The organism is Comamonas sp. HJ-2 (assembly GCF_053615495.1).
The window spans coordinates 112,569-220,974 of record NZ_JBSIFD010000010.1 but is presented as its reverse complement, the minus strand read 5'-3'; the positions used below and the strand labels follow the sequence as shown (position 1 = coordinate 220,974).

Here is a 108,406-nt window from a genome sequence, read left to right as displayed (position 1 = left end):
TTCATGCTCATCTTGACGTTGGCGATGTCCACACCCGTGCCGTCCGACTTCACGCGGACCTTGACGTTGTAGTCCACCACGCGCTTGACAGGGACCAATACCTTCATTGCTGCGGCTCCTTAATGATTACTGCATTGACGTTTACGTAAACTGGATTCATTTTATGCGGCACCGCAACACTCTCTGCACAATTTTCCGGACAATCTGCCCGGAGATCTGTGCAGCAGCCTTCGCAGGTGGAATGGCATAAAAAAGAACGACCGTTCAATTTTATGCACAAGCCTTGCGAAATCATGGGTCTCAGATGGGTCAAATCAGGGTAAAACCTAGGAATTGAGTCCATCAGTGCCATGCCTGCATCCAGATAGGCCTCACGGTAACACTGCCGAAAAGCGGCCTCGTCGTTCAAATGGACGGGCCGAAAACACAAGACTCCGCGCTGCGAACGACGCCATCCACGCAGCTCTGCCTGCCCAACAACGAAGGCCGGGGAGCGCAAATCCAGGGTTTAGCGCCAGCGAGGCCTGCGCTTTTGCGCAAAAGCCTGAGCGCCTTCCTGCGCGTCGGCATCCAGCATATTGGTAGCCATGGTCTGACCCGCCAGCTGATAAGCCGACTCCAGGCCCATTTCACGCTGGCGATAGACCAGCTCCTTGCCCATTCTGATGGCCACCCGGGGCTTGCTCACGATGGCAGACACCAGCTCTTCCACGGCAGCATCGAGTCGCTCCGGCTCGACCACGCGATTGAGCAGACCGTAGTGCAGAGCCGTCTGCGCATCGATGAACTCCCCCGTCAGCAGCATTTCCATGGACTGTTTGATCGGCATGTTGCGCACCAGGGGCACGCTGGGCGTGGAGCAGAACAAGCCGTATTGAATGCCGCTGGTGGCAAAGCGAGCCTCGCTGCTGGCCACGGCCAGATCACACTGCGCCACCAACTGGCAACCTGCCGCTGTTGCGATGCCCTGTACTCTTGCAATGACGGGAACGGGCAGCTTCTGAATCGAGAGCATCATGCGGCTGCACTGGGCAAACAGCTGCTGGTAGTAAGCCAGCTCCGTATGGGCCGCCATGTCCTTGAGGTTATGCCCGGCGCAAAAGGCCTTGCCTTGGGCGGCCAGCACCACTACCCGCGCCTGTTCGTTCTCGGCCACGGCATCCAGCGCCGACTGCAGGGCCATGAGCATTTCACTGCTCAAGGCGTTGAAACGCTGCGCGTCGCTCAACGTGATGCGTGCCACGCCGCGCTCGTCCTGACTCAGTTGCACCAAGGAATCGCTCATTGCTGTCACCCTGCTTTCGGACTAGATATCGGCCAATACGCGCAGATGTGCTTCCACGCTGCGCGCCAGCGGATCCATTACGTAACCGCCTTCGAGACAGGAAACAATGCGGCTCTTGGAAAAACGCCGTGCGATGTCCTTGATGCGAGTGGTGATCCAGGCAAAGTCGTTTTCAGTCATGCCGAGCTGGCCCATATCGTCTTCGCGATGCGCATCAAAGCCGGCGCTGATGAAGATCATCTCGGGCTTGAATGCTTCGAGGCGCGGAATCCACATCATCTCGATGATCTCTCGAATGTCCATGCCTTTTGTGTAAGCAGCCACGGGCACGTTGAGCATATTGGAGGCCGGGTCCTTGTCGCCGCTGAACGGGTAGAAGGGATGCTGAAAGATGCCGCACATCAGCACGCGCGGATCACCGGCCAGGATGTCTTCCGTGCCGTTGCCGTGATGTACATCAAAGTCGATCACGGCCACGCGCTTGAGATGGTGGCGCTCCAGCGCATACTTGACGCCCACGGCCACATTGTTGAAAAAGCAAAAACCCATGGCCTGGTTGCGCGTGGCATGGTGACCAGGCGGGCGCACGCTGCAAAAGGCATTTTCCAGTTCTCCGGCCAGCACGGCATCGGTAGCAGCCAGTGTGGCCCCTGCAGCACGCAGTGCGGCCTTGAAGGTGTGACGGTTGATGGAGGTATCGGTGTCGAGCTGCTTGTACTCGGGCCCGCCAGCTGCCAGCTCCTGCTCCAGCCGGTCGGTCAGGCCCTGCAGGGCGGCAATATGCATGGGGTCATGCGCCAGCTCAATCTCGGCCAACGATGCCAGCGGCACATTGCAGCGCTCCAGCGCATCGCCCACGCCGCTGACCAGCAGCCTGTCTTCTATCGCGTCCAGCCGCGCCGGGCATTCAGGGTGGCCCGGGCCCATCTCGTGCAACCAGCAATCCCGGTGGGTGAAATAACCTGTCTTGCCCACAGTCATGTCTCCGCTATCGCTTATTTAGGATATGTTTCTGCCATGCATGCACAGAACACAATTAATGCGCTTTTGAGTCAGCTTAACACGGTGATGGAGGGCAAGCCGGATCAGGTCAGAGACGGTGTCGCCTGTTTGCTGGCAGGCGGTCACTTGCTGATCGAAGACGTTCCCGGTGTAGGCAAGACCACCCTGGCCCATGCGTTGGCACGCAGTTTCGGCCTGCAGTTCTCACGTGTGCAGTTCACCGCCGATCTCATGCCCAGCGACCTCACGGGGGTCTCCATCTACGATCGCGGCCAAGAGGCTTTTGTGTTCCACCCCGGGCCGGTGTTTGCCCAGGTATTACTGGCCGACGAAATCAACCGTGCCAGCCCCAAGACCCAGAGTGCGCTGCTCGAAGCCATGGAGGAGCGCCAGGTCACGACCGAAGGCAAGACCCACAGCCTGCCCGCCCCCTTCTTTGTGATTGCCACCCAGAACCCTCTGGAGCAGTTGGGCACCTTCCCGTTGCCCGAAAGCCAGCTGGACCGATTTCTCATGCGCATCAGCCTGGGCTATCCCTCGCGCGATGCCGAGCGCAAGCTGCTCGCGGGCAACGGCCGCCGCGCCGCTGCCGATGCGCTGCTGCCCGTCATCTCCCAGCAGCAGCTGCAGCAACTGCAGGCTGCTGCTCTGGCCGTGCATGCCAGCGACGCCCTGCTCGACTATGTGCAGGACCTGATTGCCGCCACACGCAACGGCCAGTGGTTTGCCCAGGGCCTGTCACCACGCGCAGGCATCGCGCTGCTGCGTGCGGCCAAGACCATCGCACTGATGGAAGGCCGCGACTATGTGGCGCCCGACGATGTGCAAGCCATACTTCCTCAGGTGATTGCCCACCGTCTGGTTCCCGTGGGCCATGCAGGCCGTGGTGCCGTGGAGCAGGTGCGCGCCATGATGCAAGCCGTACCGCTATCTTGATGCTGCCGATGTATTTCGTCATGAATTTCATAGCATGAAGCGCTCGGCATCAAAGGGCGAGCAGCCAGAGACTTCCAATATCTTCCAGCGGCTCTCGCCCCGCGCCAGGGTGCGCGAGTGGATGTTTGCACGTCTGCCGCGCAGCGACCAGCTCACGCTGACCCAGGGCAATGTCTACATCCTGCCCTCGCGCGCGGGCTGGGCCATGCTGGCCACGCTGATCGTGCTGTTGATTGCTGCCATCAACTACCAACTCAACCTGGGCTACCTGCTCACGTTCCTGCTGGCAGGCAGCGCGGCCGCCAGCATGGTTGTGGGCCATGGCAATCTGCGCGGTCTGCAGTTGAGCCTCAGCGGCGCAGGTACTCAAGGCAACGCGTCGGGCGGCTGCTTTGCCCATGCGCCCTGCCCCATGCATATCAGCCTGCACAATGCCCGCCGCTCGCGTCGCTGGGGCATAGGCCTCGCATTGCACAAGACCCGGCACAACACCGATCACTCTGATGCCTGGACCTGGGTCGATATCCCCGAGCAGGGCAGCACCTCCGTGCAGCTGAGCTTCATGCCCACGCGCCGCGGCCGGCAGGAGCTGCCCGCCATCTCCATACTCACGCGCTACCCGCTGGGCGCATTTCGCGTCTGGGCTCTGTGGCGGCCCCAAACCCTGGTCTGGGTCTATCCCGCACCTGAAACCCATGCCCCGCCGCTGCCAGCCGCCAGCCCCGAAGCCGGTGGCCGCAGCAGCGCCCAGGTTCGCAACGGTGAAGAATTCGATGGCGTGCGCAGCTATCAGACTGGCGACCCGCTCAAGCTGGTGGTGTGGAAGAAAGCGGCTCAGTCCTTTGCCGCAGGCAGCCACCAACTGGTCAGCCGCGACCGGCCCGTGGCCCACCATCACCGTCTCTGGCTCGATGCGCGCCATACCGGCCTGGCCGAGCATGAGGCGCGGTTGTCGCGCCTTGCCGCCTGGGTGCTGATGGCTCAGCAGCAAGGCCGCACCTGGGGCCTGCGCCTGCCCGGAGGCCAGGAAATCGCACCGGCCAGCGGTGTACAGCACACCACGCGCTGCCTCGAAGCATTGGCCGCCTGTCCATGAAAGCAACCGCCTCTTCCCCCGGCGGCAACTGGCTGCAGCGCCTGACTGCCCTGCCGCGCGATGCACGGGACACGCTGTTTCTGCTCGCCGTCATCGCCTGGATCATGCTGCCTCAGGTTCAGCACACACCTTGGTGGACCAGCGCCTTTGCCGCAGCCCTGTTGCTGTGGCGCGCACGCCTGGCACTGACCGGCGCCCCCCTGCCCGGCCGCTGGGTGCTGGCTGGCGTACTGGCCATCGCCATTGGAGCAACCTGGGCCACGCACAAAACGATTGTGGGCCGCGATGCCGGCGTGACCCTGGTCGTCATGCTTCTGGCGCTCAAGACACTGGAGCTGCGCGCGCGGCGCGATGCCATGGTGGTGTTCTTTCTGGGTTTTTTTGTACTGCTCAGCAACTTTTTCTATTCGCAGTCCCTGCCCACAGCCATGGCCATGGTGCTCGGGCTGACGGGCCTGCTCACCGCCCTGGTCAACGCCCATATGACGGCCGGAAAGCCTCCATTGACACAGGCTCTGCGCACTGCGGGCTGGCTCGCGCTGTGGGGCGCGCCCGTGATGGTGTCGCTGTTTCTGTTCTTTCCGCGCATGGCACCGCTGTGGGGCATGCCCGCCGACGATATGGCCGGCCGCTCGGGCCTGTCCGAGAACATGCGCGTGGGCGAAGTCGCCGCACTGGCACTCGACGATAGCGTGGCCCTGCGGATCCGCTTCGATACTCCCGGGGGCCAGGAGCCGCCCGCCAACACCCTGTACTTTCGCGGCCCCGTGCTCAGCCAGTTCGATGGCCGCAACTGGCAAGCCGACCCTGTGCTTGACGCTATGGCCGTGCCTCAGCTGCGCGTGAGCGGTGAACCCATTCGCTACCAGATGCTGATCGAACCCAGCAAGCGCCGCTGGCTGACCCTGCTGGATGCCGCCAGGACCGAACCGCAGATTCCGCCGGGCGCCTCGGTAGGCAGGCTGCGCATGAGCTCCAGCCTCCAGTGGCTGAGCTGGCGCCCGATTACCGATGTGCTGCGTGTCGATGCCCAAAGCCATCTCGACTTCAGTCATGGACCGCTGCAGCTCACTCCAGAGCTCAAGCGCTATCTGCAGCTGCCGGCCGGCAGCAACCCGCGCACACGGGCTTTGGGCGAACATTTGCAGGCCGAATTGCGCGCCCAGCCGGGCGCCGGCGCGGATACGGACAGGCTGATCGCCTCCGCCCTGCAGCACCTGAAAGCCGGCGGCTACACCTACACACTGGAGCCCGGCGTGGTCGACAGCGACCATACCGCCGATGACTTCTGGTTTGACAGCAAGCAAGGCTTTTGCGAGCACATCGCCTCCGCCTTTGCCGTGCTCATGCGCAGCATGGGAGTGCCCGCGCGCATCGTGACCGGCTACCAGGGCGGCGACCGCAACAGCGTGGACAATTACTGGACCGTGCGCAACAGCGATGCTCATGCCTGGACCGAGGTCTGGATTGCCGGCCGGGGCTGGGTTCGTGTGGACCCCACGGGCGCTGTCGCACCCAGCCGGGTCGGCCAGTTCCAGCGCCTGAGTGCTCCCCCCGGTGCCTTTGCCAGCGCCGTTGGCAACTTCGTCGATACCGGCACTCTGGAGAAGCTGCGTGCTGTCTGGGAGGCCGTCAACAACCGCTGGAACCAGTGGGTGATCAACTACACGCAAAGCCGTCAGCTCAATCTGCTACAGAGCCTGGGCTTCGAATCGCCAGGCTGGACGGGTCTGCTGCGCCTGCTGGCGGGCAGCTTGAGCGCTCTGGCGCTGCTGTGGCTGATCTGGGCCCGCGCCACACGTCCGCAGCGCGACGACTGGAGCCAGCTCATGCACGCTGCCAGGCTGCGGCTGCAGCGCGCAGGCGTGGCGAGCGGTGCCAGCGACTCCACGCGCAGCCTGTCGCGCCGCGTGCAGGAGAGCTGGGCCAAGGAATCTGCATCCGCGCCCCTGGCTGCGGCCATATCCGACTGGCTGCTGGACATGGAAAGGCTACGCTATGCGCCATCCTCCAATACCGAAGCCACCGAATTGAAGTCCTTGCGCCGACGCTGGCTGTCCATCCGGAAGCAACGCTGGCCCTATCCCTCAAGAAATAAAACATGATCATCACCCTCAATAACAGCAAGCACCTCAAAGCTAAAACACTGAGTACTCTGGCCCTGTGCCTGCTGACTGCGAGCGTCATCGCCGCACCAGCCAAAAAAGCCGTCCGCAAGGCAGCACCGGCTGCCGTAGCCACGGCTGCAGCCGCCACGGCCGTGGCCTATGCCGGTCGGGGCGACGCCATGCAACTGGCCGAAGAAATCGCAGTCCGCCGCGACCTGCCTGTCGACTGGGTGCGTGCGCAGTTGAGCGAAGCGCGCAACCTGCCCGTGGTCACACGCCTGATGACGCCGGCCGGCAAGACCTTTGTGAAGAACTGGACGGTATACCGCAGCCGCTTTATCGACCCCGTGCGCATACGCGCCGGCGTGAAGTTCTGGCAGGCCAACCACCAGGCGCTCGCGCGTGCCGAGCAGCAGTTCGGCGTGCCCGCAGAGATCATCGTCGGCATCATCGGCGTGGAAACCATTTACGGCCGCAACATGGGCAACTTTCGCGTGATGGATGCTCTGGCCACCCTGGCACTGGACTTTCCGCAATCCCACCCCCGCGCCCAGGCCCGCACCGACTACTTCCGTGGCGAGCTCGAGCAGGTGCTGGTCACGGCCAGCCGCACGGGCAGCGACCCGTTTGCGCTACGCGGCAGCTATGCCGGCGCCATGGGCCTGGGTCAGTTCATGCCCACCAGCTGGGGCAAGTACGCTGTCGACTTTGACGATGACGGTCGCATAGACCTGTTCAACAGCGCTACCGACGCCATCGGCTCGGTCGCCAACTACTTCGTCGGCCATGGCTGGAAGCCGGGCCTGCCCACGGCCTTTGCCGTGGACATGCGCGCCCAGGGTGAGAATCTGGCAACCCTGCTCGCACCCGATATCAACCCCACATTCACTGCCGCGCAGATGGCAGAACGTGAAGTGCGGGTGCTGGGCGCCGACAACTATGAGCGTCCGCTGGCACTGATCGAGCTGAAAAACGGCAGCTCCGGCCCCACGGAGTACATCGCGGGTACCGAGAACTTCTACGCCATCACGCGCTACAACTGGTCGGCGTTCTATGCGCTGTCGGTGATCGAGCTGGGGCGCGAGGTGCATGAAGCCTACCTGGCCAGCCAGACCGTCTCTGCCACACGCAACTAGATTCATTCGAGCTGCAGCGCTTTTTCCAACAAGCGCTGGCAGCTATTGATTCGATAGTTCTCCAGCCACTCAAAAGCGCTTCATCTGGCACTGACCAGGCATCTCTGCCCTGGCCGCAGCAATCTCGCGCACTACCTTGAAGCCGTAGCCCGAGCCTTCCACATCGAAGTCCACGCCTGCGCTGCCTCTTTTTTCCATCATGCCGACCACCAGCGATTGCTGAAACTGGTGGTCTGCCGCCCGCATGCTGCCCGAGCGGCCCGCCATCTGGACCCTGGCATGCTCCATGGCGTGGGCCACGGCGACGGTGTCCGTGCTGCCGGCTTTTTCGAGGCTCTGCGCGAGAGCCTCGATCATGAGCTGCATGCGCATATGCACATAGTCGTCCTGCGGCCTGGGAAAGCGCTGACGGAAGGACTGGTAGAAGGCGCGGCTCTCGGCCGTGGGCACATTGGGCAGCCAGTCGGCCACTGCCAGCACCTTGCCCATGCCTGCATCGCCCAAGGCCGCCGGGGCGCCCAGTGCATTGCCGTAGAAGGTGTAGAAACGCCCTTCATAGCCTGCCTCGCGCGCAGCCTTGACGAGCAGCATCAGATCATTGCCCCAGTTGCCGGTGATCACGGCCTGGGCACCGCTTTGCTTGATCTTGACCGCATAGGGCGCAAAGTCCTTGACGCGGCCCACGGGGTGCAACTCGTCGCCCACGATGCGCACATCGGGCCGTTGCACGCCAAGCTGGCGCCTTGCTTCGCGCAGCACGGCCTGGCCAAAGCTGTAGTCCTGCCCGATCAGATAAGCGCTATGCACAGCCCGGTCGTCCTTGATGACCTCCATCAGCGCAGCCATGCGCATATCGGCATGGGCATCGAAGCGGAAATGCCAGAAGCTGCAGCGCTCGTTGGTCAGCGCCGGGTCCACGGCCGAATAGTTCAGATACAGCACACGGCGCGAAGGGTCCCGGCTGTTGTGCTTGTCGATGGCGTCGAGAAGCGCCGCCGCTGTGGCCGACGAGTTGCCCTGCATGATGATGCGCGCACCGCTGTCTATGGCCTCGCGCAGCGCCGACAGCGCCTCTTCGTTCTGCCCCTTGCTGTCATAGCGCTCTATCACCAGTTCATGCGGACCGTCGGCCAGGCACACGCCGCCGCGCGCGTTCACCCGCTCGGTCGCCCACAGCAGATTGCGGAACACGGCCTCGCCCGTGTTTGCAAACGGGCCCGAAAGACTCTCCACCAGTGCCAGCTTGATGGGTTGCGCAAGCTTGGCCTTGGCTGCAGCCACAGCAGCGCCAGCAATGCCGAACGGCGCACATAGTAGTGGCAACTGCAGGTATTTCAAGACATCGCGGCGCAATTTATTCATCAAAAAAACCTCTTGAAATGCGCTTGCCACCACCTACCTATGAATCAAGCGGCAACAACGCAAGCCGCGCAGTTTAAAGGAGTTAAACACCATGTTCTTCGCCCCTGTGATGAGCCGTAATACCTTTGTATCCCCTCGCGCCGCCGACCTGGCCCTGCAACGCTTTCTGCAGGAAACCCTGGGCGCTGCAAGCCCCGTACAACGCCAGGTTCAAGTCAGCCGCGACGACCAATTCACGACCCTGACCCTGGATGTGCCAGGCTTGGCACGCGAGCAGCTCAAACTCTCGCTGGAAGGCTCTGTCGCCAAGCTCGAAAGCGTGGAAGGCGCAGCCCGCCAAGTCAGATACACCTGGGATCTCGGCCATGAAATCGATGCTGCCAACAGCAAGGCCAAACTCGAGCATGGCGTGCTGACGCTGACCCTGGCCAAGCTCGAGCCCCAGAGCAAAGCCGTGACGCTGAGCATCGAATAAGCGCTGTTTACGCCGACCGGCCAGCCTCATCCTTTCTTCCATCTCCTCTTAGCAAGAGGTCGGCCGGAAAGCACAAAGCCCGCAATGCCTATGCACTGCGGGCTTTCTTATTGAGGCAATCTCAACGCCTATCTATAGGCCAGTGGCTCGCTTATGAAGCGCCTGGGATAGCCATCGGCTCCCGCAGTAAGAAGTTCGCCTATAAACAACTGGTTGTTGGCAATGCCCAGAATTGTTTTGCCGTTATCTTCATATTCATCCGTCGCTTCGGCCTCATCCACCGCAATATTGCCCGTCGCTTTCGAGCCGCTGTAAGTCAGCTCGGCACGCACGGCCAACTTCCAGCCATCCACCGTCACCGCCGCCCAGCTGATCTTCCCAGTCAGCGTCACCGAGCCCTCCAGCTGCTTGCACTGCAAATCGGAGTAGATATTGTGCGTGTATGACATGGTGGACTCCGTGAACTCGAAGCTCACAGGCATCACACCTTTCTGATCTTTCTGATAGCGCCCCGATGCAGGAACCACTCCCCAGTCAGCGGTGCAATAGTTGTCCGGATAGCTCTTCCAGACACCGAGAAACGGACTGACAACACCAGGAGCTGCGACCTCGGGGACGGGATTCGGCGCCTGAGGCTGGCCGTCATTGCTGCTCCCCCCTTCGGTACCTTCATCGCTGCCCCCACCGCCACAACCAGCCAATGCAGCGGCCAACAGGCCCGCAACCATCCACCCAGTTCTTGGGTACTTCATATCTCACTCCCTCCTCTAACTAGTCAACTCCATCCTGGACTGTAGGCCTGACTTCCGTACTTAGACCAGCAGCAATGACTCAGATCGCAGCAGTGTCGGCTTTCGCAAACAATGAAAGCGATTTTTAAGTCGGCATGTTTCCTTACCCAAGAGCAATCCAGGAATAGTTTTACAGCTCCTTAAAACGTAGCAGAACTCCCTCAATCATCAGCACTGTTGACGAAAGGCTCTTGTTTGATGCACCGTTTTGGTGCATTCAGATCTACGGGTTTGATTGGCTTGCTGACCTACAACCATGCGCTCCAAACTTGTGGGCGCAGACGCTGTGCTCTGCCCAACAATGCTCCGCATGCCGCTAGACGGCATTCCTCCCTGGTTCCATTTTTCAAGGCTGCTCAAAATGGCAAAAGTTCTGGTTCTCTACTACTCCATGTACGGTCATATCGAAACCATGGCGCAGGCCGTGGCCGAAGGCGCCCGCAGCGTCAGCGGTGCCGAGGTCACCGTCAAGCGCGTGCCCGAAACCATGCCCGAGGATGTCTTCAAGAACGCAGGCGGCAAGGCCAATCAGAGCGCAGAGGTCGCCAGCCCAGCCGAACTGGCCGGCTACGATGCCATCCTGTTTGGCGTGCCCACGCGCTTTGGCAATATGCCGGGCCAGATGCGCAGCTTTCTCGACCAGACCGGCGGTCTCTGGGTCAAAGGGGCCTTGATCAACAAGATCGGCAGTGTCTTCACCTCGACCGGCACTGGCGGCGGCCAGGAAATGACGGCCACTACCACCTGGGCGACGCTGGCCCATCACGGCATGATCATCGTGCCGCTGGGCTATCCGTTGCCCGAACAGACCAATCTGAGCGCGGTCAAGGGCGGCAATTCGCCCTATGGGGCCTCGACGATTGCGGGCGCCGACGGTTCGCGCCAGCCTAATCCCGACGAGCTGAGCATTGCCCGCTACCAGGGCCAGAACGTAGCGAAACTGGCCGTAAAGCTTGCCGGATAAGCGCAGGCAGCCATGAAAAAAGCAGCCACCTGGGCTGCTTTTTTGCTGCACAAACTCACCTGAGCGAATCCAGCGGCCAGCGCGGCTTCACATCGAACGCGTATTCATGCAGGGCCTGCTCGCGTCCCGCCTGTATCCGCATGGCGGCAGCCATGGCAATCATGGCGCCGTTGTCGGTGCACAGATGCAGCTCGGGGTAATGCACGCGAATCTTGTGCTTGGCGCAGGCTTCATTGAGCTGCTCGCGCAGCTGCTTGTTGGCCCCCACACCTCCCGCCACCACCACGCGCTTCATGCCGGTCTGCTTGAGTGCGGCCATGGTTTTCTTGACCAGCACGTCCACAATCGCGGCCTGGGTGCTGGCGGCCAGATCGGCCTTGCGCGCTTCCAGCTCTTCACCCAGCTTCTTGGCCTGGGTCAGCACAGCCGTCTTGAGGCCGGCAAACGAAAAGTCCAGGTCACCAGAATGCAGCAAGGGGCGAGGCAGCTTGAAGGCCTGAGGATCGCCACCCTCCGCCAGCCTCGAGAGCACGGGGCCGCCCGGATAGGGCAAGCCCATTAGCTTGGCCGATTTGTCGAAAGCCTCGCCCGCCGCGTCGTCGATGGTTTCACCGAGGATTTCGTATTCGCCCACGCCGTCCACACGCATGAGCTGGGTATGCCCCCCCGAGACCAGCAGGGCCACAAACGGGAACTCCGGCGGGTCGGCACTCAGGAAAGGCGAGAGCAGATGGCCTTCGAGGTGGTGCACGCCCAGCACAGGCTTGTCCAGCGCGGCTGCCATGGCGCAGGCTGCACCGGAGCCGACCAGCAAAGCCCCGGCAAGACCGGGTCCGCGCGTAAAGGCAATCACATCGACGTTTTCGAGCTGCTCCCCGGATTCGGCCAACACCTTCTCGGTCAGCGGCAGCACACGGCGAATATGGTCACGGCTGGCAAGCTCGGGCACCACGCCGCCATAGGCGCGGTGCATTTCAATCTGGCTGTGCAGCGCATGACTCAGCAAGGTGGGCACACCTTGGCCGTCCGGCGTGCGCACCAAGGCCACACCGGTTTCATCACAAGAGGATTCGATTCCCAGGATCAGCAAACTCATGGCCGCAAGTGTAGGACTTGCGCCTTCCAGATGCAGAAAAGGCGGACATTAGCCCTGCCCGCCTTTGCTATTCAATTCATAGCATCCTACGGTTGATTCACATTGGGGGTCCCGGAAATATAGTGTTCCAGCTGATGAATCGTGAACTGCTGGGCCGAGATGATTTCCTTGACGATGTCGCCAATCGAAATCAGCCCCTGCAGCTCGCGGGTCTCGTTGATCACGGGCAGATGGCGCATGCGATTGCTGGTCATCAGCGACATGCACTCCTCGCTGGTCTGGCGCGGCAGCACGCAATGCACCTTGCGCGTCATGACCTCGTCCACGCGCGTGCTGGCCGAGCTTCGCCCTTGCAAAGCGATCTTGCGCGCGTAGTCGCGCTCGGTCACGATGCCCGCGATATCGCCACCTTCGAGCACCAGCAGTGCGCCAATGCTTTTTTCCGCCATGAGCTGCAGTGCAGCCAGCATGGTGTCGGAGGGAGAAACGCTGTAGATAGTGCTGTTGCCCTTGGCGCGCAGAATTTCGGCGACGGTCGTCATCTGGTTCTCCTTTCTGGATCGGCCTGTCATGCAAAACGCATGACGACATGACCAGTGTGAGAATCCTGCTGCATTGCGGCAATCAGGCTATGCCCGTATACAAAAACAAAAAAGGCAGCCAAAGCTGCCTTGATACTGTCACTCAATCCGGGCTCAGCGCCGACCGCCCAGCAGTCCCGCGCCCAGCTTGAACAGATCTCCGGCATCAAGCTTGCCGTCGCCATTCTGATCGAGCAGGCTGCCGAGGATGCCTCCTGCCGCACCGCCTTGCGACTGAATCTGGCCGCGCTCCTGATCCAGGGCATTGCCCAGGTCGCCGGCCCCCATGCCCTGCGACTGGACTCGGTTGGCCAGGAAGGACATCACCAGCGGAGCCAGCAGGGCCAGCAACTGACCTGCATTGCCACCCAGGCCCGTGGCCTGACCCAGCCGGGACTCGGCCTGCTGCTGCTGACCGCCAAAGATATTTCCCAGGATGGCACCTGCATCCAGCTGCGAGTTTCCGGCACCGGAGCCGCCTCCCAGCACCGAGCCCAGAATGCTGCCCAGCCCACCCAGGCCGCCAGCCGCACCGGCGCCACCGCCCGCTGCGCCCAGCAGGCCGCCGAGCCCGCCCAGCAGACCGCCCATATCCACCGCGCCATTGGCACTGCTGTGATCGCGCTGCAGCGCACCGAACAGATCGGCAGCTCCCTGAGGCTGGGCCGTGTTCTGGCCCAGCGCACCAAACAGCATGGGCAGCGCCACACCCACGGCCTGCTCGGCCTGCACGGAGTCGATGCCCAGCTGCTGGGCCAGGCCCTGCATGGGAGCGCCCTGCAGCTGGCCCATGAGTTCGTCGGTCAAAGATGCATTCGCGGTCATTTCAACACTCCTCAAAAACAGCGCACATGTTACGCGCGCCCTGTGTCCCGAAATGTGATCAATGTTCATTCACTACGCAAGCCCCTCCCGGGCTATAGACCATTGAGGCGGCCTGCGCCCTGGACAGGGCTTCCTGCAGGCCGCAGCGTCCTGTGACGGCTTGACTCAGAAGGAGTGCGAGATACCGACCAGCAGCGAGCGCGGCTTGCTGCCCTTGGGAACCGAAGGCCCGGCATTGCTGGCGCTGTTGATGGTGAATGCAGCGTCGGCCTCGTTGCGGATTGCGGAGACACCCGCATACAGCTTGGTGCGCTTGGACAGCGCATGGTCGTAGCGCACGCTCAGGGCACGGGCATCGCTGTTCGCACGCGCACGCCCCTGGAACTGTCCATAGGACAGCAGCACCTGCCCCGCAGTGCTGACCGGTATGGTCATGCTGGCTTCAAAGAAGCGTCCGCGCTTGCTGGCTGCATCCGGCAGATCATCCTCCCGGGTGGACAGCAGCAAGGCCGCCCGGGCCACCTTGAAGTCATAGGAGCCGCCCAGCAAGCGATAGCGGTCGGTGTTCTGGGCCGTGGTGCGACGCTCCCACAGCGAAGCACCCAGGCTCCAGGGGCCGCGCGTGTAGTCCAGCGAGCCGCCGAACTGGCGCCCCACATTGGTGCCGGCGTTCTCCCCGAACGAGTACATGCCCCGCATCACCAGTCCCGCCATGGAAGCCGACTGAAAGCGCAGCGAGTTGTCAGCGCGCAGCACTGTGCCGTCACGGAAATAGTTGGCGGCATTGCCCCAGATCAGGCCCGTCAGGGCATAGGAAGCCAGCGAGGTATGAAACGTGGTGTAGTGGCGGCCCACCGTCAGCTGACCCCAATCGCCGCCCATGCCGACAAAGATCTGTCGACCAAAGGCGAGCCCGCCCTGACCGCGCTCGCCAGTATCGGCATTCAGTCCGGCCTCCATCACGTACAGCGCACGCAGGCCGCCGCCCAGATCCTCGGTCCCGCGCACGCCCCAGCGCGAGCCCGCCAGGACACCGCTCTCCGCACGCAGGGTGCGGCCCGCGCCGGTGGACACCGACTCGGCGCCCATGTCCACCACGCCGTACAGCGTGACCTGGGATGTGGCGGGCGCAGCGGTCTGAGCCTGGGCCAGCGAGCAGGTGGAGATGAAGGCGGCGGCCACGGCCAAGCCTCCTGATTGCAAGGATGTCATGAAGTCTCTCTTTTTAATAATGGATGGGGCTCGCGGCAGAGTCCTGCCGCTGTCGAGCCGCTGACAGCGGCATCCGCCGCAGTTGCGGGGATGCCGTGTAGAAGTCCGGCGCCTCAGATGGCGCCGGCCGCGCTCATTCGAGGCGGATGTTCTTTTGCGTGATCAGGCTGCCGTAGATGCGTGCATCGTTTTCGATGCGCCTGGCCAACGAGGCGGCGCTGGTGTCGTCGATGCGCCAGCCCTGGGCCAGCAGCTTGCTGCGGATATCGGGAGCATGAAGAATCTTTTCCAGGGCCGCAGCCAGCTTGGCGCGATGCTCGGCGGGCATGGAGGCCGGTGCCATGACCGCATTCCAGACTTCAATGTCCACATTGCCGGCACCGATCTCGGGCATGGCCGGGACGCCGGGCGCCAGCGGGCTGCGCTTGCTGGAACTCACGGCCAGGGCGGCCAGCTTGCCGGACTGGACCAGAGGCATGACGGTGGAGGCCGGCAGCAAGGCCATCTGCACCTGATCGCCCATCAAGGCGTTGACCACAGCCGGGCCGCCGTTATAGGGCACATGCTGCAGATTCAGGCCCATGGCTTCCTTGATCAGCTCCACGCCCAGATGGCCGCCGGACCCCGTGCCCACCGAGCCGTAGTTGCCCTGGGTCCCGGTCTTGAGCGCCTTGAAATAGGCGCCCGCATTCGCGGCCATGGACTTGGGAGCCACCAGCACCAGAGGGGCCGAGCCGATCATGGCCAGCGGTGCGAGATCCTTGATCGGATCGTAGGGCAGCTTGCTGTAGAGAAACTTGGAGCTGGTCAGCGGGCCGTTGCCGATCACGCCTATGGTGTGGCCGTCGCCGGCCTTGGCCACGGCGTCGGCGCCGATATTGCCGCTGGCCCCACCCTTGTTCTCAACCACCACAGGCTGCCCCAGGGCCTTGGTCAGGGGCTCGGCCAGCAGGCGGGCCTGCACATCGGGCGAAGAGCCGCTGGCATAGCCGACGATCAGACGTATGGGGCGGGTGGGCCAGTCAGCCTTGCCCTGGGCCTGAGCCACCAAAGGCAGGCAGGCAGCGGCGCACAGCAGCAGGGCAGCCCGGCGCACGGGCATCGATTTTCTTGTCATCTTTATGTCTCCAGAATCTCGGTCTCAGTCTCGGATCAACAATCGGCGTATCCAGCCATCAGTTCCATCATCGGTGGCAGGCGTCCGCTGGTGGGCAGGGCCAGCTGCGAACGGTACACCCGGGTTTGCAGGCCAAAAGCCTGCTGTGCAGGCGTTTCGAGGTGATGTGCCTGCATTCGGTCGGCCCACCATTGGGCACCTTGGGTGCATGACGGTCCGTCGAGATGCTCGGCCAGCATGACCACCGTGACTTCCCCCTGGGCCTGCTCGACAATGCGCTCGCCGCCAACGGGGTAGTGCAAGGAACGCTCCACAGGCACCACACCCGCCATGACCCGCAGCAGACGCCCTTGCTGCACCGCCTGCTCCGCCCAGCGGGCTGCGTGCGCGGCCCAGGTATGTACATCGGTGGTGACGGCCTTGAGCGTCGTCAACGCCGCACCGCTGGATGCTCCAGCCTGGACTTGCAATAGGCAGGGCCTGCGCATGAAAGCACTCAGACGCGGCCTCATGCGTGCCGACCAGGGCGTGGGGTTAGCGATCACATCCGCATACTCGGCCGAGTCCAGGGCCGCCAGAGACTCCAGACCGTAGAGCGTGAAGTATCCGCAGGCGCCAACATAGCGATGGCCATAGACAAAGCCTGGCAAACCCACGCGCTCGGGAACATGCTCGAGGGCATGCCAAGCCTCGTATTCTGCGCGAGCCTCGGGCCGGTCGATGTCGTTCCACAAGGCCAGGAAGGCGCTGCTCATGATGCACAACCCGCGCCGGGCTGAATCAGCACCTTGCTCGCCAGCCGCGCGCGCGCCAGCTCAAAACCCTGCCCGGCCTGCGCAAGCGGCACGCGATGGGTGATCATGAGGCGCAGCTGATCCTGATGGGTCTGCATGAATTCGACGACTTCCAGCCAGCAGCGCTCGGGCGCCCGATAGGAGCCGCGCAGCTGCTGGTGACGTCGCACCAAGGCCGTCAGATCCAGCGGCACGGGAGCGGAATGAATGCCGGCAATCACCAGCACGCCATGGGTCTTGAGCGCACGCAGGGCCGGCGCCAGCACGGCAGCTGCCCCGGTGGCTTCGATCACCACATCAAAGTGAGCTTGCTGCGTATACACGGCAAGGGCTTCGTCGATGTCCTGCCCCTCGAAGTCCAGCAAATCCTCAAACCCCATGGAGCGTAGGACCTCCAGCCGCGCGGCATCGCCATGGCCGGCCACCACCACCTGGGCCGCCCCCGCGGCACGCGCAAACAGCGCAATGCCCTGGCCGATATTGCCGGGCCCCAGGATCAGCACGCGATCGCCGGGCTGGACATTGCCCGTGCGCACGGCTTCGAAGCTCACCGACAGCGGCTCGGCCAATGCGGCAACCTCGGGGTCCACGCCGTGTGGAATCGGCACGCAATTGCGCAGGGGCACGGCCACATACTCGGCAAAGCCGCCATGGCGCATGACACCGATGCCGCGACGCGTGGTGCAGGCATCGAAGTCGCCGGCACTGCAACTGGGGCATCTGCCGCAGGTGACCGAAGGCCGCACGGCCACCAACTGGCCCAGGGGCAGATGCTCGGCCCCCTCGCCTCTGGCCACGATCTCGCCGCTGAACTCGTGACCCACGGTCACCGGCAGCGCGGCCTGCAAAAAGTGGTAGCTCGCCGTCCAGGCATCGATATGCAGATCCGTGCCACAGACACCGGTGGAATGAACCCGCAGCAGCACTTCACCTGCGGCAGGCGACGGCATGTCGACCTCGTTGAGCTTCAGTCCCTTGGCGGACTCGGTTTTTTGCAAGGCTTGCATGAGACAGGCAATGCATGCGTGGACATGCATCTCAGAACGAACAGGATCGGCAGTGTTGCCGCCCTTCATTCATATGTCCAACACTGATTTAATATAAAAACCATACTTTTGAAATATGGATTCATTCAGGCATGGAACTGAGACATCTGCGCTACTTCGTGGCGGTTGCCGAGCAGGGCAACGTCAGCAGGGCGGCCCGCAAGCTATTCATCGCCCAGCCGCCGCTGTCACAGCAGCTCAAGCAACTCGAGGATGAGGTCGGCACGCAGCTCTTCACCCGCCTGCCGCGCGGCATGCAGCTCACCGCTGCAGGCGAGTCGCTGCTGGAAGATGCGCGCGTCATATTGGCGCGTGCCGAGCAAGCCCCCTTGCGAGCGCGCGAACGAGAGCGCAGCAGCCAGACCGTGCTGCGCCTGGGGCTGGTTCCCTCGGCCATGCAGTCACTGCTGCCCGGCTTGCTGCGAGCTGTGGCAAAGGCCAGCTGTGAGGTGCAGATCGAAGCCCGCGAAATGATCTCCTCTCAGCAACAGCGGGCCTTGCGCCAGGGCGAGCTGGAACTCGGCTTTGCCCGCCCCGGGCACAGGGAGGCCGACGAGCTTGAGCTGGCCAGCATTGACGACCCCTATTGCCTGGCTGTTCCGTCCTCCCACCCTCTGGCCGGAGGCAGTGGAATGCTGGATCTTCAAGCAGCCGTGCATCAGCCCTTTGTGGGCTTCACCCGCTATCAGGACACCGACTACTTCGACCGCACGGTCGCGCTGTGCGCCGAGGCCGGCTTCACTCCGCTGATACGCCACGAAGCCGGTCAGCTGGTGAATGTGCTGGCGCTCGTGGCCTGCGGTCTGGGCGTGGCCATCGTGCCGGCATCCTTCGCCATGTTCCACCGCGAGCAGATCGTGTTCAGGCCGCTTCGGGCTTCGCGCCAGGTCAGCCGGCTCGCCGTCCTGGCGTCTGCCGATGCGCTCAAGAGCAACCCCATGCTGGACCTTGTCGCCCAGCTCGCGCAATCGCAGCTGCAGGCCCTGGCTGCACAGCTGGCGCAACAGGGAGCGACGGAGTCTCGAGCACAGCCGGTTTGATTTATATAACCAAATCGTCTGACAACTCATGGTTTTTATAGCGACAATTACGTTAATCATGAGCATCAGCCACTACATCAAGGAAATCGGTCGCGGCACCAAGGGCGCGCGCTCTCTTTCGCGGGTCCAAGCCTGCGATCTGATGGGGCAGGTGCTGGACGGCAAGGTCAGCGATCTGGAGCTCGGCGGCTTTTGCATTGCCATGCGCTTCAAGGGCGAAAGCGCCGAAGAGCTGGCAGGCTTTCTCGACGCGACCCAGCAACGTCTGCCCGTGTGGCCGCAGGCCCATAAGGCCCAGCCCGTGGTAGTCATCCCCAGCTACAACGGCTCGCGCAAGCTGGCCAACCTCACACCGCTGCTGGCGGGTCTGCTGGCGCAGAAAGGACTGCCGGTGCTGGTACACGGCAGCCATACCGAGGACAAGCGCCTGGGCACGGCCGAGGTATGGCGGCAACTGGGCTGGACGGCCATCGAGCGTCCCATCGCTCTGGAGCCTGGCGACAAGGTCTGGATGCAGACCCGTCACCTGCTGGCGCCGCTGGATCGGCTGCTGCAGATTCGCCGCCAGATGGGCCTGCGCAACCCCTCGCACAGCATCGTCAAACTGCTGGACCCTATCCATGGCAGCAGCACCGCGCAGTCCGGGCTGGTGCTGGCCAGCTATACCCACCCGGCCTATGCCCAGCCCATGCTCCAGACCCTGGCCCTGCGTGCGACCAGTGCGTTGCTGGTGCGCGGCACGGAAGGCGAGGCCGTGGCCGCCCCTCACCGCGAACCCGTGAGCACGGGTGTGATTGCCGGAGAAATCTGCTTTGAGCGCTCTTCCCTGCACAGCAGCCAGCTCGCATCCGGCACCGAGAGCAGTGCCCCGGAACAAGATCTGAATGCCGAGCAGACAGCCCGGCTGACGCTGGACATTCTGAACGGCCAGTTGCCTGTGCCGGCGCCGATCGCGCAACAATTGGAACAAATACAAGCCCTGCACCAGGCCATGCAGGTCACCGATGCCGACGCTGCCGCCAGCCGCGCCGCACTGCAAGCCTATAACCGCAGCCCCGACTGAGACCCCACAATGACTGCCATCTCCCACAACCCCGATCAGCGCGGCTCGTGCACCCTGGTGGGTGCCGGCCCCGGCGACCCCGAGCTGCTGACCATCAAGGCCGCCAAGGCCATTGCCGCAGCCAGCGTGCTGTTTGTCGACGATCTGGTCAGCGATGGTGTGATGAGCCACGCCTCGCCCTCGGCCCGCGTGGTCTATGTGGGCAAACGCGGCGGCTGCAAGAGCACCCCCCAGGCCTTTATCGAAAAGCTCATGATTGCGGCCGTGCAGGACGGCGAACGCGTGGTGCGCCTCAAGGGCGGCGACCCCTTCATCTTTGGCCGTGGCGGCGAAGAGGTCGAACATCTGCGTCAGGCCGGTATCGAGGTGGATGTCATCAACGGCATCACCTCCGGTCTCGCGGGCCTGACCAACCTGGGCGCCCCGCTGACCCACCGCGACCGCGCGCACGGCGTGCTTTTCATGACCGGCCATGCCAAGCCCGGCGACAGCGGCCCCGACTGGCGCCAGATCGCCGCCACGGCCCATGCGGCCAAGCTGACGCTGGTGATCTATATGGGAGTGAGCAGCGTCGAGCGCATCAGCAACGAGCTGCTCAGCGGCCTGCCCGGCAGCACGCCAGTGGCCGTGATCCAGCATGCCAGCCTGCCGCAGCAGCGCCATGCGCTGACCTTTCTGAAGGATTTGCCGCAAAGCATTGCCGACCACCAGCTGGGCAGCCCCAGCATCATCGTCGTCGGCGATGTGGTCCAGGGCATTGCCGCCTGGCAGAACCAGCCCCAGGCCTTGCCGCAATCAGCGGCAGCCTGATCCAGGGCCGTCCCCGGGCTGTCCTGCAAGCCGGGCGAACGGCAAGCGCCGCCTCGCTGCGAGACTACGTTCACGCAGAAGCGGCGATGCGACTCAGGGAGTACGAGTCTCGGCAAAGCGCTCGGCGAGCTCCTTGCGCAGTTCCTTGCGGATGATGGCGGCGTCCCAGCGGCGCTTTTCCTCGTCGGTTTCGAGCTGCAGCGGGGGCACGGGGGCAGGCTTTTTGTCATCGTCCACGGCCACCATGGTGAAGAAGCAGCTGTTCACGTGGCGCACCACCTGGCTGCGAATCTCCTCGGCAATCACCTTGATGCCGATTTCCATGGAGGACTTGCCGGTGTGGTTCACGCTGGCCAGAAAAGTCACCAGCTCACCTACGTGGATAGGCTGCAGAAACATCACCTGATCCACGCTCAGCGTAACGACATAGCGGCCCGCATAGCGGCTGGCGCAGGCATAGGCAACCTGGTCCAGCAATTTCAAGATGGCGCCCCCGTGCACATTGCCGGAGAAGTTAGCCATGTCAGGCGACATGAGCACGGTCATGCTCAGCTGGTGGGATGGTGTATTCATGGGGCGCGATTCTAGAAGTGATCCGGGACGCACGCTGAACCCTTGCGCATACCCCAATGGGACAATGGGCTGCAGATATAAACAAGTACCGACTTACACCGTGCTGTAAGTCTCAGGAGTGCGTCTTGCAAGTTCTGTTTCCCAACCCCTTCGGCCAGCCTGCCGCCAGCGCACAGGAAGTTGCAGCGCTGCAGGCGCACATTGGCTTCTCAGATGCTTATGCGCAGTTTCTGATCACACAGAACGGCTTTTCCATGTATGCGCTGGAACAGGCCTCAGACCACGCCAGCTATCTTCATGACAGCACCGAGATTGCCAGCGAAAGCCACGCCAACTTTGCCGACCTCTTCAGCTTTGGCGCGCAACTGCATCAGGAAGACCTGAAAACCGTGCAGTCCGAATTTCTGCTGGCCCGCTGGTTCGTAGCCATTGGCCACGACCAGGGCGGCAACCCATTTGTGGAAGTTCTGCACGGTCGGCACAAAGGAAAGATCGGCAGTCTGGACCACGACCTTTTTCTGGGCGCCAGCGATCTGCAGGAATTCTTCGGCGATATGGAGCTGGAGCATATTGCGGCACTCAGCCTCGCCGATCAGGCCGATGCACTGTGCGACTCCAAGCTGGGCCTAATCTGGTTTCACGCCAGTGACCTGAATCACTTTACGACCTGCTGCATTCACTGCGACGACGGTTTCTGGGGCTTTGTAGTGGACGAGCCCAAAATCTGAGGCATCTGGGACAATCGCGGCCTTGTTCTTGCTCCATCGCCCTGCCCGCCGTGTCCTCCTCTTCACAGGTCCCCTTCCAGATTTTTGACGCCATCATCATCGGCGCCGGTGCCGCCGGCCTGTTCTGCGCGGCCCAGGCCGGCCAGCAGGGCCTGAAGGTACTGCTGATCGATCATGCGCCCAAGGTGGCCGAGAAGATCCGCATCTCGGGCGGCGGGCGCTGCAACTTCACCAACCGAGATCTGGACGTGCGTGCGCCGCACAAGCATTTTGTGGGGCAGAACCCTCAGTTCTGCCGCTCGGCCCTCTCGCGCTTCACGCCCGCCGACTTCATCACGCTGATGGACAGACACGGCATTGCCCACCACGAAAAGCACAAGGGCCAGTTGTTTGCCGACCATTCGGCCGAGGACATCATCGCGATGCTGCTGGCCGAGTGCAGCGCGGGCGGCGTGCAGCGCTGGCAGCCTTGCCAGGTCAAGAAAGTAGTGCTTTCGCCGTCAAACCAAGACACAGAAAGCGATTTCAGCTATCAGATTGAAACCGATCGTGGCCTGGCACAGGCCGCCAACCTGGTCATTGCCACCGGCGGCCTGAGCATTCCCAAGATAGGCGCCACCGACTTCGGCTACCGTCTGGCCCAGCAGTTCGATCTGCCGCTGATCGAGCGCACGCCCGGCCTGGTGCCCATGACCTTCGACGGCGAAGGCTGGCAACCCTACGCGGGCCTGGCCGGTCTGGCCCTGCCCGTGGAAATCAGCACCGGCAGCAAAAAGGAGCGCATGAGCTTCCACGAGGATTTGCTGTTCACCCACCGCGGCCTCTCGGGTCCCGCCGTGTTGCAGATCTCCAGCTACTGGAAGCCCGGCACCCCGCTGCAGATCAATCTGCTGCCTGGTGTGAATCTGGCCGAGGTGCTGGCCCAGGCCAAGCTCCACTCGCGCAAGCTGGTGGCCAACGAGCTGGCCGCCCACCTGCCCGCGCGCCTGGCCGATGCCTGGGTCGGCCGCATGCCCGAGCTGCAGCGCCCCATCAACGAGGCCGGCGACAAAGCCCTGACCAGACTGGCCGAACAGCTGTCGCGCTGGGAGATCACCCCCACGGGCACCGAGGGCTATAAAAAAGCCGAGGTCACGCTGGGCGGCGTGGACACCAGGGTGCTGTCCCAGCAAACCATGGAATGCAAGACCCGGCCGGGCCTGTACTTTATCGGCGAGGTGGTGGACATCACCGGCTGGCTGGGCGGCTACAACTTCCAGTGGGCCTGGGCCAGTGCCGCCGCCTGCGCCCAGGCCATGGCGGAAAAGCAGTCAGTCATGGCTTGAGCGACTGGAACCGAAGCGCCTGCCGCCATGAAAAAAGGATGGTTGAGCCATCCTTTTTTGCTGCCTGCGCCTCCGGCGCACCATCCGATCAGGCAGAAAACTCCTTGCCTTCATAGTGTTCGGGAACCTTGAGCTGCCCCGAGGCGATGGCAGCCGACGCCCTGGCCACGCGCTCGCGCACAGCGGCGGCCACGCTCTGGCCCATGGTCAGGCGTACGGCGGCCGGGTCGCTCAAACCGATCTTGCGAATGCCCGGGCCGGGCGCACCGCGCTCCTGCATATCCTTGACGGCCAAAAACGCGCCAATGCCCACATCGGCCCAGGCGGAAGCGACAAACACCTGCGGGTCCACCCTGGTCCAGTCGATCACATTGCCGATCTGGCGCGTGCCCGCCTCACGGCAGGCCTGGGTCACGCCATCGCGGCCGGAGTTGAGCATGGTGAAGATCACATCGGCACCGGCAGCCATCTGGGCCCTGGCAATGCGGTGCGACAAAGCGTTGTCGTCCTGATCGCCAGAGAAGTTCGTCAGCAGCTTGACCCTGGGGTCGGTATCGCGCACGCCGGCCGCATAGGCAGCACGCCCCTTGAGTCCCGGGGGCACGCGAATGCCCGACATATGGCCGACCACCCCGGTTTTGGTGGTCAGCGCCGCCAGCACGCCGGCCAGATAGGCCGACTCCTCCTGCAGCACGTCATAGCTGCAGAGATTGCTTCCCTGTACCGCGCCCTGGGTCACGACGAACTGGGTCCTGGGAAAGCGCGCCGCAACTTCGGCTGCGGCCTGATTGTTCTGCCCGCCATGGGCAATCACCAGTTGCGCCCCCTGCTCCGCGAGCTGTGCAAGAGCCGGCACCAGCAACTCCTTCCTAGGCGCCATGCCGTCGAGAAAGCGGGTCTGCACGCCCAGCTCCTGGCGTGCTTTTTCCAGGCCGCGCCAGCCGGCCTCCATAAAGCCCTTGTCGCTGCGCGAGCCCGCAAACAGACCACCCACCACCAGGGAACCGCCGGATGCGGCAGGCCCGGCAACTCCGGCCCTGCCGGCACAGGCCGTCAATGCCAGCAAGCCCGGCACGGCTACGGCCGAAGCCATCCATTGGCGACGCGAAATAAATGAGGAATGAGAAGCGCTGGACAAGATGGAAGCTCCTTGAACACAGAAAAACAGCGACGCGCACAGGCACGAAACCCACCTATTCCTTGACCTTGGTCACGAAATAAAGCCTCTAAACCGTATGCAATTTCCGTGCACACGATACTCCCAAGAAACCCCAGCGCCGGGCTCGGCTGTCCTGGCGCCTGGGCAGCACCGTGCTCTTGCATTGCGCATCCGGCTTCGCTCCGCAATACACGCGACTTGAACGCGCCGATAGTCCAAAAGGCACAATGGCGGTGCCTGAATCTGGTCTGCGACAACGCCCTGCCTGCCGCCGCAAAACCATGCGCGCGCGACCGACGCCGGATTGCTTCACGCCCCATTGAAGACGCAGCCCAAGTCTTGGTCTATAATGCTCGACTTTGCTGGCATTACCCCGTCGGCCATACTAGTTAAAAAGTGGCGGGGAAACCGCTGTTCACGGCTCTCAGGCCCGATCTTCCCGAGAACCCTCTGTCAGCACAGATATATCTGGAAATTAAATGACTACCATCCGCGTCAAAGAAAACGAGCCCTATGAAGTTGCCCTGCGCCGCTTCAAGCGCACCATCGAAAAGCTGGGTCTGCTGACCGATCTGCGTGCTCGCGAGTTCTACGAAAAGCCCACAGCCGAGCGCAAGCGCAAGAAGGCTGCTGCCGTGAAGCGTCACTACAAGCGCGTTCGCAGCATGCAACTGCCTAAGAAGCTGTACTAATCGTTGATTAGGACCAGTCGGCCTTAAAACAGCCGCAAACCCGCGCTCGGGACGCCAGGCGCGGGTTTTTTGTTTTCTGGCCACTGCCAAGCCTGCCCGGCTGCGCAGTGACCTCCCAGCGCATGGACAGTCAGCGTCCGTTCGCCCACCCCAAGGAGAAAGCCATGAGCCTGAAAGCCCAGATTACCGAAGACATGAAGACCGCCATGCGTGCCAAGGACAGCGCGCGCCTGGGCACCATCCGCCTGCTGCAGGCCGCGATGAAGCAAAAGGAAGTGGACGAGCGCATCGAGCTCGACGACGCCGCCGTCATCGCCATCGTCGACAAGCTGATCAAGCAGCGCAAGGACTCCATCGCCGCCTTCGAAGCCGCCAACCGCGCCGATCTGGCCGATGTGGAAAAGGCCGAAATGGAAGTGCTCAAGGTCTATCTGCCCGAACGCATGGGAGAAGCCGAGATCACCGCAGCCGTGCAGGCCATCGTGGCCGAACTGGGTGCCTCCGGCCCTGGCGACATGGGCAAGGTGATGGGCGCCGTCAAGGCCCAGCTGGCCGGCAAGGCCGATATGGGCCTGGTGTCCGCTGCCGTGAAGGCCGCACTGACCCGATAATTGGCAAATAGCCTGGGCCGCCACGCGGCATCAGGCTCAAAAACAGAAGCTGCTTGCGCTGGTTGTGTATGACTTTCAGTCTAAAAAGACTTTAAAAGACATGCATATTAGGCGCCAGCAGCTTCTTTTTTCATAGCATTCTTGAATCCTGCGGGCGCCTCGCGGCTGAAGAACTCCTGCAGGAACTCGACGCAGACCCGCACCTTGGCCGAGCGCTCCAGCCGCGTCGGATAGACGGCCCAGATATTCGCCTGCTGCTGCCACTCGGGCAGCAGCTGCAGCAATCGTCCGGCCTGCAGATCGGCCGCCACATCCCAGAGCGAGCGCAGCACGATGCCATGACCGTCGCGCGCCCATTGCACGGCCATCTCGCCATGATTGGTGGACAGCGGCCCGGTCACTTTCACACTGCGCTCCTGACTGCCCGAGCGCAGTTTCCAGACACCGAAGGGATGATCGCGCTCCTTGATGACCAGACAGTCATGTGCTGCCAGTTCATCAAGCGTGCGCGGGCTGCCACGCCGCTGCACATAGGCCGGGGCCGCGCACAGCACGCGGTGGTTGTCGGCCAGGTGCCGGGCAATCAGGTGCGGCGCGATCTCGTCGCCCACGCGTACGTCTAGATCGAAGCCCTCGGCCGCGACATCGACGATGCGGTCAAACACTTCCAGGCGCAGCTGCAGCGCCGGATATTGCGCAATCAGCTGCGACAGCGCGGGCGCCACCACATTGCGGCCAAAGCCGAAGCTGGTGGACACCCGCAGCAGGCCGCGCGGCTGGCGCCGCGTCACGTCCACCTCCTGCAGCAGATGCTCGACCTCGTCCAGAATGCGCTGCGCCCAGTGGTAGACGCGCTCGCCCTGCTCCGTGACAGCGACCCGCCGTGTGGTTCGATGCAGCAGCTTCACGCCCAACTCCTGCTCCAGCAGGCGGATGCGCTTGCTGACAAAGGCCGGCGAAGCATTGTGCGCGGTCGCAGCCTCGGCAAAGCTGGCTTTGCGCACCACAGTGGTGAAGACGCGCAGGTCTTCGGGCGAGGGCATTTTCTGCACGATCTGTAAACAATCAGGCCACGATCAGTCAATTGTATTCAGTTATGCAAGGTGCAAAAATACCGCCAGGCACAGGCTGAGCCGCTGCCTCGCCACCCAACACATTCACGAGAGAGCACCATGTCCACTCCCAAAAAGATTGCAGTCATCGCCGGCGACGGCATCGGCAAGGAAGTCATGCCCGAAGGCCTGCGCGCGCTGGAAGCCGCAGCCAGGCGCTTCGACCTGCCGCTGGAGTTCCACCATTTCGACTGGGCCCACTGCGACTACTACGCCGAACACGGCCAGATGATGCCCGACGACTGGAAGGCCCAGCTCTCGGACATGGATGCCATCTTCTTCGGCGCCGTGGGCTGGCCCGCCACCGTGCCCGACCATGTCTCGCTGTGGGGCTCGCTGCTCAAGTTCCGCCGCGAATTCGACCAGTACATCAACCTGCGCCCGGTGCGCCTGTTCGAAGGCGTGCCCTGCCCCCTGGCCGGCCGCAAGCCCGGCGACATCGACTACTACGTGGTGCGCGAGAACACCGAAGGCGAATACACCTCGCTGGGCGGCGTGATGTTCGAAGGCACGGACCGCGAGATCGTGATCCAGGAATCGGTCTACTCGCGCAAGGGCGCCGATCGCCTGCTCAAGTACGCCTTCGATCTGGCCCAGAGCCGCGCCAAGAAGCACGTGACCCTGGCCACCAAGAGCAACGGCATCGCCATCAGCATGCCCTGGTGGGACAAGCGCGCCGACGATGTGGCCAAGGACTACCCCGAAGTCACGCTGGACAAACAGCACATCGACATCCTGACCGCCCGCTTCGTGCTTCAGCCCGGCCGCTTCGACGTGGTGGCCGCCACCAATCTGTTTGGCGACATCCTGTCCGACCTGGGCCCTGCCACCACGGGCACCATCGGCCTGGCACCATCGGCCAACCTCAACCCCGACCGCAACTTCCCCTCGCTGTTCGAGCCCGTGCACGGCTCGGCACCCGACATCTACGGCAAGAACATCGCCAACCCCATTGCCATGGTCTGGTCGGGCGCGCTGATGCTGGACTTCCTGGGCCGCAGCGAAGGTGCCTGGCGCCAGGCCCACGACACCATCGTGGCCGCCATAGAGCACACGATCAAGGCCGGTCCGCTGACGCCAGATCTAGGCGGCAAGGCCAACACCACCGAGGTGGGTGAAGCCATCGCCGCGGCCATCGCCAAGGCCTGATGACTCCGGGCTGGCCCCAGCCGGCCCGATTCAAGGCGCACCCCGCACAGACTGAACCTGCACCGGGTGCTTTTGCACGCCTGAACGCCCAGGGCCACCGGCTGCGGCGACCTAGGCTTCAGACCGCGATTTGGCTTTGGCTTGCGAAGCCGGTTTTCTGGCCGACCGTGCCTGGGCATTGCGCTGCGCAGCGGCCTGCACCAGTGCCTGGAACGCTGCGGCGTCAAGCGCATCGCCCAAATGCAGGTCTATGGCCCGGCGCGTGGCGCCTTCAAGACTGGCATTGAACAGGCCGGCCGGATCGGCCAGGGCCGCGCCATGCGCGAAGGTCAGCTTGACCACGGCCTTGTAGGTCTCGCCCGTGCACAGGATGCCGTCCTGCGACCATACGGGCGTTCCGCGCCATTTGAGCTCTTCCACCACGGCGGGCAAAGCCTCGTGGATCAGCGCGCGCACGCGAGCCAGCATGGCGCCGCGCCAGTCGTCCAGGCCGGCAATCCTGGCATCGATCAGAGCCGAGGCCTCGGGGCCGCTGACAGGCTCGGCCGGAGGTGCGGGCATGGGTGGCAAGGCGGTCATAGATGGGTCTCCATGGTTGGACCAGGAATCATGCCCGGCACAAGGCTCAAGACATGGGACAAGGATTCGACCACGGTAGCACGCCGGAGCAGAGTGACCCCAGAGTGCCAGCCCGCCCTATATCAGGCTCATTCCAGGCTCAGCCCAGCTCGCCCGCGACCTCGCGCAGGCATTCGACCAGCAAGCCCGTGGTCGGCGTCAGCGGCTGGCCGCGCAAGGTGATCAGGCCGACGGGCGGCAGATCGATGGGCACGCCCAGATCCAGCATGGCCAGCGTACCCAGGGCGGCATGGCAGCGGGCCACGCCACGCGCCATGAAGGCCACGGCGCCGCGCTGGTGCACAAAGGTCAGCTGCGAGAGAAAAGACGCGGTCTCCACGATGTCGGCTGGCGGGTGCAGGCCGTGGGCATAGAACTGCTGCTCCAGCTTCACGCGCAGCGAGGCCCAGGGCGGCGGCAGCACGCAGGGCTGGCCCGCCAGGGCCTGCCAGCTGGCCGCACCCGGCGCCAGCAGCGCATGACCGGGCCGCACCACGGCCACCATGGGATCGTCGTACAGCGCCTCGGTCTCCAGGTCGGGCGCGGCATAGCCGGGCTCCAACCGCCCCACGAACAGATCCAGCTCCCCCAGGCGCAGCTTGGGCAGCAAGCGCGTCAGGTCCCCCTCCTCCACCATCACCGTGGTCTGGTCCGAACGCGCCTTGAGCCGCTCCACGGCGCGCGCCAGCAGCACCGGCGTGGCCACCACCATGGCGCCCACACTGGCGCGCCCGCGCGCGCCGCTGGCCTCGGCAGCCATCTCGTCGCGCGTGCGTTCGAAACCGGCCAGCACGGAGCGCGCAAAACGCACCATGCTGACACCGGCTGCCGTGGGTTCGGTGCCGCGCGTGGAGCGCTCGAACAGCACCATGTCCAGCATGCGTTCGACCTCGGCCAGAGTCTTGGAGACGGCAGGCTGGGTCACGGCCAGAAACTCGGCCGCACGGCCCAGGTGGCGGAACTGGTCCAGCGCCACCAACAACTGCAGATGGCGCAGCTTGAGGTTGGAGCGCAGCACACGATCGATCTTGCTCATGGGGCTTCATTACCTAATAGTTATGAAGCGAGTCTATCTTTTCATTGGATTGTCATGGAGCAGTTTTGAACAATCGGGGCTGGCAGTTCAAATAACGACAGGAGACAAGCGATGACCCCCCCACGCAGCAGCCGGCGCAGCTTTGTGCTCGGCGCCCTCGGCGCAGCCACGCTCGGCAGTTCCACCCGCCTGCTGGCCCAGACCTGGCCCGAGCGCCCCATCACCTTCATCTGCCCCTGGCCTGCCGGCGGCACGGCCGACCAGTCCATGCGCGCGCTGTGCACCGTGGCCAGCCGCATCCTGGGCCAGGCGATTGCAGTCGAAAACCGCGCCGGAGCCTCGGGCATGATCGGCTCCAAGGCCCTGGCCTCGGCCAAGCCCGACGGCTACACCATCGGCCAGATCCCGATCTCGGTCACGCGCTTTTCCCAGCTGGGCACGTTGCAGGCCGATCCGCGCAAGGACTACACCTATATCGCGCGCACCTCGGGCCAGACCTTCGGTATCGCCGTGCCGGCCAACTCGCGCTTCAAGACCTTGCAGGACTTCGTCGCCGCCGCCAAGGCCAAGCCCGGCAGCATCACTTACGCCCACGCCGGCGTGGGCGGCGCCACGCACGTGGGCATGGAGGAATTTGCGGCCGCAGCCGGCATACAGCTCAGCCACGTGCCCTACAAGGGCGGCGCCGAGGCGCTGCAGGGCGTGCTGGGCGGCCATGTGGATGCGCTGGCCGACTCCAGCTCCTGGGCTCCGCATGTGGAAGCCGGCAAGCTGCGCCTGCTGGCCACCTGGGGCGAGCAGCGCACGCCGCGCTTCAAGGAGGTGCCCACGCTCAAGGACCTGGGCTACAACGTGGTCGTCGATGCGCCCAACGGCATCGGCGCGCCCAAGGGCCTGCCGCCCGCGGTCGAAGCCAAGCTGCGCGATGCCTTCCGCCAGGCCGTGGCCAGCCCCGAGTTCAAGGCCGTGGCCGACAGGCTGGACGCACCCTTGCTCTACCTGGACGGCCCCGACTACGCCAAATATGTGAACACGGTCTACCAGAAGGAGACCGTGCTCATCGACAAACTCAAGCTGCGCGACCTGATGCGCTGACGCGCCGCGTCCCCACCGCCTCAGGCCCGCCATCCCCGGACTCCAAGATGCTCTCCTCCTCTTCTTCCCTGCTGCACCTGCACCCCAACGACAATGTGCTGGTGGCCAAGACCGCCCTGGCCCTGGGCCAGGACATTCCCGAGCTGGGAGTGCGCACGCGCGCCCAGGTGCCGGCCGGCCACAAGATCGCGGCACGCCGCATCGCCGAGGGCGAGCAGGTCAAGAAGTACGACACGGTGATCGGCGTCGCCACACGCGACCTGGAGCCTGGCGACTATGTGCACAGCCACAACCTCAAGCTGGTGGACTACTACCGCGACCCCTCGTTCGGTGCCGACGTACGGCCCGTGGACTACGTGCCCGAGGAACAGCGCGCCACTTTCCAGGGGTTTGTGCGAGCGGGCGGCGGCGTGGGCACGCGCAACTTCATCGGCATCCTGTCCTCGGTCAACTGCTCGGCCACCGTGATCAAGCGCATCGCCGCCCACTTCACGCCCGAGCGGCTGGCAGCCTTTCCCAATGTGGATGGCGTGGCCGCCTTTGCCCAGAACAGCGGCTGCGGCATGTCCTCGCCCAGCGAGCACTTCGACGTGCTGCGCCGCACCCTGGCCGGCTATGCGCGCCATCCCAACCTGGCGGGCGTGCTCATCGTGGGTCTGGGCTGCGAACGCAACCAGGTCGATGCCTTGGTAGATTCGCAAGGCCTCAAGGAAGGCCAGTTGCTGCGCACCCTGGTGATGCAGGAAGTGGGCGGCACACGCGCCACCATCGCGGCCGGCATTGCCGCCATCGAAGAAATGCTGCCCATCGCCAACCAGGCCCAGCGCAGCACCGTCGCAGCCAGTCACCTCAAGATCGGCCTGGAATGCGGCGGCTCGGACGGTTTTTCGGGCATCACGGCCAACCCCGGCCTGGGCGCGGCCATGGACATTCTGGTGCGCCACGGCGGCACGGCCATTCTGTCCGAGACGCCCGAGATCCATGGCGTGGAGTTCATGCTCACGCGCCGCGCCATCAGTCCCGAAGTCGGCCAGAAGCTGCTGGACCGCCTGGCCTGGTGGGAACGCTATGCAGCCGGCCAGAACGCCCAGTTCAACGGCGTGGTCGGTCATGGCAACCAGGCCGGCGGCCTGGCCAACATCTTTGAAAAATCCCTGGGCAGCGCCATGAAGGGCGGCACCACGCCGCTGCGCGCCGTCTATGAATATGCCGAGCCCATCACCGAGCACGGCTTCGTCTTCATGGACTCGCCGGGCTACGACCCGGTGGCCTCCACGGGCCAGATCGCCAGCGGCGCCCAATTGATCTGCTTCACCACGGGTCGCGGCTCCATGTTCGGCAGCAAGCCTGCACCCACCATCAAGCTGGCCAGCAACACGCCCATGTACCAGCGCCTGCAGGAAGACATGGACATCAACTGCGGCGTGGTCGTCGACGGAGAGCTGAGCGTGCCCGAGCTGGGCCAGCAGATCTTCGAGCAGATCCTGCGCCATGCCAGCGGCGAACCAACCAAGAGCGAAGCCCTGGGACTGGGCGACCACGAATTCGTGCCCTGGCATCTGGGCATCGTGAGCTGAGGAAAACACATCTTCCAGAGCTTTGCGCCCTTATCCGATCTTCACTTTCTGCGATTTTCACCATGAACGCCACGCCACTCAGACTGCAACGCACCGAACTGCAGCGCAGCGCCAACTTCATCGCCGGTACCTGGACGCCTGCTGCCAGCGGCGCCAGCTTTGCCGTGACCGATCCGGCCACGGGCAACACCATCACCAGCGTGCCCGATTCCGGTGCGGCCGATGCGCGCGCCGCCGTGGATGCCGCCCAGGCAGCCCTGCCCGCCTGGCGCAAGCTGCCGGCCAAGCAGCGCGCTGCCATCATCAAGCGCTGGAACGATCTGGTGCTGGCCCATCAGGACGATCTGGGCACGCTGATCTCGCTGGAGCAGGGCAAGCCCCTGGCCGAAGGCCGGGGCGAAGTCGCCTATGCCGCCAGCTATATCGAATGGTTCGGCGAGGCCGCCACGCGCATGAATGGCGAAGTCATTCCCGCGCCCGTGCCGGGCCGGCGCATGTTCGCCCTGCTCGAACCCGTGGGCGTGGTCGCCGCCATCACGCCCTGGAATTTCCCGGCCGCCATGATTGCGCGCAAGATCGCGCCGGCCCTGGCTGCGGGTTGCACCGTGGTCTGCAAGCCGGCCGAGGACACACCGCTGACCTCGCTGGCCCTGGTGCTGCTGGCACATGAAGCCGGCGTGCCTGCCGGCGTGCTCAATATCGTCACGGCCTCGCGCGAGCGCACGCCCGAGGTGGTCGATCAATGGCTGGATGACAGCCGCGTGCGCAAGATCACCTTCACCGGCTCCACGCCCGTGGGCAAGCACCTGGCACGCCGCAGCGCCGACACCCTCAAAAAGCTCTCGCTCGAACTGGGCGGCAATGCGCCCTTCATCGTTTTCGAGGACGCCGATGTGGCTGCGGCCGTGGACGGCTTCATGGCCGCCAAGTTCCGCAACGGCGGCCAGACCTGCGTCTGCCCCAACCGCGTCTTTGTGCACCGCTCGGTGCACGAGGCCTTTGCCCAGCAACTCAGCGCCCGTGTGGCGGCCCTGCACGTGGGCCCGGCCAGCGACCCGGCCTCGCAGATCGGCCCCATGATCAACGACCGCGCGGTCGAGAAAATCGCCCGCCATGTGGAGGACGCGGTGGCCAAGGGCGCCAAGGTGCTCACGGGCGGCCGCCGCCTGCCCGAGCTGGGCCCCACCTACTACGCGCCCACCGTGCTCTCGGGCGCCACGGCCTCCATGGCCTGCGCCTGCGAAGAGACCTTCGGCCCCGTGGCCCCGCTGACCGTGTTCGACGACGAGGCCGAGGTCATCGCCGCGGCCAACGACACGCCGTTCGGTCTGGCCGCCTATTTCTACAGCCAGGACCTACGCCGCATCTGGCGCGTCGCCGATGCCCTGGAATCGGGCATCGTGGGCATCAACGAAGGCGCACTGGCCGCCGAGGCCGCCCCCTTTGGCGGTGTCAAGGAGTCAGGCTACGGCCGCGAAGGCTCGACCCACGGGCTCGACGATTACCTGCACATCAAATACGTCTGCCAAGGTGGATTGGATTGAATGCAGAACACCACCCGGAAGAGCTGCGCGACCAGCCCAGGCCCTTGCTTGGCGTCTCTGGCTTGGGCCGCGCCAGTTACAGGCGCCGCGCCTATTTACCTGCACTCAGCCCTTTCACTGAATCGAGACCCTCATGCCCGCACTGAACCCCTTCAAGACCGCCATCACCGCACGCCAGCCCCAGATCGGGCTATGGCTGTCCATGGCCGCCCCCTACCTGGCCGAAGCGGCCGCCACCACAGGCTATGACTGGTTGCTGATCGACGGCGAGCATGCGCCCAACGATCTGCGCAGCACGCTGGGTGCGCTGCAAGCCGTGGCGCCGCACGGCGCCCAGGCGGTGGTGCGAGTCGTGGAAGGCAGCACGGCCCTGATCAAGCAGATGCTGGACATCGGCGTCAAGACGCTGCTCGTGCCCATGGTGGACACGGCAGACCAGGCCCAGGCCATCGTGGCTGCCACGCAATACCCGCCCCTGGGCGTGCGCGGCGTCGGCAGTGCCGTGGGACGTGCCTCTCAGTGGAGCAGCCGCGCCGACTATCTGAATGTGGCCGACGACGAGGTCTGCCTGCTGGTGCAGGCCGAGACCACCACGGCCCTGAAAAATCTCGAAGCCATCTGCGCCGTGGACGGCGTGCATGGCGTCTTCATAGGTCCTGCCGACCTGGCTGCCTCCATGGGCCACCGCGGCAACCCCGGCCACCCCGAGGTGCAGGCTGCCATCGAGGCAGCGATGCGGACCATTGTTGCCTGCGGCAAGGCTGCAGGTACGCTGACCTCGGACCCCGCGCTGGCACAGCGCTACCTTCAGCTCGGCTGCAGCTTTGTGGCCGTGGGCGTGGATGTGCTGATGTTCGTGAATGCCGCGCGCAAGCTGCGTACCCAGTTTGCCGGCTCCACGGTGGCGGCCCCAGCACTGCCAGGAGCCGCCTACTGAAGCCTTGAAGCACCGTGCAGAAGTTGCAACCATGCCCGCATATCCTGACGAAGATGCCGAACAGCCGCCAAAGCCAGGGCAGCATCACAATGCGCGTGGCCTCTCAGCCACATCTGCACATCACTTCATCGCTGCCGGAGCGATCTGTGCCGAACCTCCGCACGACAAGTTCATGCAGCGACGGCGCCTGGCGCGGTCGACACCGGGGAAGCCGGGTTGGCAGCCAGCCAATGCTCAAACTCCTTCGGTGCCAGCGGCCGGGCGAACAGAAAGCCTTGCGCCACCGGGTAGCCCTGCTCGCACAGCATCACGCTCTGCGTTGGCGTCTCCACCCCTTCCGCCACCACGGTCAGGTGCAGACTCTTGCCAATGCCCAAAATAGCACTGCTCAACGCCCGAGCCGCCTCGTCATGTTCAAGATCGGCCACGAAGCTGCGATCCAGCTTGAGTTCGCTGACCGGCAGCCGGCGCAGATAGCTGAGGCTGGAGTAGCCGGTGCCAAAATCATCCATGGACAGGCGCACGCCATGCGCATGCACCTCGTTGATGGTCTTCATGGTGCTGGGGTTGGTGTCCAGCAAAATGCTTTCAGTCAGCTCCAGGGTCAGGTCCTGCGGCACCAGATCGTTTCGGTCCAGCGTGTCGGCGATCATTCGTGGCAAATCCAGATTGTGAAAGCTCGACGGCGACAGGTTGACCGACACCGCGGGGACTTCCATCCCCTTGGCCCTCCACTGCGACAGCTGGCGACAGGCCTCTTCCAGTGCCCAGCTTCCCAGATCGGCGATCAGCCCGCACTCTTCTGCCAGCGGGATAAAGCGGGCAGGCGAAATCTCGCCCAGCTCGGCATGGGTCCAGCGCGCCAGTGCCTCCACGCCATACAGACGGCCGGTGACCATTTCGATCTGAGGCTGATAGTGCAGGCGCAGGCCGCCGCTTTTGAGCGCCTTGCGCAGTGCAGTCTCCAATGCCAGGCGCTCCTGGGCCAAGCGGTTCATTTCGCTGCTGAAGAAACAGAAACGGCCGCGCCCCTTGCTCTTGGCCTGGTACATGGCCATGTCGGCGCGGTGCACCAGGGTTTCCATATCCCGGCCGTCCATGGGAAACATTGCAATGCCCACGCTGGCGGATATGGACAGCGAGGTGTCGGCGATATTCAGGGGCTCTGCCAGCAACTCCTGCAGTCGTTCGATGGTATTGGCCACATGCTCCGCATCGCATTGCGGCAGCACCGCAACAAACTCGTCACCCGACAAACGCCCGGCAATATCGGAGCTGCGCAGCACGCGCTGTAATCGCGTCGCGACATTGCGCAGCAATTCATCCCCCACAGGATGACCCAGAGAATCATTGACCTGCTTGAACCGGTCCAGGTCGATGAACAGCACCGCCAACTGCTCGTCATTGCCGGCAGCTGATGCAATCGCCTGATCGGCCTTGGCCTGCAGCAGGCTTCGATTGGGCAATCCGGTCAGTCCGTCGTAGAAAGCCAGCTGACGAATGCGCGCGCGCGACAGCTCACGCTCCAGCGCCAGGGCGCACAGATGGATGCAGGCATCCACCAGCTGCTGGTGAAAAGCCGAGGCATCCCCCGGTCAGCTGCTCCCGGTAATAGAACGCGAAAGTACCGATCGGCTTGCCGCCGCTGTTGCAGATGGGAGTGGACCAGCAGGCTTTGAACCCCAGCGGCAGGATCAGGTGCTTGAAATCCGTCCACAACGGATCATGTGCAATATCGTCCACCAGCACCGGCGCGTTGCGCCAGGCCGCCGTTCCGCAGGAGCCCACATTCGGCCCTATGGCCACCCCGTCTAGCAGCGCTGAATAAGAATGCGGCAGGCTTGGTCCAGCCAGCGGATGGAGCAGCCCCTGGGCATCCACCTCGAGAATCGAGGCCGTCACCTCCGGAGCAATCCTCTCGACCTCCTGGCACACCATCTCCAGCACCTCCGCCAGCGGCCGCTCGCGCGCCATGGCTTCCAGCACTCGGTGCTGCAAGGCCTCATGCATCTTGGAGCGCGTGATATCGGTCAGCATCGAAACCGTGTATTGCCAGCGCCCGTCCGCGTCGAGGATGGGGTTGCTGATGACCTTGGCCCAGTAGCGCTGTCCATGCTTGCCGACCACGATTTCCTCACGCCCCACAGGCTGGCCGGCGCGCAATTCCGCGCGATAGTGGTCCACAAAGGCCTCGGACGCCTGAGGAGCCAGCAAGGCAATCGGCATGCGCCCCGCGACCTCCTCGGTGCGCCAGCCGAACATGCGCGTAAAGCCGCCGTTGACATGCACGATGCGTGAGCTTCCATCACTGATGACCACTGCCGTGTCGGAGGCATCGGCCACCAGGGACAAGCGACGCAAGTGCTCCTGCTGCGCCTGCTCCCGGGCTCGCCGCTGCGTGACGTCGGTAGCGATCTTCAGAATATGCATCACCCGGCCCTGGGCATCCATCACCGGTGAATAGGTAGCCTCCAGCCAGCAACTGCTGCCATCGCTGCGTAGTCGCTCCACCACTCCGGAGTAGGCATTGCCTGCGCACAGATGCGTCCAGATTTCCCGATACCTGGCACTGTCGGCCAGACGCGCAGAGCAAAAGCTGCGATGTGGGCGGCCCAGAGACTGCTCACGCGTAAAGCCCATGAGCTGCAGATAGTTGTCATTGGCACGGTGCAACGACCCATCCAGGCCAAATTCAGCCATGGCCATGACCCTGTCCAAGGCCTGCAGCTGGGCCAGCTGCAGCTCAGGAGGCATCGCGCCAATATCTCCCTCTCGCATCATTATTCCTTTGCATATTCGCATCCCAGGCCGGCTCGAATCCGGAATGGAAAAGTCATGCTTTTATCTGGATGCAGGCAATAATAATGACGAAAACGAGATTCAATATTCGTGATTCAGTCCAAGTGTTCAAAAAAACTTTGATCGACAACAGCTATTGACTTGCGAGCCCGTGCTGCGCTGGCAAAGTGCTCTGCCGGGCAGTCACCGGCCGCTGCGGCAGAGCAGCGGTGTGCCCGGCTATCAGCCAGCCGGTGTCTCAGCGTCGCCATTTGCCGCCAAATTGGTTGACCACCATGCCCAGCAGAACGCCCAGCGTGCCCAGCCATTGCAGGCCATTGGGAGCTTCTCCCAGCAGCAGCATGGCCGACAGCAGACCGATCACCGGCACCAGCAGCGACAAAGGGGCCACGGTGCTGGCTGCATAGCGCTGCAGCAACCGCGTCCACAGACCATAGCCCAGCAAGGTGGACAGAAAAGCCAGATAGGCGACCACCCCAAGCTCGCTCCAGCCTATGGACTGCAGCTGCGAAGCCACCGAATCCGCGCCATCCACCCACAGGGACAGCAACAGCAGCGGCAGCATGGGGAAGACGCTGGTCCAGACGATGAAGGACACCGGCTCATACGAGCCTTGCTTGGCCGCCATCCGCGTCAGCAGGTTCGAGCCGGCCCACATGGCCGCGGCGCCCACGGTCAGCACAAAACCGATCAGCGTCATATCCGATGTCCCCTCACCATGGGCTGCACCGATCAGCAGCAGTCCGGCAAGAGCGATGAGCAGGCCCAGCCATTGCCAGCGCTGCGGTTTCTCGTGCAAGAACGCAGCCGCCAGCAGCATGGTGATGAAGGCCTGGGTCTGAAGCACCACGGATGCCATGCCGGCAGGCATGCCCAGCTTCATGCCGGTGAACAGCAGGCCGAACTGCCCGACCCCTTGCACCAGGCCGTAGGCGGCCAGCAGACCCCAGGAAAGATTTTTGGGCGGACGCACGAACAGCAGAAACGGCAGCGATGCCGCGGCAAAGCGCAGCGCGCACAGCAGCAGGGGCGAGAGCTTGGCCAGCCCCCACTTCATGACCACGAAATTAAGACCCCAGACCACGATGACGATGATGGCGCTGAGCCAGTCCGGACGGCTCATGCCGGAGGTGGGTGAGGATGCAGAACTCATGACACTGACAACTGATATTGGATTTTCTAGATCAAGCCCCCTAGTATGACTTGCCATCAGTCATGACTGGCTGCGAAAGCGGTCAAATCGAATACCGGGACTGCAAACGGTCTTACTTGAGCAGATACCGGTCCACTTTGATCGGCAGCATGAGCAAGGCCTTGAATACATACAGGACGATCAAAGTGCCGCTGAAGTCGCCCAGGATCATCACCAGAAGCTGGTCCATCTGAAAACCATCCCCTATGACCACGGACCAGGCCTGGTGCAGCAAGGCATTGCTCAGTCCGTAAATGACACTGAGCCACAGCAGGCGACGCGGCGTGAGATCACTGAGAGATCGCCCGAGCCCCATCCATTTACGAGCTGCGCAATAGGTGCCATAAGGGGCAAGCGTGGCCATGATGCCGCCCGCAAATGCCCGCAGCCAGTCATCCGGGAAAAAGTAGAAGTTGCAGACCAGCCATGACACGACGAAAAGCCCGGCCACGCCCGCCTCCGCAAAAAGCAGGGTACAAAGCAGACGAGCGCCTGCAGGCAGGTAAATCCAGTTGACGCCCCTGACAAATTCCAGTTCGGAGAAAATCCACTGATTAAGAGCCAGCATCGCCAGGAACAGCAAAGCCGTGATAACCGCCACCGAAAATTGCGTCCAAATGTTCTTCATGCGCTGCCGCCGAGCTTGTTCACTGTCTGCACAGTATTATGAGTGCCGTTTATTCGCTCTTCGTTAGCGGCGCGTCGCCTGTTTTTGCCTTCTCATGCCAAAGTCCCTGTCTGCCGATATCTATTTACGCTTTCTGCACCTGGCAGCGACCATCCGCAACCTGCCAGTGCTGCCCGCACTGGATCCACTGGAGGAACGCCTGCTGGAGCAAATCGCCAATGCCGGCACGCGCCAGGAGCGTCTTTGCGTCCGGGACCTGATGGCCCAGCGTGAACTCGGGTCTCCGGCCACGATTCACACCCGTCTGAAATCCATGCGCCAGAAAGGCTGGATCCTGCTGGCCGATACCGAGGATGCCAGACGCAAGCAGATCGAGCTCAGTGCCGATGCCCACAAGCATTTCGAGAAACTCTCGCACTGCATAGTTCAGGCCGCAGCCGAGAGCTGATGCAGAAATGAAAAAAGCAGCCGCCGGGCTGCTTTTTTCATGGAGCGACCGACAGCGATCAGCTGCCGGCCACCTTCATGCGATTGATCAGCATGGAGCCCACGGTCTTGGCACCGTAGTTGTAAGCATCGGCTCCGATGGCCTCAATGCCCTTGAACATGGTCTTGAGGTTGCCCGCGATCGTGATTTCGTCCACGGGGAAAGCGATCTCGCCGTTCTCCACCCAGAAGCCGCTGGCGCCGCGCGAATAGTCGCCAGTCACATAGTTCACGCCCTGGCCCATCAGCTCGACCACAAACAGGCCCGTGCCCAGCTTCTTGAGCATGGCATCCAGATCGTCGCCCGCCTTGGTGCGGCGCGAAGTCATGACAAGATTGTGCGAGCCGCCGGCATTGCCCGTGGTCTTCATGCCCAGCTTGCGCGCCGAGTAGCTGGACAGGAAATAGCCTTCCACGCGGCCGGCATCGACCACCTTGCGAGCCTGCACGCGCACGCCCTCTTCGTCAAAGGGCGAGCTGCCCTTGCCGCCCAGGACAAAGGGGTCTTCCTCGACATCGATGTGCTTGGGGAAGATGGGCTTGCCCATGGAGTCGAGCAAGAACGTGCTCTTGCGATAGAGGGCGCTGCCGCTGACGGCCTGCACAAAGCTGCCCAGCAGGCCGGCGGCCAGCGGAGACTCGAACAGCACCGGGCATTCGGTGGTCGGGATCTTGCGGCTGCCCAGACGGCTCAGCGTGCGCTCTGCGGCGTAGCGGCCCACGGCCTCTGGCGAGGCCAGATCGGCAGCATTGCGCATGGAGCTGTACCAGTAGTCGCGCTGCATCTCGCCATTCTTGCCGGGCAACTTGGCGATGGGCGCCACCGACATGCTGTGGCGCGAGCTGGCGTAGCCACCGCGAAAACCGTTGGTATGGGCCGTGAAGAAATGGCTTTGCTGGGCCGAGACGCCCGCACCTTCGCTGTTGCTCACGCGGCGGTGGGTCTTGAAGGCGGCCTCCTCGCAGCGCAGCGCCATCTCCGCAGCGGCTTCGCTGGTGATATCCCAGGGATGGAACAGATCCAGATCGCGATGCGTGCCGGGCAGCGCGATATCTGCGCTGTCGGGCAGGCGGGCAAACGGGTCTTCTGCGGTGAAGCGCGCGATGTCATAGGCGGCCTGCACGGTCTGCTTGATGGCGGCTTCGGAGAAGTCCGAGGTGCTGGCATTGCCCCGGCGCTGACCCAGATAGACGGTCACGCCCAGCGACTTGTCGCGGTTGCGCTCCACGGTCTCCAGCTGGCCCTTGCGCACGCTGACCGACAGGCCGCAGCCCTCGGAAGCCTCGGCGCCGGCGTCCGTCGCACCCAGCTTTTTGGCATGCTGCAAAGCCTGGTCCACCAGCCCCTCGAAAAAGGCTTGGCTGAAGCTGAAACCGGCTTGCGGTGCGGATTGGGCCTGTGCACTGGAAGTGCTTGTATTGCTGGAGCGAGGTTTTTTCATAGCGGCGGATATGATAGCCGCCACTGCGGCGCCCTCTGCGCTGCCACCGATATTGCCCCCTTACCATGTCACGCAAACCCACCAAAGGCTATTTTGTTCGCGGAAAGTTCGTTGCCGAAGGCAGCGAGCTGGACCTTGAGCTGAAGGCCGAACTCAAAGGCACTTACGACTCCACCAAGACCGACCTCAAGCGCGAAAGTGATGCGCTGCAGGATCTGGGCAAGGAGCTGATGACGCTGCGCAGCGACCTCTTCAAGCGTCTGCAGCTGTCCGACCAACTGATCGACGCGCTGGCCGAGGCCAAGCGCATCACCAACTTCGAAGGCAAGCGCCGCCAGCTCCAGTATGTGGGCAAGCTCATGCGCAAGCTGACGCCTGAACAGGTCGCGGCCGTCAAGCAGGCACTGGACGAGCAGCGCAATGGCTCGGCCAGCGAAAAAATGTCGCTGCAGGTGGCCGAGCAATGGCGCGACCGCCTGATCGTCGAGGAAGCGGCCCTGTCCATCTGGCTGGAGCATTTCCCCGGCACCGATGTGCAGCAGCTGCGCTCGCTGATCCGCCAGTCGCGCAAGGACATCGACAAGGCCAAGGAGCAAGCCGCCGCAGCGGCCGCTGCCGCCGGCCCCGATGCCGAGCCCAAGGAAGTCAGCAAGGGCCGCGCCTACCGCGACCTGTTCCAGCTGGTGCGCGAGCAACTGGCCAGCGCCGGCAAGGCCGGTGCGAGCGCCGAGGATGACGGCGATGAGTGATGTGCCCGTATATCTTCACGATGCCGTGAAGATCGGCATTGTCTCCATCAGCGACCGCGCCAGCAGCGGCGTCTATGAAGACAAGGGCCTGCCCGCGCTGCAGGAATGGCTGAGCCGCGCGCTCAAGAACCCCATCCAGTTCGAGCCGCGCCTGATTCCCGACGAGCAGGCCGGCATCAGCGCGGCGCTGATCGAGCTGGTCGATGCAGGCTGCAGCCTGGTGCTGACCACCGGCGGCACCGGCCCCGCGCTGCGCGATGTGACGCCCGAGGCCACTTTGGCCGTGGCCCACAAGGAAATGCCGGGCTTTGGCGAGCAGATGCGCCAGATCAGCCTGGCTTTTGTGCCCACGGCCATACTCTCGCGCCAGGTGGCGGTGATACGCGGCAGCAGCCTGATCATCAATCTGCCGGGACAGCCCAAGGCGATTGCCGAGACGCTGGAAGGCCTCAAGGACGCCGACGGCAAATCCAAGGTCAACGGCATCTTTGCTGCCGTGCCCTACTGCATCGACCTGATCGGCGGCCCCTATCTCGAAACCCATGACGAGATCTGCAAGGCCTTTCGCCCCAAGACCGCGATTCGCGCGCCGCGCACTGCATAGCCTGCAGCGCCAGGTGCAATCCCTGCCAAAACACCCACCAAAGCAGCCTGCGGGCTGCTTTTTTCATGGTGCTCACGTGGCATGGCTGCTGTGGGTATCTCGCTGCAACCGCTATCAGAATAAAAGCACTTTGCGCCTTTCATACATGGACTTCAGCAATAAATCCATCTGAAACCTATGACAAACAAGCACTAGAAGCTATCAAAGCAGGTGTATCCCTTGGGATTTCCCGCAAGTGCTTGCCCCGATGCCAGACGCATGGGCCGCCCCTAGCATGTTTGCTGCGATGCAGCGACAGCGGCCACCCGCCGACCGGACGCTGCACGCTCTCTCCACATTTCTCATAATTTTCAGGAGACTCCATGCATCGCTTGTCCCAGTCTGCGCCCTCTGCCTGCCTGCTGGCTCTCGCCCTGACGGCCGCTTTCGCGGCTCCCGTCATGGCACAGGAAAAAGTCAAGATCGGCTTCATCACCGACATGTCCAGCCTCTATGCCGATGTGGAAGGCAAAAACGGTGCCGTTGCCATACAGATGGCGATTGACGACTTTGGCGGCAAGGTACTGGGCAAACCCATCGAGCTGCTGACGGCCGACCACCAGAACAAGGCCGATATTGCGGCCAGCAAGGCCCGCGAATGGATAGACACCCAGGGCATCAGCCTGGTGTTCGGCGGCACCAACTCCGCCACGGCCCTTGCCATGGCCAAGGTCGCACAGGAGAAAAAGCGCGTCTTCATCGACAATGGCGCGGGCAGCTCGGCGCTGACCAACGAGCAATGCAGCCCCTATACCGTGCACTACGCCTTCGATACCGTGGCCCTGGCCAAGGGCACGGGCGGTGCCGTGGTGGACACGGGCGGCAAGAGCTGGTTCTTCGTGACGGCCGACTATGCCTTCGGCCATGCCCTGGAAGCCGACACCAGCAAGATCATCGAAGCACGTGGCGGCAAGGTGCTGGGCTCGGTCAAGACGCCGCTCAACGCCAGCGACTTCTCCAGCTTCATGCTGCAGGCCCAGAACAGCAAGGCGCAGATCCTGGGCCTTGCCAATGCCGGCGGAGACACCATCAACTCCATCAAGGCGGCCAAGGAATTCGGCGTCACCAAGAACATGAAGCTGGCCGGCCTGCTGGTCTTCTTCAGCGACATCCACAGCCTGGGCCTGAAGAACACCGAAGGCATGCAGTTCACCGCCCCCTGGTACTGGGACATGAACGATGGCTCGCGCAAGTTTGCCGACGCCTTCATGGCCAAGACCCAGCGCCGCCCCAGCGAGATCCAGGCTGCCGACTACTCGGCCACCATGAACTACCTCAAGGCCGTGGAAAAAGCCGGCACGCTTGATGCCGACAAGGTCATGGCCACCTTGAAAAGCACCAAGATCGACGACTTCTTCGGCCAGGGCTATATCCGTGAAGACGGCCGCTATGTGCACGATATGTACCTGATGCAGGTCAAGTCGCCGGCCGAATCCAAGGGCACCTGGGACTATTACAAGATCATCAAGAAGCTGCCAGCCGAGCAGATCTGGACCACCAAGGCGGAAAGCAAATGCCAGTACTGGCGGTGACTTGAACCCGCGAGGCATACGCCCCGCACCGGCAAAACGGACAGCAAGCCGCGGCAGCTGTCCGTTTTTTCATGGCAGCAGTTCCAGCAGCTCCAGGCGTCAATCCGCAACAAACTTACATCGCGATATTTGCGCCTTATCGAGATGGACCTGACGGGCGGCGTCCCCAGCGACCCTTTCCAAGCCGAACGCCGCAGACTCTGCTCCATTACGGAACAAAAAGGCAGGCCCTCGTGCCTGCCTTTTTTCATGGCGACGGGCGAAAGCGCTTGATGCACAAGCGCCGCAGCCCGGCTTCAGCTCAGGTCAACGTGCCGTGGTGTCGGTCGATGCATTGACGATGGGAATGTAGAAATCGCCGCCCGCCTGATTGAACTCCGCCGCCTTGGCCTGCATGCCCACGGCAATGCTGTTCTCGGCGCTCACGCCTTGCTGCTTGGCAAAGTCGCGCACTTCCTGGGTGATCTTCATGGAGCAGAACTTGGGTCCGCACATGGAGCAGAAATGGGCCACCTTGGCGCTGTCCTTGGGCAGGGTTTCGTCGTGGTAGGCCTGGGCCGTATCGGGATCCAGTCCCAGGTTGAACTGGTCCTGCCAGCGGAAGTCGAAGCGTGCCTGGCTCAATGCATCGTCACGCGAACGCGCGCCCGGATGGCCCTTGGCGACATCGGCGGCATGGGCCGCAATCTTGTAGGCGATGATGCCCTGCTTGACGTCGTCTCGGTCGGGCAGACCCAGATGCTCCTTGGGCGTGACATAGCACAGCATGGCGGTGCCAAACCAGCCGATCATGGCCGCGCCGATGGCCGAAGCGATATGGTCGTAGCCGGGGGCGATGTCTATGGTCAGCGGGCCCAGGGTGTAGAACGGAGCCTCGTGGCAGTGCTTGAGCTGCTCGGTCATGTTCTGCTGGATCATGTGCATGGGCACATGGCCGGGGCCTTCGATCATGGTCTGCACATCGTGCTTCCAGGCGATCTGCGTCAGCTCGCCCAGCGTGGCCAGCTCGGCAAACTGGGCATCGTCGTTGGCATCCGACGCGCAGCCGGGACGCAGACCATCGCCCAGCGAGAAGCTCACGTCATACTGCTTCATGATGTCGCAGATGTCCTCGAAATGTTCGTAGAGGAAGCTCTCGCGGTGATGAGCCATGCACCACTTGGCCATGATGGAGCCGCCGCGCGAGACGATGCCGGTGCGGCGCTGGGCCGTGAGGTGGATGTAGGCCAGGCGCACGCCGGCGTGGATGGTGAAGTAGTCCACGCCCTGCTCGGCCTGCTCGACCAGCGTGTCGCGGAAGATCTCCCAGGTCAGGTCCTCGGCAATGCCGCCGACCTTTTCCAGCGCCTGATAGATGGGCACGGTGCCGATGGGCACGGGCGAGTTGCGCACAATCCAGTCGCGCGTGGTGTGGATGTTCTTGCCGGTGGACAGGTCCATGACATTGTCCGCGCCCCAGCGAATGGCCCAGACCAGCTTTTCCACCTCTTCCTCGATGCTGGAAGTCACGGCCGAATTGCCGATGTTGGCGTTGATCTTGACCTTGAAATTGCGGCCGATGGCCATGGGCTCGATTTCAGGGTGGTTGATATTGGCCGGAATGATGGCGCGGCCGCGCGCCACTTCGTCGCGCACGAATTCGGGTGTGATGATCTTCGGGATCGCTGCGCCCAGGCTGTTGCCGGCCAGGCGCAGCTCGCGCGCCGCGTCCTGCTGGTATTGCGCCATCCATTCACGGCGACCGTTTTCACGCAGGGCCACATATTCCATCTCGGGCGTGATGATGCCGCGCTTGGCATAGTGCATCTGGGTCACGTTCTGGCCAGATTTGGCACGGCGCGGCTGGCGCTGCAGCGCGGCCGCCTCGGCACGCAGCTGCTCCACACGCAGGTCTTCTTCGCCGCGCTTGCCGCCGTCGTCCAGCGCCACACGCAGGCGACCCACGTAGTATTCGCTGTCGCCGCGCGCTTCGATCCAGGCACCTCGCACGCTGGGCAAGCCCTGGCGCACGTCGATCTGTACGGCGGGATCGGTATAGGGGCCCGAGGTGTCGTAGACGCTGACCTGCTCTCCATTGGTGAGCGCAATATCGCGCACCGGCACACGCAGCTGCGGATGCAGCGCGCCACTCAGATAGCTCTTGGTCGATGCGGGAAACGGCTGGCGCGACTGAGCCAGCAGCTCGGCAAAACGGGCGGCATCGGGGGCATGACCTGCAGCAGGCGTAAAAATGGAATCAGGGGCGTTCATCGCAGTCTCCTCAAAGCGGTTGAAGTGCATCAAACGCTCCGTGGAGTGCGGCCCTGCTCTGATCTTGCCCTGCACTGGCCCGGCCCACTATGGGGTATCCGGCCTGTGCCGCCGAAATTCTGCAATCTCGGCCTGGTTCTTCACGCACCGGCTGTCCAGAAAAGACAAAACCCCAGTGCGCGAGGCGCCTGGGGTTTGCTGTGCCCATGGCTTTCAGGGTTGGCACTCGCGCCAGTTGCCCTGTCAATCCATCGGCCCTGCGTCAGGGTCCCGCTCTTCTTCCGCCGGTATGAACCGGATCAAGTTCGTCGGGTTCGCCTGCACTGTTTTCACAGTGACTGGCATCTCAGCGCTTTCGCACACCCCGGAGCTGCACGCAGTATAGGCTGGTTTTGCCACAATTTGCGCACTATTGAAGCTGTTTAACTATCCTGACCCTCAAGCGTCTAATCCGCCGTTCAATCCAGCCCCTGCAGCGCCAGCCATTCATTGCTGGCAGCACGGCTTGCGCGCCACTGGTTGATGGGCGCGCTGACATCCTCGTAGCCCAGGGCAATGCCAAAGGCAATCTGGTAGCCATCCGGCAATGCCAGCTGTTCGATCAGCATGTCGTTGTACATGCGCCAGAAGCCCTGGGCACAGGTGGCCAGACCTTTCTCCACCGCCAGCAGCATGAAGGACTGCAGATAGATGCCCAGATCCACCCATTGCGCATAGCCCATGCGCTCCTCCACGGCCACGAAAATACCCACGGGCGCACCGAACATCTGGCCGTTCTTGGCCAGCTGGGCCAGACGTGCTGCCTTGTCCTCGCGACCGATATTGAGTGAGCGATACAGATCTTCGCCGTTTTCAAAGCGGCGACTGCGGTAGGGCTCCCACAAACCGGGTGGATAGGACAGGCCGGGGCGCTGCACGGCCTCGGTCTCCCTGGCCCTGGCGCATAGATCCTTGAGCGCCTGTCCGCCCACTGCGGTCACACGCCAGGGCTGCATATTGCCGCCGGACGGCGCCTGCGCTGCGGTCTCCAGCAAGTCCCGCACCGTGGCAGCAGCCACGGCCTGCGGCAGAAAAGCGCGCACCGAACGACGCTGCTGCAATGCTTGACGAATATCCATCTCTTCTACTTTCCTAAATCGCTGGTGTGCAGTGTAGGAGCTTGCGGCATTTTCCCGAGTCGCCGTGGATACCTTGTCGCAGCCGCCCCGGTGCTTGCCCTGATGGCGAGCCCTGCTCCAACTGCGACCATGCTGGCTGCCCGTCGCAGTGACCGGGTACTCACCACCTCAGGAGATGACTCTGATGAAGCCTCGCTCTGTTTGCTCCGCTACCGTTTTTTCCCCAAGAACATTGACGCTGGCACTGGGATGCCTGCTGACCGCTGCAGGCGCTCAGGCGCAGGACAAGATTCGCATCGGCTTCATCACCGATATGTCGGGCCTCTATGCCGATGTGGACGGCAAGGGTGGTGCTCTGGCCGTGCAGATGGCCGTGGACGACTTTGGCGGCAAGCTGCTGGGCAAGCCCATCGAGGTACTGACGGCCGACCACCAGAACAAGGCCGATATCGCGGCCAGCAAGGCACGCGAGTGGTTCGACACCCAGGGCATGAACATGCTGATCGGCGGCACCACCTCCAGTGCCGGCCTGGCCATGGGCAAGGTGGCCGACGAGAAGAAAAAGGTCTACATCATAAACGGCGCAGGCACTTCGGCACTGACCAACGATCAGTGCAGCCCCTATTTCGTGCACTATGCCTATGACACCGTGGCGCTGGCCAAGGGCACGGGCAAGGCAGTGGTGGAGCTGGGCGGCAAGAGCTGGTTCTTTCTGACAGCCGACTATGCCTTTGGCCAGGCGCTGGAGGGCGACACCACCCGCGTGGTCAATGCCGCTGGCGGCAAGGTGCTGGGCAACGTCAGGCACCCGCTGAACACAGCCGACTTCTCTTCCTTCCTGCTGCAGGCCCAGAACTCCAAGGCCCAGATTCTGGGCCTGGCCAATGCAGGCGGCGACACCATCAATGCCATCAAGTCGGCACGCGAGTTCGGCCTGACCAAGACCATGAAGCTGGCCGGCCTGCTGCTGTTCAGCTCCGACATCCACAGCCTGGGCCTCAAAGCCACGGAAGGCCTGATGTTCACCGACAGCTGGCATTGGGACCTGAATCCCGAAAGCCGCAAGTTCTCGGATCGCTTCTTTGCCAAGTTCAAGAAGATGCCCACCTCGCTGCAGGCAGCCAACTACTCGGCCGCCATGCAGTATCTGAAGCTGGCCGAGAAGCTGGGCACGACGGACGCCGACAAGATCATGGCCGGCTTCAAGGCCACGCCGCTATCGGACTTCTATGCCAAGGGCGTGATCCGCCCCGACGGCCGCTACGCTCACGACATGTATCTGCTGCAGGTCAAGACGCCGGCCGAATCGAAGAAGGCCTGGGATTACTTCAAGGTGCTCAAGACCCTGCCCGGCGACCAGGTCTTCACCACCAAGGAAGAGAGCAAGTGCGCTCTGTGGAAGTAGCCGGTCGGCATTGAAGAAGCAGCCGGGCTGCCTGCGTGGCACCCGGCTTGATGCCTTGCGCTTCGTCCTCGCCTTCTTGCCACGCAAGAAGAAGCGTCGAGCGACTGCCCGCACCGGCATCAAGACAAGGCTCATTCGAACCCGCGCATCTCGCACCATTCCCCGGGCTCTGCCCTGGTGGAGCGCCACTGGTTGATGGGTGCCGCGCTGTCCTCATAGCCCAGAGCCATGCCAAAAGCGATCTGGTAGCCCTGCGGCAGCGCCAGATGCCGGCTCACAAAATCGCTGTAATTGCGCCAGAAGCCCTGGGCGCAGGTGGCCAGTCCCTTTCCGGTCGCCAGCAGCATCAGCGATTGCAGATAGATGCCCAGATCCACCCACTGCGCATGCAGCATGCGGCTCTCGACCGCGACGAATACGCCTACAGGTGCGCCAAACATATGGGTGTTCCGGGCTAACTGCAGCAACCGCCCACTCCTGTCCTCACGCCCCATGCCGATGGAACGATAGAGATCCTCGCCATTGTCAAAGCGGCGGCTGCGATAGGGCTCCCACAGCTGAGGTGGATAGAACAGGGCCGGATCAGAGTTGGGGGTCGCCGCAGGCATGGCCTGGCGCAAGGCCTGAAGGCTGTCCCCCGTCAGCGCTATCACGCGCCAGGGCTGGAGGTTGCCGCCGGAAGCCGCAAGTCCGGCCTGCGCCAGCAAATCCCTGACCAGCGCCGCATCCACCCTCCTCGGCAAAAAAGCACGCACCGAATGGCGCTGCTGCATGGCCTGTTCCACATTCATCATTGCTCGCCTTGGGTTTGAGTTGGCAAGCAGTCTCGGCCCGACAGACAGGGCTTTCGCCCCTCAAATCGACTACGGGCAAGCACCATGAAAAAAGCCAACGACAGGCGTTGGCTTTCACTGGCAGAGCAGAAGCATCAAGCGATCCATGGACAAGCGCTTGGGGTTTACTTGCCCAGAATCTGATCGATCTTGTCCTTCTGGAATGCCTCGGGTCGTTCGGACTCGCAGGGCACACAGTCCTTGACATGGCCTTGAATCGAGAGCTTCTCAATGGCGGCCCACAGCAGTGCAATCTGCTTTTCATGGCCGGCAGCGCCTTCGGACAGAGAGCGCATGGCCTGGGCCACGGGATCGACTTCGGCCGTTACGCCATAGGCGGTGAAGCCGCTCTTGCCGCAATCCTCGTCAATCACGACAGCCGTTTGCGCCTTGGCCTCGACCTTGGGTGCCGACTCATGCTCGGTCACATCGGCGCTATGTCCGGTCTTGCTGGGAATGATGCGCGCCGGAATGCCCACGGCAGTCGCACCTGCAGGCACGGGCTTGATGACCACGGCATTGCTGCCTATCTTGGCACCATCGCCTACCTCGAAGCCGCCCAGCACCTTGGCGCCGGCACTGACCACCACGTTCTTGCCCAGCGTAGGGTGGCGCTTGGCACCCTTGTAGAGCGAGGTACCGCCCAAGGTGACACCGTGATAGATGGTGCAGCCATCGCCCACCACGGCGGTTTCGCCGATCACGACACCCATGCCGTGATCGATGAAGACCTCGCGGCCAATGACGGCACCGGGGTGGATTTCAATGCCGGTGAACCAGCGCCCCATGTGCGAGATGAAGCGCCCCAGCCATTTGAAGCCATGCGTCCAGCACCAGTGCGCAGGGCGCTGCAGCCAGATGGCGTGCAGCCCCGGATAACAGGTGATGACCTCCCAGGTGCTGCGGGCCGCGGGGTCGCGGTCAAGAATGCACTGGATGTCGGAGCGCAGGCGATCAAGCATCAAATAACAACGTGAGGAATGTTTAGCTTGTGAAGTCTAGCGGGTTGGTGGCTGGCTCTGCAGCATGGCTTTGGCAACACCGCGAAGAATATGGATTTCTTCCTGGGTCAGCTGCGCGCGGTTGAAAAGCTGGTTAAGCCTGGGCATGAGCTTCTTGGGCGCTGCCGGGTCCAGAAAGCCGATATGGGCCAGGGCCTGTTCCCAGTGGCCCAGCATGCCCTGCACCTGGGCCATGTCGGCGCGATGCGCCTCGGGCGTGTGCTCCACCACGGGAAAACCACCCAGTGCCACGCGCCAGTCATAGGCAACGACCTGAATGGCCGAGCCCAGATTGAGCGAGCCGAACTGCGGATTGGACGGAATCGACAGCGCCACATCGCAGCGGTAGACATCGTCGTTGCTCATGCCAAAGCGCTCGCAACCGAACAGAAAGGCCACGCCCTTCTGGTTGCAGGCCGCACCGGATGTGGGCAGGTTATCGGTCAGACCTGCGTCCACTTCAGACACAGAGCGCGTATCGAGCTCTCCTTTCAGGAGCAACTCGAAATGCTCGCGCGGAGTGCGTGTAGGCGGGCCGAAGTCGCGTGGCGTCATCGCCGTCGCGCACATATGGCTGATGCCGTCCAGGGCTTCCTCCAGGGTGTCGACCACGCGGGCCTTGTCCAGCACATCCAGTGCGCCGCTGGCACGCTGAATGGTTTCTTCCTTGCGCAGCACGTTCTTGTAGCGTGGGCGCACCAGCACCAGGTCGTCGAAGCCCATGGTCTTGAGCGCTCGGGCTGCCGCGCCCACATTGCCGGCATGGCTGGTTTCAATCAGTACGAATCGGGTTTTCATCAACGCAGAACAATGCAAAAGGCCCCACTTGTGGCCTTGATATGACAGCAGACTACGCGGCCAGCTCTCTCTGGCATCCGCAAGCGCCGCAGAGAAGACCCTCGGGTCGCCGGGACGAACAAGCAAAAAAAGCGCAGCCTGGGTAGAATTGCACCCATTGTCGCCGCCCCGCATCGCCGGTCGCGGCTTTTACGTTCTTACCCGCGTAGTTCAGCCCAGTTTTGCTCCGGGCTGCATCGCCAACGCACTCACAATTTATGTCGAACTCCCTGCACCCCATGCTCAACGTGGCCATCAAGGCTGCTCGCGCCGCTGGCGCCCTCATCAACCGTGCCGCACTGGATGTGGAATCGGTGCGCGTTGCGCAAAAGCAGGTGAACGACTTTGTGACCGAGGTAGACCAGGCGGCCGAGCGCATCATCATTGAGACGCTGCTCAACGCCTACCCCCAGCATTCCATCCTGGCCGAAGAATCGGGCAGCGAGCATGGTGCCAAGAACTCCGACCATGTCTGGATCATCGATCCCCTGGACGGCACCACCAACTTCATCCACGGCTTCCCCGTGTACTGCGTGAGCATCGCCCTTGCCTACAAGGGCAAGATCGAGCACGCCGTGATCTATGACCCCAGCCGCAACGACCTGTTCACGGCAACCAAGGGTCGCGGAGCCTATCTGAACGAGCGCCGCATCCGCGTCTCCAAGCGCACCCAGCTGCGTGATTGCCTGATCTCCACGGGCTTCCCCTTCCGCCGTGGCGACAACTTCAAGCAATACATGCTGATGCTGGGCGAAGTCATGCAGCGCACCGCCGGCGTGCGTCGCCCCGGCTCCGCCGCCCTGGACCTGGCCTATGTGGCTGCCGGCTTTGCCGACGGCTTCTTTGAGTCCGGCCTGTCCATCTGGGACGTGGCTGCCGGTTCTCTGCTGGTCAGCGAAGCCGGTGGTCTGGTGGGCAACTTCACGGGTGAAGCCGACTTCCTGGAACAACGCGAAATCCTGGCCGCCAACCCACGCATCTATGGTTCGCTGATTCCCGTGCTGGGCAAGTTCAGCAAGTTCGCCACCGCTGGCGAAAAAGCGGCCGTGCGTCAGGCTGTCAAGACTGGCGAATTCGAAGCCCCCGCCGAAGAAGGTGCAGAGGCAGTGGCCGAAGAAGGCCAGAAGAACGCAGAATAAAAAAGGCGGTCGCCCCACGACTGCGGAAAGGGCCTGGTCCGGTGGACCGGGCCCTTTTTTTATGCCGCCAGGCCGCCCCCAGGCAATAAACACTCCTTGGAGGCCGAGTCCACAAGCAGTGGACAAGCGTTGCAGGTGTACGTCTCTCCACAGAATCCACAAACTCCCGGTCCAGAATCTGCCCGACGACAAATGGGCAGAACAATATGATGGACTTCTTCAGCCAGCACTGGGCGCTGGCCATTGACTGGGTTTCCGTGCATGCGGTGACTCCCGTGGTCAACGCACTCCATATTGCAGAGGCAGCAGGCGATCCGCGCGAGATAGCCGCCGGCATCCTGATCGCGCTGCTGCAGCTGTTTCTGATCGGCTGTGTGATGCGGCCGCTGGAGAGTCTGCTTCCCGCCGAACGCTGGGCCGACCGCCGCCACACCACGGTGGACCGCAACTACACCCTGCTCATGCTGCTGGGCCTGTTTCCGCTGTTCAGCTTTTTGATCCTCATGCCGGTCGCCCATATGCTGGGCGGCGGGCCTGCCACCGAGGAGGCCAGCGGCCTCAAGGCCTGGCTGCCCTGGTTTGAAGGCCACCCCTATATATTGTTTGCCGTGTACTACGTGGTCTACGACTTCACGTATTACTGGATGCACCGCGCCCAGCACGTCATTCCCTGGTGGTGGGCCATGCACAGCATGCACCACAGCCAGCGTCAGATGAGCTGCTGGAGCAACGACCGCAGCAACTATCTGGACGGCATGCTGCAAAGCTTTGTGCTGGCCAGCGTAGGTCTGGCCATGGGCGTGGAGCCCTCCGAGTTCGCCATGCTGGGCTTGCTCAGCGAGCTGGTGCAGAACTTCTCCCATGCCAATGTAGCGCTGCGTCTGGGCTGGCTGGGCCAAATGGGCGAACGCCTGCTGGTCGGCCCACGCTTTCATCGCAACCACCATATGCTGCGCGATGCCGAGCGCCCCGAGCGCCACAACTGCAACTTCGGCCAGGTTCTGCCCTGGTGGGATCAGTTGTTCGGCACCGCCCTCTATCACGACGAGGAACTACGCCCCACGGGCGTGAGCGACCCCGAGGTCGATGCCGACAACGAGCGCGGCCTGATCGCCATGCAGTGGTACACCTTGAAGCGCTTCTGGGGAGCCTTCAGTTGCCGCGCGGGCTGGAGGCTGGGCGATGTGTCCTTCGGCCCGGGCTACCGCCCCATTCATGACGACGATCAAGGCTCTGGCTCTCAATCCGAGCAAGGCGTGCAGACGGCCTCTGCCAAATAGCCAAAAAACAGCCATGCCCCCTGCTATTGGGCATCACGGATAATGCAGCATTCGGCGCCCGCCCAGCACCGGCGCGGCGCCCCCTGTTTTGCATACCGCTGAAGCGATGACCCAGACAAGCACAGAATCCCCGTCGCTGCCCTACTCCCCAGACATGACTGACCTCTCGGCGCATACGCCGATGATGCAGCAGTACTTCAAGCTCAAAGCCGACCACCCCGACACGCTGGTTTTCTACCGCATGGGAGACTTTTACGAGCTGTTCTTTGGCGATGCCGAAAAAGTCACGCGCCTGCTGGACATCACGCTGACCACGCGCGGCCAGACCGCAGGCCAGCCCATTCCCATGGCCGGCGTGCCGTTCCACGCCCTGGAAAACTATCTGGGCCGCCTGATCAAGATGGGCGAGTCGGTGGCGATCTGCGAGCAGGTCGGCGAAATCGGCGTGGGCAAGGGTCCGGTGGAGCGCAAGGTCGTGCGCGTGGTCACGCCCGGCACACTGACGGACAGCGAGCTGCTTTCCGACAAGAGCGAAGCCATTCTGCTGGCCCTGCACACCGCCGGCCGCCAGCGCGTGGGACTGGCCTGGATGGCCATGACCCAGGGCCGCATTCACATGGCCGAATGCGCGGCCGATGAACTGGGCGCCTGGCTGTCCCGCATCGCGCCCAGCGAAGTGATCTACAGCGCCGGAGTTACCGAGCGCTTCGAGCAAGCCCTGTTTGCCGTCAAGCACAGCGGCGCCATCAGCAGCCCTCTGTCGCCCCGCCCTGACTGGCAGTTTGACTCGGGCCTCGGCGAGCGCAAGCTGCTGGAGCTGCTGGGCGCGGCCAACCTCAAGGCCTGGGAGGCCGAAGGTCTGCCACTGGCCCATGGTGCCGGTGCCGCCCTGCTGTCCTATGCCGAACATACCCAGGGCCGCAATCTCACCCATATCCACGCCATCCAGGTACAGCGTGACGACGAGCTGATTGCCCTGCCGCTGGCCACGCGCCGCAATCTGGAGCTGGTCAAGACGCTGCGCGGCGAAGATGCGCCCACGCTGTTTTCACTGCTGGACAGCTGCATGACCGGCATGGGCAGCCGCCTGCTCAAGACCTGGCTGCTGGAGCCCGAACGCAATCGCAAGGCAGCCATGCAGCGCCTGGAAGCAATTGGCGTGCTGCGCGGCACCGGGGCAGGCATGGCCCCCTGGCAAGCCCTGCGCGCCGAGCTCAAGGGCGTGAGCGATGTGGAGCGCATTACCGCCCGCATCGCCCTGCGCCAGGTGCGCCCGCGCGAGCTGGTGGGCCTGTCCAAAACACTGGAAAAAGCGAAGCTGCTGGCGCAGTCCGGACAGGCGCCGTCGGCCTATCTGACGCAGATCTTCAGCGACCTGATTCCGCCCGAAGGCTGTGCCGAGCTGCTGGCGCGCGCTATTCATGAAGAGCCCGCAGCGCTGGTGCGTGACGGCGGCGTGATCGCCACGGGCTTTGACGCCGAACTCGACGAGCTGCGCGCCATCCAGAACAACTGCGACGAGTTTCTGCTGGAGCTGGAGGCCAAGGAAAAGCTGCTCACCGGCATTCCCAACCTGCGCGTGCAGTTCAACAAGGTGCATGGCTTCTATATCGAGGTCACCAACAGCTACAAGGATGCGGTACCCGAGCGTTTTCGCCGCCGCCAGACGCTCAAGAACGCCGAGCGTTACATCACGCCCGAGCTCAAGGCTTTCGAGGACAAGGCCTTGTCGGCCCAGGAGCGAGCGCTGCAGCGCGAGAAGTTCCTGTTCGAGCAGCTGCTCGACCAGCTTCAGCCCCATGTGCCCCAGCTCACGCGCGTGGCCCAGGCGATTGCCGCACTGGACGTTCTGTGCACGCTGGCCGAGCGCTCGCTGACGCTGAACTGGGCCGAGCCGCAGTTCGTCAGCCAGCCCTGCATAGAGATCGAGGCTGGCCGCCACCCCGTGGTGGAAGCACGCATGGCAGAGACCTCCAGCGGCAGCTTCATTGCCAACCACACGCGCATGAATCTCAACACGCGCATGCAGATCATCACCGGCCCGAACATGGGCGGCAAATCGACCTATATGCGCCAGGTGGCCTTGATCGTGCTGCTGGCCAGCATGGGCAGCTATGTGCCCGCCGGCGCTTGCCGTCTGGGGCCCATCGATGCCATCCACACGCGTATCGGCGCCGCCGACGATCTGGCCAATGCCCAGTCCACCTTCATGATGGAGATGACCGAGGCCGCGCAGATTCTGCATTCGGCCACGCCCCACTCCCTGGTGCTGATGGACGAGATCGGCCGCGGCACCAGCACCTTCGACGGACTGGCCCTGGCCAGCGGCATTGCCAGCCAGCTGCACGACAAGACCAAGGCCTTCACGCTGTTTGCCACGCACTACTTCGAGCTGACCGAGCTGCCCGCCAAGGCCAAGGCCGCCGTCAACGTGCATGTCAGCGCAGCGGAGTCGGGCAGCGACATCGTGTTTCTGCACGAGATTCAGGCCGGCCCCGCCAGTCGCAGCTACGGTATCCAGGTCGCCAAGCTGGCCGGCATGCCCGCAGGCGTTCTCAACCATGCGCGCCATGCGCTGGAGGCACTCGAATCCCAGGCCGGCGAGAACGAACTGCAGGTCAATCTGTTCGATGCGCCGGAGCTGGTGGACGCAAGCGCCGCGCCCAGCCCGCTGGATCAGGCCATGGCCGACGTCAACCCCGATGCGCTGAGCCCGCGCGAAGCGCTGGAAGTGCTCTACCAGCTCAAGAAACTGAGCGCCGGCACCGCCTAAGAACACGCTCCAAGCCTTGCGGACTCAAGCCCGGGCCTGATCTCTTCGGGCCCGGCTTGCATTCAGGCCTCCAGCAGTTGCGGCTGCCGCTCCTGCGCGGACGGGCTGCGCTGCGGTACTTCGCCCAGCTTGAAGGCAGACACCTCGCCCATCAGACGTGCGGCCTGCTCACGCAGGCTGGTCGCGGCAGCAGCCGACTGCTCGACCAGGGCGGAGTTCTGCTGCGTGGCATCGTCCAGCCCGGCCACGGACTGGTTGATCTCGGCGATGCCGCGCCCCTGGGTCTGCGAAGCATCGCTGATCTCCTCGATGATTCGCGTCACCCTGGCCACGGCGTCTAGCAACTCCTGCATGGTGGCCCCCGCATGCACCACCTGCTGCGATCCGCTGCCCACCTGGGTCACGGAGTCAGTGATGAGCTGGCGCACTTCCTTTGCAGCTTCGGCCGAGCGCTGGGCCAGGCTGCGCACCTCGGCCGCCACCACGGAAAAGCCACGGCCCTGCTCGCCGGCACGCGCGGCCTCCACGGCTGCGTTCAGCGCCAGGATATTGGTCTGGAAGGCGATGGAGTCGATCACGCCGATGATGTCGGCAATCTTGCGCGACGAGTGGTTGATGCCCTCCATGGTCACCACCACCTGCTGGAAGGCCGTTCCACCACGCTCGGCCACGCCGCGCGCCGACTGCGCCAGCTCGCCCGCGCTGCGCGTGGCCTCGGTATTGGCCTGCACGCTGTCCGTCAGCACCGACAGCGATGCCGCCGTCTGCTGCAAGGCACTGGCCGCCTGTTCGGTACGCTGGCTCAGGTCCTGGTTGCCCTGGGCCACCTCGGAGCTGGCCACGGAAATCGAATCGGCTGCCTGGCGTACGGCCCCCACCATGCGCTCCAGCGACGAGACAAAGCGGTTGAAGGCCGAGGCCAGCGCCCCCACCTCGTCATTGCTCTCCACCGGCATGCGACGGCTCAGATCGCCATGGCCGTCGGCAATCTCCTCCAGCATGCGCGCCGCGCGCCCCACGGGTGCCGCAATCGCCCGGCTCACCAGCCAGATGACCAGCAGGCCGATGCCGCCGCCCACCAGGCCGGCCACGGCCGAGGTCAGCGCAATGGTTCGCCGCACGCCGCCCAGCACCTGGGCCTCGGGCAGCTCGGCAATCACGTACAGGTCCAGCTCGGGCACGTAGGAGGAGGCAATCAGTTGGCGGCCCGAGGGCGCCTCGTACATGGCATGGGCAAAGCGCTCGCGGTTCAACAGCGCAGCGCTGAGCTCGGCGCTGAAACCGGGCCGGTCCTTGAGCCAGTGCTTGCCATCCACCAGCGCCGGGTCTCGGTGCACGAGAATGCTGCCGTTGCCGCGCACCAGGGAGACCGAGCCGGACTCGCCCACCTGGTAGGCGCGCACGGCCTGCGCCAGCTCATCCACCGACAGGCCCAGGCCCGCAATGCCCTGCCTGCCCTGGCCGGCATCGAAACGGACATTGATGAACAGCATATAGGCGTTGGAGCTCACGTCCTTGTCGATCTCCAGCACCTGCGACTTGTCCCCGGCCAGCAGCTCATAGAACCATTGGTCACCCTGGCCCTTGGGCGCCAGCTTGCGCATCGGCCCCTGCTCGCCGAAATACTGGCCCGTGCTGCCCGAGACCCAGAACACCGATGAGGCCCCGGCCTGCTGCTTGACGGCCTGGGCATACCTTGCCCAGGCCGCATTGCCATCCTCGGGCTCGCCCGCGGCTTCCCAGTCCAGCACAAAGCTGTTGCCGGCCACCGACCTGGCCATGGCCAGCGGCGTACCGATCTGGCGCAGTATGTCGTTGCGGATCTCCCCCACCACGGCCGGCAGCTCCTGACCCACCACACGCTCGCGCAGGCTGGCCCCGGTCAGCACAAAGCCCAGCGTCGTGGAAATCGCCACGAACAGCAGCAGGCAGCTCACCATGCTGGACATGAGCTTGGTCCGTATCGACAGGTTGCGAAATGCGTGCATGGGAGGCCCTCTTCTAACCAGCTGTAAGCAAGTGTTCTATCAAGGGGCGGCATCTTCTCACGCATACAGGCGCTGCATCTCAGGGACTTCCTCAGCCCGTTCTCACACCCTGGCATGGGCGCGATACCGGCAGCAGTTACAGAGCCATAACCGGCATTATTAAAACCCTTCTAGAATCGCGTAGCAGCCTGTGTTTGAAGCTATACATTTAGAAGCACTCAGCGCTTGCTGCGCCTGACATTCATACGTTTTTCATTATTGTCTCTATCACCCATGACATACTGCGTCGCCCTCAAGCTCAACGCCGGCCTGGTGTTTCTGTCCGACTCCCGCACCAATGCAGGACTCGACCAGATCAGCACCTTCCGCAAGGTCATGCTGTACGAGCAACCGGGCGAGCGCTTCATGGTGCTGCAATCGGCCGGCAATCTGTCCATCACCCAGTCGGTGCGCGAGCTGCTGGAGAGCTTTCAGCTGCACGACACGACCACGGACGAGATGCTGACCATCTGGAATGTGCGCAGCATGTTCGATGCCGCGCGCGTGCTGGGCGCGGCCGTGCGCCATGTGCATGAGCGCGAGGCCACGGCCCTGCAGCGCGCCGGGGTGGACTTCAATGTCTCCATGATTTTCGGCGGCCAGATCCAGGGCGAGCGCATGCGCCTGTTCCAGGTCTATTCGGCGGGCAACTTCATCGAGGCCACGGGCGAGACGCCCTACTTCCAGATCGGCGAATCCAAGTACGGCAAGCCCGTGCTGGACCGCGTCATCACCTCCGAGACCCCGCTGGACGAGGCCGCCAAGTGCGCTCTGGTGTCCATGGACAGCACGCTCAAGTCCAACCTCTCGGTGGGCCTGCCGCTGGATCTGATCGTCTACGAGAACAACCGCTTCGCCACGGACCGCATTGTCTGCCTGGACGCCGACAATCCCTATCTGCGTATGCTGCACGACAGCTGGGGCGAGCGCCTGCGCCATGTCTTCGACAGCATCGACGATCCGGCCTGGGACGGCGGCCAGACCGACACGCCGATTCGCATTCACAGCCCGCGTGCGCACCCGCTGGTCAAGGTCGGAGCACCGACCGCCTCGCGCTCGGCCCATGGCCTGGGTGCGGGCAACTGCCCACCCGCCGCGCTGCGCCAGCCCGTGGTGCCGGCTCAGGCGGGCCTGAGCATGGCCGATGAATACCAGCGCCTGCAGACGGCAGAGGAGCAGGCGCGCATGCAAAGACAGGCAGGCCTTTCAAGGCGCTAAACTGATCGACGCTCCGACGCCCCTTTGGGGGCGTTTTTCATATCCAGCCCGCCTCTCATGTCCCAGCCCACTGCAACAACCGGCAAGCCCAACACCCTGCCCGTGGTCTTCGCGCACGCCAACAGCTTTCCCATCGGAACCTATCGCCTGTTGTTTTCTCTGCTGTGCCAGCGCGGCATCGAGGCCGGCGGCGTGCAGCGCTTCGGCCATGATCCCAAGCGCCCGGTCACCAACCACTGGCCGCATCTGGTGGACGAGCTGATCGAATACATAGAGCAGCAGGTCGAGCGGCACGGCCAGCCGGTCTATCTCGTGGGCCACTCGCTGGGCGGCATTCTGAGTTTTCAGGCCGCCTCCAAACGCCCCGATCTGGCGCGCGGCGTGCTGCTGATCGACTCGCCCCTGCTGGGCGGCTGGAAGGCGAACGCCGTGGGCCTGGCCAAGCAGACGCAGATCGTGGCCTCGGTCTCCCCCGGCAAGATCAGCCAGCGCCGGCGCACCACCTGGGCCTGCAACGAGGAGGCGCTGGAGTATTTCCGCGGCAAGAAGGCCTTTGCCCAGTGGCACCCGCAGGTGCTGCAGGACTATGTGCAGCACGGCCTGGAGGACGACCAGGGCAAGCGCAGCCTGCTGTTCAGGCGCGAGGTGGAGACCGCCATCTACAACACCCTGCCCAGCAATCTCAACAACCAGCTCAGGCGTCACCCCGTGCGCTGCCCCGTGGCCTTCATCGGCGGTCGTTCATCGGTGGAGATGCGCCAGGTGGGCATGGAGATGACGCAGCGCATCACGCGCGGGCGCATCACCATGCTGGACGGCGGCCATCTGTTTCCCATGGAGCGGCCCGAAGCCACGGCTGCCGCCATCGAGGCTTCGCTGCTCAATATGGAGCAGACCATTCTGCAGAAATCCGCTGGCAGTACTCACAAATAAGTAGCTTCTAGCGGTTTTCAGATAATGATTTCAGCATCAAAACCATCTGAAATTCAATCAGAACAAGCGCTGCAAGCTATTAAAAAAGCCGCTTGCTATCACGCAAGCGGCTTTTTTGTGGGCAGCACCAAACGCTCAATGGTGCCAGTCCACGATGCCGGTATAGGCCGTCACCAGCACGATGATGCCGAAAACGATGCGGTACCAGGCAAACGGCACAAAGCTGTTGGTGGAGATAAAGCGCAGCAGCCAGCGCACGCACAGCCAGGCACTGATGAACGAGAAGATCAGGCCCACGGCAAACAGCGGCACATCCGCCATGGACAACAGCGCGCGCTCCTTGTAGAGGCTGTAGACGCCCGCGCCGATCAGCGTGGGCATGGCCAGGAAGAACGAGAAGTCCGTGGCGGCCTTGCGCGACAGGCCCATGAGCATGCCGCCGATGATGGTGGAGCCGCTGCGGCTGGTGCCGGGCACCAGGGCAAAGCACTGCACCAGGCCGACCTTGAGCGCATCGAGAGCCGTCATATCGTCCACCGACTGCACGCGGGTGGCGGCGGCGGGCCGCTTCTCGGCCCACAAAATCACGAAGCCGCCGAGGATGAAGGTGGTCGCCACGATGACTGGCGTGAACAGATGCTCCTGCACATATTTGCCGAACAGCAACGCCAGCACTACAGCAGGCAAAAAGCCGATGATGACGTTGAGCGCGAACTTCTGCGCCTGGCGGCTGCTAGGCAGCTCCACCAGCGTGTCCCGGATCTTCTGCCAGTACACCAGCATCACGGCAAAGATGGCCCCGGTCTGGATCGCAATCTCAAACACCTTGGCCTTGCCGCCGACAAAACCCATCAGCGAACCCGCCAGGATCAGGTGGCCGGTGGAGGAAATCGGCAAGAACTCGGTCAGCCCTTCCACAATGCCCATGATGGCGGCCTTGACCAGCAATAAAGTATCCACGCGAATCGTCCTTTGGATGCAGGGTTGAAGCAAAGCCGCCCATTATCCGCTCGCCATTTTCCCGCTCGCGCTCACATGACCTTTTCCGGCCACCAATCGACAGACAATCGCAAACTTTTACAAGACACGGTCGGCGCTTCTGGGCAAAGTCACGCGCTTGTGCTGCAATAGCTGCGCGCCGGTTGTCGGCGTTTTTTCAAAAATCACACCATCATGAAAAAATTTGTGGTCCTGGCTGTTGTCTCCCTGGCCTGCAGCATGAGCATGGCTGCCGGCGACAAACCCAAAACCGCCCAGCAGCAGCTCATGGGCACCTGCAACACCGAAGCCACGGGCAAGAAGGGCGATGAACGCAAGGAGTTCATGAAGTCCTGCCTGTCCGACGGCAAAAAGCGTCAGCAGGAACGCATGAAGAGCTGCAATGCCGATGCCGCCGGCAAAAAGGGCGACGAGCGCAAGGCCTTCATGAGCGAGTGCCTGAAGAAGGACTGAGCGGCTTTGCCGCTTCCGCGCAGCGCGCAATGCACAAAGCCACCGCAAGGTGGCTTTGTGGTTTCAGGCTGAAGCGCCGACAGTTGCCAGGGCGGTTCGCCGGGCGCGGCGTTTTCTCCACCAGATGATGACCCCGGTGATGGACAGCATGGCCACCATCACGCCGACCAACGATATCAGCACACGTCCGAAGGTGCCCAGGATGCGACCGCTGTGCAGCGGCAGCTGCAACTGCACGAAGACATCGGCGCCCGTGCCGTGCCAGGGACGATAGCTGCCCAGCACCTCACCGCTTTCCGAGCTCACATAGACATTGGACAGCCCCATGCCCATGGCCCCGGTTTCGTCATCGGGATCGAAGAAGGACACGTTGTAGAACGGGAAATCCCCGCCATACCAGATGCCGCCGGCCTCGGTCTTGATGCCCAGCTGCACCGCCTCCTTGCGCGCGATCTCGATGGCTGTGGCAAAGCCGATCTCAGGCTCGATAAAGCTGCCCAGAGGTGCCGGCTTGAGCGTCTCGTAGGGGCCGGGCGTGGTGGTCGATACCTTGCTCATCACAGGGTAGAACACCTCGCGGTAGAGATTGATCGAGAACGAGGTAAAGGCCACGATGACTATCACGCCCCAGATCCACAGCGCACCCGCGCGGTGCAGATCGAAGTTGAGCTTGTAGGCACCGGCGCCCCAGCGTATGCGCCAGGACGGCATCCAGCGCGCCCACCAGGATTTGCCGCCAGCCTTGGCGGGGACATCCTGCGCCCCGGCCGCAGCCGCCTTCTTCTTCACCGGCAGGGTCAGCACCAGTGCCCAGAAGCTGTCGGCCAGCCACAGCAGCGCGAGACCGCCCATGAACCAATAGCCCCAGCGGTTGCTGCCCGCAAACGTGGGACTGAGCAGGCTTTCATGCAGATGGCGCAGCCAGGGCATGAGATTGCGCCAGCTCAGGGCCAGGCTCTTGGAGTCGCGGTGGCCGGTGATGGCACCCGTCACCGGGTCCACGAACACCGTGTTGTAGCCCAGCACATGGGGCTTGCCCGTTGCCTGGTCCACCAGCGGGCGCACCAGAAAGGAAGCCGCCTCGCCCTCGCGCAGGCCCAGGCTCATATAGGAGATCTCGACGCGCGCATCGGCTGCCTGCACGGCCTGAGCCAGTTGCAGCGGCGTCTGCAGCGGGCCGCGTCCCGGCGTGTGCAGCATGTCGGCGTTGAGCCAGTCGTCGATTTCATGATCCCACGAGAGCACGGCTCCCGTGAGACCGGTCATGACCAGGAAGGCCGCGAGAAACAGGCCGACCCAGCGATGAACCACGGTCCACAGAGCGCGCATCAGAAGTCCACGCTGGCGGTCAGCGAGAAGGTACGCGGCGCGCCCTGGACCAGATAGCCGTTGGTGGCATAGCCGCCGACCGAGGCCCAGTAGTTGCGGTTGGCCACGTTGTCCACGCGTGCATTCAGGGTCAGCAGCTTGCCGCCGACGTCCATCAGATAGCGGGCGCCCAGGTCGAAGCGGGTCCAGGCCGGCACGCGCTGGGTATTGCCGGCATTGGCGTACTGTGCGCCGGTATACATCAGCCGTGCATTCAATGCCAGGCCGCGCACGCCCGGCACATCCCAGTCAGCGCCGATATTGGCCTGGCTGCGGGGCACGCCCACCACGCGCTTGCCGTCATTGGCGCCACTCGCCGTGCTCAGGTATTTGGCGTCCAGCAGAGTCAGGCCGCCGAGTACGCGCAGGCCCTTGACGGGCTCGCCGAAGACATTGAACTCCAGACCGCGGTTGCGCTGCTTGCCGAACACGCCGTATACATTGTTCTCCACATAGGCGCTGGGCATGCTGGTGGTGAAGAAGGAGGCGCTGGCACCGATATTGCCGCCGTCGTATTTGAGGCCCGCCTCCTTCTGGCGGGAGACATAGGGAGCGAATACCTGGCCGGCATTGCTGACGACCTGGCCACCGTTGCTCATAGGCGCGCTGCCGCCCTTGGCCAGACCTTCGATGTAGTTGGCATAAGCCGACACCTCGGGAGTCAGCTTGAACACCAGGCCAGCCACCGGCGTCACGCGGCTCTTGTCGTAGCTGCCCGAGCTTGCGCCCGTCGTGGCATCGAAGCCGTCGACCTTGATGCTCTGGTAGCGCATGCCCACCGTGAGCAGCAGGCGCTCGTCCATGAAGCCCAGGGTATCGGCCAGCGCCAGGCTGCTGGTCTTGACGCGCTCGGTCTCGCGCGGGCTGCCCAGGATGCCGCCCAGGCCGGTATAGCCGGGCGCAGGCAGGGCCACCGGGTTGTAGATGTTGTTGCTCTGGCCGGTTGCGTAGTTGTAGCCCCAGGCATTGCGCTCGCTGGAATCAAAGGCCGACAGCGAAGCCACCACCGAATGCTTGACCGGGCCGGTCTCGAACTTGCCGCGCAGGCCCAGCTCGCCGGTCTTGACGCGGTTCTTGCGCGTGTTGTCGAAGCGGTTGACCGTGGCATCGCCAGCCGCGCTGGACAGCGTCAGGCCCGACAGCGCGTTGTCCTCGCTGCCCCGGCGCATGCCCACAGCGGCCCAGCCGGTCCATTGCTCGTTGAAGTCGTACTCCCCGCGCACGGTGCCGAACAGGTCGCGGCTGTTGGAGTAGGTCCAGGGCTGGGCGTAGTTGGTCTTGCTGTCAGGAGCAGCCGGAATGGGCAGATTGCCCGAAGGTGTCAGCGAGGGACGCGGCGCCGTCAGCTTGTGCTCCTGCCAGCCCAGATCGGCCGACAGGCGTGCACGGCTGCTGCGCCAGTCCAGGCCCAGCGAACCGACCGTGGTGTGAACCTTCTCGCTGCTCACGCCGGTGCCGCCGCTGCGCCGCGCAAGATTCAGGCGCACGCCCGCTGCATCATCGGGGCCGAAACGACGGGCCACATCGGCAGCCGCGTAGGCCTGGCCGCCGCTGGCGCCACCCAGGGTGACACGATTGAGCGGCTCGTTGCCGGCGCGCTTGGGCACCACATTGATGAGGCCGCCCAGACCGCCGCCGCTGACGCTGCCGGCACCCGAGCCGCTGAGAAAGGCATTCGCTCCGCGAAACACCTCCACACGCTCCACGAACTCCGACGCCATGTACTGGCGCGGCACCAGACCGTACAGGCCGTTATAGGCCACATCGTCGGAATACAGCACAAAGCCGCGCACAAAGTAGGCCTGCTGGAAGTTGCCGAAGCCGCGTGCCGAGCGCACGCCGGCATCGTTGAGCAGCACATCGCCCACGCTCTTGGCCTGCTGATCCTGAATCAGATCACTGGTATAGCTGGTGGCGGAAAACGGGGTCTCCATCATGTCCTGGTTTCCCAGCACGCCGACACGCGCGCCGCGCGCCACCTGCCCACCCGCAAAAGACTTGGCCAGACCCTGGGCCGAAGCATCGGCGCTGGCCTCCACGGTCACGGTCTGCAGGGCAGCTTCTGATTCAGTGCTGGAAGTCTGGGCAAAAACACTCTGCTGGCTGCACAGTGCGAGGGCAGCCAGGGAAATCGGTCGGAGCAGGAACATTTTTAATGTTATTGAGAATGATTTTCAGAATCGTTAATTTTAATAATCAATCTCCTTTGCCGATGCCTAACACCCTGAAATCTCAACGGGATCCAGGGCAGGCCGCAAGTCCTGAAGCTGCTGCGTGATATGTGTGCGCGCACAAACAAGCACAAGCAGAACCAATACACCACTCACACCTGCCGAGGTGCAACTGACTCCCTTGTCTGCTCACTTCGTCGCAAAGCGCTGGCCGCCAGCAGGCTGGGCTTGCACAGTCATGTGCAAGCACCAGGAGCCAGCCATGACACTCACACCTCTGATTGCCTTTCACATGGGTTGCGCCATCGCAGCCACCTTGACCGGAGCCATTGCACTCTGGGCCAGGCGCCAGGCCGACCCGCTGCCCTGGGTGCACAGAATTGCAGGCCGTGGCTTTATGCTGCTCATGCTGGCCACCGCCATCTCCGCGTTGTTCATACGCGACTTCAAGCTGCCCAACTGGGCAGGCTTCACGCCAATCCATCTGCTGATCCCCGTGACGCTGGGGGGCCTCGCACTGTCCTTCTGGCATCTGGCCCATCGACGCATCGCCCAGCACCGCAGCGTCATGCGCAAGCTGTACTTCGGCAGCTGCGTGGTCGCCGGGCTGTTCACGCTGCTTCCCGGCCGCCTGCTCGGAAATCTGCTGTGGCAAGGACTGGCCTGATCCCCGCATTCATCCCAAGCTCTACAAGGAAAAAACATGAACCCGATCTCTGAAGACGCTCTGCACCAGCAGGCACGCCGCCGCGCCGGCATGAAGCTGGGCTGGTATATCCATGCTGCGGTCTATGCCGCGGTGAATCTGGGCCTGATGGCCCTGGCTCTGAGTCAGGGACGGCACTGGGCCGTCTACCCGGCTCTGGGCTGGGGTCTCGGCCTGCTGATACATGGCGCCGTGGTCTGGCTGCTGGCACCCGGCAGTCCGCTCTTTCAGCAACTGCTGGAGCACGAGCTGAAAACGCTGAAGCGCAGCGAAAAGCGCTAGATGCCGGACCGCCCATCACCTACCATGCCCGTCATGTCAATGTTTGCGCCCGCTCCCCTGCTTCGTCACGCCGGCATCACCGTGGCTGCCTGTCTGCTGATCGCTGCTGCCTTGACCGCTCTCGGCCAGGGCCTGTGGGATGTCAATCTCGCCTATTCGCTGGCCATAGGCCTGATCAGCTGGCTGAGCATCGATCTGCTCAGGCTGCGCTGGCGCGAGTCCGACGACATTCCCTGGCCGCGCGGCATGCGCGGCATGGCCGTGGTGCCGCTGGGAATTGCAGCAGGCCTGATTCTGGGCAATCCACTCGGTAGTCTCTATGTTCAGCAGTTCCATCCCGAGCTGTCGGCCACAGCCCGGCCCTCGCTATGGCTGCCGCTTGCCATCACCATGGCGACCAGCATTGCCATGTCCTGGGGCTTTTATGTGGTGGGCAAGTCGCGCCATCTGCAAATGCAGGCAGAGCAGGCCCAGCGCCAGGCCGCCGAAGCCCGGCTCAGCCTGCTGCAGGCCCAGCTGGAGCCGCATATGCTGTTCAATACCCTGGCCAATCTGCGCGTGCTGATTGCAAGCGATGCGCCACGCGCCGAGCAGATGCTCGACCATCTGATTGCCTACCTGCGTGCCACGCTGGCCGGTTCACGCCACGGCACCCACAGTCTTGCCAGCGAATTTGCCTTGCTGGCCGACTATCTGGCCCTGATGCAGATCCGCATGGGCGACAGACTCACCTACTCCTTGACGCTGCCCGCCGATCTGGCCGAACTGCCCGTGCCACCCCTGCTGCTGCAGCCACTGGTGGAGAACAGCATTCGCCATGGACTGGAGCCCCAGCTGGCCGGCGGCCACATTGCCGTTCACGCAAGCATGCTGGATGACAGCCATCTCCTGCTCAGCGTGCATGACAATGGCCTGGGCCTGCCCGTGCTGCCTGACCCGCCGCCTTCGGGCACCGGGTTTGGCCTGCAGCAGATTCGCGAACGCCTGGCCAGCCGCTACGGCAGCGCTGCCCGCTTCGACCTGACGGCAGACAACGCAGGCGGAACCAGGGCCTGCATCGTATTACCCCTGAAGTCACAGCCATGAACACCAGCCCGCCGCGCGCCCTGATTGCCGAAGACGAACCGCTGCTGGCAATGGCATTGCAGCAGTTGCTGGGCCAGCTCTGGCCCCAGTTGCATATAGAGGCCAGGGTGGCCGACGGCATCAGCGCCGTGCAGCAGGCGCTGACCCTGCTGCCCGATCTGCTGTTCCTGGACATTCGCATGCCCGGCCAGACGGGGCTGGAAGCCGCCGCCGAAATCGCCGATGCCTGGCCCGAAGAGCAGGCGCTGCCGGCGATTGTCTTTGTCACCGCCTACGACCAGTACGCCCTGGCGGCCTTCGAGGCCTGCGCCATGGACTATGTGCTCAAGCCGGTGCAGGCGGCGCGCCTTGGCCAGACCGTGCAGCGCCTGCAGCAGTGGTGGCAGCAGCGCCAGCCGGTACAGGGCACGGACCTTGCCATGCACAATCACCGTCAGCTCGAACAGTTGCTTGGGCTGCAGCAGCAACTGCTGGGGCAGGTCCCCACCGCGCTGCAGATCATTCAGGCCAGCATCGGCAACCAGATCCATATGGTGAGGGTGCAGGACATCATCTACCTCGAAGCCACCGACAAATATCTGCGCGTGCTGACGGCCGCTCAGGAGTATCTGATCCGTACCCCGCTCAAGGATTTGCTGCCGCAGCTCGACGCGCGCGAGTTCTGGCAAATCCATCGCGGCACCGTGGTGCGGGCGCAAGCCATTGCCAGCGCCCAGCGTGACGAGTCCGGGCGCCTGAGCCTGCTGCTGCGCGAGCGTCCCGAAAAGCTGGCCGTCAGCCGTCTCTACGCAACACGCTTCAAGGCGATGTAGCCAGCGCCATCACATCCTCCCAGTCCACACCCTGCATGGCATCCCAATGCGCCACGATGACGCTGCGGGGTCGCGCCGGATTCTTGAGCTCGGCTGCCATGGCAGCCAGCGCATGCTGCACATAACGCTCGGACGGCTTGTCCAGCGCCGCCAGCGGCTCGTCGATCAGTACCAGCTCGGCGGCGCTGGCCCAGCCAGCGGCCATCCACAGCTTGCGCTGCGTGCCCGATGACAGGGCCAGCAGCGGCTTGTGCAAATGCGGCTCCAGCCCGAAGCCCTGCACATGCTGCTCGAACTGCTGCTGCGACCAATGCGGATACAGCGTGCGCTGCAAAGCCACCCAGCTCTCGGCCGGCATCTGGCTATAGACATCGTTGAGCGGCTGGCGTGGGTCCTGCCAGAAGCAGGAGCTTGCAGCCAGGCGGCCGTTGTCGGCGAACGGATAGTGCAGCAAGCCCATGCGCAGCGGCAGTTGCCCGGCCAATGCCTTGAGCCAGCTGGTCTTGCCCGTGCCCTCGTCGCCTTGCAGCAGGCACAGTCCGGCATGCCAGCAATGCGAGGCCTCATGGGCCACGGTTCGGCCCGGGTAGCCGAAGCTCACTTGCAGAGCCTGCACCATGCACAGCGACTCGCAGCCTTCATCAAGTTCAGAATTCATAGCTGACAACGCCTTGTATATATATGTCCACGGCTGATTGTGGCCAAAGAACCCACGGCCATGCGCAAAGCAAGGCACAGGCACAATGGCGTCCCCCTCAACAGCGCGCAATATGCCATGGCTCTGGATTATCTGGAATTCGATTACAGCGAAGATGAAGAAGGCACGGGCACCTGGGACGCCATGGCCAGCGTCAAGGCCGAGCGCGTGCCGGCTTTGGCCGACGAAATCGAAGCCCTGCTGCGCTGGGCCAGCCAGAAGTTTGCGGGCCGCCAGGGCGCCCTGGAAGACGGCAATGACTGGGACTATGACCTGCAGGCGCAGGACGATGACGGCCAGCCCCTGAGCGCCCGCTTCGACAGGGCAGCAGGCATGCTGGAGCTGCAGGCCTCCGCCACGGGCCGCACCACGGTCAGCCTTTGCCTTTCGGGCTCCACGCAGTTCGGCGATGCACTGCGCCAGGCCTTTGATCTCGAAGCCTGAGATCCGGGCCTGCAGCCACGGCGCTTGAAGTCAGGTGCGCGCTGTGCACAATGGATGGCTCCAAGCGATCTGCAAAGGCATGTCCATGACCGAGCGACTCTCTACCCCGTTTGTCATCGAGCAATTCATCAAGGCACCGCGCGAGCTGGTCTACGCGGCCTTCACGCAAGGCGAGCACCTGAGCCACTGGATGCGCCCGCCGGGCATGGTGATGACGCAATGCGAAGTGGATGCACGCGAAGGCGGCAGCTTTCATTACGGCATGCGCGCCGAGGCCATGCCCCAGGCGCCCGCCATGTGGGGCAAATGGAGCTTCAGGGAGCTGAAAGCGCCCGAGCGCATCGTCGTCGTGGTGCAGTTCAGCGATGCCGCAGGCGGCGTCACGCGCCACCCGATGGCCCCGCAATGGCCGCTCTATACCCTGTCGACCACCACGCTCAGCGAGGAATCCGGCGGCACGCGCCTGCATCTGGAATGGCGTGCCCTTAACGCCAGTGCCGTGGAAGAAGCGGTGTTCGACAGCTCGCACGCCAGCATGAACATGGGCTGGAGCGGCAGCATGCAGTTGCTGGCCGGCTATCTGGCCAGGATACAGGTGGCCTAGTCAGCCGTTTCCGGCCTAGCGGTCCATATCCTGGCGCTGCCTGGGTGGCTCGGCCGCATTTCTGCGACTGGCTCCGGCACGCCCGGCCTTGCTCCACTGATAGTCCACTCCATCGGGCGTCTTGCCATCCTCGACCGCAGACACGCCCACAGGCCCGACCATATCGCGCAACTCCGACGAAATCACCACATGGGCATGGCGCTCGTCCTTGCGCAGTTGCTGGCACAGGGCCAGCGCCTCGCTCATCTGCGCATCGGAGAAGGCCCGGCATTGCGGCAGCCAGACTGGTGTCTGGCCCTCGGGCTCGAAATTGCGCAGGTAGAAAACAGCAATGCTCATGGTTTGATCTTCACAACAACAGAGCCACGGTTGTAACCCAGACCACAAGCCTGCACGGCGCGCTCACTCTTTGCGCTGCCCCGCATCCAGCGGCTCCCAGCGCCCTGCCACATTCTTGAGCAAGGTGTTCACGGCCGTCAGCCTGCGGTTTCTGACGCTGTTGAGACTGTTCTGGGCGCCGAGCACCGTCGTCTGGGCCGAGAGCACGTTCAGATAGGCCACGATGCCGGCCTGGTACTGGTTGTTGGCCACGGTCAGCGACTTCTGCGCTGCGGCCAAGGCCTCGGTCTGCACCTGCTCCTCCTGGGCCAGATTGACGGCGGCGACCAGATTGTCCTCCACCTCCTGCAGCGCCGTCAGCACGGTCTGCTTGTAGGTGGCGGCATTCAGGTCCAGCGTGGCACGGGCCGACTCCACGGCCGCCGAACGCGCGCCGCCGTCAAACAGGCTCATGGCCAGCGCCGGTCCCAGCGACCAGAACAGATTCGGAGCATTGAGCAGATCGGAGAGCACGGAGTTGCGATAGCCGGCCGATGCCGACAGGGTCAGCGAGGGGAAATAGGCCGCACGCGCCACGCCGATCTGCGCATTGGCCATGGCCACGCGGCGCTCGGCAGCAGCAATGTCGGGGCGCCTCTCCAGCAAGGTGGAGGCCAGCATCTCGGGCACGGCAGGCGGCGTCGGCAGGTGGCCGGTGACCGGCAGGCTGAAGTTGGCCGGAGCCTTGCCCAGCAAGGCCGCCAGCGCATGCTCGTACTGGGCGCGCGTGATGCGGGCTTCCAGCAGGCTGGCCTGGGTGCTCTTGTACTGGGACTGGGCCTGTGCCACATCGGCCGAAGACACCACGCCCGCCTGGTAGCGATTCTGCGTGAGCTTCAGACTTTGCTCGTAGGCCTCCAGGCTCTCCTGCAGATACTTCATCTGCGCCTCGGCGGCACGCAGCGAGAAATAGGTCTGGGCCACCGATGCCTGGGCCGACAGACGGGCCGCAGCCAGATCGTCGGCACTGGCCTGGGCCGAAGCCCGGCTGGCATCCACCGCGCCCGAGAGCTTGCCCCAGAGATCCAGCTCCCAGCTGGCACTCAGGCCCAGCGAGAAGTTGTTGTTGATGCTGCCGCTGCGCGCCACGTTCTCGCCGTTGGTATTGCTGTACGTGCCGCCACCGGTCAAGGCACGCGAGCCGCTGCCCGTGGTGCTGAGCGTGGGCAATTGCGCTGCGCGGCTGCTAGCGACGGCGGCCTGGGCCGAGCGCAGACGGGCCACGGCCTGCTCCACGCCGGGATTGCCTGCGGCTGCCGCCTGCTGCAGCTGATCGAGCGTGCTGTCGCCATACACCGTCCACCACTGGTCGGGCACTACCGCGGCCGGGCTGGCCGCCGAGCTCTGCGCCGGTTGCCAGATGCCGAACTGCGCAGCCTCGGGCGTGGCCTCCTTGAAGCGGGCCGGCACATCCAGCCGGGGCGGCTGATAGGCAGGCTGGGTGGAACAGGCCGCCAGCGCCAGCGCCGCAGCAAGCGGCAGCAGACGCGGCATCCAGCGGGGCAGCGACCGGGGAGAATTCTTCATAAAAGTGAGCTGCTTGCGCTTATCCTGATTGGATTTAAAGCCGATTTGATTCAAAAAATGTGCTGACATATACATCTCACTTCGCCTCAGCCATGGCAGAGGCCTGAGCGCCGCGCCTTCTGGCCGGACGGCGCGCCCAGAGGCGCAGCACACTGCAGCGCACACGGTCCAGCAGCACATAGACCACGGGCGTGGTGTAGAGCGTGAGCAACTGGCTCAGCAGCAGGCCACCCACGATCGCAATGCCCAGGGGCTGGCGCAGCTCGGCACCGTCGCCCCGGCCCAGGGCCAGGGGCAGCGCGCCGAACAGGGCCGCCATGGTGGTCATCAGTATGGGGCGCAGGCGCAGATGGCAGGCCCGATAGATGGCCTGGGCCGCCGTGGCATGACCGCCTTTCTCGCGTTCCAGCGCGAAGTCGATCATCATGATGGCGTTCTTCTTGACCAGTCCGATCAACAGGATCACACCGATGAAGGCGATCAGCGAGAACTCGGTCTTGAACCACATCAACGCCAGCAGCGCGCCCACGCCGGCCGAGGGCAGCGTGGACAGAATCGTCAGCGGGTGGACCAGGTTCTCGTAGAGGATGCCCAGCACCAGATAGATGGTGATGATGGCCGCGAGAATCAGCAGGGGCTGGCCCGCCAGCGCCTGCTGGAAGGCTCCGGCCGAGCCGCTGAAGCTGCCGCGAATGGACACCGGAACGCCCAGCTCCAGCATGGCATTGCGGATCGCGTCATTGGCCTGCGACAGCGAGACATTGGGCGCCAGGTTGTAGCTCACGGTGCTGGCGGGCGTGCCGCTCTGGTGCTGCACGGACAGCGGCGTGGTCGAGGTGGTGATCCTGGCAAAGGCCGTCAGCGGAATCTGCTGGCCCGCGCTGTTGACGAAGAAGAAGCCGCGCAGCGTCTCCGGGCTCTGCAGATACTGGGACGAGGCCGTCATCACCACACGGTACTGGTTGAGCGGGTTGTAGATCACGCCCACCTGGCGCTGGCCGAAGGCATCGTTGAGCGTGTTGTCGATCTGCGCCACCGTCAGGCCCAGGCGCGTGGCCTGGTCGCGGTCTATGACCAGCTTGGTCTGCATGCCGTTGTCCTGCACATCGCTGTTGACATCGGTCAGTTCCGGCAGCGTGGACAGCACCTGGCGGATGCGCGGCTCCCACAGGCGCAGCTCGGCCGTATCGTCGGCCTGCAGCGTGTACTGATAGGAAGACATGCTCTGGCGCCCGCCGATGCGCACATCGCTCTGGGTCATCATGAACAGCCGCGCGCCAGGTTCGTCCTTGAGCTTTTCACGCAGGCGGTTGATGACCTCGTCGCTAGACACCTTGCGCTCGGCCATGGGCTTGAGCGACATGAACATATTCGCCGCATTGGCCTGGCCGCCGCCGGTGAAGCCGGTCACATACTCCACGGCCGGGTCCTGTTGCACCACATCGAGAAAACGCTTGATGCGGCGCTCCATGGCCTGAAAGGACGTGGACTGGTCGGCACGGATGAAGCCCATGACGCGGCCCGTGTCCTCGCTGGGCATGAAGCCCTTGTCTATGGTCTGGTAGAGATGGATGTTGAGGCCTATGACCGCGACCAGACTCAGCAGCACCACGGGCTGGTGGCGCAGACCCCAGGCCAGGGTGCGGCGGTAAAGCGCCGTCACGCGCAGCTCGAAGCGATCCATGGCCAGCGAGATGCGCAGCCACAGCGCATCCCAGCGACGCGTGAAGGGGCGCCTGGCGCGTTCGGCACGGCGGCGCTCCTCCTCTGCCGGTGTGCGCAGCAGAGCCGCACACATCATGGGCGTGGTGGTCAGCGAGATGATCATGGAGACCAGAATCGCCGCCGACATGACCACGGCAAACTCACGGAAGAACCGCCCCACGATGCCGGCCATGAACAGAATGGGCACGAACACCGCAATCAGCGACAGGCTCATGGAGACCACGGTGAAACCGATCTCGCGCGCGCCTTCGATGGCAGCCTGCATGGCGGTCTTGCCGCGCTCCATGTGGCGCATCACGTTCTCCAGCACCACGATGGCATCGTCCACCACAAAGCCTGCGGCCACCGTCAGCGCCATCAGCGAGAGGTTGTCCAGCGTATAGCCGCACAGATACATGACGCCGAAGGTGCCCATCAGCGAGGCAGGCACGGCCACGGCCGGAATCAGCGTGGCGCGCAGACGGCGCAGAAAGACGAACACCACCATGATGACCAGCGCTATCGAGATCAGCAGCGCGTTCTGCACCTCCTTGACCGAGGCGCGCAGCGTGGGCGTGCGGTCCGAGATCACCGTGACATCGATGGCCGGATTGATGGAAGCCCTGAGCTGGGGCAGCATGGCGCGCACCTTGTCCACGGCCTGCAGGATGTTGGCGTCGGGCTGCTTGAACACCTGCAGCAGCACGGCAGGCTTGCCGTTCATCACGCCGTAGTTGCGTATGTCCTGCACGGAGTCGGTGACATCGGCCACATCGGACAGGCGCACGGCATTGCCGTTGTTCCAGCGCAGCACCAGGGGCGCGTATTCGGCTGCGGTGCGGGCCTGGTCGTTGGTGGCCACCTGCCAGTAGTGGTCTTCGCGCTCCACGGCGCCCAGGGGGCGGTTGGCATTGGTGGCGGTGATGGCCGTGCGCACGGAATCCAGAGATACGCCATTGGCGGCCAGCCGCACCGGGTCCAGCTCCACGCGCACGGCCGGCAGCGCGCCGCCGTTGATCGATGCCTGGCCCACGCCTTCCACCTGGGCCAGCTTCTGCGCCAGCACCGTGGAGGCTGCGTCATACATCTGGCCTCGTGTGAGGGACTGGGATGTCAGCGCCAGAATCATGATGGGCGCGTCGGCCGGGTTGACCTTACGATAGGTCGGGTTGCCCGGCATGCCCGAAGGCAGCAGCGTGCGCGCCGCATTGATGGCGGCCTGCACGTCGTGGGCAGCGCTGTCCACCGTGCGCGTCAGATCGAACTGCAGCGTGATGCGCGTGCTGCCCATGCTGGAGCTGGACGTCATCTCGTTGACGCCCGCAATCGCGCCCAGGGCGCGCTCCAGCGGCGTGGCTACGGTGGCCGCCATGGTGTCCGGCGCCGCGCCGGGCAGGCTGGCGGTCACCGAAATCGTCGGATAGTCCACCTGCGGCAGCGGCGCCACCGGCAGCTGGAAATAGGCCACCCCGCCCACCAGAGCCATGCCTATGGTCAGCAGCAGGGTCGCAATGGGCCGGAAGATGAAGGGCGTGGAGATGCTCATGGACGCGCCCCGTCCCGGCCGCCATCCTCGGCCTCGCCCATGACCTCGGCTTCGGAATGCGGCACATGCTTGACGGCCGGCAGGCCGCGCCTGGTGCGCCAGCCCTCGGCCCAGTTTTCAAAAGTCAGATAGATCACCGGCGTGGTGAACAGCGTCAGCAGCTGGCTCAGCAGCAGACCGCCCACCAGGGTCACGCCCAGGGGCTGGCGCAGCTCGCTGCCCACGCCGGTTCCCAGCATCATGGGCAACGCGCTCAGCAAGGCCGCCAGCGTGGTCATGAGAATCGGACGGAAGCGCAGCAGACAGGCCTGGTAGATCGCGTCGCGCGCATTCATGCCTTCCTCGCGCTGGGCGTCCAGCGCGAAGTCGATCATCATGATGGCATTCTTCTTGACGATGCCGATCAGCAAGATGATGCCGATGATGGCGATGATGTCCAGATCCAGCCCAGACACCAGCAGCGCCAGCAGCGCCCCCACACCCGCCGACGGCAGGGTGGAGAGAATCGTGATCGGGTGAATCGTGCTCTCGTAGAGCACGCCCAGCACGATGTACATGGTGATGATGGCGGCCAGCACCAGCAGCAGGGTGTTGGAGAGCGAGGCCTGGAAAGCCAGCGCCGCGCCCTGGAACTGCGTGTCCACCGACAGCGGGATCTGCCCCTCGTCGCGCAGTTGCGCAATAATGGTTTGCGCCGCCTCCACCGCATGACCCAGCGACACGCCGGATGCGGTGTTGAACGAAATGGTGGCCGCAGGCAACTGCCCCACATGGTTGACGGCCAGCGCCATCGGGCGCTCGCTCACCGTGGCAATCGAGGACAGCGGCACCGGCGCACCGTTGCTCGATGCGGCATAGATGTTCTGCAGGGCCTCGGGCCCGATCTTGAACTGCGGCGCCACCTCCAGCACCACGCGGTACTGGTTGGACTGCGTGAAGATGGTGGAGATCAGACGCTGGCCGAAAGCGTTGTAGAGCGCCGAGTCCACCGACGAGACCGTCACGCCCAGGCGGCTGGCCTGGGCCCGGTCGATCTGCACATAGGCCTGACGGCCCTGGTTCTGCAGATCGCTGCTCACATCGAGCAGCTGGGGCAGTTGCTGCAGACGCTCGACCAACATCCTGGTGCTGGCCGTGAGCTGGTTCATGTCCGGCGAGGAAAGCAGCAACTGATACTGGGTGCGAGCCTGGCGATCCTCTATGGTCAGGTCCTGCACGGGCTGGGCATAGAGGCGGATGCCGGGCACGGCGCGGGAGTCCTCGGCCAGGCGGTTGAGCACCACGGGCAGACGGTCGCGCTGGGCATGGGGCTTGAGGTCGATCTGGATGCGGCCGGTATTGAGCGTGGTGTTGGTGCCATCCACACCGATAAACGAGGAGATGGATGCCACGGCCGGGTCCTTGAGCAAATGCTCGGCCAGCGCCTGCTGGCGCTCGGCCATGGCGGCAAAGGAGATGGACTGGTCGGCCTCGGTGGTCGCGGCAATCGTGCCCGTATCCTGCTCGGGGAAAAAGCCCTTGGGCACGACGAAATACAGCAGCACCGTGACCACCAGCGTGGCGATGAACACCAGCCAGGTCAGCTTGCTGTGATCCAGCACCCAGGTCAGCATGCGGCCGTATTCGGCAATCACCTTGTCGAAAAAGCGCGCGACCGCAGCGCCGAAGCCCTTGGACTCGGCCTTTTTCTTCTCGGCCTCGGGCTGGTGGCGCAGCAGGCGCGCGCACAGCATGGGGGTGAGCGTGAGCGAAACCACGGCCGAGATCAGGATCGCCACCGTCATGGTGATCGCGAATTCGTGGAACAGACGGCCCACCACATCCCCCATGAACAGCAGCGGAATCAGCACCGCGACCAGGGAGATGGTCAGCGAGATGATGGTGAAGCCGATCTGCTTGGCACCCTTGAGCGCGGCCTGCATGGGCGGCTCGCCCTTTTCCACATAGCGGGCGATGTTCTCGATCATCACGATGGCATCGTCCACCACAAAGCCCGTGGCGATGGTCAGTGCCATCAGCGTGAGGTTGTTGATGGAAAAACCCGCCAGATACATGACGCCGAAAGTGCCTACCAGCGACAGCGGCACCGCCACGCTGGGAATCAGCGTGGCCGATGCACTGCGCAGGAACAGGAAGATCACCATCACCACCAGGGCGATGGCCAGGGCCAGTTCGAACTGCATGTCCTTGACCGAGGCGCGAATGGTCACGGTGCGGTCGGTCAGCACCTGCACGTCGATAGAGGCCGGCAGCGTCTCCTTGAGCTGGGGCAGCAGGTTCTTGATGGCATCGACGGTGTCGATCACGTTCGCGCCGGGCTGGCGGCGGATATTGAGGATCACGGCCGACTTGGAGCCGGTCTCGGGCGTGCCCGACCAGGCTGCCAGACGCGTGTTCTCGGCGTCGTCCAGGGTCTGCGCCACATCGGACAGGCGCACGGGGTTGCCGTTCTTGAAGGCGATGATCAGGTTGCGGTACTCGGCCGCCGACTGCATCTGGTCGTTGGCATCGATGGTCGATGCGCGGTTGGGGCCATCAAAGCTGCCCTTGGCGGTCTTGACGTTGGCCGCAGAGATGGCGGTGCGCACATCGTCCAGCGTCATGCCGAAGCTGGCCAGCGCTGCGGGGTTGGCCTGGATGCGCACGGCCGGGCGGCGCGCGCCGGCAATGGCCACCAGGCCCACGCCCTTGACCTGGGAGAGCTTGGGCGCAAGGCGGTTCTCCACCAGATCGTTGATCTTGATGACGGGCAGCGAAGGCGAGCTGATGGCCAGTGTCAGCACCGGCGCATCGGCCGGGTTGACCTTGCTGTAGAGCGGGGGCATGGGCAGGTCGCTGGGCAGCAGATTGGTGCCCGCGTTGATGGCGGCCTGCACCTGCTGCTCGGCCACGTCCATGGACATATCGAGCGCAAAGCGCAGGCTGATCACCGATGCGCCGCCCGAACTGGTCGAGGACATCTGGTCCAGCCCTGGCATCTGGCCGAACTGGCGCTCCAGCGGTGCCGTGACGTTGGAGGTCATCACATCGGGGCTGGCCCCGGGGTAGAGCGTGGTGACCTGTATGGTGGGGTAGTCCACCTCGGGCAGGGCCGAGATGGGCAACAGGCGGTAGGCAAGAATGCCCGAGATCAGCACCGCCACCATCAGCAAGCTGGTGGCGATGGGCCGAAGAATGAAGAGGCGCGAGAGATTCATGATGGCCGCAGGCTCTGGCTATGCTCAGCGCGCCGCGCCGCTGGTCTCAGCCTTGCCGCCTGCTTCGCGCTCGGCGCGCAGCTTCTGGAAGAAAGCGCGGCGCTCTTCGGGCGACAGGGCCTCCAGCTTGGCGCGCTGCTCGGGAGTCAGCTGGGGACGGTCCCCCCGGCCCTCGGATCTTTCCGTGCGAGCCTCACCGCCTTCACCACGCTCGGCGCCGGCCTGGGGCCTGGCCTCGTTCGCAGCGGCAGGCTTGGCATCCGGCCTCGCATCGGTCTTGGCGTCCGGCTTGGAGGGACTGCCCTGCGCCTCGCGCGGCTGATCGCCACGGGCGTCCGTGCCACGCGGTCCCTGGCCAGAACCTGCATTGCCGCCATTGGCACCGCGCTCGGCGCGCAGCTTCTGGAAGAACTCCTTGCGTTCCTCGGGCGTCATCTTGGAGACTTTTTCACGCTGCTCGGGACTGAGGTTGCGCATCATGCCGCGCGGCTGGTTGGCGGCATCCTGCACGGCCTGGTCGACCTTCTTGACCTTTTCGGAGTCCACCACCGTCACCTGCGCGCCTTCGCGCAGGCGGTCGATGCCGTCGGTCACCACCTTGTCGCCGGGCTCCAGCTCGCCGCGCACGCTGACATAGTCACCGTCCGTCACGCCCACAGTGATCTTGCGCTGGGTGACCGTGTTGTCGGGCTTGACCAGATAGACGAAATTGTTCTGCACCGCATTCGCGGGCACGACCAGCGCCTGATCGATCTGGCGCAGCTGCAGCTTGACGTTGACGAACTGATTCGCGAACAGCTTGCGCTCCGCGTTGTCGAACGAGGCCTTGGCTTTGACCGTGCCCGTGGTCGTGTCGATGGTGTTGTCCAGCGCATTGAGCTGGCCCTTGGCCAGCATCTGCTTTTGCTCGCGGTCCCAGAGCTCTACGGGCATGAGCTTGCCCTCGCGCAGTTGCTGGGCCAGCGTGCCGACATGGGTTTCGGGAATGGAGAAAACGGCGTCGATGGGGCGAATCTGGGAGATTGTCACCAGCCCGTTGGTATCGGAAGGGTTGACCACGTTGCCGAGGTCGGCCTGGCGCAGGCCCAGGCGACCCGAGATGGGAGCCGTGATCCTGGTATAGCTCAGCTGCAGCTTGGCCGCATCGACCTGACCCTGATCGGCCGCCACCGTACCCTGCAGCTGGCGCACCAGCGCGGCCTGGGTATCGACCTGCTGGCGGGCAATCGAGTCCTGGGCCTGCAGTTCCTTGTAGCGCTGCAGATCGAGCTGCGCATTCTTGAGCTGGGCCTGATCGCGTGCCAGAGAGCCCTGCACCTGCGCCAGCGAGGCAGCAAAGCTGCGCGGGTCGATCTCGGCCAGCAACTGGCCGGCCTTGACCTCGTCCCCCTCCTTGAAGTGCAGCTTGAGCAGCTCGCCCGAAACCTTGGCGCGCACCACGGCCGTGGCACGTGCATTCATGGTGCCGATGGCGCTCACGAGCACGCGCATGTCACGCTGCTCCACCACTCCGACGCTCACGGGCTGAGCCTGGCCCATGCCGCCAGGGCCGCCGGGGCCGCCCGGCCCTGCGCGACCATTGCGCCCTGCGCGTGCACCGGGCCCGCCCGCTCCCTGCTTAGGAGCTGCAGACGCAGACGTATCGCCGCTTGTACCCTGTTTTTGCGCATACCACCAATAGCCACCGCCAGCGGCTGCCAGGGCGAGCACCACCGTGGCAAGCAAAACGGGCCGGACCTTGCCCTGCTGTAAAGAATGACGATTGGGGTGCAATTTGGATGAGCTGAACATGGTTGAGCGCAGGAATTTCGAGCCTGAATTGGCGCCAATGGTATCCAGTTGCAATCAAACCCCGGGTCAGGCAGCGCCGGCTTTGCCAGCATTTACCCCCGCTTTACCTTGGGTTTACCTGCTGAAGTTCCGTATTCGGAGACTTAAACAGTGCTGACTTTCATAGCAGCAATGACGGCTTTTTCAGGCCTCATGCTTGGCGGCTGACACTGCCCCTTGCTGCGTCCGCCATGCGGCACAGGGAATCCGGCTCCAAGGAGAAACCCAAATGACCACCGAACGCCTGACCAATCACCCCGAAGAAGCCGCCGTGCGCGTGCCGCTGGAGCTGTATATGCGCGGCCATGCCGAAGACAATGCCGAGCATATGCGCGCAGCCTTCATGCCCACGGCCCGGCTGGAGTCCGTGCGCGAAGGCCCGCTGACCTCCTGGGACCTGGACTTCTACTGCCAGCGCTTCAAGAACACGCCCGCCGCCGACGAAGCCACGCGTCGCCGCGTCATCGACTCCCTGGACATCGTGGGCACGGCCGCCATGGCCAAGGTCACGCTCTACCACGGTGCCGTGACCTTCACCGACTACTTTGTGCTGCTCAAGACCGAGCAGGGCTGGAAGATTGCCAACAAGGCTTTCCACGCCCAGCCTCAGTAAGGTTTGGCCAGCTCCATCCAGCCCCTGGCCTCAGGCTCAGGGGCTTTTTTATTCATGCGCTGGTCAACGGGTCAGCAGCCAGAGCGCGCCCAGCACGATGACAGCCCCAAGGCCCCAGGCCCAGACGGGGATGCCTGACGATTCGCGCGGCGGCGCCGAGGGCGTGGCGTCCAGCGGCGCGTAGCTGGTGGAGGCTGCGTCGTGCTCCCAGGAGCGTGTATCCAGCTCTTCTGCACCGCCTTCGTCTTCGGACTGCTCGCTAGGGTGGAGCTGCTGCATCAAGGCTTCGAAGCGCGCAAAGAAGTCCTCGGCCATGCTCTTGGCTGCGCCGTCGATCAGGCGCTGGCCCAACTGGGCAATCTTGCCGCCCACCTGCGCCTGCACCTCGTACTGCAGCTCGCAATGCCCTGCATCGGTGGGCGTCAGATCGACCTTGGCCTGGCCCTTGCCAAAGCCGGCCACACCGCCCTGACCTTCAAAGGCAATCGTGTAGCTCTTGGGCGGCTGCACGTCCGACAGCGTGACCCGGCCGTTGAACTTGGCCGATACCGGACCGATCTTCACGGACATGGTCACCGCATAGGAGCCATCGCCTGCATCCTCGAACTTCTCGCAGCCGGCCAGGCATTGCTGCAAGGTTTGCGGATCATTGAGCGCCTCCCAGGCCTGCTGCTGGCTCACGGCAAGAGGACGGCTGGCATGCATTTCCATGGTGTTCTCCTTTTCAATCTCGGTGAGGCAGTTGCAGCAGCTTCGCCAGGTGGGCAGCCAGTTGCTGCAACGACTGCAGGTTGTGCACGGCCAGCATGGCATGGCTGTGACGATGCAGCACCTGCGCGCCTTTGGCCAGCGGGGCATACCCGTCAAAACGCAACAAGGGGTTGAGCCAGACAATGCGCGCACTGTGCCGCGCCAGCCATTGCAGCTCCCGCTCCAGCAGCGCACTGTCGCCGGTATCCAGCCCGTCGCTGACCAGCAGCACCAGGGTACGTCGCCCCACCAGATGGCGCGCCCCCTGGCGGCGCAGCTGTGCCAGGCACTCTCCCAGGCAGGTGCCGCCGCCGAAATCGTCGATGTCGTGATTGAGCTGGGCCAGCATGGCATCGGGGTCGCTGTGGGCAAAAGCCCGGTTCAGCTCCTGCAGGCCGGTTCCCATGCTGTAGACATGGCGGCGCAGCTGCGGATAGCGCCGGGGGCTGGTGGCCTGGTGCAGAAATGCCAGCAGCAGACGCACATAGCGCTCCATGGAGCCCGACACATCGACCAGCGCCAGCCAGGGCATGGGCAGCCGCTTGCGCCTGCGCCATTTGAGACTTGCCAGCTCGCCGCCCGTGGCTGCCGCTGCCTTCAGACTGGCGGGCCAGTGCACGCGCAGCCCCGATGCGCGCAGCTCGCTTCTGCGACTGCGATAGCTTGGCAGCGGCAAGCGGATATCGCGCGCCAGCTGCTGCACCAGGCGGTACTCGCTGGCACTGAGCTGGTTGAAATCCGCGTATTGCAGCCTGCGCCGGTCGCTGGCCGACATGGCGGCATCCAGCGTCAGCTCCTCGCTCGCGGTCTTTTGCCGTGCGGCGCGAATCGCCGACAAGGCCTCTTGCACACGCGGCCTGTGACGCGGCCTGGCAGCCTCAGGCGCGCCCGGCAGCAACTGGCTCAGAAGCTGCTGGGCCACCTCGGGGTTGCGAAAGTAGGCCGCAAACAGCTCGCGAAAGACCGCCAGATCCTGTTCGCGCGAAACCAGCACGGCCTCCAGCGCGGCGGCCACGTCCTCGCGGTTCATGCCCACCAGCATCAGGCCTTTCTGGGCCAGCGCCAGGCGCTCGGCATCCACCGCCAGCCCCGCGCGGCGCAGGGCTCGGCCAAACCCCAGCAGATTGATGGGCAGCTTGCCGCTGCGCGCGTCCCCCCACCAGCTCACGCTTGCGGGCCGCTCTGGCGACTGCGCCTGCAGCTCAGGGTGTGGCATCGGGCTCCAGCAATTGCTGCAGACGCTCTGGCGTGAGCGCGGCCACGTCCTCGCGCTGCTTGAACAGAATGCCCGCCGTCTCGTGCACCAGCTCGGGGTCTATGACCAGGGTGTCGAGCGCCACCAGCGCCTTGGCCCACTCCACGCTTTCGGCAATGCCGGGCGTGCGCTCGAAGGCATCGGCAAACGGGCGGCTGCGCAGCCGGTCCACAAAGCGCGCGATCTGCTCGGTCAAGGCCGCTGCGGCCTCAGGCACCTTGGACTGGACAATGGCCAGCTCGCGCTCGCGCTCGGGATAGTCCAGCCAGTGATAGAGACAGCGGCGCTTGACCGCGTCATGCAGATCACGCGTGCGATTGCTGGTAAGAATGGTGACCGGCGGCAGTTGGGCCCTGATGACCCCGAGCTCGGGAATGCTGACCTGGTACTCGCCCAGATATTCGAGCAAAAAGGCCTCGAAAGGCTCGTCGGCCCGGTCCACCTCGTCAATCAGCAGCACCGCGCCGGGCGCAGGTGCCTGCAGGGCCTGCAGCAAAGGGCGGCGTACCAGATAGCGCGGCTGATAGACCTCCTGCTCGACAGCCTCCAGTTCCGCCGCGCCACGCAGCTCGGCCGCGCGCAGGTGCAACAGCTGAGCCGCGTAATTCCACTCATACAGCGCTTCACGCTGCTCCAGGCCGTCATAGCACTGCAGCCGGATCAGTTGCCGCGCCAGCACCTGGGACAGCGCCTGGGCCAGCGAGGTCTTGCCAACGCCCGGCTCCCCCTCCAGCAGCAGGGGCCGCTGAAGCCTGAGCGCCAGAAACACGGCCGTAGCCAGACGCCGGTCCGCGAAATAGCCCACCTCCTGCAAGGCGGCCAGCAGCCCATCCACCGACTCCAAAGCGCTGTTCACATCAGTATTCATAGCTGCCTGCGCTTTATCCATATAGACCAGAGCCACTTTTCTTCAAAATACAAGAACGAGACAGCAAGCCAGGGCCGCCCCGCAGCGAGGCTGTTGCCCCCTCCCGCGAAGCGAGAGAGGGGAAAGCGGCCAAGCCGCTCAGACTGAGAGCAGTTGATCCACCGCCCGCTGTGTCAGGACGCTGATCAGCTGCGCCCGGTAGCGCGCACTCGCGTGCAGATCGCTGTTGAGCTCGCTGTCGTCGATAGGCACTGCAGCCGCCGCAGCGGCCGTGAGACTCTGGTTGAGCGCCGCTTCCAGGCCTGCGTGGCGGAAGACCGATAGTCCCGCACCGGTCACGGCCACATGCACGCCCTGCACCGTCTGCGCCACAAACACGCCCACCAGCGCAAAGCGCGAAGCGGGCTGCTTGAACTTGATATAGGCGGCCCTTCTGGGCACCGGAAAGCGCACGGCCTTGATCAGCTCGCCCTCTTCGAGAGCCGTGGTGTACATGCCCTGGAAGAAGTCCTCGGCCGCAATCTCGCGCCGACTGGTGACCACGACAGCACCCAGACCCAGCACCGCACTGGGATAGCATGCCGCGGGGTCGTTGTTGGCCAGCGAGCCGCCCATCGTGCCTCGCGCTCGCACCTGGCGATCGCCAATACCGCCCGCCAACTCGGCCAGCGCAGGAATGGCGTGCTGCACCTCGCGGCTGGCAGCCACATCGGCATGACGGGTCATGGCACCGATCTCGACCTGATCGCCGCTGACGCGGATTCCCGCCAGACCATCGACCTGGTTGAGGTCCACGATCGCACCAGGCTGGGCCAGGCGCAGCTTCATGGATGGAATCAGGCTCTGGCCGCCGGCCAGAAACTGACCGCTGGCAGCGCTCACCTCATCCAGCGTCCGGGGATTGGAGTAACTGAAGGCATACATATGTGTTGTCCTCTCTTCCTCTCAGTCGGGTGCCTCAGGGGCGTGCAGCATCGATGGCTTCCCACACGCGGTGCGGGCTGGCAGGCATGTCCAGATCCTTGACGCCCAGGGAATGCAGAGCATCGAGCACGGCATTGATGACGGCTGGCGGCGAGCCTATGGCCCCGGCCTCGCCGCAGCCCTTGGTACCCAGCGGGTTATGAGTGCATGGCGTGCAGACCGTACCCAGCTTGAAGTCGGGCAGATCGTCGGCGCGGGGCATGGCGTAGTCCATGAAGCTGCCGGTCAGCAACTGACCCGAGTCACGGTCGTAGACGCAGTTTTCCAGCAGCGCCTGGCCGATGCCCTGGGCCAGTCCGCCATGGACCTGCCCCTCCACGATCATGGGGTTGATGATGGTGCCGAAATCGTCCACGGCACTGAAGCGGTCGACACGCACCACGCCCGTGGCAGGATCCACCTCGACCTCGCAGATATAGGTGCCGGCCGGGAAGGTGAAGTTGGTGGGGTCGTAGAAAGCGGTCTCGTCCAACCCCGGCTCCAGCTTGTCCAGCGGATAGTTGTGCGGCACATAGGCCGTCAGCGCAATCTGGGCGAACGGCAGCTTTCTGTCGGTGCCGCGTACCGTGAACTCGCCTCCCGCGAAGTCGATGTCGGCATCGCTGGCCTCCATCAGGTGGGCGGCAATCTTCTTGGCCTTGGCCTCGATCTTGTCCAGCGCCTTCATGATGGCCGCACCTCCGACGCTGATGGAGCGCGAGCCATAGGTACCCATACCAAAGGGCACGCGGCCCGTATCGCCATGGACGATCTCCACATGCTCGACGGGAATGCCCAGTCGGGCCGCCACCACCTGGGCAAAAGTGGTCTCATGCCCCTGACCATGACTGTGCGAGCCCGTAAACACCGTCACGCTGCCCGTGGGATGGACGCGCACCTCGCCGCACTCGAACAAACCGGCACGTGCGCCTAGCGCCCCGGCAATATTGCTGGGAGCAAGGCCACAGGCCTCGATGTAGCTGCTGTAGCCCAGGCCGCGCTTGAGGCCTCTGGCCTCGCTGGCTGCGCGCCTGGTCGCAAAGCCCGCCACATCGGCCAGTTGCTCGGCCTGATCCATGCAGGCCTTGTAGTCGCCGGTGTCGTACTGCAGCGCCACTGGCGTCTGATAGGGAAAGCTGGTGATGAAGTTGCGACGCCGGATCTCGGCCTGGGACAGATTCATCTCCCAGGCACAGCGGCTGACCAGGCGCTCGAGCAGATAAGTGGCCTCGGGGCGGCCTGCACCCCGGTAGGCATCCACGGGCGAAGTGTTGGTGAACCAGGCATCGACCTCGATATGGATTTGCGGCGTGGTGTACTGACCCGCCAGCAAGGTTGCATAAAGAATGGTGGGCACGGCGCTGGCGAAAGTGGACAGATAGGCGCCCAGATTCGCATCGGTGTGCACACGCATGGCGAGGAACTTGCCATCGGCGTCCATGGCCATCTCGGCATGGCTGACATGGTCGCGGCCATGCGCATCGGTCAGGAAGGACTCGCTGCGATCGGCCGTCCACTTGATATTGCGGTTGAGCTTCTTGGCCGCCCAGGTCAGGCAGACATCCTCGGCATACAGAAAGATCTTGGAGCCGAAGCCGCCACCCACATCGGGAGCAATCACGCGTACCTTGCTCTCTGGCAGGCCCATGACGAAAGCCGTCATCAGCAGCCGCTCCACATGCGGGTTCTGGTTGGCCACGTACAGCGTGTACTCATCCATGGCGCGGTTGTAGCTGCCGATGGCCACGCGCGGCTCCATGGCATTGGGAATCAGGCGGTTGTTGACCAGGTCCAGCCGAGTCACATGGGCCGCGCCCGCAAACACGGCATCCACGGCTGCCTTGTCGCCTATCGCCCACTGGTAGCAGCGGTTGTCGGGGGCGATATCGTGAACCACGGCGCCGGGCTTTTTGCCGCCCGCCGCATCGGCCACGTTCACGACCGCTGGCAGCACCGCGTAATCGACCTCCACCAGCTCGGCCGCATCGCGTGCCTGCTGCAGGGTCTCGGCAACCACCATGGCCACCTGGTCGCCCACATAGCGCACGGTATCGAGGGCCAGAATCGGGTGCGGCGGCTCCTTCATGGGCTCGCCATTGGTGCTGGTGATCAGCCAGCCGCAGGGCAGGCCGTTGATGCCGGCGGCCGCCACATCGGCACCCGTGAGCACGCCGACCACGCCTGGCGCTGCCTTGGCGGCATCCACGTTGACGCTGCGCAATCTGGCATGGGCATGGGGCGAGCGCACAAATACCGCATAGGCCTGCGCGCCCAGCGTGATGTCGTCCGTGTACTGGCCAGCGCCGGTCAGAAAGCGATCATCCTCGCGGCGCAGAACGGCTTCGCCGATATGCGGCAGCTTGGAAAAGTCAGATGCACCCATGGTGTGTCTCCTCTTCTAGTTGTGATGCGCGGCTCAGGCGGCGCTCATGCCGTCGCGACCCGCTTTGACTGCGGCGACGATGTTCTGGTAGCCCGTGCAGCGGCAAATATTGCCTTCGAGCAGTTCGCGGATTTCGGCATCGGTGGCCTGAGGCTTTTGGCGGCACAGATCCACCGCACTCATCACCATGCCGGGCGTGCAGAAGCCGCACTGCAGGCCATGGCACTGCTTGAACGCCGCCTGCATGGGGTGCATGGTTCCATCGGCAGCGGCCATGCCCTCTATGGTCTGCACCTCGGCGCCCTGGGCCTGCACGGCCAGCATGGTGCAGGACTTGATGGCCTTGCCATTGACCAGCACCGTGCAGGCTCCGCACTGGCTGGTATCGCAACCCACATGGGTGCCCGTCAGGCGCAGCTGTTCACGCAGCGCCTGCACCAGCAAGGTATTGGGGGGGACGTCAATGCTGGCCGCGCGGCCATTGACCGTGAACTGAACATTCATCGTGATGCCTCCTGCCTATATCCGAAGAATTGGGTAACAAAGCACAACCGCACTCTCTATGGTGGGCAGTTACCGCGATGCAAGGCGCTAGGGTTGACCCCCAAGCCAGGCGAAACACGCACAGATATTCTCAAAATGAAACACTGTCCGGAGTCCGCATGTCGCCCGCCAGCCCCGCCCTTTCTGCGCAAGCCGCAGCCCATTCAGGTGCACGCGATTCACTGCTTGTACTAGCCAGGCAGCAGTTGCTGGCGATGGACTCATCCCATGTGCTGGCACCGTCTGGCCTGGCTCCCTGGCTCTGGCGCTCGTGGCAGCGCTGCGTGGCGCAGGGCCGTCATCCCGCGCAAAAAGTGGAGTTCGAGGCCGTCGGACCTCACGCGCTGCGCCACGCCCAGGACAAACACCAGCTGCTGCTGCAGGCCGCACGTCCGGTCATGACGCAACTGGTCGCAGCCGTGGGTGCCATGCGCTACTTCTGCCTGCTGACCGATGCCCAGGGACTGGCACTTGAGGTGCAAGGCCCCGTCGACCACAGCGATCTGCGCGCGCTGGCCGTAGGCCGTGTCGGCGTGGATCTGTCCGAGCGCGGCGTGGGCACCTCGGCCATAGGCGCGACACTGGCCGAACTCAGCCCGGTATGGCTGCACAGGCAGGAGCATTTCTTTGACGACCTGCGCGACTACAGCTGCGCAGGCGCTCCGGTATTCGGCCCTCAGGGCGAGTGCCTGGGCATGTTGGACATCACCGGCATTGATGTACCCGAGCGCCCCGAACTGCTGCTGCTGGCACTGCGCTGCGCACGCGCCATCGAAGATCGATTGCTGCGGGCCCTGCCTCATACCCTGCTGCTGCGCGTGAACTGGCCCGGCGGACCTCTGGGCCAGGAAGGCGAAGGCCTGATGGTATTTGATGCCGAAGGCCGATTGCTGGGCAGCAATACCGTGGCCAGGCAACTGGTGCCGCGTCCTCTGCAAGCCCCTGGGGGGGACTCGCTCATCCAGAGCCATGAGCTGCTGGCCCTGCCCTGGAGTCATCTGATCGAACATGCGCGCCAGCGGCCCGAGGCGCCACTGCAACTGCCGCTATGGTCCGGCCTGCGCCTGCTGGCACTGGCACAGGCCGGTCCCCTGCTGAGCGCCCCCGTCATGCCGGGTTCCGGCGCAGCAGCCTGCCGGGGAACCTCTGCCAATGCCATGACCACGCCGCTGCGCACCAGCGAGTTGCTGCTGATTCAGCAAGCCATGCAGGAGGCTCACGGGAATGTAAGCGTGGCCGCCCGCAACCTGGGATTGAGCCGGGCCACGCTCTATCGCCGGCTGGCCAGCAAATAAGAGGTCTTGAACCGGATCTGATGCAGTTTGGCTCTCTACGGATTTGCCCTAGTTTCAGCGCGAAAACACCCTCCACGACAGCAGGCGCACACTAGCAAGCAAGCCCATGACAAATCAAAAATACCTCAATAAAACAATCGTCTAAGCTGCACCAGCCATGCACTTCCAGCTATCGTACGCATAGCAAGCACAACTGACGCTCGGACGCCACATTTGCGTGCGTATTTGTAAAAAACACCATACCTGCGTCCGTAGAATCTCCAGTTTGGTTCAAAAACTCAGATCGCCCTGAGGCTTACCAGCCCCAACAGCGCGACGCATACACAGCCTACTTTTTGGAGACACCATGCAGGCTTTACTCGCCCTGTCCAGGGCTATCGACAGGCTCAACGCCTTTGTCGGCAAATATTCCATCTGGCTGATATTTGCCGCCACCTTCATCAGCGCCGCCAACGCCATTGTTCGCAAGGCCTTTGACACCAGCTCCAATGCCTTTCTGGAAGTCCAGTGGTATCTGTTCGCATGGTCCTTTCTGATTGCTGCGGGCTACACCCTGCTGCATCGCGAGCATGTGCGCATCGACGTGATCAACAGCCGACTGTCCAAAAAGGCCCAGGTCTGGATCGACATCATCGGTTTTGCCTTCTTTCTCACCCCCCTATGCCTGACCATTCTGTGGCTGAGCATGCCGGTGGTGATTCAGATGTACCAGTCCGGCGAAATGTCGGGCAACCCCGGCGGGCTGATCCGCTGGCCCGTATGGACGGCGATTCCTGTGGGCATCACCTTGCTGCTGCTGCAGGGCATTTCCGAGCTGATCAAGCGCATTGCCTTCCTGACCGGTGACGGCCCCGACCCCATGGGCAAGCTCAGCGACAAGAGCGCCGAGGAAGAACTGGCCGAGGCCCTGCGTGCCGAAGCCGATCGCAAGCAGGCTGAGGCGCTGGCCGCCCAGGCCAAGGCCTAACGGTAGCGGGAGACAATCGATGGAATTTATCGCTACCAACTACGCCCCCATCATGTTTGCGGGGCTGATCTGCTTTTTGCTGCTGGGATTTCCCGTGGCCTTCAGCTTGGGTGCTGCGGGCCTGGCCTTCGGCTTTCTGGGCATCGAACTGGGCGTCTTCCCCTCCTCTGTGATGGCCTGGCTACCCCAGCGCCTGATCGGCATCATGGCCAACGACACCCTGCTGGCCGTGCCTTTCTTCACCTTGATGGGCCTGATTCTCGAACGCTCAGGCATGGCAGAGGACCTGCTCGACACAGTCGGTCAGGTGTTCGGCCCCATCCGCGGCGGTCTGGCGCTGGCCGTGATCTTTGTGGGCGCGCTGCTGGCTGCCACCACCGGCGTGGTTGCTGCTTCGGTGATTTCCATGGGCCTGATCTCTCTGCCCATCATGTTGCGCTACGGCTATGACCGCCGCCTCGCATCGGGCGTGATTGCGGCCTCGGGCACGCTGGCCCAGATCATCCCGCCCTCGCTGGTGCTGATTCTGATGGCCGACCAGTTGGGCAAGAGCGTGGGCGATATGTACAAGGGCGCCTTCATCCCCGGCTTCATGCTCATGGGCCTGTACGTGGTCTGGGTGGCATTCCTCGCCATCTTCAAGCCCCATACCGTGCCTGCACTGCCGCCCGAAGCGCGCATCTACCGCGAGTCCAACGGCAACTCCGGCTATACCTCGCTGGCCGTGGTCATGGGCATCTCGACCATCGTGGCCATCTTCCTGGCCAATCACATGGCCGACCTGCACACCTGGTGGCAGGGCAAGGAAATCACCGAAGTCGCCACCGACGAGAAGATCGTCACCGCCATGTGCGGCGGCACCTTCATCGCCTTCGTGATCGCCTCGCTCAACCGCGTGCTCAAACTGGGCCTGCTGTCCAGGCTGGCCGAGCGCGTGACCTTTGTGCTGATCCCCCCTCTGCTGCTGATCTTCCTGGTGCTGGGCACCATCTTCCTGGGCATTGCAACACCTACCGAAGGCGGTGCCATGGGCGCCATGGCGGCCCTCATCATGGGTTTTGCCCGCCGTCGCCTGAACATGGACCTGCTCAAGCAGGCCCTGGCCTCGACCACCAAGCTGGCAAGCTTTGTGATGTTCATCATGATCGGCGCCACCACCTTCAGCCTGGTGTTCCAGGCCGCCGACGGCCCCAAGTGGGTGGAGCATCTGCTGACCAGCCTGCCCGGCGGCCAGGTCGGCTTCCTGATCGTGGTCAACATCATGATCTTCTTCCTGGCCTTCTTCCTGGACTACTTTGAACTCTCGTTCATCGTGGTGCCGTTGCTGGGACCCGTGGCCGAGAAGATGGGCATCGACCTGATCTGGTTCGGCGTGCTGCTGGCAGTGAACATGCAGACCTCGTTCATGCATCCGCCCTTCGGTTTTGCACTGTTCTTCCTGCGCTCGGTCGCTCCGGACAAGCAGTACGTCGACAAGGTCACGCACAAGGTCATCGAGCCCGTCACCACCATGCAGATCTACAAGGGTGCCGTGCCCTTTGTGCTGATTCAGCTGGTGATGGTGGGTGTGCTGATCGCCTTCCCCGGCATCGTGACCGGCGCGCTCGACAAACCCGTGGTCGTGGACATGAACAAGGTGGGCGACGAGATGCTCAACCAGCTCAACGATGCTGGCGGTGGCTATGGCGCAGACAATCCCTTCGGGGCCCCTGAGGGCGGCGAAGAAGGCTCTGCAGTGCCCGCAGCCCCTGCCGAGGGCAGCCAGCCCGCCCCGGCCGCACCCGATGCAGGCGGCTATGGCTCGGATGACCCTGCCAAGGCCTTGCAGGATTCACTGAACGCTGCTCCTGCGAGCAAGTAAATCGGCCCCCTCCGCTGACACAGCCCCGGCTCGCCAGAGCCGGGGCTTTTTCATTGGGCAGAGGTTGCCGAGTGATAGATTTGCTGCTTTCCCAGGAAACCGCAATGACCATCGCCGAATTGCTGACGGCCATCCGTCAACCGTACGCAGACCTGCTGTCACAGGCCGCCAATGCCCAGGACTCTTATGTGGAGCCGGCCTATCGCAACAGCGATGGGACGCTGGCCACAGAAGGTGCATGGAATCTGCCCTGCCGGGTTGATAGCATCCCCGTATCGAAAGACAGCCCAGAACCTGTGCAAGTGGATTCACAGACGCGGCTCGATTTCGAACCCGTTCATTTCCGCATCGGTGATTCCGCAGTGGAGCTGCAGCCCTTTGTCTGGGACTGGCTATCGCTGGAAGTGCAAGGTCTGGCAGAAGAGAAGGCTTCCAAAGCGCTCATAGACTGGTTCAACGATTGGTTTGATGGAGATGATGAAAACGAGCCGGATGAAGCGGGGCTGCAGCAAGTCGTTCACTTCATGTCGGACCCGCAAGTCCTGGCAGGAGGAGTGAAAGCGACCATAGATCTTGGCTCTGCACCTGTCGAAGCCCTGGAAGATTTGCTGTTTGCGCTGTCCGACGCAGGAGCCGCTCAACTCAGGCTCGCATGATTTCGGACGCATGAAAAAACCGCAGCAAGCTGCGGTTTTTTTGCAGCCAGCGCATGGCGCCGGCAGTCTTGAGTCTGACCGGGATCAGATCTTGGCAGTCGCCATGTACTGATTGAAGGGGTACTCGGAGAAGCGGTTCCACAGAATCTGGTCGCGCTGGAAGGCGCGCATGTCCTGGTGAATCTTCTTGAATTCGGGCGACTTGGCTTCGTGCTCGGCAAACACTTCCATGGAGGCCTTGAAGCCTGCATCCATCAAAGGCTTGGGGAACATCTTGAGCTGGGTCTTGTTGGCCACCAGGCGCTTGATGGCCTGAGGATTCAGCACCTGGTACTTGCTGGTCATATCGGCAGCAGCCACGCGGGTTGCGGCGTCGAGGATCGCCTTGTTCTCGGGCGACAGCGCGTTGTACTTCTTGATGTTGATGAAGAACTCCAGCTCGGCAGAGCCTTCCCACCAGCCGGGGTAGTAGTAGTAAGGCGCAACCTTGTTGAAGCCCAGCTTTTCATCGTCGTAGGGACCGACAAACTCCACGGCGTCCAGCGTACCCTTTTCCAGAGCCTGGTAGACATCGCCTGCGGGCATGTTCTGCGCCACCACGCCCAGCTTGGCCATGGCCTCGCCGAACACGCCGCCGCCCAGACGCATCTTCAGACCCTTGAGGTCTTCCACGGTCTTGATTTCCTTGCGGTACCAGCCGCCCATCTGGGTCGTGGTGTTGCCGGCCGATGCGGTCTTGAAGTTGTACTTGGCAAAGAAGGCGTCAAGGAGCTTGCGGCCGTTGCCATGATCCTTCCAGCCGTTCATCTGCAGTGCGGTCAGGCCGAAGGGCACGGCGCAGCTGAAGGCGAAGATGGGATCCTTGCCGGTGAAGTAGTAGGCAGCGGTCTGTGCCATGTCAATGGTATCGCCCTGCAGCGCATCCACCACGCCGAAAGCGGGCATCAGCTCGCCAGCGGGGTGCACCGAAATCTCGAACTTGCCGCCCGACATGGCCTTGACCAGTTGCGACAGCTTTTCAGCACTGCCGAAAATGGTGTCCAGCGACTTGGGGAAGCTGGAGGCCAGGCGCCAGCGCACAGCGGCTTGGGCGTGAACAGCAGGTGCTGCACCCGCGGCCAGCACGCCGGCGATACCGGCATTTTTCAGAATGGAACGACGATCCACTTTAGTCTCCTTGAGGAACGAATTGAGCTGATACAGACCACTGATCTATGCCAGCTTGTTTTATGCAACAGGCACAAAATGTACACGAGCCAACCGTTTCGCAAGCGCTAAAAAGTGACCGTTCGCTTAAGAAGTTCTACCTAGTGATGCGCGCCCAATTGAAAACAATCAATCACTACAGACGTACCGCACTCATATAACTGGCATAGCGGAACTCGGAGAAACGATCCCAGAGCAACTGGTCGTGCTGAAATCCGCGCATGCTTCTGTGAATTTTCTTGAACTGCGCCGACTTGCCTTCATGCTCGGCCATGGTAGCCATCACGGCCTTGAACCCCGCATCCATGAGCTCGCGTGGAAAGGCTCGCAGCTGCACGCGTTCGCTGAGCAGCTTCTTGAGCGCAGCGGGGTTGTACGCCAGGTACTTGGCAGTCAGATCCTTGGCGGCCAGCGCCGCTGCGGCCTCCACCATGGCGCGCAGCTCGGGCGTCAGGGCCGCAAAGGCCTTGGCATTGATGAAATAGGCCAGCTCGGCACCGCCCTCCCACCAGCCCGGATAGTAGTAGTAGGGCGCGATCTTGCCGAAGCCCAGCTTCTGGTCGTCATAGGGGCCGACGAACTCCACCGCATCGAGGCGGTTCTTTTCCAGCGCCTGCTGCGCATCGGCAATGGGCATGTTGACGGCCTGCACGCCCAGCTTTTGCAGCGCATCGCCGAGCAAGCCGCCGCCAGCGCGCATGCGCAGACCATGCAGATCCTGCACGGTCTTGATTTCCTTGCGATACCAGCCCCCCATCTGCGTGCCGGTATTGCCGGCGCTCAGACTCCTAATGTTGTACTGGGCGTAGAAATCATCCATGAGCTTGCGCCCACCTCCATACTCCATCCAGGCATCCATCTGCCGCGCCGTCAGACCAAAGGGCACGGCACAACCCAGTGCAAAGCAGTAGTCCTTGTCGGTGAAATAGTAGGGAGCGGTCAAAGCCATTTCGACCGAGCCGTTCTGCACCCCCTCCATCACGCCAAAGGCAGGCATCAGCTCGCCTGCAGAGTGCACGCTGACCTCGATCTGGCCGCCCGACATAAGCCGCAGCGACTGGGCAAATTTCTCGGCCCCGCCAGAGATGGCGTCGAGGACTTTGGGAAAACTCGTCACCAAGCGCCAGCGCAGCAGCTCCTGGCTGCGCACCGCAGGAGCCACGCCCGCTGCCAGCACACCGGCCATGCCCACATGTTTGACGAGTGAGCGACGATCCATGAATATTTCTCCGCTAGTAGTTGTCCATTGCAAAGCCGGCTGCAGCAGCCTGATCGCAGGCCGGCAGCCACAGGCATTCTAGGAACGCAGACGCCGGCCGTGTGGCGATTCGCGGTTGCCGTCAGTTTTCTTGACGGCAAGCAAAGAAAAAGGCCCTTCGATGAAGGGCCTGGTTTCAGTCCATCATGACTTACGCAAACAAGGATGCAGCAACGGCCTGCCTCCCTGGAGCGGGCATCTGCCTGAATTCGTTTTGCGTAAACGATGTCCCTATCGCATCAGCCCGCAGCCAGACGCTTCCGGATGGAGGCCTCGATGCCTGCCGCATCCAGCCCCTGCAGCGCAAGCAGCTTGGCGGGGTCGCCATGCTCGATGAATTCGTCGGGCAGACCCAGCTGCAGCACGCTCTTGCTCAGGCCATGGGCGGCAAGGCTCTCCATGACGGCACTGCCAGCGCCGCCCATGACGCAGCCTTCTTCCAGCGTGACGATGAGCTCATGATCTGCAGCGATCTGGAGCAACAGCTCTTCATCGAGAGGCTTGGCCCAGCGCATATTGGCAACACTGGCATCCAAGGCTTCGGCTGCCTGCAAGGCAGGGTACAGCAAGCTGCCAAAGGCCAGAATCGCCACCTTTTTGGAAGCTGATTCACGGCGCATCTCGCCCTTGCCAAAGGGCAGGCCTTCCAGGCTTTCCAGCGGAGTCACGCCAACACCGGCGCCGCGCGGGTAGCGCACGCAGACAGGGTGATCCTGCTCATAGGCCGTGGTCAGCAACTGGCGCGTTTCGCGTTCGTCCGCCGGGCAGGCCATGCTCATATTGGGAATGCAGCGCACAAAGGCGATGTCGTAAGCGCCGGCGTGCGTGGCACCGTCGGCGCCCACCAGACCGGCGCGGTCCAGCGCAAACACCACGGGCAGGTTCTGCAGCGCAACGTCGTGGATCAGTTGGTCGTAGGCACGCTGCAAGAAAGTGGAATAGATGGCCACCACGGGCTTGACGCCTTCGCAGGCCATACCGCCGGCGAAAGTGACGGCATGCTGCTCGGCGATGCCCACGTCGTAGTAGCGGCCGGGAAAGCGCTTGTGGAACTCCACCATGCCCGAGCCTTCACGCATGGCGGGTGTGATGCCGACCAGACGTTGGTCCTTGGCAGCCATATCGCAGAGCCAGTGACCAAACACCTGGGTGAAGGTCTGCTTGGCAGGCGTGGCTGGCTTGACCAGACCGACCGCCGGGTCGAATTTCCCGGGGCCGTGATAGGCCACGGGGTCGGCCTCGGCCAGCTTGTAGCCCTGGCCTTTCTTGGTGACCACATGCAGGAACTGAGGCCCCTTGAGACCCTTGATGTTCTCCAACGTGGGAATCAGCGAATCGAGATCATGGCCATCGATGGGACCGATGTAGTTGAAGCCGAATTGCTCGAACATGGTGGCAGGCACGACCATGCCCTTGGCCTGTTGTTCCAGACGCTTGGCCAGCTCCAGCAAGGGCGGCACCTGCTTCAGGACGCTCTTGCCCACATCGCGCGCCTTGGCATAGAACTGGCCGCTCATCAGCTGGGCCAGATAGCGATTGAGCGCGCCCACGGGCGGGCTGATGCTCATATCGTTGTCATTGAGGATGACCAGCAGGTTGGCGTCATGCACGCCGCCGTTGTTCAGCGCTTCGAAAGCCATGCCGGCCGTCATCGCGCCGTCACCGATCACGGCAATGGCCCGCCGGTCTTCGCCTTTTTGCTTGGCGGCCAAAGCCATGCCCAGCGCCGCAGAGATGCTGGTGGACGAGTGCGCCGTGCCAAAGGTGTCGTATTCGCTCTCGGCCCGCTGGGGAAAGCCGGACAGGCCGCCGAACTGGCGCAGCGTGCCCATGCGATCACGGCGACCGGTCAATATCTTGTGCGGATAAGTCTGATGGCCCACATCCCAGACGATGCGGTCATAGGGCGTGTTGAACACCGAGTGCAGCGCCACGGTCAACTCCACCGTCCCCAGATTGGAGCTGAGGTGCCCGCCGGTCCTGGAAACGCTGTCGATCACATAGGTGCGCAGCTCTGCGGCCAGGCTCTTGAGCTGGGAGCGCGAGAGACCGCGCATATCTGCGGGATCGTTGATGTTGTGCAGCAGGGAAGAGGTATTCGTGGACATGTTCTATATTTTTAATAGCTGCTAGTGTTTACCAATACTGGATTACAGGGCTTCTCTATTAAATCTCAGTGGGTGCGCTGCACAACCATATCGGCCAGTGCACCCAAGGCCTGCGTGTCGGCCAGACCGCTGCGCGTCAAGGCTGCATGGGCCTGCTGGCGCAGCTGCTCGGCATGGGCTCTCGCAGCCTCCAGCCCCAGCAGCGACACGAAAGTGGGCTTGTCATTGGCCGCATCCTTGCCGGCCGTCTTGCCCAGCGTTGCGGAGTCGGCCACCACATCCAGAATGTCGTCCACCACCTGGAAGGCCACGCCCAGTGCCTGGCCATAGTCGGTCAGCGCGGCCAGCGCCCGGGCATCGGTCTGTGCATTGCAGGCAGCACCCATGAGCACGCTGCCCAGCAGCAGCGCACCGGTCTTGAGGCGGTGCATTTCGCGCAGTTGCGCCTCGCTCAGGTGCTTGCCCACGCTGGCCAGGTCGATGGCCTGGCCGCCGGCCATGCCCTGGCTGCCCGCCGCTGCGCCCAGCAGGCGGCACAGCTTGGCCTGCATGGAGCAGGGAATGCCATCGTCTTCAGGCAGCAACAGCTCGAACGCCAGAGCCTGCAGGGCATCGCCGGCCAGCAGGGCCGAGGCTTCGCCAAACTGCACATGCACGGTGGGCTTGCCACGGCGCATGGTGTCATTGTCCATGCAGGGCATGTCGTCGTGCACCAGGGAATAAGCGTGAATCAGTTCTACGGCACAACCTGCGCGCAGCGTGGCCGCAGCCAGACCGCCCACCGCCTCGGCGGCCGCCCAGACCAGCAGCGGTCGCAAGCGCTTGCCACCATCGAGCACGGCGTAGCGCATGGCCTCGCCCAGGCCCGCAGGTGCATTGATGCCCACCCAGCGCGACAGCGCATCTTCGGTGCGCGCCAGTCTCTCCTGCATCCAGACGGAAAAATCCAGGGCAGGCTTGCCCTCGTTCAAAGGCGTCGATGGTTCGGCAATCATTGATTCATTCATGGGCTGCATCTTCAGAGCACAAAGCGCGGACACCGGGATCAGTCCTGGGTCCAGGCAGACAGCTTGCCTTCGTCCAGTACCTTGACCTGCTCCTGCACGGCTTCGAGCTGGCTGCGGCAAAAGCCCAGCAGCTCGGCCGCACGCTGGTAGCCGCTGAGCATCTGCTCCAGCGGAAGCTGACCCGATTCGATCTGCGCAATCAGTTGTTCCAGCTCCTGCAAAGCAGCTTCATAGCTGACAGGCTGTTCGGATTTTTTGGCGGCAGCGGCCTTGGGCATGGATGGTGTGGGCTATGTTGGACGAAAACGACGATTTTAGGCGTCCCTGCACCATTGGCGTGCAATGCCCGCAAAGCCGGCAGGCGGGAGATGTCTTGGCTGTGACTTCCGGCCAGGTCGATGCCGTCCGCGCCGGCCCTTTTGACGACCTGCCACGGTTTGCAGATGGCTGGCAGCTTGCTGACAGGATCAATCGCTACAGCGTCGAAATAACGTCAATACACGTACCAGAAAAACGGAAATAACCCCACAGCCTATAATCCCATTCCCGTCAAGCCGGCCACGTGCCTGGTCATCCGGTCGGGCAAACGAGTCGGCTGGCCATGCGCCACCGCCCATTGCCTGAGGCCCGTGTCCAGACAAGGCCGGTTTCGTTTTTTACCGTGTGCGCACGTGCACCCTCCCTGTGGGGAGTCTTTAGGTCAGGTCATCCATGACTGATTTAAGTCTTCAACTGCAGCAGGCCGCAAGCCAACTACCAGTTTCAAGTTATTTCGACGAGGCGCTGTTCCAGCGCGAGTTGGAAACGATTTTCAAGCGCGGCCCGCGCTACGTGGGCCACCAGCTGGCCGTTCCCGAGATAGGCGACTACTACGCCCTGCCTCAGGAAAAAGAGGGGCGGGCGCTGGTACGCAATGCCAAAGGCGAGATCGATCTGATCTCCAACGTCTGCCGCCACCGCCAGGCCGTGATGCTCAAGGGACGCGGCAATCTGCTGTCCGAAGGCAAGGGCCATGCCGGAGGCAACATCGTCTGCCCGCTGCACCGCTGGACCTACAGTACCAGCGGCGAGCTGCTGGGCGCCCCGCATTTCAGCCACGACCCCTGCCTGAACCTCAACAACTACCGTCTGCGCGAGTGGAACGGACTGCTGTTCGAGGACAACGGCCGCGACATCAAGGCCGATCTGGCCGGCATGAAGCTGCGCGAGCAGCTCCAGTTCGACGGCTTCGTGCTCGACCATGTCGAGATGCACGAGTGCAACTACAACTGGAAGACCTTTATCGAGGTCTATCTGGAGGACTATCACGTCGGCCCCTTCCACCCCGGTCTGGGCAACTTCGTCACCTGCGACGATCTGAAGTGGGAATTCGCCAGCGAGTACTCGGTGCAGACTGTGGGCGTGGCCCCGGGCTTCGGCAATCCGGGCTCGGACATCTACAAGAAGTGGCACGAGGTACTGCTGGCCTACCGCAACGGCGAGCTGCCCGATCGCGGCGCCATCTGGCTGACCTACTACCCCCACATCATGGTGGAGTGGTATCCGCATGTGCTGACCGTTTCGACCCTGCACCCGCTGGCCGTGGACCGGACGCTGAATGTGGTGGAGTTCTTCTACCCCGAGGAAATCGCCGCCTTCGAGCCCGAGTTCGTCCAGGCCCAGAAGGCCGCCTACATGGAAACCTGCATCGAGGACGACGAGATCGCCGAGCGCATGGACGGCGGCCGCAGGGCGCTTTATGAACGCGGCGACAACGAGGTCGGCCCCTATCAAAGCCCCATGGAAGACGGCATGCAGCATTTCCACGAGTGGTATCGCCGCATCATGGGCGACAGCGTCCCCCAACGCTGAATGAGGTAAGCCTCAAGACTGATAGCTGCTATCGCTTACCCCATAAGCACAGCAGCTATTTTTTATGCTGAATTGAGTGAGATATGCAAGCCCTGTGGATGGTGTTGGCCGCCTTGATTTTTGCGGTCATGAGTGTGTGTGTGAAGTTTGCCTCCCAGGACTTCAATGCGGCGGAGATCGTTTTCTACCGCGGCCTGGTCAGCATGGCGCTGCTGGTCTGGCTGGCCAGGCGCAGCGGCGTGACGCTGACCACCCAGTACTCGCGCGAACATGCCTGGCGCAGCTTTGTCGGCGTGATCTCCATGGGAGCCTGGTTCTATGCCATCGGCCATCTGCCGCTGGCCACGGCCACCACGCTCAACTCCATGAGCAGCATCTGGATGGCGGTGTTTCTGATCGCCCAGGGCCTGTGGATGCGCCACACGCTGCGCAAATCCTACGCGGCCGAGCCCGAAACCCGCCGCGCCATTCCGCCCTTCCCCTGGGGCCTGGTGTCCACGGTGGTGGCGGGCTTTGTCGGCGTGCTGCTGGTGCTGCGCCCGAGCAGCGCACCGGCCAGCGAATGGGTGGCGGCGCTTGGCGGCCTGTTTGGCGGCATGTTTGCGGCCATGGCCTATATGCAGGTGACCACCCTGTCGCGCCTGGGCGAGCCTGAAACCCGCGTGGTGTTCTATTTCTCGGTGGGCTCGGCCATTGCCGGCGGCATCACCATGCTGTTCACCGGCATCTCGCCCTTCCCCGGTTGGAGCGCTCTGTGGCTGCTGCCCGTGGGCGTGCTGGCCGCCGTGGCCCAGGTCTGTATGACCAAGGCCTATGCCTCGGCCGGCAGCAAGAGCAACACCCTGGTCGTCGCCAATCTGCAGTACTCGGGCATTGTGTTTGCCGCCCTGCTCAGCCTGGTGCTGTTTGGTGAAAGCATCCCTCTGATCGGCTGGGTCGGCATTGTGCTCATCGTCGCCAGCGGAGCCGCGGCCACCGCCTTGCGCTCCAGGGGCTAGCCATGCCAGCGGTGCCTGGCGCCTTCGCCATGCACACCAGCAGCCCCTGCCTGCCACGCCGGATCTGCGCGGCTTGCCATATCCAAACAATGAAGCCGGCAGGGCTCGGGCGCTACGGCCCGATCGCATAATGCTCTGCATGCCGCAAGACTGCACGCCATGCCGTCTGCAGCCGTTCAATCTTTGGAGCAGCAAGCCATGAACCACTCGACGCCCGAGCACTACAACACCTTGATTTCCGTCGAAGAGCTGGCCAGACTCAAGGCCGGCGGCAAGCCCTTGATGGTGTTTGACTGCAGCTTTGACCTCATGAATCCGCCCGCCGGCCACGAGCAATATCTGCAGGTCCATATCGATGGCGCCCTGTTCGCCGATCTGGACAAAGACCTCAGCGCACCGCACGGAGCCCCCGGCGAAGACGGCCAGGTCGCCACCAGCGTGCAGTCGGCCTCCGGTGGCCGCCACCCCCTGCCCACGCGCGAGCGCTTTTCAGCCTGGCTGTCGTCCATAGGCTTTGCCAACAATATGCAGGCCGTGGTCTATGACCGTAACGCTGCCAATTACTGCGGTCGCCTGTGGTGGATGCTGCGCTGGGCCGGCCACGATGCCGTGGCGGTGCTCGATGGTGGACTGCAGGCCTGGCAGGCAGCCGGCCAGGCGGTGGGCAGCGGGGAAGAGCCCCGCCATTTCCAGTCCAACTTTGAACTGGGCCAGCCGCTGGAGACGCTCAAGACCGTAGATCAGGTCGAGGCCGACCTGGGTCAGGCCACCCAGACCCTCATCGATGCCCGGGCCCCGGCCCGCTACCGCGGCGAGGTGGAACCCCTGGACCCCGTGGCAGGCCATATCCCGGGCGCGCTGAATCGGCCGTTCAGCAGCAATATCGCCGCCGATGGACGCTTCAAGCCCGCAGCGCTGCTCAAGGCCGAGTTCGAGCAGTTGCTGGCCGGACGCGATCCCGCCAGCGTGGTGCACCAGTGCGGCAGCGGCGTCAGCGCCACCCCCAATGTGCTGGCCATGCGCATTGCCGGCCTTGCGCCAACAGCCTTGTTTGCCGGCAGCTGGAGCGAGTGGTGCAGCCAGCCTTCCCGGCCGGCCGAGCGGGGCTGAGCTTCAGCATGTCGGTGTCGCGTCAGGCACCGGCTTTGAACAGGTACGCGCCCCCGCGCTTGCCGGGTTCACTCCCTGGGCCACGGCCAGAGCGCCCCATGATCACCGTAGACAGGCGCAAGCGCGGTGCGGCGCGCTTGATCAGTGCCAAGCCAAGCCAGGCCAGACCAAGCCCGTTCCTTCTCGGTGCGCCGGGCATTGGCGGGATGGCCTAGGCCCATGTCCGCAATCGCATGTCGATGCAGCTTGGCAACCCGGATTCGAGCCGCTATCACAGGAAATCCCAGCGGCCTTTTTCATAGGCGATCAGATACCGAATAAAAAGCCGCCTATTTGCTCGTTTGTCATCTTTCGGACAGATTCACAATACATGCACCAGCGGAATCCGGCCTGACGCAATGTCAGCCCCCACCCGGCACTCCGAGTCATCCCGAAGGACGGCAAGGCGGTAAGGGAAATCCTACATGCCTGCCTGTGAAACCAGACCGGCGATACCGACGCTCCCCGACTTCAGTTCGATCAGGGCTTGAAACACAATTCATTTCAACAGATCGAAACACTTTTAACGTCTTGTTTGTGTGCGCCGTGACGGTCTGTCGAGATTGAAAGGACTGGACCCGTGAACAACGAACAACTGCTTGCCGAGATCCGCGAAGCCAACCTCACCTATCTGATGCTGGCCCAGACCCTGATCCGCCAGGACAAGGCCGAGGCCGTGTTCCGTCTGGGTCTGAACGAAGAGTCCTGCGACCTGCTGGGCTCGCTGTCTTCGGCCCAGGTGCTCAAGCTGGCATCGCGCAACACCTTGCTGGCCAGCTTCCGCGCCGACGACGAAATGGTCTGGAGCCTGCTGACCAACCACAGCAGCAACAAGATCGGCAATGCCGCCACCAATACGCTGCACGCCAACATCCTGATGGCCAGCCGTGTCTCCGAAGTGCTCTGAGCACCCGCTAGCGACTACCTGGTTTTAAGGAGAGATTGATGCCCGCCGCCAAGACTGCCACCAAAAGCGTTCTGAACGAATCCAAGCAAATCGAGCGCGCCGCCATGCTCATCGAGATGGGCGCCCGCATGCAGGTGCTGGAATCCGAGACCACGCTGTCTTATGAACGCCTGATCCGGCTGTACAAGGAAATCTCGGGCAAGTCTCCGTCCAAGGGCCAGTTGCCGTTTTCCACGGACTGGTTTCTGACCTGGCAGGAAAACATCCACAGCTCGCTGTTCCTCAACATCTACGAATACCTGTCCAAGGGCGTGGAGCTGGACTCGGCCGAGCAGCTGACCAAGGCCTACCGCCTCTACACCGAACAGATTCAGGCCGCCGAACTCGAGGTGCTGCTGTCCTTTACCCGCGCCTGGCGCCTGGTGAAGTTCGTCGATGCGCAGATGCTGACGCGCACCCAGTGCTCGGTCTGCAAGGGCCAGTTCGTGACCGAGCCTTACGAGAATGCGCGCCACTACCAGTGCGGCCTGTGCAATCCTCCCGCACGCGCCGGCAAGAGCAAGGCCGCCGGATCCTTAATGCTTCACTAACCCCCTGAGCAGCTGCGCCGCTTCTCCCTCTCTCTTCGGGAGGGGGACGGCAGCCTCGCTGCGCGGCGGCGCTTGCTCGCTGCCTCCGGCCTGGAGCACGCCGGTTTTAAAGCTCAACTTTCATAGCTGGTAGCGCCATACAACAAAGGGTTTGAAGCATTTATTGGCCTCGAACCCTTTATGCGTTGGCGCATGCAGCTCCTAAAGATACAGCCTATCTTCCGTGATCTGCTGCGGCGGCTTCAGCGTGTCCGGCCTTGATGGCCGAGAAACTACGACAGCACTTGCTGGATGGCTCGCTGTGCAAGCGCGCTTGCTTGAGGACTCTTCAACTTTCATAGCTGACAGCGCCAAACAACAAAGGGTTTGAAGCATTTATCTGCTTCAAACCCTTTATTCATTGGCGACAAAAGCTCCTGATTTAGGAGCCCGCACGATCTACCTCAGCCTGTGTTGCGCACTCCGGCAGCAATGCCGTTGATGGACAGATGGATGCCGTTCTTGACCCTGTCGTCGGTCTGTCCCGCACGCCAGCGGCGCACCAGCTCCACCTGCAGGTGGTTCAGCGGGTCGATATAGGGGAAGCGGTGGCGGATGGAACGCGCCAGCGCGGAGTTGTGCTCCAGGCGCTGCTTGTCGCCCGTGATCTGGTTGAGCGCTTCCACCGTGCTCTGCCACTCGGCCTCGATCGCGCCGAAGATGCGGCGGCGCAAGCGCGTGTCGGTCACCAGCTCGCTGTAGCGCGAGGCCAGGTTCAGGTCGCTCTTGGCCAGCACCATGTCCATGTTCGACAGCAGGGTGCGGAAGAACGGCCACTGGCGGTACATCTTCTGCAGCAGCGCCAGCTGCGCCTTGGCATCCTTGCCCGGGCGGTGGATGAAGGCCTGGATCGCCGAGCCGAAGCCGTACCAGCCCGGCAGCGTCAGGCGGCACTGGCCCCAGCTGAAGCCCCAGGGAATGGCGCGCAGGTCCTCGATGGCCTGGGTCGCCTTGCGCGATGCGGGGCGCGAGCCGATATTGAGTTCGGCGATCTCGCGAATCGGCGTGCTGCTGAAGAAGTAATTGGTAAAGCCCGGAGTCTCGTAGACCAGGGCTCGATAGGCCGCCATGCTGGCTTCGGACAGAAACGCCGCAGCCTCCAGAAAGGCCTTGGTCGCCGGCTTGGTCGGCTGCAGCAGCGTGGCCTCCAGCGTAGCGGCCACCAGGGTCTCCAGATTGCGGCGTCCGATCTCGGGGTTGGCGTATTTGGAGGCGATGACCTCGCCCTGCTCGGTCAAGCGGATCTGACCGCGCACCGTGCCTGGCGGCTGCGCCAGAATGGCTTGGTAGCTGGGGCCGCCGCCACGTCCCACCGTGCCGCCGCGGCCGTGGAACATGCGCAGCCGGATGCCGTAGTGATCGGCCAGATCGTCAAACAAATCGACCAGCGCAATCTCGGCCCGGTACAGCTCCCAGTTGCTGGTGAAGATGCCGCCGTCCTTGTTGCTGTCGCTGTAGCCCAGCATGATGTCCTGCTCGCCACCGCTTTTTCGGACCAGCTCGGCAATGCCGGGCAGCTGGTAGTAGCGGCGCATGATGGGCGCGGCATTGCGCAGGTCCTCGATGGTCTCGAACAGCGGCACCACGATGAGATCACATTGCGCACCGTCCTGCAGCGTGCCGCGCAGCAGGCCCACTTCCTTTTGCAAAAGCAGCACCTCGAGCAGATCGCTGACAGTCTCGGTGTGGCTGATGATGCAATGGCGAATCGCCTCGCTGCCCAGGCGCTCGCGCAGGCGCTTGGCGGTCTCGAAGATGGCCAGCTCGCTGCGGGTGTGGTCACCATAGTCCGCGCCCATCACGCGCAAGGGTCGTGCATCTTCGAGCAGGCGCACCAGCAGCGCGCATTTGGCGTCTTCTTCGAGCAGGCTGTAATCGAGCTCGACCTTCGCGACCGAAAGCAGCTCGCGCACCACTTCCTCATGCTTGTCCGAGCTTTGGCGCAGGTCCACCGTGGACAGATAGAAGCCGAAGACCCGCACGGCACGCATCAGCGGGCGCAGGCGCTGTGGCGCCAGGGCATCGCCGTGATAGCGCGACAGCGAGTCGTCGATGATCTGCAGATCGGCCAGAAAGGCGTCGGCCGATGCATAGGCATTCTGGGGCGCCACGGCATGGCGTGCCGCCTCGCCGCCCGTCAGTTGCCTGAGCGTCGCGGCCAGCCGCGCATAAATGCCCGTCAGCGCCCGGCGATAAGGCTCGTCGCTGCGGTGCACATTGTGGTCGGGCGAGGCATCGGCCAGTGCCTGCATCTCCGGCGTGATGTCCACCAGATTGGCCGACAGCGACAGCTCGCCGCCCAGATAGTGCACCTCGCGCAGATAGTGGCGCAGCGCCACATCGGCCTGGCGCGACAGGGCCAGCTCCAGACTCTCGGCCGTCACAAAGGGGTTGCCGTCGCGATCACCGCCAATCCATTGGCCCATGCGCAAAAAGCTCTGCTCGGGCAGCTTCTCGCCCAGCTCCTGCTCCAACTGCTCGTAGATCTTGGGGATCTCCTGCAGGAACGTGGCCTCGTAATAGGACAGAGCGTTCTCGATCTCGTCGGCCACCGTCAGCTTGGAATGACGCAGCAGCCGCGTCTGCCACAGCTGGGCCACGCAGGCTCGCAGTTGCGCCTCCACCCGCGTCAGCTCGCGTGGGGTCAGCGCGTCCTTGGCGCTGTTGTAGAGCTGGGCGCGCATCAGGATATCGTCGCGCTCGGCCAGCAACTGGGCGATGCGGCGCTCGGCCGTCAGAATGCTCTGGCGCTGCACCTCGGTGGGGTGAGCCGTCAGCACGGGCGAGATGAAGCTCCTGGCCAGCGTATCGACCACGGTGGCCGTCGAGATGCCCGCCCAGCGCAGGCGCGCCAGTGCCACCTCGATGCTGCCTTCCTGCGTGTTGCCGGCGCGCTCGTGCACGGCGCGGCGGCGGATGTGGTGGCGGTCTTCGGCCAGATTGGCCAGGTGCGAGAAGTAGGTGAAGGCGCGAATCACGCTCACCGTCTGATCGCTGGACAGTCCCTTGAGCAGCTTCTTGAGCGCCTTGTCGGCCGCCTCGTCGGCATCGCGCCTGAAGGCCACCGATAGCTGGCGCACCTGCTCGACCAGCTCGTAGGCCGGCCCGCCTTCCTGCTCGCGAATCACGTCGCCCAGAATGCGCCCCAGCAGCCGTATGTCCTCGATCAGCGGCAAATCCTTGTCGGTCTTGCGCACCGGCTTGTCGCCATGTTTGTCTGTATGTGCGGCGCTCTTGGGGCGGGCGGAAGGCATGAACTATTCTCCTTGGGCACGGTGTAGGGCAACTTGCCATGCTAGCATTCCCCGTTACCCGCTTGAGACCGCGCCGTCATGAAATTTTCTGCATCCTCACCCACATCCATCGTCATTGCCACACGTGAGAGCCAGTTGGCCATGTGGCAGGCCGAGCATGTGCAGGCGATCTTGCGCGGCCGCGGCCACAGCGTCGATCTGCTGGGGATGACGACCAAGGGCGATCAGATTCTGGACCGAGCCCTGTCCAAGGTGGGCGGTAAGGGCCTGTTCGTCAAGGAGCTCGAAGTGGCTCTCGAGGAAGGCCGCGCCGATCTGGCCGTGCATTCCCTGAAGGATGTGCCCATGGAGCTGCCCGAGGGCTTTGTGCTGGCCTGCGTGATGACGCGCGAAGACCCGCGCGACGCTTTTGTCTCCAACCGATATGCATCGCTGGACGAGCTACCCCAGGGTGCTGTTGTCGGCACCTCCAGCCTGCGACGCCAGGCCCTGCTGCAGGCGCTGCGCCCCGACCTCAAGATCGAGGCCCTGCGCGGCAATGTCAACACCCGCCTGCGCAAGCTCGACGAAGGTCAGTACGACGCCATCGTGCTGGCAGCCGCCGGCCTGATGCGCCTGGAGATGAGCGAGCGCATCCGCGCCAGGTTCGACCCGGCCCAGATGCTGCCCGCTGCCGGTCAGGGCGCATTGGGCATCGAGGTGCGCGCGGATCGCCAGGACATCATCGACGCTCTGGCTCCGCTGGCCCATATGCCCACCTGGCTGACCGTGACTGCCGAGCGAGCCGTCAGCCGCTGCATGGGCGGCAGCTGCTCCATGCCGCTGGCCGCCTACGGCCGCTTTGAAGGCGACACCCTGCACATGGATGCAGCCTGGGGCGATATGGAGGGCAGCAAGGGCC

At 63.5% G+C, this 108,406-nt stretch carries 93 protein-coding genes, 2 pseudogenes and 1 riboswitch (1 of these 96 running past the window's edge); of the genes and pseudogenes, 47 read left to right on the top strand and 48 right to left on the bottom strand.

The genetic code is table 11. The features are described 5' to 3' along the window. The 3 genes and pseudogenes from ACWGXF_RS10135 to ACWGXF_RS10125 form a co-directional block, all read right to left on the bottom strand. Positions 1-107, bottom strand: a pseudogene (locus ACWGXF_RS10135) (electron transfer flavoprotein subunit beta/FixA family protein); the annotation flags it as partial. Between the two features lie 401 nt (positions 108-508). Further along, complete coding sequence (locus tag ACWGXF_RS10130; protein WP_039049184.1) at positions 509-1,285, bottom strand: enoyl-CoA hydratase; 777 nt, start codon at positions 1,283-1,285, stop codon at positions 509-511. Between the two features lie 21 nt (positions 1,286-1,306). Further along, on the bottom strand, positions 1,307-2,266 hold the full coding sequence (locus ACWGXF_RS10125; protein ID WP_034363027.1) for a histone deacetylase family protein: 960 nt from the start codon (positions 2,264-2,266) through the stop codon (positions 1,307-1,309). A 36-nt stretch (positions 2,267-2,302) separates the two neighbouring features. Here ACWGXF_RS10125 and ACWGXF_RS10120 point away from each other — a divergent pair, with 36 nt between their 5' ends. Genes ACWGXF_RS10120 through mltB form a run of 4 tightly spaced genes read left to right on the top strand, consistent with a single transcriptional unit; the run spans position 2,303 to position 7,563 of the window. After that, entirely contained in the window at positions 2,303-3,223 is a 921-nt protein-coding gene (locus tag ACWGXF_RS10120) for an AAA family ATPase (protein WP_012839290.1), read from the top strand. A 34-nt stretch (positions 3,224-3,257) separates the two neighbouring features. After that, on the top strand, positions 3,258-4,319 hold the full coding sequence (locus ACWGXF_RS10115) for a DUF58 domain-containing protein (protein WP_256631012.1): 1,062 nt from the start codon (positions 3,258-3,260) through the stop codon (positions 4,317-4,319). Further along, positions 4,316-6,424, top strand: coding sequence for a transglutaminase family protein (locus tag ACWGXF_RS10110; RefSeq protein ID WP_256631013.1), 2,109 nt, complete (start codon positions 4,316-4,318; stop codon positions 6,422-6,424). The genes ACWGXF_RS10115 and ACWGXF_RS10110 overlap by 4 nt, the downstream gene beginning before the upstream one ends. Beyond that, a complete protein-coding gene (mltB, locus tag ACWGXF_RS10105; RefSeq protein WP_256631014.1) occupies positions 6,421-7,563 on the top strand; it encodes a lytic murein transglycosylase B in 1,143 nt (380 codons plus the stop codon). The genes ACWGXF_RS10110 and mltB overlap by 4 nt, the downstream gene beginning before the upstream one ends. 69 nt (positions 7,564-7,632) lie before the next feature. Here mltB and ACWGXF_RS10100 read toward each other — a convergent pair whose 3' ends face one another. Beyond that, positions 7,633-8,925, bottom strand: a complete 1,293-nt coding sequence (locus ACWGXF_RS10100) for a branched-chain amino acid ABC transporter substrate-binding protein (RefSeq protein WP_256631015.1) — start codon at positions 8,923-8,925, stop codon at positions 7,633-7,635. 91 nt (positions 8,926-9,016) lie between these two features. Between ACWGXF_RS10100 and ACWGXF_RS10095 the strand changes: the two genes are divergently transcribed. After that, a complete protein-coding gene (locus tag ACWGXF_RS10095; protein WP_039049179.1) occupies positions 9,017-9,400 on the top strand; it encodes an Hsp20/alpha crystallin family protein in 384 nt (127 codons plus the stop codon). 128 nt (positions 9,401-9,528) lie between these two features. Here ACWGXF_RS10095 and ACWGXF_RS10090 read toward each other — a convergent pair whose 3' ends face one another. After that, positions 9,529-10,152 carry a hypothetical protein gene (locus ACWGXF_RS10090; protein ID WP_256631016.1) on the bottom strand — a complete coding sequence of 208 codons (624 nt, stop codon included), beginning with the start codon at positions 10,150-10,152 and terminating at the stop codon, positions 9,529-9,531. A 400-nt stretch (positions 10,153-10,552) separates the two neighbouring features. On the opposite strand from ACWGXF_RS10090, the gene wrbA reads away from it, so the two are divergent. Next, the gene (wrbA, locus tag ACWGXF_RS10085) at positions 10,553-11,155 is read left to right on the top strand and encodes an NAD(P)H:quinone oxidoreductase (protein WP_452101877.1); all 603 of its coding nucleotides are present in this window, start codon (positions 10,553-10,555) and stop codon (positions 11,153-11,155) included. A 55-nt stretch (positions 11,156-11,210) separates the two neighbouring features. Here wrbA and tsaD read toward each other — a convergent pair whose 3' ends face one another. From tsaD to ACWGXF_RS10050, 7 genes are all read right to left on the bottom strand, one after another. Next, positions 11,211-12,251, bottom strand: a complete 1,041-nt coding sequence (gene tsaD / locus ACWGXF_RS10080; protein ID WP_256631017.1) for a tRNA (adenosine(37)-N6)-threonylcarbamoyltransferase complex transferase subunit TsaD — start codon at positions 12,249-12,251, stop codon at positions 11,211-11,213. An 86-nt stretch (positions 12,252-12,337) separates the two neighbouring features. Then, complete coding sequence (locus ACWGXF_RS10075; RefSeq protein ID WP_043004812.1) at positions 12,338-12,793, bottom strand: CBS domain-containing protein; 456 nt, start codon at positions 12,791-12,793, stop codon at positions 12,338-12,340. Between the two features lie 153 nt (positions 12,794-12,946). Then, positions 12,947-13,657: a DUF937 domain-containing protein gene (locus ACWGXF_RS10070; RefSeq protein ID WP_256631018.1), complete on the bottom strand. Its 711-nt coding sequence runs from the start codon at positions 13,655-13,657 to the stop codon at positions 12,947-12,949. Positions 13,658-13,822: 165 nt separating this feature from the next. Next, positions 13,823-14,869 (bottom strand): porin, encoded by a 1,047-nt coding sequence (locus tag ACWGXF_RS10065; RefSeq protein WP_256631019.1) that lies wholly within the window; start codon positions 14,867-14,869, stop codon positions 13,823-13,825. Positions 14,870-15,002: 133 nt separating this feature from the next. Further along, positions 15,003-15,971, bottom strand: coding sequence for a Bug family tripartite tricarboxylate transporter substrate binding protein (locus ACWGXF_RS10060; RefSeq protein WP_043004809.1), 969 nt, complete (start codon positions 15,969-15,971; stop codon positions 15,003-15,005). A 50-nt stretch (positions 15,972-16,021) separates the two neighbouring features. Next, positions 16,022-16,741 (bottom strand): hypothetical protein, encoded by a 720-nt coding sequence (locus ACWGXF_RS10055; protein ID WP_256631020.1) that lies wholly within the window; start codon positions 16,739-16,741, stop codon positions 16,022-16,024. Next, entirely contained in the window at positions 16,738-17,787 is a 1,050-nt protein-coding gene (locus ACWGXF_RS10050) for a zinc-dependent alcohol dehydrogenase (RefSeq protein ID WP_256631021.1), read from the bottom strand. The genes ACWGXF_RS10055 and ACWGXF_RS10050 overlap by 4 nt, the downstream gene beginning before the upstream one ends. A 131-nt stretch (positions 17,788-17,918) precedes the next feature. Between ACWGXF_RS10050 and ACWGXF_RS10045 the strand changes: the two genes are divergently transcribed. Genes ACWGXF_RS10045 through cobA form a run of 3 tightly spaced genes read left to right on the top strand, consistent with a single transcriptional unit; the run spans position 17,919 to position 20,739 of the window. Further along, positions 17,919-18,866, top strand: a complete 948-nt coding sequence (locus ACWGXF_RS10045) for a LysR substrate-binding domain-containing protein (protein WP_256631022.1) — start codon at positions 17,919-17,921, stop codon at positions 18,864-18,866. Positions 18,867-18,924: 58 nt separating this feature from the next. After that, positions 18,925-19,929, top strand: a complete 1,005-nt coding sequence (ybiB, locus tag ACWGXF_RS10040; RefSeq protein ID WP_054075159.1) for a DNA-binding protein YbiB — start codon at positions 18,925-18,927, stop codon at positions 19,927-19,929. Positions 19,930-19,938: 9 nt separating this feature from the next. Continuing rightward, positions 19,939-20,739: a uroporphyrinogen-III C-methyltransferase gene (cobA, locus tag ACWGXF_RS10035; protein WP_012839304.1), complete on the top strand. Its 801-nt coding sequence runs from the start codon at positions 19,939-19,941 to the stop codon at positions 20,737-20,739. 93 nt (positions 20,740-20,832) lie between these two features. Here cobA and ACWGXF_RS10030 read toward each other — a convergent pair whose 3' ends face one another. Beyond that, on the bottom strand, positions 20,833-21,312 hold the full coding sequence (locus tag ACWGXF_RS10030) for an acyl-CoA thioesterase (RefSeq protein WP_003069412.1): 480 nt from the start codon (positions 21,310-21,312) through the stop codon (positions 20,833-20,835). A gap of 125 nt (positions 21,313-21,437) precedes the next feature. Between ACWGXF_RS10030 and ACWGXF_RS10025 the strand changes: the two genes are divergently transcribed. Together ACWGXF_RS10025 and ACWGXF_RS10020 are read left to right on the top strand one after the other, a co-directional pair. Then, positions 21,438-22,040 carry an SMI1/KNR4 family protein gene (locus ACWGXF_RS10025; protein WP_256631023.1) on the top strand — a complete coding sequence of 201 codons (603 nt, stop codon included), beginning with the start codon at positions 21,438-21,440 and terminating at the stop codon, positions 22,038-22,040. Between the two features lie 50 nt (positions 22,041-22,090). Continuing rightward, the gene (locus tag ACWGXF_RS10020; protein WP_039049171.1) at positions 22,091-23,365 is read left to right on the top strand and encodes a BaiN/RdsA family NAD(P)/FAD-dependent oxidoreductase; all 1,275 of its coding nucleotides are present in this window, start codon (positions 22,091-22,093) and stop codon (positions 23,363-23,365) included. Positions 23,366-23,453: 88 nt separating this feature from the next. Here the strand turns inward: ACWGXF_RS10020 and ACWGXF_RS10015 are convergent, their stop codons facing one another. Beyond that, the gene (locus tag ACWGXF_RS10015) at positions 23,454-24,503 is read right to left on the bottom strand and encodes a BMP family protein (RefSeq protein WP_452101876.1); all 1,050 of its coding nucleotides are present in this window, start codon (positions 24,501-24,503) and stop codon (positions 23,454-23,456) included. 500 nt (positions 24,504-25,003) lie between these two features. Here ACWGXF_RS10015 and rpsU point away from each other — a divergent pair, with 500 nt between their 5' ends. Both rpsU and ACWGXF_RS10005 read left to right on the top strand, forming a co-directional pair. Next, positions 25,004-25,216 (top strand): 30S ribosomal protein S21, encoded by a 213-nt coding sequence (gene rpsU, locus ACWGXF_RS10010; RefSeq protein WP_003052999.1) that lies wholly within the window; start codon positions 25,004-25,006, stop codon positions 25,214-25,216. Positions 25,217-25,380: 164 nt separating this feature from the next. Then, positions 25,381-25,827 (top strand): GatB/YqeY domain-containing protein, encoded by a 447-nt coding sequence (locus ACWGXF_RS10005; protein WP_039049219.1) that lies wholly within the window; start codon positions 25,381-25,383, stop codon positions 25,825-25,827. Between the two features lie 107 nt (positions 25,828-25,934). Here the strand turns inward: ACWGXF_RS10005 and ACWGXF_RS10000 are convergent, their stop codons facing one another. Next, the gene (locus ACWGXF_RS10000) at positions 25,935-26,870 is read right to left on the bottom strand and encodes a LysR substrate-binding domain-containing protein (RefSeq protein ID WP_039049169.1); all 936 of its coding nucleotides are present in this window, start codon (positions 26,868-26,870) and stop codon (positions 25,935-25,937) included. Between the two features lie 129 nt (positions 26,871-26,999). Here ACWGXF_RS10000 and ACWGXF_RS09995 point away from each other — a divergent pair, with 129 nt between their 5' ends. Beyond that, positions 27,000-28,088 (top strand): tartrate dehydrogenase, encoded by a 1,089-nt coding sequence (locus ACWGXF_RS09995; RefSeq protein ID WP_256631024.1) that lies wholly within the window; start codon positions 27,000-27,002, stop codon positions 28,086-28,088. Positions 28,089-28,199: 111 nt separating this feature from the next. Here the strand turns inward: ACWGXF_RS09995 and ACWGXF_RS09990 are convergent, their stop codons facing one another. Together ACWGXF_RS09990 and ACWGXF_RS09985 are read right to left on the bottom strand one after the other, a co-directional pair. After that, the gene (locus ACWGXF_RS09990) at positions 28,200-28,667 is read right to left on the bottom strand and encodes a DUF1801 domain-containing protein (RefSeq protein ID WP_012839311.1); all 468 of its coding nucleotides are present in this window, start codon (positions 28,665-28,667) and stop codon (positions 28,200-28,202) included. A gap of 139 nt (positions 28,668-28,806) precedes the next feature. Further along, the gene (locus tag ACWGXF_RS09985) at positions 28,807-29,742 is read right to left on the bottom strand and encodes a LysR substrate-binding domain-containing protein (protein WP_057092889.1); all 936 of its coding nucleotides are present in this window, start codon (positions 29,740-29,742) and stop codon (positions 28,807-28,809) included. Positions 29,743-29,853: 111 nt separating this feature from the next. Here ACWGXF_RS09985 and ACWGXF_RS09980 point away from each other — a divergent pair, with 111 nt between their 5' ends. From ACWGXF_RS09980 to ACWGXF_RS09965, 4 genes are all read left to right on the top strand, one after another. Then, the gene (locus ACWGXF_RS09980; protein ID WP_087863711.1) at positions 29,854-30,837 is read left to right on the top strand and encodes a Bug family tripartite tricarboxylate transporter substrate binding protein; all 984 of its coding nucleotides are present in this window, start codon (positions 29,854-29,856) and stop codon (positions 30,835-30,837) included. A 47-nt stretch (positions 30,838-30,884) separates the two neighbouring features. Further along, positions 30,885-32,414, top strand: coding sequence for a UxaA family hydrolase (locus ACWGXF_RS09975; RefSeq protein WP_256631025.1), 1,530 nt, complete (start codon positions 30,885-30,887; stop codon positions 32,412-32,414). A 62-nt stretch (positions 32,415-32,476) separates the two neighbouring features. Beyond that, positions 32,477-33,958, top strand: a complete 1,482-nt coding sequence (locus ACWGXF_RS09970) for an NAD-dependent succinate-semialdehyde dehydrogenase (protein WP_256631026.1) — start codon at positions 32,477-32,479, stop codon at positions 33,956-33,958. A gap of 133 nt (positions 33,959-34,091) precedes the next feature. Continuing rightward, complete coding sequence (locus ACWGXF_RS09965; protein WP_256631027.1) at positions 34,092-34,895, top strand: aldolase/citrate lyase family protein; 804 nt, start codon at positions 34,092-34,094, stop codon at positions 34,893-34,895. A gap of 170 nt (positions 34,896-35,065) precedes the next feature. On the opposite strand, the pseudogene ACWGXF_RS09960 reads toward ACWGXF_RS09965, so the two are convergent. The 3 genes and pseudogenes from ACWGXF_RS09960 to ACWGXF_RS09950 form a co-directional block, all read right to left on the bottom strand. Continuing rightward, positions 35,066-37,673: pseudogene (locus tag ACWGXF_RS09960) on the bottom strand (sensor domain-containing protein). 259 nt (positions 37,674-37,932) lie between these two features. Further along, positions 37,933-38,817: an EamA family transporter gene (locus ACWGXF_RS09955; RefSeq protein ID WP_427774026.1), complete on the bottom strand. Its 885-nt coding sequence runs from the start codon at positions 38,815-38,817 to the stop codon at positions 37,933-37,935. Positions 38,818-38,959: 142 nt separating this feature from the next. Further along, positions 38,960-39,514 carry a hypothetical protein gene (locus ACWGXF_RS09950; RefSeq protein ID WP_003069368.1) on the bottom strand — a complete coding sequence of 185 codons (555 nt, stop codon included), beginning with the start codon at positions 39,512-39,514 and terminating at the stop codon, positions 38,960-38,962. Positions 39,515-39,608: 94 nt separating this feature from the next. Between ACWGXF_RS09950 and ACWGXF_RS09945 the strand changes: the two genes are divergently transcribed. Next, positions 39,609-39,962, top strand: coding sequence for a hypothetical protein (locus tag ACWGXF_RS09945; RefSeq protein ID WP_003069365.1), 354 nt, complete (start codon positions 39,609-39,611; stop codon positions 39,960-39,962). Between the two features lie 58 nt (positions 39,963-40,020). On the opposite strand, the gene pmbA is transcribed toward ACWGXF_RS09945, so the two are convergent. Continuing rightward, positions 40,021-41,442 (bottom strand): metalloprotease PmbA, encoded by a 1,422-nt coding sequence (gene pmbA / locus ACWGXF_RS09940; RefSeq protein ID WP_012839320.1) that lies wholly within the window; start codon positions 41,440-41,442, stop codon positions 40,021-40,023. A 65-nt stretch (positions 41,443-41,507) separates the two neighbouring features. On the opposite strand from pmbA, the gene yjgA reads away from it, so the two are divergent. The 3 genes from yjgA (at position 41,508) to ACWGXF_RS09925 (ending at position 44,366) form a co-directional block, all read left to right on the top strand. Continuing rightward, the gene (gene yjgA, locus ACWGXF_RS09935) at positions 41,508-42,191 is read left to right on the top strand and encodes a ribosome biogenesis factor YjgA (RefSeq protein ID WP_034389466.1); all 684 of its coding nucleotides are present in this window, start codon (positions 41,508-41,510) and stop codon (positions 42,189-42,191) included. Beyond that, positions 42,184-42,795, top strand: coding sequence for a molybdopterin adenylyltransferase (gene mog, locus ACWGXF_RS09930; RefSeq protein ID WP_202789048.1), 612 nt, complete (start codon positions 42,184-42,186; stop codon positions 42,793-42,795). The genes yjgA and mog overlap by 8 nt, the downstream gene beginning before the upstream one ends. 362 nt (positions 42,796-43,157) lie before the next feature. Then, the gene (locus ACWGXF_RS09925; protein ID WP_039049162.1) at positions 43,158-44,366 is read left to right on the top strand and encodes an ABC transporter substrate-binding protein; all 1,209 of its coding nucleotides are present in this window, start codon (positions 43,158-43,160) and stop codon (positions 44,364-44,366) included. A 306-nt stretch (positions 44,367-44,672) separates the two neighbouring features. Here ACWGXF_RS09925 and thiC read toward each other — a convergent pair whose 3' ends face one another. Both thiC and ACWGXF_RS09915 read right to left on the bottom strand, forming a co-directional pair. Continuing rightward, on the bottom strand, positions 44,673-46,616 hold the full coding sequence (gene thiC / locus ACWGXF_RS09920; protein ID WP_256631030.1) for a phosphomethylpyrimidine synthase ThiC: 1,944 nt from the start codon (positions 46,614-46,616) through the stop codon (positions 44,673-44,675). A 259-nt stretch (positions 46,617-46,875) separates the two neighbouring features. Further along, positions 46,876-46,993: riboswitch (TPP riboswitch) on the bottom strand. An 81-nt stretch (positions 46,994-47,074) separates the two neighbouring features. Beyond that, positions 47,075-47,734 (bottom strand): nitroreductase, encoded by a 660-nt coding sequence (locus tag ACWGXF_RS09915; RefSeq protein ID WP_003069352.1) that lies wholly within the window; start codon positions 47,732-47,734, stop codon positions 47,075-47,077. A gap of 184 nt (positions 47,735-47,918) precedes the next feature. Here ACWGXF_RS09915 and ACWGXF_RS09910 point away from each other — a divergent pair, with 184 nt between their 5' ends. After that, on the top strand, positions 47,919-49,139 hold the full coding sequence (locus tag ACWGXF_RS09910; RefSeq protein ID WP_012839327.1) for an ABC transporter substrate-binding protein: 1,221 nt from the start codon (positions 47,919-47,921) through the stop codon (positions 49,137-49,139). A gap of 131 nt (positions 49,140-49,270) precedes the next feature. Here ACWGXF_RS09910 and ACWGXF_RS09905 read toward each other — a convergent pair whose 3' ends face one another. The 3 genes from ACWGXF_RS09905 to ACWGXF_RS09895 form a co-directional block, all read right to left on the bottom strand. Next, positions 49,271-49,930, bottom strand: coding sequence for a nitroreductase (locus ACWGXF_RS09905; protein WP_256631268.1), 660 nt, complete (start codon positions 49,928-49,930; stop codon positions 49,271-49,273). Positions 49,931-50,097: 167 nt separating this feature from the next. Continuing rightward, positions 50,098-50,934 (bottom strand): serine O-acetyltransferase, encoded by an 837-nt coding sequence (gene cysE, locus ACWGXF_RS09900; RefSeq protein ID WP_012839329.1) that lies wholly within the window; start codon positions 50,932-50,934, stop codon positions 50,098-50,100. 36 nt (positions 50,935-50,970) lie between these two features. After that, positions 50,971-51,771, bottom strand: a complete 801-nt coding sequence (locus ACWGXF_RS09895; protein ID WP_003069345.1) for an RNA methyltransferase — start codon at positions 51,769-51,771, stop codon at positions 50,971-50,973. Positions 51,772-52,028: 257 nt separating this feature from the next. Between ACWGXF_RS09895 and ACWGXF_RS09890 the strand changes: the two genes are divergently transcribed. The 3 genes from ACWGXF_RS09890 (at position 52,029) to mutS (ending at position 57,002) form a co-directional block, all read left to right on the top strand. Next, complete coding sequence (locus tag ACWGXF_RS09890) at positions 52,029-52,949, top strand: inositol monophosphatase family protein (protein WP_003069344.1); 921 nt, start codon at positions 52,029-52,031, stop codon at positions 52,947-52,949. A gap of 206 nt (positions 52,950-53,155) precedes the next feature. Then, the gene (locus ACWGXF_RS09885; RefSeq protein WP_003069342.1) at positions 53,156-54,229 is read left to right on the top strand and encodes a sterol desaturase family protein; all 1,074 of its coding nucleotides are present in this window, start codon (positions 53,156-53,158) and stop codon (positions 54,227-54,229) included. 154 nt (positions 54,230-54,383) lie between these two features. Then, complete coding sequence (mutS, locus tag ACWGXF_RS09880) at positions 54,384-57,002, top strand: DNA mismatch repair protein MutS (protein WP_452101875.1); 2,619 nt, start codon at positions 54,384-54,386, stop codon at positions 57,000-57,002. 62 nt (positions 57,003-57,064) lie between these two features. On the opposite strand, the gene ACWGXF_RS09875 is transcribed toward mutS, so the two are convergent. After that, positions 57,065-58,990: a methyl-accepting chemotaxis protein gene (locus ACWGXF_RS09875; protein ID WP_452101874.1), complete on the bottom strand. Its 1,926-nt coding sequence runs from the start codon at positions 58,988-58,990 to the stop codon at positions 57,065-57,067. 273 nt (positions 58,991-59,263) lie between these two features. Between ACWGXF_RS09875 and ACWGXF_RS09870 the strand changes: the two genes are divergently transcribed. Then, a complete protein-coding gene (locus ACWGXF_RS09870; RefSeq protein ID WP_039049121.1) occupies positions 59,264-60,247 on the top strand; it encodes a proteasome-type protease in 984 nt (327 codons plus the stop codon). Between the two features lie 57 nt (positions 60,248-60,304). Then, positions 60,305-61,180, top strand: coding sequence for an alpha/beta fold hydrolase (locus ACWGXF_RS09865; RefSeq protein WP_452101873.1), 876 nt, complete (start codon positions 60,305-60,307; stop codon positions 61,178-61,180). Between the two features lie 135 nt (positions 61,181-61,315). On the opposite strand, the gene ACWGXF_RS09860 is transcribed toward ACWGXF_RS09865, so the two are convergent. Beyond that, positions 61,316-62,140, bottom strand: coding sequence for an undecaprenyl-diphosphate phosphatase (locus tag ACWGXF_RS09860; protein ID WP_034409450.1), 825 nt, complete (start codon positions 62,138-62,140; stop codon positions 61,316-61,318). Positions 62,141-62,353: 213 nt separating this feature from the next. On the opposite strand from ACWGXF_RS09860, the gene ACWGXF_RS09855 reads away from it, so the two are divergent. After that, a complete protein-coding gene (locus ACWGXF_RS09855) occupies positions 62,354-62,632 on the top strand; it encodes a PsiF family protein (RefSeq protein WP_003052901.1) in 279 nt (92 codons plus the stop codon). Positions 62,633-62,695: 63 nt separating this feature from the next. Here the strand turns inward: ACWGXF_RS09855 and ACWGXF_RS09850 are convergent, their stop codons facing one another. Together ACWGXF_RS09850 and ACWGXF_RS09845 are read right to left on the bottom strand one after the other, a co-directional pair. Beyond that, positions 62,696-63,961, bottom strand: a complete 1,266-nt coding sequence (locus ACWGXF_RS09850) for a PepSY-associated TM helix domain-containing protein (RefSeq protein ID WP_452101872.1) — start codon at positions 63,959-63,961, stop codon at positions 62,696-62,698. Next, positions 63,961-66,150 carry a TonB-dependent receptor gene (locus ACWGXF_RS09845; protein ID WP_452101871.1) on the bottom strand — a complete coding sequence of 730 codons (2,190 nt, stop codon included), beginning with the start codon at positions 66,148-66,150 and terminating at the stop codon, positions 63,961-63,963. Before ACWGXF_RS09845 ends, ACWGXF_RS09850 begins: the two co-directional genes overlap by 1 nt. A 283-nt stretch (positions 66,151-66,433) precedes the next feature. On the opposite strand from ACWGXF_RS09845, the gene ACWGXF_RS09840 reads away from it, so the two are divergent. Genes ACWGXF_RS09840 through ACWGXF_RS09825 form a run of 4 tightly spaced genes read left to right on the top strand, consistent with a single transcriptional unit; the run spans position 66,434 to position 69,057 of the window. Then, positions 66,434-66,838, top strand: coding sequence for a DUF2306 domain-containing protein (locus ACWGXF_RS09840; protein ID WP_452101870.1), 405 nt, complete (start codon positions 66,434-66,436; stop codon positions 66,836-66,838). Between the two features lie 36 nt (positions 66,839-66,874). Beyond that, entirely contained in the window at positions 66,875-67,159 is a 285-nt protein-coding gene (locus tag ACWGXF_RS09835; protein ID WP_039049117.1) for a 2TM domain-containing protein, read from the top strand. Between the two features lie 24 nt (positions 67,160-67,183). Beyond that, positions 67,184-68,245, top strand: coding sequence for a sensor histidine kinase (locus ACWGXF_RS09830; protein ID WP_452101869.1), 1,062 nt, complete (start codon positions 67,184-67,186; stop codon positions 68,243-68,245). Further along, positions 68,242-69,057, top strand: a complete 816-nt coding sequence (locus ACWGXF_RS09825) for a LytR/AlgR family response regulator transcription factor (RefSeq protein WP_452101868.1) — start codon at positions 68,242-68,244, stop codon at positions 69,055-69,057. Before ACWGXF_RS09830 ends, ACWGXF_RS09825 begins: the two co-directional genes overlap by 4 nt. Here ACWGXF_RS09825 and ACWGXF_RS09820 read toward each other — a convergent pair. Continuing rightward, positions 69,044-69,715, bottom strand: a complete 672-nt coding sequence (locus tag ACWGXF_RS09820; protein ID WP_256631038.1) for an ABC transporter ATP-binding protein — start codon at positions 69,713-69,715, stop codon at positions 69,044-69,046. The two genes, ACWGXF_RS09825 and ACWGXF_RS09820, sit on opposite strands and share 14 nt — an antisense overlap. A 117-nt stretch (positions 69,716-69,832) precedes the next feature. Between ACWGXF_RS09820 and ACWGXF_RS09815 the strand changes: the two genes are divergently transcribed. Together ACWGXF_RS09815 and ACWGXF_RS09810 are read left to right on the top strand one after the other, a co-directional pair. Further along, a complete protein-coding gene (locus ACWGXF_RS09815) occupies positions 69,833-70,198 on the top strand; it encodes a hypothetical protein (protein ID WP_256631039.1) in 366 nt (121 codons plus the stop codon). 85 nt (positions 70,199-70,283) lie between these two features. Further along, entirely contained in the window at positions 70,284-70,802 is a 519-nt protein-coding gene (locus ACWGXF_RS09810; RefSeq protein WP_256631040.1) for an SRPBCC family protein, read from the top strand. Positions 70,803-70,817: 15 nt separating this feature from the next. Here ACWGXF_RS09810 and ACWGXF_RS09805 read toward each other — a convergent pair whose 3' ends face one another. From ACWGXF_RS09805 to ACWGXF_RS09785, 5 genes are all read right to left on the bottom strand, one after another. Continuing rightward, positions 70,818-71,141: a hypothetical protein gene (locus ACWGXF_RS09805; RefSeq protein WP_003069206.1), complete on the bottom strand. Its 324-nt coding sequence runs from the start codon at positions 71,139-71,141 to the stop codon at positions 70,818-70,820. 63 nt (positions 71,142-71,204) lie between these two features. Further along, positions 71,205-72,782 carry an efflux transporter outer membrane subunit gene (locus ACWGXF_RS09800; protein WP_256631041.1) on the bottom strand — a complete coding sequence of 526 codons (1,578 nt, stop codon included), beginning with the start codon at positions 72,780-72,782 and terminating at the stop codon, positions 71,205-71,207. A gap of 1 nt (position 72,783) precedes the next feature. Continuing rightward, the gene (locus ACWGXF_RS09795; RefSeq protein WP_256631042.1) at positions 72,784-75,957 is read right to left on the bottom strand and encodes an efflux RND transporter permease subunit; all 3,174 of its coding nucleotides are present in this window, start codon (positions 75,955-75,957) and stop codon (positions 72,784-72,786) included. Beyond that, positions 75,954-79,154, bottom strand: a complete 3,201-nt coding sequence (locus tag ACWGXF_RS09790; protein ID WP_452101867.1) for an MdtB/MuxB family multidrug efflux RND transporter permease subunit — start codon at positions 79,152-79,154, stop codon at positions 75,954-75,956. The genes ACWGXF_RS09795 and ACWGXF_RS09790 overlap by 4 nt, the downstream gene beginning before the upstream one ends. Before the next feature lie 24 nt (positions 79,155-79,178). Then, complete coding sequence (locus tag ACWGXF_RS09785; RefSeq protein ID WP_452101866.1) at positions 79,179-80,945, bottom strand: MdtA/MuxA family multidrug efflux RND transporter periplasmic adaptor subunit; 1,767 nt, start codon at positions 80,943-80,945, stop codon at positions 79,179-79,181. A 268-nt stretch (positions 80,946-81,213) separates the two neighbouring features. On the opposite strand from ACWGXF_RS09785, the gene ACWGXF_RS09780 reads away from it, so the two are divergent. Beyond that, positions 81,214-81,597: a nuclear transport factor 2 family protein gene (locus ACWGXF_RS09780; RefSeq protein WP_003069196.1), complete on the top strand. Its 384-nt coding sequence runs from the start codon at positions 81,214-81,216 to the stop codon at positions 81,595-81,597. Positions 81,598-81,660: 63 nt separating this feature from the next. On the opposite strand, the gene ACWGXF_RS09775 is transcribed toward ACWGXF_RS09780, so the two are convergent. The 6 genes from ACWGXF_RS09775 to ACWGXF_RS09750 form a co-directional block, all read right to left on the bottom strand. Then, positions 81,661-82,308, bottom strand: coding sequence for a CoxG family protein (locus ACWGXF_RS09775; protein ID WP_256631045.1), 648 nt, complete (start codon positions 82,306-82,308; stop codon positions 81,661-81,663). A 13-nt stretch (positions 82,309-82,321) separates the two neighbouring features. Next, complete coding sequence (locus ACWGXF_RS09770) at positions 82,322-83,563, bottom strand: vWA domain-containing protein (RefSeq protein ID WP_256631046.1); 1,242 nt, start codon at positions 83,561-83,563, stop codon at positions 82,322-82,324. Beyond that, a complete protein-coding gene (locus ACWGXF_RS09765; RefSeq protein WP_202788646.1) occupies positions 83,550-84,470 on the bottom strand; it encodes an AAA family ATPase in 921 nt (306 codons plus the stop codon). The genes ACWGXF_RS09770 and ACWGXF_RS09765 overlap by 14 nt, the downstream gene beginning before the upstream one ends. A 138-nt stretch (positions 84,471-84,608) precedes the next feature. Continuing rightward, positions 84,609-85,394 carry an FAD binding domain-containing protein gene (locus ACWGXF_RS09760; RefSeq protein ID WP_012839354.1) on the bottom strand — a complete coding sequence of 262 codons (786 nt, stop codon included), beginning with the start codon at positions 85,392-85,394 and terminating at the stop codon, positions 84,609-84,611. A gap of 34 nt (positions 85,395-85,428) precedes the next feature. Continuing rightward, positions 85,429-87,816, bottom strand: a complete 2,388-nt coding sequence (locus ACWGXF_RS09755) for a xanthine dehydrogenase family protein molybdopterin-binding subunit (RefSeq protein WP_256631047.1) — start codon at positions 87,814-87,816, stop codon at positions 85,429-85,431. A gap of 33 nt (positions 87,817-87,849) precedes the next feature. Further along, positions 87,850-88,320, bottom strand: coding sequence for a (2Fe-2S)-binding protein (locus ACWGXF_RS09750; protein ID WP_256631048.1), 471 nt, complete (start codon positions 88,318-88,320; stop codon positions 87,850-87,852). A 158-nt stretch (positions 88,321-88,478) separates the two neighbouring features. Between ACWGXF_RS09750 and ACWGXF_RS09745 the strand changes: the two genes are divergently transcribed. The 4 genes from ACWGXF_RS09745 to ACWGXF_RS09730 all read left to right on the top strand — a co-directional run bounded on the left by ACWGXF_RS09745 (position 88,479) and on the right by ACWGXF_RS09730 (position 93,138). Then, entirely contained in the window at positions 88,479-89,654 is a 1,176-nt protein-coding gene (locus ACWGXF_RS09745) for a helix-turn-helix domain-containing protein (RefSeq protein ID WP_256631049.1), read from the top strand. A gap of 346 nt (positions 89,655-90,000) precedes the next feature. Next, positions 90,001-90,621 carry a TRAP transporter small permease subunit gene (locus ACWGXF_RS09740; protein ID WP_003069181.1) on the top strand — a complete coding sequence of 207 codons (621 nt, stop codon included), beginning with the start codon at positions 90,001-90,003 and terminating at the stop codon, positions 90,619-90,621. A 19-nt stretch (positions 90,622-90,640) separates the two neighbouring features. After that, the gene (locus ACWGXF_RS09735) at positions 90,641-92,482 is read left to right on the top strand and encodes a TRAP transporter large permease (protein WP_256631050.1); all 1,842 of its coding nucleotides are present in this window, start codon (positions 90,641-90,643) and stop codon (positions 92,480-92,482) included. A gap of 104 nt (positions 92,483-92,586) precedes the next feature. After that, positions 92,587-93,138: a hypothetical protein gene (locus ACWGXF_RS09730; protein WP_452101865.1), complete on the top strand. Its 552-nt coding sequence runs from the start codon at positions 92,587-92,589 to the stop codon at positions 93,136-93,138. An 84-nt stretch (positions 93,139-93,222) separates the two neighbouring features. Here the strand turns inward: ACWGXF_RS09730 and ACWGXF_RS09725 are convergent, their stop codons facing one another. The 5 genes from ACWGXF_RS09725 to xseB form a co-directional block, all read right to left on the bottom strand. After that, a complete protein-coding gene (locus tag ACWGXF_RS09725) occupies positions 93,223-94,305 on the bottom strand; it encodes a TRAP transporter substrate-binding protein (RefSeq protein ID WP_003069176.1) in 1,083 nt (360 codons plus the stop codon). Positions 94,306-94,480: 175 nt separating this feature from the next. Beyond that, entirely contained in the window at positions 94,481-95,563 is a 1,083-nt protein-coding gene (locus ACWGXF_RS09720; protein ID WP_039049105.1) for a type 2 periplasmic-binding domain-containing protein, read from the bottom strand. 278 nt (positions 95,564-95,841) lie between these two features. Then, positions 95,842-97,710: a 1-deoxy-D-xylulose-5-phosphate synthase gene (gene dxs, locus ACWGXF_RS09715; RefSeq protein ID WP_003069165.1), complete on the bottom strand. Its 1,869-nt coding sequence runs from the start codon at positions 97,708-97,710 to the stop codon at positions 95,842-95,844. 65 nt (positions 97,711-97,775) lie between these two features. Continuing rightward, the gene (locus tag ACWGXF_RS09710; protein ID WP_051517745.1) at positions 97,776-98,717 is read right to left on the bottom strand and encodes a polyprenyl synthetase family protein; all 942 of its coding nucleotides are present in this window, start codon (positions 98,715-98,717) and stop codon (positions 97,776-97,778) included. 38 nt (positions 98,718-98,755) lie between these two features. Beyond that, a complete protein-coding gene (gene xseB / locus ACWGXF_RS09705) occupies positions 98,756-98,995 on the bottom strand; it encodes an exodeoxyribonuclease VII small subunit (protein WP_003069159.1) in 240 nt (79 codons plus the stop codon). Between the two features lie 14 nt (positions 98,996-99,009). Between xseB and ACWGXF_RS09700 the strand changes: the two genes are divergently transcribed. The 6 genes from ACWGXF_RS09700 to flhC all read left to right on the top strand — a co-directional run bounded on the left by ACWGXF_RS09700 (position 99,010) and on the right by flhC (position 104,212). Continuing rightward, a complete protein-coding gene (locus ACWGXF_RS09700) occupies positions 99,010-99,240 on the top strand; it encodes a hypothetical protein (RefSeq protein ID WP_100086428.1) in 231 nt (76 codons plus the stop codon). A gap of 188 nt (positions 99,241-99,428) precedes the next feature. Further along, a complete protein-coding gene (locus ACWGXF_RS09695; RefSeq protein WP_452101864.1) occupies positions 99,429-100,568 on the top strand; it encodes an aromatic ring-hydroxylating oxygenase subunit alpha in 1,140 nt (379 codons plus the stop codon). An 83-nt stretch (positions 100,569-100,651) separates the two neighbouring features. Further along, on the top strand, positions 100,652-101,566 hold the full coding sequence (locus ACWGXF_RS09690) for a DMT family transporter (protein WP_003069151.1): 915 nt from the start codon (positions 100,652-100,654) through the stop codon (positions 101,564-101,566). A gap of 198 nt (positions 101,567-101,764) precedes the next feature. Continuing rightward, complete coding sequence (locus ACWGXF_RS09685) at positions 101,765-102,676, top strand: sulfurtransferase (RefSeq protein ID WP_256631053.1); 912 nt, start codon at positions 101,765-101,767, stop codon at positions 102,674-102,676. A gap of 619 nt (positions 102,677-103,295) precedes the next feature. Further along, positions 103,296-103,622 carry a flagellar transcriptional regulator FlhD gene (gene flhD, locus ACWGXF_RS09680; protein ID WP_003069145.1) on the top strand — a complete coding sequence of 109 codons (327 nt, stop codon included), beginning with the start codon at positions 103,296-103,298 and terminating at the stop codon, positions 103,620-103,622. Positions 103,623-103,660: 38 nt separating this feature from the next. After that, entirely contained in the window at positions 103,661-104,212 is a 552-nt protein-coding gene (flhC, locus tag ACWGXF_RS09675) for a flagellar transcriptional regulator FlhC (RefSeq protein ID WP_003052834.1), read from the top strand. A gap of 443 nt (positions 104,213-104,655) precedes the next feature. Here the strand turns inward: flhC and ppc are convergent, their stop codons facing one another. Then, a complete protein-coding gene (ppc, locus tag ACWGXF_RS09670) occupies positions 104,656-107,505 on the bottom strand; it encodes a phosphoenolpyruvate carboxylase (RefSeq protein ID WP_256631054.1) in 2,850 nt (949 codons plus the stop codon). Between the two features lie 78 nt (positions 107,506-107,583). On the opposite strand from ppc, the gene hemC reads away from it, so the two are divergent. Further along, positions 107,584-108,406, top strand: partial view of a hydroxymethylbilane synthase gene (gene hemC / locus ACWGXF_RS09665; RefSeq protein WP_179626641.1) — the 5' portion only. Its footprint extends 122 nt past the window's final position; the window shows 823 of its 945 coding nt (coding positions 1-823); the start codon lies at positions 107,584-107,586; the stop codon falls past the right edge of the window.

Bases quoted from the DNA above. Each gene is read 5' to 3' on its own strand.
- ACWGXF_RS10130 (WP_039049184.1), bottom strand. From the start codon at position 1,285: ATGAGCGATTCCTTGGTGCAACTGAGTCAGGACGAGCGCGGCGTGGCA.
- ACWGXF_RS10125 (WP_034363027.1), bottom strand. From the start codon at position 2,266: ATGACTGTGGGCAAGACAGGTTATTTCACCCACCGGGATTGCTGGTTG.
- ACWGXF_RS10120 (WP_012839290.1), top strand. From the start codon at position 2,303: ATGCATGCACAGAACACAATTAATGCGCTTTTGAGTCAGCTTAACACG.
- ACWGXF_RS10115 (WP_256631012.1), top strand. From the start codon at position 3,258: ATGAAGCGCTCGGCATCAAAGGGCGAGCAGCCAGAGACTTCCAATATC.
- ACWGXF_RS10110 (WP_256631013.1), top strand. From the start codon at position 4,316: ATGAAAGCAACCGCCTCTTCCCCCGGCGGCAACTGGCTGCAGCGCCTG.
- mltB (WP_256631014.1), top strand. From the start codon at position 6,421: ATGATCATCACCCTCAATAACAGCAAGCACCTCAAAGCTAAAACACTG.
- ACWGXF_RS10100 (WP_256631015.1), bottom strand. From the start codon at position 8,925: ATGAATAAATTGCGCCGCGATGTCTTGAAATACCTGCAGTTGCCACTA.
- ACWGXF_RS10095 (WP_039049179.1), top strand. From the start codon at position 9,017: ATGTTCTTCGCCCCTGTGATGAGCCGTAATACCTTTGTATCCCCTCGC.
- ACWGXF_RS10090 (WP_256631016.1), bottom strand. From the start codon at position 10,152: ATGAAGTACCCAAGAACTGGGTGGATGGTTGCGGGCCTGTTGGCCGCT.
- wrbA (WP_452101877.1), top strand. From the start codon at position 10,553: ATGGCAAAAGTTCTGGTTCTCTACTACTCCATGTACGGTCATATCGAA.
- tsaD (WP_256631017.1), bottom strand. From the start codon at position 12,251: ATGAGTTTGCTGATCCTGGGAATCGAATCCTCTTGTGATGAAACCGGT.
- ACWGXF_RS10075 (WP_043004812.1), bottom strand. From the start codon at position 12,793: ATGACGACCGTCGCCGAAATTCTGCGCGCCAAGGGCAACAGCACTATC.
- ACWGXF_RS10070 (WP_256631018.1), bottom strand. From the start codon at position 13,657: ATGACCGCGAATGCATCTTTGACCGACGAACTCATGGGCCAGCTGCAG.
- ACWGXF_RS10065 (WP_256631019.1), bottom strand. From the start codon at position 14,869: ATGACATCCTTGCAATCAGGAGGCTTGGCCGTGGCCGCCGCCTTCATC.
- ACWGXF_RS10060 (WP_043004809.1), bottom strand. From the start codon at position 15,971: ATGCCCGTGCGCCGGGCTGCCCTGCTGCTGTGCGCCGCTGCCTGCCTG.
- ACWGXF_RS10055 (WP_256631020.1), bottom strand. From the start codon at position 16,741: ATGAGCAGCGCCTTCCTGGCCTTGTGGAACGACATCGACCGGCCCGAG.
- ACWGXF_RS10050 (WP_256631021.1), bottom strand. From the start codon at position 17,787: ATGCAAGCCTTGCAAAAAACCGAGTCCGCCAAGGGACTGAAGCTCAAC.
- ACWGXF_RS10045 (WP_256631022.1), top strand. From the start codon at position 17,919: ATGGAACTGAGACATCTGCGCTACTTCGTGGCGGTTGCCGAGCAGGGC.
- ybiB (WP_054075159.1), top strand. From the start codon at position 18,925: ATGAGCATCAGCCACTACATCAAGGAAATCGGTCGCGGCACCAAGGGC.
- cobA (WP_012839304.1), top strand. From the start codon at position 19,939: ATGACTGCCATCTCCCACAACCCCGATCAGCGCGGCTCGTGCACCCTG.
- ACWGXF_RS10030 (WP_003069412.1), bottom strand. From the start codon at position 21,312: ATGAATACACCATCCCACCAGCTGAGCATGACCGTGCTCATGTCGCCT.
- rpsU (WP_003052999.1), top strand. From the start codon at position 25,004: ATGACTACCATCCGCGTCAAAGAAAACGAGCCCTATGAAGTTGCCCTG.
- ACWGXF_RS10005 (WP_039049219.1), top strand. From the start codon at position 25,381: ATGAGCCTGAAAGCCCAGATTACCGAAGACATGAAGACCGCCATGCGT.
- ACWGXF_RS10000 (WP_039049169.1), bottom strand. From the start codon at position 26,870: ATGCCCTCGCCCGAAGACCTGCGCGTCTTCACCACTGTGGTGCGCAAA.
- ACWGXF_RS09995 (WP_256631024.1), top strand. From the start codon at position 27,000: ATGTCCACTCCCAAAAAGATTGCAGTCATCGCCGGCGACGGCATCGGC.
- ACWGXF_RS09990 (WP_012839311.1), bottom strand. From the start codon at position 28,667: ATGACCGCCTTGCCACCCATGCCCGCACCTCCGGCCGAGCCTGTCAGC.
- ACWGXF_RS09985 (WP_057092889.1), bottom strand. From the start codon at position 29,742: ATGAGCAAGATCGATCGTGTGCTGCGCTCCAACCTCAAGCTGCGCCAT.
- ACWGXF_RS09980 (WP_087863711.1), top strand. From the start codon at position 29,854: ATGACCCCCCCACGCAGCAGCCGGCGCAGCTTTGTGCTCGGCGCCCTC.
- ACWGXF_RS09975 (WP_256631025.1), top strand. From the start codon at position 30,885: ATGCTCTCCTCCTCTTCTTCCCTGCTGCACCTGCACCCCAACGACAAT.
- ACWGXF_RS09970 (WP_256631026.1), top strand. From the start codon at position 32,477: ATGAACGCCACGCCACTCAGACTGCAACGCACCGAACTGCAGCGCAGC.
- ACWGXF_RS09965 (WP_256631027.1), top strand. From the start codon at position 34,092: ATGCCCGCACTGAACCCCTTCAAGACCGCCATCACCGCACGCCAGCCC.
- ACWGXF_RS09955 (WP_427774026.1), bottom strand. From the start codon at position 38,817: ATGAGCCGTCCGGACTGGCTCAGCGCCATCATCGTCATCGTGGTCTGG.
- ACWGXF_RS09950 (WP_003069368.1), bottom strand. From the start codon at position 39,514: ATGAAGAACATTTGGACGCAATTTTCGGTGGCGGTTATCACGGCTTTG.
- ACWGXF_RS09945 (WP_003069365.1), top strand. From the start codon at position 39,609: ATGCCAAAGTCCCTGTCTGCCGATATCTATTTACGCTTTCTGCACCTG.
- pmbA (WP_012839320.1), bottom strand. From the start codon at position 41,442: ATGAAAAAACCTCGCTCCAGCAATACAAGCACTTCCAGTGCACAGGCC.
- yjgA (WP_034389466.1), top strand. From the start codon at position 41,508: ATGTCACGCAAACCCACCAAAGGCTATTTTGTTCGCGGAAAGTTCGTT.
- mog (WP_202789048.1), top strand. From the start codon at position 42,184: ATGAGTGATGTGCCCGTATATCTTCACGATGCCGTGAAGATCGGCATT.
- ACWGXF_RS09925 (WP_039049162.1), top strand. From the start codon at position 43,158: ATGCATCGCTTGTCCCAGTCTGCGCCCTCTGCCTGCCTGCTGGCTCTC.
- thiC (WP_256631030.1), bottom strand. From the start codon at position 46,616: ATGAACGCCCCTGATTCCATTTTTACGCCTGCTGCAGGTCATGCCCCC.
- ACWGXF_RS09915 (WP_003069352.1), bottom strand. From the start codon at position 47,734: ATGGATATTCGTCAAGCATTGCAGCAGCGTCGTTCGGTGCGCGCTTTT.
- ACWGXF_RS09910 (WP_012839327.1), top strand. From the start codon at position 47,919: ATGAAGCCTCGCTCTGTTTGCTCCGCTACCGTTTTTTCCCCAAGAACA.
- ACWGXF_RS09905 (WP_256631268.1), bottom strand. From the start codon at position 49,930: ATGAATGTGGAACAGGCCATGCAGCAGCGCCATTCGGTGCGTGCTTTT.
- cysE (WP_012839329.1), bottom strand. From the start codon at position 50,934: ATGCTTGATCGCCTGCGCTCCGACATCCAGTGCATTCTTGACCGCGAC.
- ACWGXF_RS09895 (WP_003069345.1), bottom strand. From the start codon at position 51,771: ATGAAAACCCGATTCGTACTGATTGAAACCAGCCATGCCGGCAATGTG.
- ACWGXF_RS09890 (WP_003069344.1), top strand. From the start codon at position 52,029: ATGTCGAACTCCCTGCACCCCATGCTCAACGTGGCCATCAAGGCTGCT.
- ACWGXF_RS09885 (WP_003069342.1), top strand. From the start codon at position 53,156: ATGATGGACTTCTTCAGCCAGCACTGGGCGCTGGCCATTGACTGGGTT.
- mutS (WP_452101875.1), top strand. From the start codon at position 54,384: ATGACTGACCTCTCGGCGCATACGCCGATGATGCAGCAGTACTTCAAG.
- ACWGXF_RS09875 (WP_452101874.1), bottom strand. From the start codon at position 58,990: ATGCACGCATTTCGCAACCTGTCGATACGGACCAAGCTCATGTCCAGC.
- ACWGXF_RS09870 (WP_039049121.1), top strand. From the start codon at position 59,264: ATGACATACTGCGTCGCCCTCAAGCTCAACGCCGGCCTGGTGTTTCTG.
- ACWGXF_RS09865 (WP_452101873.1), top strand. From the start codon at position 60,305: ATGTCCCAGCCCACTGCAACAACCGGCAAGCCCAACACCCTGCCCGTG.
- ACWGXF_RS09855 (WP_003052901.1), top strand. From the start codon at position 62,354: ATGAAAAAATTTGTGGTCCTGGCTGTTGTCTCCCTGGCCTGCAGCATG.
- ACWGXF_RS09850 (WP_452101872.1), bottom strand. From the start codon at position 63,961: ATGCGCGCTCTGTGGACCGTGGTTCATCGCTGGGTCGGCCTGTTTCTC.
- ACWGXF_RS09845 (WP_452101871.1), bottom strand. From the start codon at position 66,150: ATGTTCCTGCTCCGACCGATTTCCCTGGCTGCCCTCGCACTGTGCAGC.
- ACWGXF_RS09840 (WP_452101870.1), top strand. From the start codon at position 66,434: ATGACACTCACACCTCTGATTGCCTTTCACATGGGTTGCGCCATCGCA.
- ACWGXF_RS09835 (WP_039049117.1), top strand. From the start codon at position 66,875: ATGAACCCGATCTCTGAAGACGCTCTGCACCAGCAGGCACGCCGCCGC.
- ACWGXF_RS09830 (WP_452101869.1), top strand. From the start codon at position 67,184: ATGCCCGTCATGTCAATGTTTGCGCCCGCTCCCCTGCTTCGTCACGCC.
- ACWGXF_RS09825 (WP_452101868.1), top strand. From the start codon at position 68,242: ATGAACACCAGCCCGCCGCGCGCCCTGATTGCCGAAGACGAACCGCTG.
- ACWGXF_RS09820 (WP_256631038.1), bottom strand. From the start codon at position 69,715: ATGAATTCTGAACTTGATGAAGGCTGCGAGTCGCTGTGCATGGTGCAG.
- ACWGXF_RS09815 (WP_256631039.1), top strand. From the start codon at position 69,833: ATGGCTCTGGATTATCTGGAATTCGATTACAGCGAAGATGAAGAAGGC.
- ACWGXF_RS09810 (WP_256631040.1), top strand. From the start codon at position 70,284: ATGACCGAGCGACTCTCTACCCCGTTTGTCATCGAGCAATTCATCAAG.
- ACWGXF_RS09805 (WP_003069206.1), bottom strand. From the start codon at position 71,141: ATGAGCATTGCTGTTTTCTACCTGCGCAATTTCGAGCCCGAGGGCCAG.
- ACWGXF_RS09800 (WP_256631041.1), bottom strand. From the start codon at position 72,782: ATGTATATGTCAGCACATTTTTTGAATCAAATCGGCTTTAAATCCAAT.
- ACWGXF_RS09795 (WP_256631042.1), bottom strand. From the start codon at position 75,957: ATGAGCATCTCCACGCCCTTCATCTTCCGGCCCATTGCGACCCTGCTG.
- ACWGXF_RS09790 (WP_452101867.1), bottom strand. From the start codon at position 79,154: ATGAATCTCTCGCGCCTCTTCATTCTTCGGCCCATCGCCACCAGCTTG.
- ACWGXF_RS09785 (WP_452101866.1), bottom strand. From the start codon at position 80,945: ATGTTCAGCTCATCCAAATTGCACCCCAATCGTCATTCTTTACAGCAG.
- ACWGXF_RS09780 (WP_003069196.1), top strand. From the start codon at position 81,214: ATGACCACCGAACGCCTGACCAATCACCCCGAAGAAGCCGCCGTGCGC.
- ACWGXF_RS09775 (WP_256631045.1), bottom strand. From the start codon at position 82,308: ATGGAAATGCATGCCAGCCGTCCTCTTGCCGTGAGCCAGCAGCAGGCC.
- ACWGXF_RS09770 (WP_256631046.1), bottom strand. From the start codon at position 83,563: ATGCCACACCCTGAGCTGCAGGCGCAGTCGCCAGAGCGGCCCGCAAGC.
- ACWGXF_RS09765 (WP_202788646.1), bottom strand. From the start codon at position 84,470: ATGAATACTGATGTGAACAGCGCTTTGGAGTCGGTGGATGGGCTGCTG.
- ACWGXF_RS09760 (WP_012839354.1), bottom strand. From the start codon at position 85,394: ATGTATGCCTTCAGTTACTCCAATCCCCGGACGCTGGATGAGGTGAGC.
- ACWGXF_RS09755 (WP_256631047.1), bottom strand. From the start codon at position 87,816: ATGGGTGCATCTGACTTTTCCAAGCTGCCGCATATCGGCGAAGCCGTT.
- ACWGXF_RS09750 (WP_256631048.1), bottom strand. From the start codon at position 88,320: ATGAATGTTCAGTTCACGGTCAATGGCCGCGCGGCCAGCATTGACGTC.
- ACWGXF_RS09745 (WP_256631049.1), top strand. From the start codon at position 88,479: ATGTCGCCCGCCAGCCCCGCCCTTTCTGCGCAAGCCGCAGCCCATTCA.
- ACWGXF_RS09740 (WP_003069181.1), top strand. From the start codon at position 90,001: ATGCAGGCTTTACTCGCCCTGTCCAGGGCTATCGACAGGCTCAACGCC.
- ACWGXF_RS09735 (WP_256631050.1), top strand. From the start codon at position 90,641: ATGGAATTTATCGCTACCAACTACGCCCCCATCATGTTTGCGGGGCTG.
- ACWGXF_RS09730 (WP_452101865.1), top strand. From the start codon at position 92,587: ATGACCATCGCCGAATTGCTGACGGCCATCCGTCAACCGTACGCAGAC.
- ACWGXF_RS09720 (WP_039049105.1), bottom strand. From the start codon at position 95,563: ATGGATCGTCGCTCACTCGTCAAACATGTGGGCATGGCCGGTGTGCTG.
- dxs (WP_003069165.1), bottom strand. From the start codon at position 97,710: ATGTCCACGAATACCTCTTCCCTGCTGCACAACATCAACGATCCCGCA.
- ACWGXF_RS09710 (WP_051517745.1), bottom strand. From the start codon at position 98,717: ATGAATGAATCAATGATTGCCGAACCATCGACGCCTTTGAACGAGGGC.
- xseB (WP_003069159.1), bottom strand. From the start codon at position 98,995: ATGCCCAAGGCCGCTGCCGCCAAAAAATCCGAACAGCCTGTCAGCTAT.
- ACWGXF_RS09700 (WP_100086428.1), top strand. From the start codon at position 99,010: ATGTTGGACGAAAACGACGATTTTAGGCGTCCCTGCACCATTGGCGTG.
- ACWGXF_RS09695 (WP_452101864.1), top strand. From the start codon at position 99,429: ATGACTGATTTAAGTCTTCAACTGCAGCAGGCCGCAAGCCAACTACCA.
- ACWGXF_RS09690 (WP_003069151.1), top strand. From the start codon at position 100,652: ATGCAAGCCCTGTGGATGGTGTTGGCCGCCTTGATTTTTGCGGTCATG.
- ACWGXF_RS09685 (WP_256631053.1), top strand. From the start codon at position 101,765: ATGAACCACTCGACGCCCGAGCACTACAACACCTTGATTTCCGTCGAA.
- flhC (WP_003052834.1), top strand. From the start codon at position 103,661: ATGCCCGCCGCCAAGACTGCCACCAAAAGCGTTCTGAACGAATCCAAG.
- ppc (WP_256631054.1), bottom strand. From the start codon at position 107,505: ATGCCTTCCGCCCGCCCCAAGAGCGCCGCACATACAGACAAACATGGC.